A 115,343-nucleotide genomic window follows, 5' to 3' on the forward strand; every position below is an offset into this window, starting at 1 on the left:
AGGTACGGAAAAATGACGAACTTTCCGACTTCACTGAAACTGCTTGCGATGAAAGCCTTTTGCTGGCCTTATAACCCAACTTCGGCATTACTTTGCATATTTTCAATGCGGCATCTCGCTCGAACATAAGTTCGCCCTAAATCGGGATCACTGCGCGATTTTATATTGTTCCAACTGGACGACGCTCCGATGAGCCTACTTGATGATGAACCTTCTTCAGTTACCACTAGACCAAATAGATTAATTGGGTGGCTGAAGCGATTTCAGCACTTTCTGTTTCCCGTCGCCGGCATAGCGATTGCCCTGCTGGCGATATATGTTCTAGAAAATCTCCTTCAGAACACATCTCGAAAAGATACCCTTGAGGCGTTTCACAGTTTTTCGGGGTCCACGATCGGCCTCGCCGTACTCTTTACAATGCTTAGCTATGCCGCAGTAGCACTTTACGATGTGGTTGCCGTTGACACGATTGCACCCAACCAAATTCCGCGCCGAATTGCAGCTGTAGCAGGTGCAGCAGGCTATGCGATCTCAAACGCAATCGGTTTCTCGCTGCTGACCGGCGGCGCACTTCGATATCGTATCTATGCGGCCGAGGGCATAAGTCTCGCCGACATTGGCAAAATCGTCGGCACCTCGTGGTTTGCGATCTGGTTTGCTCTCATAATCATGGTCGGAGCAGCTTTACTTATCGACCCGCAAGATGTGCCATGGATTTCTAACATCGACGCACGCATCGACATTGTCGCCGGCATCGTGATTCTTGGTGGAATCACGTGGCTGGTTTATTGGCTTTCGCATGGCCAGCGCACCCTACGCCTCGGCGCGCTTAGCCTTCGTCTGCCCAATTCGAAAGGCGCAATCACCCAGATTTTCGCGGGTCTCGTTGATGTCGGCGCAGCTGCCGCAACGCTTTACGTGTTGATGCCACAAGATGCAGTTCCAAGTTTTGCACTTTTCTCATTGGTTTATGTGATTGCTATCGTGCTTGGCATTGCCAGTCATGCGCCAGGCGGGCTGGGAGCGTTCGAAGCAACAATTATTGCGGGCTTGGGCATTGGCGGAAAACCAGAGGCTATAGCTGCGCTTCTAGCATACCGTTTGATTTACACGGTCATGCCGCTCGTCGTTGCTACTGTAGGAATTCTGATCTGGGAAATCTTACGTCGCAGAAAAAAACTTGGACAACATGCTAAGCTTGCCAAGCGCCTCGTTGAGCCGCTTATTCCGGGCCTGTCCGCCAGCATCATTTTTCTGGGCGGCATTATCCTGCTCATTTCGGGAGCCACGCCAGATCTGCATTATCGAACCAAAATTCTCTCAGATATTGTCCCTGAGTTTTTTGTAGAAACATCTCATTTGGCTGCAAGCTTGGTCGGTGTCGCATTACTTATTGTTGCACGCGGTTTGTTTAAACGGCTGGAACGCGCCTGGATTGCAGCCCTAGCACTCCTGCTTTTCGGTGCTGTATTTTCGCTCACCAAAGGTCTCGACTGGGAAGAAGCAACTATTCTATGCATGTTTGCCTTCGCGTTGTGGGGCTTCCGTGATTCATTCTATCGCCGTCCAATATCCGGCCCATTCGAGCTTAGCTGGAGCTGGATAGCATCGGTCGGAACCACTGTTATAGTTTCCACCTGGCTAGGCTTCTTCGTTTATCGTCATGTCGAATATTCCAGCGATCTTTGGTGGGATTTTGCCTGGAACGACAATGCGCCCCGTTTCCTTCGGGCAACGGTTTTGGTGTTCGCAGTGGTTGCGGCCGTTGGACTTCACTCCATTATCAACCGGCACAGCCAGCGCAAACGCAAACGCGACTACTCAATTCCAGCCGCGGTACCCGCACTCGTAGCCGCTTGTCCTCACACGGATGCGGCACTTGCTATGCTCGGAGACAAGCAATTCATGCTCTCACCTGACAGCAGTGCATTTATCATGTACGCGCAGTCTGGCGGCAGCTTGATCGCACTGGGTGAGCCTATTGGCGATGCAGAAGCGGCCAAGGAGCTTGCATGGTCTTTCCACGGTCTTGCCGACAGAATGGCTCTACGCACTGTGTTTTACGGCGTTGGTCCACAAAGCCTGCCGTTGTTCCTCGATATGGGGCTTGTTGTTCTGAAGCTTGGTGAAGTTGCACGCGTCGATTTGACCAATTTTTCACTTGAAGGTCCTCGTCGCCAGCCGTTCCGCTATGCCGATCGTAAGGTTGAGAAGGACGGACTGACCTTTGAAGTCGTCGACGTTAAGGACGTGCCTACGTTGGTCCCACGCCTGCGCGAAATCTCAGACGCATGGCTTGAACATAAATCGGGCAGTGAAAAAGGTTTCTCTCTGGGCTATTTTGATGATGATTATATCAAGCGTTTTGACGTGGCCGTATTGAAGAAGGATGGTGAAATCGTAGCCTTCGCCAATCTCTGGCGCGGCGCTGAGAAATACGAAATCACCGTCGACCTGATGCGCTATATGCCCAATGTGCATAAGCTTTTAATGGACGCGCTTTTTGCAAAGCTTCTTATTTATAGCAAGGATCAGGGATATAAATGGTTCAATCTGGGCGCGGCGCCACTCTCTGGACTAAACCGCAGCAGGCTCGCGTCACGCTGGAATCGTTTCGGGTCGTTCATTTATCGACGAGGTGCGGACCTCTATCACTTTGACGGTCTCAAAGCCTTCAAAGAGAAGTTCGACCCGATCTGGACGCCACACTACATGGTTTGTCCCGGTGGCCTTGAAACACCGCGTACGCTTATCGACGCTACTACACTGATCAACGGCAACCCTCTGGAGTTCATTCGCAAATGAAGAAGCGACGCATTCTTTTGACTGTCCTCGGGCTGGCGCTGATCGTTGGCGCTGGCGGCTATGCTGCCCTTCATCCAGGCAAGATTGCCCGTCAATGGGCTCAGTTCTTCAATGCAGACAAACCTCTCATCCATGCGAGCGCCGAACGGCTTTCCAACATCCCGGTCTATATGCCGAAAGGTGATCCGGTTGGGATTGCTATTCTCTTGAGTGATGAAAGTGGCGTTGGCGACAAAGAACGCAGCTATTTAGATGCGATGTTAGAACGTAATATAATTGTATTGCCTGTGGAGCTTGGCCCTTGGCGCGCCGCGCTCGACAAAGAAGATGGCGAGTGCAACTACCTCGACTCCGATTTTGAAGCGATTGCGAAAGAAGCGCTGCGCGGACTTGATCTTGATGTCTATTTCCATCCCGTCGTGACCGGCATCGGTCAGGGTGCAACGATTGCTTACGCTGCAGCATCTGACTCACCTGATGCTACAATCGCAGGGGCAATTTCTCTCGATCCAACGCCTGCAAAAACGCGTTTGCCCTCCTGTACTGAAGCAGCCGAAGCCAATAAGACACCGGAGGGAGGCTTTACTTATGGCTATGACGCGAACATGCCTGCGCCTACGCTCGTTATCGGGCCAACAGGTTCTCCCGTAAATAACCCGGTGCAAGCACGTCAGAAGAAGATTGCAGTATTGCAATCCGGAGCAGATTTTCCGACACGGATGAGAATGGCGGTCGATAACGTCGTTGCCATGGCCGATCAGGACGCAAAAAACGAAGCTTTGCCCATCGTCGACCTGCCTGCAAAAAACGGCAGTGCTGATATGGTTGCTGTGTTTTATTCCGGCGACGGTGGTTGGCGCGATCTCGACAAATCAATTGGCGAGTGGTTGCAGGCACATGGCGTCCACGTCATCGGCGTCGACTCTCTGCGTTATTTCTGGTCGGAACGCACACCGGAAGAAATTGCTCGGGATACAACGGCTATGATCCATAAAGCCGACCCAACCGGCAAGCTGCCAGTAGCCGTGCTCGGTTATTCTTTTGGTGCGGATACATTCCCCTTTGCGTGGAAATATCTCGACCCTGCATTACAGGATCGCACAAAAATGATCGGACTCCTCGGCGTCGAAACCACGACCACTTTCCAGGTTTCAATTGAAGGTTGGCTCGGAATGGATGGCGACAAGAACGTCGTCCCCGCCATCGCGACAATTCCGCTTGATCGCATCGTCTGCGTTTATGGGGAAGAGGAAGACGATACCGCCTGCACCGCACCAGAGCTCAAAGGTGCGGACCTGATGAAACTATCGGGCGGTCATCACTTCGACGAAAACTACGAACCGATTGCAGCGGCTTTGCTTGACAAGATGCGCGCGCGCGCGGGCTTGCCACCGCGCCCTGCCAGCTGAAATCTTATAAAAGGCACCGGCCAAGCCGGTGCCTTTAACATTTATGCTTTGGCAATTGCAGCCACTTTCCACCGCACCAAATCGATAGCCAAAAATACCAACAGACTCAGACCGATCATCGGTAATGTCCATCCGATAACAGTCGCAATTAGGACAACCACAACCCGCTGCGAAATACGAAGATAGAGCCAGCTCTGGATGAGCGTTCGAGGCGTGGAACCGGCAGGCGGCCTGCGCTTCCACCAGATGCGATAACCATAGATGATCACTCCCATAAGTCCCAAACCCAGCAAAGCCATAGCGACTTGATTGGCGACGCCAAACAGGACGCCCATATGTAGATCGATTCCCCAGCGAATAAGCTTTGCGATAATTGGAAACGTTTCAAAATCCGCTCGGCTGATGACCTGCATATCACGCGGATCGATTGCAATCGTATCTACCTGCGTTGGCCATGAACGATCATATTCTCGAACCAGCCATGCCTGCTCGGCGTTGCGCGGAAACCGAATTTCCAGCATCGGCGATTCAAGGCCGGATTGTCTTGCCAGAAGATTTACGGCGTCCAGCTGGCCAGTATAGTCAATCGTAGATAGTGCCGCATATTGATTTTGATGATTTGTATGATCGTGATGTTCAGCATTTGGATCAGCAGCGACGCCAAGCTTATCAAGGGACACCGACACAGACGGTGTTATCCATCCAACAGCGGTACGGAAATCATCGATCCGTCCGCCAGCCAGCTGCGACCAGGTCATGCCTGTTACTGAAAGAAAGATCAGTCCGACTGCGATCCAGATACCTATCTGTCCATGCAGACGGCGAGTGCGGAGGTGCGTGTTCTCTTTGGCCTTTGCATTACGCCGCAAATCGCGCTTCCACCACCACAGTAGAACACCGCCAAGCGCTGCAACCCAAAGCCAAGACGCAGCCAGCTCGCTATAATAGCGCCCCAAATTACCGAGCATGAGACTCCGATGAAGATAATCAATTGACGCACGTAACGGCAAAATCCCACTCGTTCCATAGACGATCAGATTGCCTTTGATCGCCAACGTTATCGGATCGACGAAAATCGCTCGGCTCTCGGATTCACCTAGGCCCGGCTCATTAAACATGACGCGCGTGTTCCAACCCGGACTCGTGGATGGACGAACAGCGAAAAGCTTCGGTTCGTCACCAATAAAATCACGTGCGGCCTTAACCTGTTCCTCCAACGGCAGCACAGTCCCAATCGAAGATGTGCGTAACTGGCCGCTATAAAGCAGATCTTCGAGTTGCGGTGTGAGGACGTAAAGCGTGCCTGTAAACGCGGCAATCAGAATGAATGGGCCGACGAACAGTCCTACATAAAAGTGCAGCCGTGTAATGAAAGCCTTCAAGCTTGAACCGGTTGCACGCATTGCCTCGGTCGAATGAGATTTGGGCTTCGATAGTACAGTATCTGTCATGACAGCACCTCATCTGGTGCAGCATTTGCGGATAGATGAGTAGAAAACATTGGCATCTCCAGCCTATGTGAAACAGCCAGACGGCTCGCAACATCGCCTCAGTCAGAATGAGCGAGCTTGCGTAACGTCGGATTTGATTCATGCATCAGATAAAAATGCAGGGGGGCCTCTGGGAAGATGCGTTTTTGCCAGATGATCTGGTGGGCCAAGAATAGCAAGCCGTATAATATGGTTCGCAGGGATGAAGATGGCTTGATAGGAAAGCGAAAGCGTTTGCGCAGCAAGGCCTGTGCCTATCGCACATGCAGCCTGACAAAGCGTCGAGCAGCAGGAACGTGCCAGATCCTTAAGTGGGGCCTCATCCCTCATTTCCTGGGTTTCATGGATTGAGCAGATGATTGCGTTCGGGCCGTTGGACCATGCAACCATCGAGGCCTGAGCGTAGGACGTTATGATGGCCTGAATCAGAATAACGAGCGAAATTGAGGCGACCCAAAGGGCAGCTTCAAATTTATCGCCGACTATTCTGGCTTTAAGGCTCATAGTCGCTCATCTCATCCCTCGACGAGATTGTCACTGCGACAAATACGAGAGCCAAGCGATAGAAAATTTTTTGGAACTATTTCTTATCTAACTGCAGAATGGGAATTTTTGGCGCAACTCCAGACTGCGGTTTACCTTTGGGATTGTCAGAGCAATCAAACTGGTAGAGTTGTGGTGACGCTGAAGGTGCAAACAATGGCAAATCCCTTGCCGATCGCAATTCCGGCTTGATGCGCCAGGCAGGTGGAGCAGATTGGTCACTCAAAGCGCCTGTGCCTTCAAGCGGAACGAGGTTGCAGCTTACGGCTCCCGCCGGAGGAACAGAGGCCCTTATGCCGCTTGAGACCACAATAGCCATAATGATATAACATCTTATTTTTAATCGCATGATCATTCCCCGAAAGATCATGTCAATTTAAGCAAATAACCGCTCAGCGGTATCGCAAAGCTTCGCCGACAACTGGAAGGGATCAATTAGTTGTAATGACGTAAACTATTAACGCATCAAATAAACTTAGCGGAAATCTCAAGACCATCCCTCCAACATTTTGCGCACCGAAATGAAATGCTGTACCGATAATTTCCATGGCGTTATGGAGAGGTTTTCACTCTTTGATATAGACTTTGCAGAGCTTTAATTTGATCTCTGCCCGGACTGCCGCGATTGTTGGCACAGATATACCGGATTATGAATTTTCAGACCTTTACGGCTCAGGTGTCTTTCCCGTGAACCCGCTCACTATGGAGCAGACAAATCACCCGTATATCCGAGAACAGCAAAGCGAAGCTGGTCCAGCTCGCATTACTCGACAAGAGCAGACGAGTCTGATCATATATCGGTTAGATCGGAGACGCGCGGTTTGGTCAAAACACAACGGCAATTAACCGCGTAACGTATTGATGAATATTGAACAGAACGAGATTTTTGATGAGTTTCAGATTTCCTTGCTTATTCGGAAGCATGGCTGGTCAAACATTGTGCTGAGCTTGCCGGAGAAAACTCACACGTCGACTGTAACTGATATATTTTCCAGCGTAGTCACCAATATCCTTGAGTGTTGCGAAGCTGTGGTTGACAATCACCAGCACACTCAACCCTTCTTCGACGAACCAGGAGGGGCGGTGTGGCGCTTCACTCCAGACCCGGTCATGAGACATCTGGTAAGGGTCAGGATTTTCGAGCTGTCAGATCAAGCAGGTACATTTTCTGAATCCGATTTGACCGTTCCTGTTGTAGACTTTTTAGCGAAACGAAAGCACATGCTCCTCAATTTTATGATGGAGCTGTGGCGTACGAAACTGCTTTATGCGGACGCATCGTTTTATAAAGACCGTCAGGAATTTCCACATGGACGATTTGAAATGGTCTGGAATAAATGGGCGAAAGCAAATATAGGATGCCCGTTCCTGTTACCGGCCTAAGTTCAGATCAGTACCCTCGATGTGCAAATATTCATCGCAATGAAATCGGCCTATAATTGTCTAAACAGGCTATTGTTCGCATAGACTTCAAATAATCGGCACAGGGAGATGTGCGTTTTTGCTGACCGGCGGTCGGTGATAACAGTTCACTGTTCTCGCATCTTCAACTGTTTTTCTTAGCCGCTCGTGTAGCAAGATCTCGATGGAAGCTCCCAACCATTCTCGATATCAACGTCAGAAGTAAATCACCGTCTAATACTCACTTTTAGACAGGCATGCCAATCGCCAGTGCGTCATGATACAAACCTGCTCTAAATTGTCTGCGCTTTGATACCTTAGCGACATTGCTGCACAAAGCTGCCGGATGATGCTTATTGATTAAGACCATTGACGTTACACTTTAACTGCGCGCTGAGTTCAGCGGGGGACCATGCGCATTCGTTTTGCAAGTCCTCTCAACACGGAAGCTTTTGGTTGCGGCACTAACCATTTTCAACTGCAACAAACTGTCATTTCGGAATTCGACGATAATACTTATTTAATGTAGGCATCCTGTTCGCAGGACTGCACCCGTATCGCGCAACCCAAGCCCCCCGCCCAAAGCGCGATACGGGCCACATGAAGATGGGCGACCGCGCCCAATGATACCTTCAAGAACAAAGATAAATCTCACTAAATTAGTATGATTATGTACTTGGCGGTACTTGTTGATTTACTAATTCAATACTGCTAGTGACGGTTATCTGGGAGGATAAGGCCGCCTGCGCGCGCTTCGGCGCTGCCGGGCGGTTTTCCATTTTAATGAGCCACTATGCATCCACCGCATACCTAGTGTGCAACATTGCTCATTGTAATCATCGTACCAGTGACTTATTTTTATATTGTCCAGCCTCACTCCTCCTCCCAGAGGCTGAACTCGAAGCGTGGCACTCCTCCTCCCAATCGCCGCGCTTTCCAGATCCGCCCGCTGCACACTCCTCCTCCCAGTGCAGCGGGCGTTCTTGTTTTAAGTCTGTCACCTCCCGATCGATCAAAACTGTGTCTCACTCTTCGAGTAAGGTCGACAGCCTGAAAGAGTTGTTGCAAGCACTCCTGGAGAATAACGGAACCGGGATGGATATCAGCAATTCGAGGAATGGATCGATTATTCTCTTTCAGCCCCTTCACTTTGAGCATCCATTAATAACAGTACCCGTTGACGATGAAGAACCATTCCTCGTTCACCCCGCTTTAGCCGATCTAAGTTTAAAGCCTTTGAGTTCAAACACTCAACGATGCAAATGCTCTTGTGGTGAGTATGAAAGCGACGCAACACTGCCGAATTCCTTCAACTCCACAATCATACAAGCGGAAAAAGAAACGTAAGCCTTTGTTGCGTGCCACCGTGAAACTGACAGCCGCTTCTTCTCGACGTAACGGTCGGTGTCGGGAATTTTTCGGATGGATGTTCATACGAAGCAATCCTAGAAAATGATGTGGGGTAAAACCAGCCTCCTAAACCCATTCCAGATGGGTACCCCCCTGGAAGTTGAGAAAATCTGATTGCAGAGTGTCAACTTCTCTGACGGATACGGATGATTAACCACGTCGATTTACTGAGCTTTAAGCAAAATATTACAATAAATGAATATGAAAAAACGAGCTCGCTCTCCAATCGCAGAAACCGCAATCAGAAGTGCCATTCTCGCCGCACCAATGGTGATCGCTATGCTTGCCGTTTACTCAGCTTATGACAAAGAAAGCCGCGTGACTTTTGCAATCGACAAAACAATCACCGGATCGATTAGCAAGCCTCGATACTGATACTATATCAAAGTGTTGTTATATATTGGCACCTCCAACAGCTGAAAGATTTCCAGCGACTGGAAAGCTTTTCACATCTCGAAGCTGCCTTCAACCGTACACGTATACGCCGATATCAGCGAATAATAGGCTGACGGACCTTAACAGTGAGCGTCGTGCCAATTGCTGTCGACCCACTGGCGTATGCATTCTGGACGAACTCGCTAAAATCGCCGCTCTTTAGTTGGAAGTGAGCCGCGTTCATCAATTGCAAAGCGACGGCGCCTCTTGTCAGGTGCACAGAAGAGGCTGCGCAAGGCACATGCCAGCACCCAGAGGACGCCTCCAGTCCGTTACTTACCATCTGGCGGAAGTGTGTTGAGCTGACGCGGCTGGTGAGATTGTATGTTAGTCAGTTATCCACACCCCACATATACGGCTGCCCAAAGTGAGAACACAAGCGGAACATACAAAGAATCCGGTTCTTCTTACGCGCAAGGTGCCAAGTTTAGCTTGGGCCCTGAGGTCTTGTCGGGCTCCCTATCGGTAACATATATCCGCTTGATCGGATTGAGATTAAAATACTGAGAAATCATCAATTCTGTCGAACCAGTCGGATAACTTTCAAATAGTATCGTAAGAACACTCTCAGGAAGAAGGGATCGAACTCTAGTCGGTGTTTCTCGGCATTCGTACCCACCTGACCACGCTTATACGAATTTCGGCACCATTCTTCTTCCACGTTGACGTCTATCAAACGTTTAATATGCCAGGCAGTGTCGGGCGTTCCGCTCTCTAGTCGAGCAATGCTTGCAACCCGAGAAAAAATAGACGCCTTGGACCTTAACGGCGCGTGGTAGAGAGGGATGCAGATGGGTACATTCCCTAGACAGATGTCAGCGCCGTGATTTCCTTTCAAAAGCGAAAGCTGCTTATTGGCTCGCCATAGGAATTTAGGGGGATATGCAGCTTCAACAAATCCGACTTCACCAGAGTTTACGAGAGCCATAGCTTCCGATTTCGAACCCAAAATTGGGGCTCTGTAAAGCATGCTGGCTAAGTTGCGTAGACGCTTATGCAAAGCACCGCGCCTTTGGACGAAGTTATTTATCTCCATTTCAACGGCCAAGCTGTCAGTCTGACGCAGAACATTTGCTAATTTTGATCTTTTCATCGGCAAAAATTCGTCGGCATCTAGAGGTAAAATCCAATCTGCGCCCAAACTTATGGCAAGTTGATAAAGCTCATTCACCCTCAAGGCCTGTTCGAATTCACCTGGCATATCGATGACGATAAGGCGTGGATCGACCCGCTCGAGCTTGTGAAGTGCCTCCCTTGAACCGTCCGTTGAACCATTGTCGCCTACAATAAGTCGGTCTAAGCCAACGACGTTCAGGTGATACAAGACATTGAACAATACGACATCGATCTCATCTCGCTGAAGCAAAATACCGATTATCTTCATCTTCGCCTGCACACATCAACCCATGATTGAAATTTATCGCTGCTCTGCCGAAATACGACGAAATTATCAAGGCTGATTTGAAAGCATCAAACAATATTCTCTCGAACTCTCCCTACATTTGGGATGGGCACGTGGAAGTAGAAGCGAAAGCCACATTGATTGGAAACGTTGATGTTCGTACTGGCCCTGCGTTCGGCCGGATACTGGCTTACGGCACAGTCGGCTATCTATATGTCCGGAACGATAATACACAGTCTAGGTGTTCCAAAACCCGACACCACCCGCTTTAACCGAGACCTCTAACCGGAGCGGTTGGAACGTAGGAGCTGGCGTTGAGTAAGCGCGCTCTCAAAACTGCATTGCACGGGCAGAATATTGCGACACAGACCCTGGTGAGCCCATTCGTCAATTTCATTCAAGTTAAAACAGCACACAGCAACGCTAGGAAATGCTCGCAAGCTCGTGCAATGCATTGTCTTTTCCTGAGGCTGTAAGATCATCAGCGAGCGTTTTAACAGTTCCAGATCGATCGGTGAGCGCGGCACCGGATCGCCCCCAACTATCCGGAGTTTTCTTTTTAAGCTGGGCTCCGGCTAGGACGCGGATTTTACTAGACTACGCACTGATAGTGCATGTTTTAAAAATACCTTTAGGAAGAATGGGGCAAATTGCAGTCGGCGTCGGGTATCCTTAACATCCAGATGGCCATTTGAAACGGAACTACGTCTCCATTCTTCTTCAATGTCTACGAAAGCTAGTCGTTTTATATGCCATGACTGGGTAGGCGGCCCCTCCTCAAGGCGGGAAATTCTGACAATTCTGTCTGAAATAGCCGACTTTGACCGTATAGGTGCATGATTTAAGTCAATTGAAAACTTGACGTCGGGAAGGTCTATATTTGCTTTATGGTTGCCTTTGGCGATCAACAACGCTTTATCTGCCCTCCAAATGTACTTTGGTGGATAAATGCTCTCAAGAAATGAAATTTTTCCTTCAAGGACGTAATTCATCGCATCTGCGGCGGTGGCGCTCGGAGGAACTGCATAATACATGCTCGCGAGGTTATGCATCCTCATTCTTTCCGCTCTTCTTGTTTGAGCGAAATTTCGAATTCGCATGTGGACAGCAGGGTCATCGCTTTTCTTCAGGACATCGTTCAATTCGTTACGATTCACTGAGAGAAATTCGTCGGCATCCAAGGGAACTACCCAGTCCGCACCATTATCGATAGCAATTTGATATAATAGATTTGTCCTATCTGCCTGAGCAAACTCACCCGGCATATCAACAACCAATAAGCGCGGATCACGCTTTTCGAGCCGCCGAAGTGCCTCTCTTGAGCCGTCAGTAGATCCATTATCGCCGATGATAAGACGAGAAAACCCAAGAGTATTTAGGTGATGCAAAACGTTAAAAAGGACAACGTCAATTTCATCGCGCTGCAGCATAATGCCTGTAATTTTCACGCCTTGCCCCTGCTTTTGTTATAATTTTTCGCCATCTAGTAGCGGACAGACGCCAATTGTAAAGCTTTATTGATAGCGATGCCCTGGAGTTTGGATTTGAGGAAAACATGTCGATACTTTGGTGCTCAGGTTCCCCATCTTGTGCGCAAAGTTAATCGGCCAGACCAGATCTTCTTATTTACAAACTATCTCAGCAAGAGCTTGATCGACATTATGGTACCGGCAACTGAGGAGCTTTTCTTCACAGAATGGCAGTGTCGCCAAATGTTTAAGCAGCGGCCACAGCTCATGATAAAACTGAAGGTCTGCGACGCTTTGGGCTGATAAGAATCGCATACCTCAGTGGCGCGCTGTGGACCACATAAGGAAGAACAGGTGCGCGCTTCAGGATAAAGACTGCGGACAAGACAATGCCAATTGTCAGGAAGGCAAAAGAACAAAGGCAGAAGAGCGTTCTCGTGAATAGCTTCGTAGACATCCGGACATCATCTGTTTTGACTCATCCTTTCGCGAAGAAATGAAACTGCGCGCCTCGCATAGGCGAAGCACGTTGTTGTGTTCACATTGTCATTCTGAAATTAGATCCGGCAAAGTGCCAGCATCTGATGGGAAGCGACATTGTGTTTTCAATGTAGTGTGAGATGATTCACTTGCGACGCGGACCAAGCCAACGCGCAAATATCCAGTCGGCCCTTCGCTTGCCGGGAGTTCTCTCTCTGGTATTCGAGCTAATAACTGACTGGTGGACGACAATTATTGAGCTTCTTGTCGGATCACCGCCCTGACATACTGGGGAGTTTGTCAGGGCACTTTTCAGCATGAGATCGCCTGAAGGGCGGCAGACATTCAGCTGCAGATTTGATTCGGGTCATAATCTCCAGCGGGGTAGCCTTGGGGAGATTGCTATGAAGCATTTACCTGTTGGCGCACTTATCGCTGGCACCTAGGTAAACACTGCTGTTGGCGAGGCATTTGATTGGTTTGGCGGCTATATAGTCGCGAAGATCGGCGGACGATGGGCGAAGAATTTTATGAGTGGAACGCTCCAAATGCTAATCCGAATTCGACTCATCGGCCGCACGGCGTGTACGGCGGTTACAAGTGGCAATTCGGGAAGATAGTGACGGGGATTGATGCTAGCCTATAGACAACGACCCTCCGGATGATGATCCAGATTGGAACAATTAAGCAGACATTGAAGGCTAAGCTAAAGTTCTTGGCAGTGTAATCCTGGTATTGGCTGTGTATTCGCCCGGGTATTGCTGTAACGGACGGCTGAATTTAATTCCGCCGGAACCACAATTCATATTCCTAGATGTTTGAGTAGGCTGTCGAGGAAGTTGCGGTAATAGCCGGCGATCAGCATTGCTTTATCGGTGCCCTTGACGACAGTTCGCGCGCCTTCTGGATCAGCTTTCCCTTTGCCGAAAAAATCTGTGAGCTTACGATCGGTGAACTTGCCCAGCACCATTTCTTCGAAGAGGAAGCAAATTGCCGTTCTGGGCTCAAGCGCTTTCTCAGGCGCATCGGCGATACCGAACTCCTTGTAATTGTCCTCACCTGTTATCTGCTTTAAGCCGCGTCCGCGATAGGTCCAACCGTCGTTAACGCTGTCGTTGCCCATGCCGCCGCCATAGACCTTATTGGCAAGTGTCTGCGGGTTAATCACATATGGCCGGGCTGCTGCAATAGACGAAAAGCGCTTTGGCCACACTTGCCTTATCCGCGCAGCCGACGAATAATTCAAATACTTAACGACCGGCTGCACCTTGCCTCCGGTTTCATGAAAAACCATCGCAAGGATGTGAGCGATTTGCTCGTCCGGCAAATTCTTACGCTCAGCTTCGGCAAAGACAGCCTCTGTGCCGCTCACATCAGCCTGGCTCAAACGGCCGCCAAAAGGCGCGCGCCTCGCATACGCGAAGAACGTTGCTTTGTTCATTTGATTGTCCTTGTAATTAGATTGGAGAAAGCCCCGCCGCTTTGATGCGTCGTGCCATAGTGTTTGCTCAAAAATTTGTAGGAAACACCCTCTTGAAAGGGCGGAATTACTGACTAAATCGAAGCGGTCATCCTGACAAAACTCGTTCGATCAAATGGAGATTTCGATGAGCGACCGTTTGTTTGACAGTCCTGTTTTCGTGAAGGACGGACCTTATATCGTCCGCGAAATTGGCAGCATCGGAGATGCCTTAGATTTTCTAGATGAGCGCCCCTTACACGACCGTGATCTGATTTATGAGACAGCTTGGAAAGCGTGCTGCGATGCTCACGACTGTATCAAACCAGTTGAAGCAGCAGAAAGCGCCATTCGAGGGTTCGCCAAGAAGCGCGGTATACTTGAAGAGCCCGAGGTCGCAATTCCTTGGATGAAGGGGAAAACACCAGGTGGCGGACGGGTTCAGGCATAGGAGCGTGTCATGCTTTGGTTTCTGTTAATCCTAGCAGCAATAATAGCTGCTCTCGCCTATGTAACGACGACACTGGCTTGGAAGGAGATTAAGTACCATAGGAAACATCCTCGCCGCCCGTAGTCACCAAGACTAAAAAGCCCCGGCAACGCGCCGGGGTTTACTTTGCATCTTGTCTCACAATCTTTGCGCCCTACTTCCCAACCATTCACTGTATCGAAGCACCTGCTCGTGTTGCACCAGTGATAAGCCCCGGCTCGAAACGATTACCCACGAGCCGGGGCTTTTTAAGTCTCAACTCTTGACGCCCCGATTTTTTGATCTAGCTATTGGTCATTCACGGCATCACAGCCCCCGCTTGAATGCAAAGTCAGTAACCCCGGTCCAGGGCTTGTCCGCCTACCGGGGTTTTCTTTCCCCAGTACATGTGAACTTTTTCCCGTCATACGAGTTTATTCGGCTGGAGGATCGACTATGGGTTGGTTTATCGGCTTCACGACGGCTGCCCTACTTGCTTTGATTGGCTTTATGATATGGCAGGAGTGTCGCAGAAAATGACGCTGTTTGGGTTCTTAATTTCTGATCAAGGTTTGCTCGTGCTAGGCGCGATTGTCGCGACAGGCGGAGCTTGCATTCTTTTATGGAAGCTTCCGCAATGAGCATTTGAATATGCGGGCAAGCCTTAACGACGCGACTGGATGGCCTGCATAGCCCCGGCCCTAACACCTCAGGGCCGGGGTTCTTATGGAGCAAGCAATTCCGCCGCTCTTTCCTCACCTAATAACTGCGTAGCTAACTGTTCAAGCAGCGGCCAAAGCTCGTGATCAGAACGGAAGGTCTGAGCTGCACGGACGATATTTCGCGACCGCGGGCCCTGCGTATCCATTGCAGCTTCAATCTGGGCAGCTTTGGTCTTCGAAGTACGTTCCCCAGAGTGCGACGGCTGTGATGATAGTCACGACGGGTCCGGCTCCGGTACAGGCGAGCTATATTCAATGACTTTTGCGATGCACGCCATTGTTGATAAACTCATGCCATTGCTCGTCTGTGGTTTTGACAGCATCATTGGGTATGAGGCAATCCGGGCCCCTAGCTTAAACTGGCTGGTACTGTTGCTGCCCGCAAATCGAGCCTCAAAAAATGGATGGAAAATTTGGAGTCAAATCAGGTGGCTTAACCCATGCGCCATCTGCCAAACCATGTGTCGTGGACTCCCCGCTACGCCCTGAAAACAGTGATAAGCAGTGTAGAAAATGGAATCTTACGGAACATGGCTAGCAAAGCTGTAGCAAGCTCAAGCATTTGATATTGTAGGAGTGTCTTGGTGAGCGCGCAGGGATTCGAACCCTGGACCTACTGATTAAAAGTCAGTTGCTCTACCGGCTGAGCTACGCGCTCCCAGAAGGGAACCAAATCTTCCCTGGAAGTGCGGCGGAACATACGGGCGACTTTCCAAATGGTCAACACCATAAAATCAAGTTTCTTCAACATGAACTCAATAAATCGACACCGATGGACAAATTTCCATGAAATATTGGGTAGGCGGTCGATTTTTGATGATCACAAAGCGTGTGTATCAACAAAAATTCGCTTACCTGCTCATCCGAGACGACAAAGATTCGCATCACCAATGGCAAAATAGCCCAAAAAACTCGAGCTTTTAAAAATCGATTCCGATTGTTGACATGTTACTATAGGTTCACGGATATAACCCACTCCAGCAATTCGGTTTTCATGTCCTTAGTAGCCAAAGCATTTTTTCAGTTCAGGCACTCCCTATCAGGCATAGGGCTTGCACTCGGAACTTTATTGTTTGCAGCGGCGCTAACACCAAGTCTCGTCCCACGAACCTACGTTCTACAGGGAATATTGTGCGGTGTCGCATTTGGTTCAGGATATGGCTTGGGTGTTTTTTGGCGTTGGCTCTGGCACTATTTGGAGCTACCCGAACCGGGGCACTGGTGGCGCAGCCGAGTAAATCTGGTCGTTAGCCTTATCTGTCTGGCATTTGCGATCGTTGCGCTTTACTCTTCGCAGGGCTGGCAAAATTCAGTCCGCGCAGTGATGGGTATGGAACCGGTGCCAAGCGCCTATCCAGCAAGTGTCTGCGCACTAGCTGTTATCACCTTTTTGTTTCTCCTGCTGTTGGCGCGCAGCCTCATCGGACTTGGCCGCTTTATTTCTGCACGAATACACCGTGTAGTGCCTCGCAGAGTAGCAAATGTCATTGGTGTCGCGATAACAATTATCCTCATCTGGACAATTGCTAACGGCCTGTTGATCCAATCCACTTTCAAGGTACTTGATCGTTCGTTTCGCGAATATGATGCGCTCATCGAGCCGGACCGACCCCAGCCTTTGGCGGCAAACAAAACGGGAAGTCCCCTTTCGCTGCTCCAGTGGGATGAGCTTGGTCGAGCCGGGCGCGAATTTGTTTCGTCTGGTCCAACGGGCACCGACATCTCATCGTTCACAAGACGCCCTGCTGTCGACCCTATCCGCGTTTATGCAGGTCTAAATGTGGCTGACACAACCAAAGAGCGTGCTGAGCGAGCTTTGGGTGAACTCAAGCGGCAAAATGGATTTGATCGTTCAGTCCTTGTAATTATTACGCCCACTGGGACAGGCTGGGTTGATCCCGCGGCTATGGATGGTCTCGAATATCTTCACGATGGCAATGTAGCCAGCATCGCCATGCAATACTCCTATTTAAACAGCCCGCTTTCACTTCTTTTTCAGCCGGAATATGGCGCCGAAGCCTCGCGTGCTTTGTTCACAACTGTCTACAACCACTGGAAAACACTCCCGAAGGACAAGCGGCCACGTCTGTATCTCTACGGTCTGAGCCTTGGAGCCATGAACTCGGAAAAATCGGTTTCGCTCTTCGAACTGCTGGGAGATCCGATTAATGGCGCTCTCTGGAGTGGGCCTCCTTTTCCTAGTCGCAATTGGATGCAGATGACGCGAGACCGAAACATTGGGACACCTGAATGGCTTCCTGTATTCAAAGATGGGTCTTTTGTTCGCTTTATGAACCAGGACGGTGAAGCACCTGGCAACGGTGACCATTGGGGACCGCTACGCATCGTTTATCTGCAATATGCCAGCGATGCTGTCGTCTTCTTTGACACCCATTCTTTTTATCGTCAGCCGGACTGGATGAACGAACCACGCGGCCCCGACGTTTCCGCACAACTCCGCTGGTATCCGGTCGTGACAATGCTGCAACTAACGTTGGATATGGCATTCGCAACTGCAACGCCCCTGGGACACGGTCATGTTTACGCACCAGAGCATTATGTCGATGCTTGGTTAGAAGTCGCTGATGTGAATGGTTGGAGCACGGAACAGATTAATCGCTTGAAGCAATATCTGCATCATAAAATGACCGGTGACAACATCGAGGGATACGACCAGCGCGGCGGTTAGTAGCACGATACCGCCCTGTCAGTGAAAGAACCGATCCCACACATGAAAACAGCCGCCCTCTTGAGGCGGCTGCATTTCCGAATTTTCGATACTATTAACGGTATGGCGAATAGCACTGCTGACGCGGACCATTATATGGCTGGAACGTATTGTCCGAAGCGCGATACGATCTGTAGCGGTTATAGCACCACTGAACATGGCTATTGCTAGCGCGGTAAACCGGCTGAGGTGCTGGCTGAGCGATTGCACCACCGATGATCGCGCCAGCGCCGAACGCTGCCAGCGGATACCACCAGCCATCATTATGACGACGATAGCCATGACGATAGTGGTTATAGCCGCGATGACCATTCCAATAACCCGGACGAGGGCGATGATGATTCCAACCCGGACGCGGACCAGGGCGGTGCCCATTCCAGCCAGGGCGACCGGGACGATGACCGTTCCAATTACCATGACCACGGCGGTCCCAACGATCACGTACTTGCATGACATTATTGGCATCAACAAGCTGAGCGGTGGGCAGGACCGGAGCAGCAGAGACAGGCGCCATCGCACCGATCATAAAAGCTGCGCCGACCAAGCCAACCATCATTTTCTTTAAGTTGTTTATCATCTTGTTCTCCAGTTCAACTGCACACATCATTATCGATGCTAGATGAACGTGTGCTGAATGATAATGAGGAATATATAGCGCCCTATACATCTGACAAGTGATTGGCATGGTTTAGGGAAAAGCAATCTCGTGTGTTGAGGCTCATGTCATGTTGGCTTTAATCCGACTTAAGTCTCAAAGCGATTTTATTCGCCATGGTCCACATTATCAGTTAGTTTTGCCCGTGGCTGATGGGCGTCGTAACGGTGTGTTTATGGTGGGGTTTGCCGTGTCTACTGAGTTGGAAGCATCCAGATTTTGTGCTGCAGACATGATTTCCAAAGAAGCTGATCCTTTTCTGGCGGCTGTAGAAAATACACCCACACCTATGCTTATCACCAATCCGCAATTTTCCGACAATCCGATTGTCTTTGCGAACAAAGCATTTTTGCTGTTAACGGGATATTCGGCAGATCAGGTGATCGGCCAAAATTGCCGTTTCCTGCAAGGTTCTGGAACCAATCCAGATGATGTGATTGCAATAAAAACGGCAATCTCAGCAGGCACTTCAATCGATATCGACATATTAAACTATAAGAAATCAGGCGAAGCCTTTTGGAACCGGCTGCACATTTCACCAGTCAGAAGCTCCGATGGTGTAATCCAGCATTTCGTTTCCACACAACTCGATGTCACGCTCGAGCTAAAACGTCTGGTTGAATTGGAGCAAGAGCGTGACTCGCTTTCCAGTGAGACAAAACGGCATCAGAACTATCTCGATTACATCGTTAATGCCGCAAATATCGGTTATTGGACCCGTGATCTGAAGACAGGGAGCGTAACCGGTTCTGTTGAGTGCCGCCGGATTTTTGGCTTTAGGGACGATGAACACATAAATTTCGACCAAATTCTTGAGCTGATCGCGCTTGAGGATCGTATGTCGGTAATTCAAAAGACGGAGGCTGCTTTTTTAACTGGTGAGCCGTATTCCATGGAATATCGGATCGTAAACAGAACCGGGCAGACAATCTGGGTTGAAACGCGAGCCAAAGCGCTGCTCGGCGATAATCCGACATTGCTTGGCGTTATGCTGGATGTGACCGAACGCAAGCAGACCGAAGCTGACAAGGCATTAGTGACGAGGGAAATCTCCCACCGCTTCAAAAATTCCATGGCTATGGTCCAATCCATCGCCAACCAGACTTTACGTAATGCAGAAAGTTCCGAACAGGCAAGCAAGCTGTTCAACGAGCGTCTTCACGCGTTGGCCCAAGCGCATGACATGCTGCTGCAAGATGACTGGGGTGGCACAACCATTATGCAGATCGCTAATACGGCATTGGCTCCGTTCAACAGAACTTTTGGCAATCGCATCCGCATGAGTGGACCTTCGCTCTTTGTAAGTGACCGGGTAACGGTATCGCTTTCTCTCGGTCTCTATGAGCTTACGACCAATGCGGTGAAGTACGGTGCCCTGTCCAACGAGCATGGTAGTGTCGATTTCAGCTGGGATATTGTCGATGATCAAGGCGAAAAAAAATTCCAGATGCGTTGGCTGGAAACCAATGGTCCGTCCGTCGCGCGACCTTCGCGACGCGGCTTTGGCCAGCGACTTATCCGGCTTGTTCTTGCCGAAGAGCTCAAGGCACGGTGCGACATCGACTTTGATCCCACAGGCTTGAGAATAAATGTGCTCGCGCCGATCACAACCGATGTATTTCCAGGCTTTGATCATAGGATAAGTGCGAGCCCACTAATCGTCTGACATCACGCTTTCGCGTAGAGGCATTTTGACATCTGGCGGCAGAGCATAAAAAACGCCATATGCTGCCATCATGAACGACAGCTCTGCTCTTTTTTCCGAACAATCCGAAGTCACCTCTCAGGAGAAGGAAACGCATTTCCTCCCCGTCATGGTCGACGCGCCGCCTGTTGATTGGCTGATATCGGACGGTTTGACGGATTACGACGAAGCGCTCGCTTTTATGGAGGCGCGCGTGGCAGCTATTCGTGAAGGTGCGGCCAACGAACTCGTCTGGCTCGTCGAGCACCCATCGCTCTACACGGCTGGGACCAGTGCTCAATCAGCAGATCTGCTAACGCCCGATCGCTTTCCCGTGTTCAATACCGGACGCGGCGGCGAATATACTTATCACGGTCCCGGCCAGCGTGTGGCTTATGTCATGCTCGACCTGAAGCGGCGCCGTGAAGATGTGCGCGCATTTGTGACCGCGCTTGAACAATGGATTGTAGAAACGCTCGCGCAGTTCAATGTCAAAGGTGAAAGGCGTGCAGATCGCGTTGGTGTATGGGTTGTCCGTCCCGAAAAGCCGCTGCTTGCCAGTGGCGGCATGTGCGAAGACAAGATTGCCGCTATTGGAATTCGTCTGCGCCGGTGGGTAAGCTTCCATGGTATTGCCATCAATGTAGAGCCGGAACTCGAACATTTTGGCGGCATTGTTCCGTGCGGGATTACTGATTACGGCGTGACAAGTCTCGTCGATCTAGGTCTTCCGGTGACGATGGGCGATGTCGATGTTGCATTGGGCACGGCCTTCGAAAACGTCTTCGGACCTCGCCAGACAAAATAATCAGGCGCTCTTCACGCGCCGCTCGCGCATGAAGACATAGAAGCCTGATCCCACGATGATCGCGATGCCGAACCATTTGGACGGCGTCGGAAAATCGCCAAACACCAGCAAACCGACCAGAACCGCATTAACAATTTCCAGATATTGGAACGGCGCAAGCATGGATGCGGGTGCGAGCTTGAATGCCTGCACCACGAGGAGATGGCTGACGGTACCGATTGTACCGAGCAAAAGCAGAAGCAGCCAAGGCTGCAGGCTATGCGGCAGCGCAAAACTCAAATCTTCAATGCCTAGACCCGTGCCGAATACCATCGCCAAACCTGCTAGCGCCGCCCCGCCGATACCGGCATAAAGCTGCATGACGACCGGGCTTTCCTTTGTGCCATACTTTCGGTTCAGGATCAGATAAATTGCAAAAGTTACAGCGGTTGCGAGAGGCAACAAGGATACTGCCCCGAAAATCTCGAAACTTGGCTGAATAACGATCATCGTGCCAATGAGACCGATACCCACAGCGCTGAAACGACGCCAGCCGACTTTTTCCTTGAGGAAAACGGCTGAAAGCAGCGTCAGGATCAACGGTTCAGCAAAAAACACAGCCATAGCGTCTGCCAGAGGCATATATTTTACAGCCGTGAAGAAACACGTTCCTCCAAAGCCCATCAGCGCCCCGCGCACAAGATTGCCGACAAGATGAGTGGTCCGTAGGGACGCGAAACCACTCATGACGATCAGCACGAAAAACATCAGCACTGACTGAATGAAAAAGCGCATGAAGGTGACAGTGGCCGGCGGCATATTATCCATCATGGCAAGCCATTTACCGATGGCATCCATGAGAGGCAGCAGCAATACCGAAAGCACCATGATCGCCATGCCCTTTACGTGGGCTTCTGTGCCGCCTACTACCCTGCCCTGCATCTCATTACTCGCAATTTTCCAACTGCCATTGCGCTTACGCGAATGGCCTGCCCGTTTCCATCTTAATTCGCTCAAGCAAAGCGCCCGGTTTGACTTTCGCCATGTTTCTGGTGCAAATCGGTTTCACTGCGAGCAAAACCATTTGATAACTTGGGTCAAAAATGGAACGTAAGGCGAACTCTGTTCGCATTGCGGCTAATCTCGTGGCATCATTCACGTGATTCGCAGCTAACTTATTTCGTGCCGTTCGGTAGGGGCGGTTCATTCGGTTTTAGACAGAAAGCTTTTCGCACCAATATGGACGACAGCAACGATCTCTTTTCCAGAGTAGTTAACAATGCCCGTGAACGGCAGATGGAGCAGCAGCCCAAGAAGGCTCCCGCATCGACATCCATTGCGCAAGCGGCAACGACACCATCCGCACCGAAATCAGCTGCTGTCACAACCAAGGCTCCGCCCGTTTCATCTGGAGCAGATGATTACAACGCCTCCTCTATTCGTGTTCTGGAAGGGCTAGAGCCCGTCCGTCTGCGGCCAGGTATGTATATCGGCGGCACGGACGAGAAAGCTCTGCATCACCTCTTTGCAGAAGTCATCGATAACTCGATGGACGAAGCTGTTGCAGGCCATGCCAATTTCATTGAAGTTAGCTTCGACGCCGACGGTTTCCTAACGGTAAGCGATAACGGACGCGGTATTCCGGTTGATGAACACCCGCAAGTCCCGGGAAAATCGACGCTTGAAGTCATCATGACCAAGCTACACGCGGGCGGTAAATTCGATGGCAAAGCCTATGAAACCTCTGGCGGCCTGCACGGCGTGGGTGTTTCGGTGGTTAACGCGCTTTCTGATGTTCTGGAAGTTGAAGTCGCGCGCAATCGCCGTCTTTATCGCCAGCGCTTTTCGCGCGGCATTCCGCAGGGTGGCCTTGAAGATGTCGGCGAAGTCCATAACCGTCGCGGTACGCGCGTCCGCTTTCATCCTGACCCGGATATCTTCGGCAAAACCGCGCAATTCGATCCGCACCGGCTGTACCGTATGGCCCGCTCGAAGGCTTATCTGTTTGGTGGGGTAGAGATTCGCTGGAGCTGCGATCCGTCGCTTCTCGACCCAAAGAAGGAAACGCCGGAAAAGGCTGTTTTCCACTTCCCCGGTGGCCTCAAGGATTATCTCTCTGCCTCGCTCGGCAAAGAACATCAGGTGACGCGCGAGATTTTCTCAGGCCGTACAGAAAAGCAGGGCGGACATGGCGCTGTTGAATGGGCTGTATCGTGGTACGGGGGGGATGGCTTCGTCAATTCCTACTGTAACACCATCCCTACGGGCGACGGCGGCACGCATGAAGCAGGTCTTCGGATTGCATTAACGCGTGGCCTAAAGGCCTATGCGGAACTGACCAATAACAAGCGTGCGTCGATTATCACCACCGATGACGTGATGATTTCTGCAGCAGCGATGCTCTCGGTCTTCATTCGCGAACCGGAGTTTGTGGGCCAGACCAAGGATAAGCTTGCAACCGTCGAAGCGCAGCGTATCGTGGAAAATGTTATTCGCGATCCGTTTGATCACTGGCTTACAGCTTCACCGCAGGAAGCATCGCGCTTGCTCGACTGGGTTGTAGACCGTGCAGAAGAGCGTCTTCGTCGCCGTCAAGAAAAGGAAACCGTTCGAAAGAGCGCGACGCGTAAACTGCGCCTTCCGGGCAAGCTTGCGGACTGCACTCAGAATGCTGCAGCAGGTGCAGAACTTTTCATCGTCGAAGGTGACTCGGCTGGCGGCTCCGCGAAGCAGGCACGTAATCGCTCCAATCAGGCGATCTTGCCCCTACGCGGTAAAATCCTCAATGTTGCCAGTGCTGGTCGTGAGAAGCTGACAGCCAACCAGCAGATTGCTGATCTAGTGCAGGCGTTGGGCAGTGGCACGCGAAAAAATTATCGTGAAGAAGATTTGCGTTATGACCGGGTCATCGTGATGACCGATGCTGACGTGGACGGCGCGCATATTGCATCGCTGCTCATTACGTTCTTCTACCAGGAAATGCCAGATCTCATCCGCAACGGGCATCTGTATCTGGCAGTCCCACCGCTTTATCGTCTGAGCCAGGGTGGCAAAGTCGCCTATGCTCGTGACGACGCACACAAGGACGAGCTGCTTCGCACAATGTTTACCGGACGCGGAAAAATCGAAATCGGCCGTTTCAAAGGCCTTGGCGAAATGCGCGCCGAGCAGCTGAAAGAAACGACGATGGATCCGAAAAAGCGTACGCTTCTTCGTGTTCATGTCGATGAAGACTACATAGATGAGACGCGCAGCACTGTTGATGATCTGATGGGTACAAAGCCGGAAGCCCGCTTCCGGTTCATTCAGGATCGTGCCGCTTTTGTGGAAGAACTGGATATTTAAACTTTGTTTTTCTCCCTATCGTGCGCTTGTCGAATGGTCGGGAGAGATACGAATTTCACCATGTCCCCAATCTTGTGAAGGAAATGGATAATCTTTTGAGGCAAAAGCTCAGTTCTTGACGTCAATGCCAAGCTTGGTTTCAATTTCCTCTGTCGACTCTTTAACGAAAAATGTCAGGTCTGCGCTGAGCGTAACGATACGGGTTCCAGTGCCGTAAGCGTTGTATGACAGGACGTGATTGAAGTTCACTGCAACCCTCTCGCCGCTGACATCCGTAAGCATGATCCACATGTGCCCCTCCTCATGAAACTAATTGCTACAGAATAGGATAGGAGCTTTGCTTGAAATGGCAATGCTCGTCTAAAGCTTTGCCTGCATTCTAACCTTTTCAACCTTACGACCAAAACTCTCCGACCATTCGTCGCTGCGGTGATAAGTCTTGAACCCTACCTTTTCATAAAGCCCTATTGCTGGTGAATTATCCGCATGGGTGCCGATTTCAGCCTCCGCAAAGCCGTCAAGCACAATCTGCACCATCAGCGCACCAAGCAATGCCCCGCCTACGCCCTGACCGTGATACACGGGATCAATCCAGAGGTCGGAAATGTAGTTTGATTTCGGGACACGAGCGCCCCAACCGTATATTTCGCCGCATCGTTCCGCCAACAAAACACCATCGCCATTCCCGCGCAAGTCGCGCAGGAATTTGGCTTGGAGTTCCGACCGGCTTTCATCCCTCAGCACAATGTCGCGCGCTGTGTTTTGCCATGCGCGCACCGCGATTTCGGCCATAAAAACAAATTCGCCGGTCATTTCTGGCCGGCGAATGGAAACTTCAGATTTTACCACCATTTCTTCGGTGTAAAGCGTCCCGCAGCTTCCTCAATTGCGCCAGCAGCCTGAAACAGCGTTTCTTCTTCAAACGGGCGACCGATCAGCTGCAGACCAAGCGGCAGCCCCTGATCGTTGAGGCCAGCAGGAACCGCGATACCCGGCAGGCCAGCCATGTTAAGCGTGATGGTGAAGATGTCATTGAGATACATCTTGACCGGATCGTTTGCGAGTTCCTTATCGCCAATGCTGAACGCAGCGGAAGGCGTAACAGGCGTCAGGATTGCATGAACGCCGCTTGCAAAGACATTTTCAAAGTCTTTGTTGATCAGCGTGCGAACCTTCTGAGCGCGTAGATAATATGCGTCGTAATAGCCAGCCGACAGAACATAGGTTCCGGTCAGAATACGGCGCTTCACTTCCTTGCCAAAACCTGCAGCACGGCTCTGTTCGTACATATCGGCAATATCCTTGCCTGGTACGCGCAGACCGTAACGTACGCCATCATAACGTGCGAGATTGGACGAAGCTTCCGCAGGTGCCACAATGTAATAGGCAGCAAGCGCATATTTTGTGTGCGGCAGCGAAACATCGACGATTTCAGCGCCAGCATCTTTGAGATACTGGACGCCCTTCTGCCAGAGCGCTTCGATTTCTTCCGGCATACCATCGATACGATATTCCCTCGGAATACCAATCTTGAGGCCCTTCAGCGACTTGCCGATAGCTGCTTCGTAGTCCGGCACTGGCAAATCAACCGAAGTGGTATCTTTGAGATCAAGCGATGCCATAGACTTGAGCAGAATCGCGGCATCCCGCACATCGCGAGCAATCGGGCCAGCCTGATCAAGCGAGGATGCATAAGCAACTGTGCCCCAGCGCGAAACACGACCATAGGTCGGCTTGATACCGACAGTGCCGGTGAAAGCCGCTGGCTGACGGATCGAGCCGCCCGTATCGGTTGCCGTGGCGCCTGCGCAGAGATGTGCAGCAACAGCTGCCGAAGAACCACCCGACGAGCCGCCCGGCACCAAATCAACGTCCGAGCCGTTCGCACGCCACGGGTTCTTCACAGGGCCATAATAGGAGCTCTCATTGGACGAGCCCATAGCGAATTCGTCCATGTTAAGCTTGCCCAGCATGACAGCGCCGTCAGACCAGAGATTGGCTGTAACGGTCGATTCATATTCAGGCTTGAAGCCATCGAGAATATGTGAGCAGGCCTGCGTGTGAACACCTTTGGTCGCAAACAGGTCTTTCACGCCAAGCGGAATGCCTTCGAGTGCACCCGCCTTACCTTCGGCAATGCGGGCATCAGAAGCTTTTGCCATTTCGCGCGCTTTTTCTGGTGTCACAGCGACATAGGCATTCAGCTTGTCATTGGCGGATTCAATAGCCGCAATATAGGCTTCTGTGAGTTCGGTCGCGGTGAAAGCCTTGGCCTTCAGCTTGTCGCGCGCTTCGGCAATGGTCAGTGCGGTCAGTTCGCTCATCATCAAATCCTGTAAAGTCACGCCTCAACGAGACGCTTTTCAAAAAAGGCGCTGTATTCGGAGTCGGGATAATCCAGAACCACTCCGCAACGCTCAAAACCTGAATTTTCATAAAGCCGCCAGGCAGCATCAAAGCCCGGGCCGGTGCCCGTTTCAAGGACCAGGCGCGAAGCGCCCTTGGCTCTTGCCAGCTCGACAATCGCATCGACAAGATGTGAGCCGATACGCTTGCCTCGAACTTCCGGGCGCGTGAACATGCGCTTGAGTTCACCCACTCGCTTACCGTGCATCTTCAGCGCGCCACAGCCGACGGCCTTGCCATCTTCATCGCGCGCGACGAAAACCGTAGTGTCCGGCTCCGCCATCTGTTCAACAGTCATCTTGAACTGGAACTCGATAGGAGAAAGCGGCAGCATATGCGTGTTCAATGCTCTAACAAGATCACGCACATCATCCTGTAATGGGGTCTCGACGGAAACCCGAATAGCCATCGATTTACTCCACGACCTTTGGCACGACGAAGAAATTATCTTCGGTCACAGGCGCATTGGCAACAATGGCACTGGCGATATTGCCGTCCGTCACTGCATCGTCGCGCAAACGCATCTTCATCGGCGTGACCGACGTCATCGGCTCAACGCCTTCAATGTCGACTTCGTTCAACTGCTCGACAAAGCCCAGAATTGCATTAAGTTCGCCGGTCATGCGCTCTGCTTCGTCTTCATTGACAGCAATGCGCGCAAGATGCGCGACGCGCTTAACGGTGGAAATATCGACGGACATTCTGTTCTCCGCAAATTCATAACTTAGAGCGGCCGACCGCCACCCCGAAAAGGTTCTTTTACCGGCTATAACGGTGCGGGTGGGGAAGCGCAACATTTCTTGCGCTTCGTTCCGTAGTTAGCCAAAATTAGAATGTGTGAACGGTGCCAGCGTCAGCCACCAACACCTTCGTTTCCTTATGGTCGGACATTGCCGCTACAAACTTGTCTGCCGTCTTTTCAATGAATGGGAACGAGCCGTAATGGCATGGCAGGACGGTTTTGAAGTTGAAATAGCGCTGACACGCAAGAGCTGCCACAGCACCGCCCATGGTAAAACGATCACCCACGGGCACAATGCCGATTTCTGGCTGATGCAGTTCATTGATCAGCGCCATATCAGAGAAAATGTCCGTGTCACCCATGTGATAAAGTGTCGGCGCATTCTCGAAATGGAATACCAGGCCGTTTGGATTACCCATCGATTGAGTGATGCCGTCTTCTGTCATCAACGCTGAGGAATGCAGTGCATTAACAAACGTTACACTGAAACCATCGCAGACAATGGTTCCGCCAGTATTACCCATGCTGAACTTGTCCAGACCTTTGCGCCCTAGCCAACCGGTGATTTCTGGATTTGCGATAACAGTCGCATCGGTTTCTTTGGCAATCTCAACGGTGTCCCCAATATGATCGCCATGACCATGGGTCAGCGCAATATGCGTGGTGCCCTTGGTGACTTCCTTGAAATCGATGCCCTTGGCACCCGGATTTCCATTGATGAACGGATCAATCAGAATGACGGACTTATCCGTTTCAATGCGATAGGCTGCATGGCCCAACCAGGTGATTTTCATTGTGTTTCTCCTTGCGGCTCGATTTTCAGCTTTAAAACAGATATTACGGCTCAATTCCATCAGGCAATATGAAGCGTGATCAAAATACTATGAGGACATATGGCCGTCGTTGAGATCGAAGAAGTTTTGGAAATTCTGCAGCGCGGCCAGACGATCGCCGGGCTTGATCTCGGCACCAAAACTATTGGGCTTGCGGTTTCCGATCTGGGCCTGTCGTTCTCGCATCCCCGTCCAGTTATCAAACGCACCAAATTCACAATCGATGCACAGGTACTGCTGAAAGCACTCGAAGCCGACAAAGTCGGCGTCATTATTATTGGCCTGCCGATGAATATGGACGGTTCAGCAGGACCACGTGTTCAGGCAACACGGGCTTTCGTGCGCACCATGCAGCCGCTAACCGATCTGCCCTTCGTGTTCTGGGACGAGCGCCTATCGACGGTCGCAGCCGAACGCGCACTGATCGGCATGGATGTTTCACGCGGCAAGCGGGCCGAACGCATCGATTCGGCCGCCGCTTCCTTCATTTTGCAAGGCGCACTGGATCGCCTGCACATGCTACGCTCATCACAATCCCACGACAGCGATTACGACGTTGGATAAAGCTGATCGAGTATCCGGTTGGCATTATGGCGTGCATCCAGCATGCCATAGGTCGAGCGCCACTGCCCACCAAGGCGCGTTTCGATGAAGGCATCGGCCACGTCGTCTGCACCAAGATTGCGCAATTCGGCAGCAGAAGCAGCATAAGCGAGCTGCTCCGTCAGAAGACGCGCAACGCCCTGATCGGTTTCGGTAAGCTGCAAGGCTGCCTGCAACACGTCGATCGTTCCTTGACCACGTACGCCCAGTTGTTCGCTGATCCAGTCGAGAACGTCGTCAAACAGCGACGGCGCGCGAGCGAGCACGCGCGCTACATCAAGCGCCATGACATTGCCCGAACCTTCCCAGATCGCATTGACCGGCGCTTCACGATAGGCGCGTGCGAGATTGCCGTCCTCAATGTAACCATTGCCACCGAGGCATTCCATCGCTTCATAAAGCAATGAAGGTGCGATTTTGCAGACCCAGTATTTTACAACTGGCGTCATGCAGCGTGCGAAAGCAGCTTCCGCGCGATCACTTGCAGCCATGTCAAAGGCACGCGCCAGACGCATAGAAAGTGCGGTCGCACCGGCGACATCCAGTGCCATATCGGCAAGAACGCGGTTCATCAGCGGCTGTTCAATAAGCTTTTGCCCACCCACCTCGCGATGGCGCGCATGGTGAACGGCCTCGGCCAGCCCCGAGCGCATCAGGCCAGCAGAGGCAACCGCGCAATCAAGTCGCGTCAGCGTGACCATATCCATGATGGTTTTAATGCCTTCGCCAGGATTTCCAACCAGATGACCTATAGCCCCGTCGAACTCCACTTCGGATGAAGCATTGGACTTGTTGCCGAGCTTGTCTTTCAAACGCTGGAAGAAGAATCCGTTTCCAGCCGCCTCATTGGTCAGTCGCGGCAGCAGGAAGCAGGAAAGCCCCTCTTCCGCCTGCGCAAGCACCAGAAAGGCATCCGACATAGGCGCAGACATGAACCACTTATGGCCGCTGATTGTGTAGGTCCCGTCTTCATTGCGTTCTGCGCGGGTGCTATTGGCACGAACATCCGTGCCACCCTGCTTCTCGGTCATGCCCATACCAAGCGTAATGCCCTGCTTCTGCAAGGCGGGCTTTTGCATGGAATCATATTTGCGCGACAGAACCTGCGGCGACCATTCCTTGTAAAGATCAGGCGAAGCCATTACCGCTGCGAGCGAAGCATTCGTCATGGTCAAGGGACAGAGATGGCCTACCTCAAGCTGTGCGGTCAGGTAGAAACGCGCGGCGCGCGCCTGATGGCGACGTCCAGCTTCAGCTGGATTGGCTTCCCATATCGAACAATGAAGCCCCTGCGCAATCGAACGGCGCATCAACGCATGATAAGCTGGATGATATTCCACCAGATCGACGCGGCGCCCCTGACGATCATGGGTGCGCAGCTTTGGCAATTCGGTATTGGCGAGACGTGCAAGATCATGCGCTTCCGCTGACAGGACGAAACGCCCGGTATTCTCCAGATCAGTATGTAGTTCTTTAGGGAAACGCGCTGCGATCTGCATCAGAAGCGGATCGCCCAGATATGCATTCGTACCCGTCATAGACGGGGTCTGGTTGGTGACTTCGTGCGTTTTCACAGGCTCATCCGTTCGGCTTTGTTCAACTCAAAATCAGCTTGCGAGCCGCTTGAGGCGCGCAGAGCTGACATTCTATGCGTTCTTGCATTGTAATTTACTAACATTTTCCGACAGCTCACCGCTTTATGCCCAAAGAATACAGGTTTTTCTTTGTGAATCTGCCAAAGCCATTATAAGGGCGGTTGCGGTCCAGCTTTCTCGGCTCTATACGGGTGACTTGCCATGACAAATCAAACGGTCTCACCGATTTTCCCTCATCGCCACCTGCTTGGCATCAAGGGGCTATCGCCCCTGGACATCAATTGTCTTCTCGATCTTGCGGATCAGGAAGTGGCTGTCTCCAGACAGTCCGAGAAGAAAAAGTCCGTGCTGCGCGGTCGCACCCAGATCAACCTCTTCTTTGAAGCATCGACACGAACGCAATCATCGTTCGAACTCGCCGGAAAACGGCTGGGTGCGGACGTGATGAACATGTCGGTCGGCAACTCTTCGGTCAAGAAGGGCGAAACGCTCATCGACACCGCGATGACGCTGAACGCCATGCAGCCAGATATTCTGGTCATACGCCATGCTTCTGCCGGTGCTGCGGCGCTCCTTGCGCAAAAAGTCGGCTGTGCAGTCGTCAATGCTGGCGACGGTGCGCACGAGCACCCGACACAGGCGCTGCTCGACGCGTTGACCATCCGCCGTGCCAAGGGCGACATCGGAAACCTGAGCGTTGCCATTTGCGGCGATGTGCTTCACTCGCGCGTTGCGCGCTCAAACATTCTGCTTCTAAATGCACTTGGCGCACGCGTTCGCGTCGTCGCCCCTTCGACCCTGCTGCCGTCCGGCATCGCTGATATGAGTGTTGAGGTTTACAACACCATGGAAGAAGGCCTGAAAGACGCTGATGTAGTAATGATGCTGCGCCTCCAGCGTGAGCGCATGGCCGGCTCCTTCGTACCGTCTGTGCGTGAATATTTCCGCTTCTACGGTCTCGATAAGGAAAAGCTGAAGCTTGCCCGACCTGATGCACTGGTCATGCATCCCGGCCCGATGAATCGGGGTGTCGAGATTGCATCCGATGTTGCGGACGGCCCGCAGAGCATGATCCAGCAACAGGTGGAAATGGGCGTCGCTGTGCGTATGGCGGTTATGGAAGCCCTGCTCGATCCGCGTCGCGCAGAAGCCGCAGGAGAACGCGCATGAGTGCTATCCTTTTTGAAAATGCTCGCATCATTGATCCGTCTCGTGGACTTGATGAAGTCGGAAGTCTGCTGATCAAAGACGACAAGATCGTCGCCAGCGGTGCAGATATCCGCAATCAGGGCACGCCTGAAGGCGCTGAAATCATTGACCTCAACGGCATGGCTATTCTGCCAGGTCTGGTCGATTCCCGCGTTTTCATCGGTGAGCCCGGGGCTGAACACCGCGAAACCATCGCATCGGCCAGTCTGGCCGCAGCAGCTGGCGGCGTAACCTCCATGATAATGATGCCGGATACCGATCCGGTCATTGACGACGTGGCGCTCGTCGAGTTTGTGAAGCGTACTGCGCGCGACACAGCTATCGTCAATGTGCATCCCGCTGCTGCCATTACCAAGGGCCTGCATGGCGAGGAAATGACGGAAATCGGCCTGCTTCGCGATGCAGGTGCAGTTGCTTTCACTGAAGGCCGAAACACGCTCACCAACACACAATTGATGCGCCGTGCCCTGACCTATGCGCGCGACTTTGATGCTGTGATTGCCTGTGAAACCCGTGATCCCTATCTCGGTGCAAATGGGGTCATGAATGAAGGCCTCTTCGCAAGCTGGCTGGGTCTTTCGGGTAGTCCACGCGAAGCGGAAGTCATTCCACTGGAGCGTGATCTGCGCTTGGCCGCTCTCACTCACAGCAAATATCACGCAGCACAGCTTTCCTGTGCCATGTCAGCCGATGCGCTCAAGCGCTCAAAAGACCTTGGCACCAAGGTAACGGCAGGCGTTTCGATCAATCATCTGTCACTCAACGAAAACGATATTGGTGAATTCCGCACTTTCTTCCGTTTATCGCCGCCACTGCGCAGCGAAGAAGATCGTCTGGCAATGGTTGAAGCCGTCAAGAACGGCACAATCGACATTATCGTGTCAGCACACGATCCACAGGACGTGGACACCAAGCGTCTGCCTTTTGCTGATGCAGAAGCTGGTGCAATCGGCCTGGAAACACTGCTGGCGGCGGCGCTTCGACTTCATCATAACGACAGCATTCCGCTCCTTCGTCTGGTGGAAGTGCTCTCGACTGCGCCAGCCCGCATCTTCGGACTGGATGCAGGCACTCTGAAGCCCGGCGCCAAGGCTGATCTTGCGATTGTCGATCTGGACGAGCCGTGGGTGGTTCGTGAGCACGATTTGCATTCACGATCAAAGAATAGCTGCTTTGAAGGTGCCCGCTTCCAAGGTCGCGTCAACCGCACTATAGTTGGTGGCAAGACAGTTTATTCGGCTTAACATTATTAGAAAGCCGTCTTGCTTTTGGGCGGCTTTTCTTCTCAAGTAATTTGAATAAAGAACATATGGGGAGTTCCATGGCCGAAACAGGTCTGGTCAATTTAGTGACACTCTGCACGCTGATATTCGGCTATGTACTCGGCTCCATTCCCTTCGGACTTATCCTGACGCGGTTTGCAGGACTGGGCGATGTACGTTCGATTGGTTCCGGCAACATTGGCGCTACCAATGTTCTGCGCACCGGAAACAAAAAGCTCGCGGCGGCAACGCTCATTCTTGATGCGCTTAAAGGCACGGCCGCTGTATTAATCGCCTCAAAATTTGGTCAGGAGGCTGCAATTGCAGCCGGTTTCGGTGCATTTATCGGCCATCTCTTCCCGGTCTGGATCGGCTTCAAAGGCGGCAAGGGTGTCGCCACTTATCTTGGCATTCTGATTGGCCTTGCGTGGCCAGGTGCTTTGGTCTTCGTCGCGGCATGGATCATCACGGCACTTCTCACCCGCTATTCTTCACTGTCAGCACTTGTTGCCAGTCTGATCGTGCCAATCGCACTTTATGCACGCGGTGATCACGCGATTGCAGCTTTGTTCGCTGTGCTGACCATTATCGTCTTCATAAAGCATCACGCCAATATCTCGCGCCTCCTCAGCGGCACTGAAAGCAAGATAGGCAAAAAAGGTTGAAACAGCGGGCGAATTCAATTTCTGGAATTCGCCTCCCCGACCGACAGCGGCTCGACTGGCTGCGCCTCATTCGTACTGAAAAACATCGGTCCCATCGCTTTCATCGACCTCATCATATTCTTTGGCTATGCCGCCAGCGCCATAGAAAGACCACCTGACCTCAACATACGCGGCAGCGGTGCAAAGTCCGTGCGCTGGAAGAGCCCAACGCGAACTGGAAGCCATCGAGCGGATGGGAGCGCGCCTTTTGGGCATGGCCGAGCCGGACTATCCGCAACAATTGGAAAACTGCGAAGCTCCGCCGCCACTTGTCTTTATCAAGAGCAATCCAGGTGTCTTTCTCCCCCTGTCGCCATCGTCGGCTCGCGCAACGCGTCAATGGTCGGCGCACGCGTTGCAGAGCGCCTAGCGCGCGACTTGGGTGACGTTGGCTTCGCAATAATTTCGACGTCGAACCGCATCATAGCTGGATTTTCGCGTGGTAAGCGTTCAGGTTCACTCATCAGCGCCCGCATGGCTGGTGAAATGACCGCACGGTGTTCGCATTGCTCGATCGCCGCTCGATCCACGCACCCACGAAACAAATGCACTTCTGAAACAAAACGCAACATTAGTGACCTGCGCTGACGACGTTATCGATTCTTTGTCCCTTCTGATCAGCCATGATACGTTCAAAAACGAAGCAGAGCAGCCCGATCTGCTGACCCAGATCGATGAAGCGCCTGGGCCACTTCAAGCCATCACGACGGATGAGCAACGCGATATTCGCGTCGATGCTCTTGGGTTGGTTCTAATTGATTTTGATACGCTTGTCAGACACATAGGCATTGATGCAAGCAACGCTCAACTGATCCTGCTGGAGCTTGATTTTGCCGGGAAGCCTTTACGCTCTCCCCGCGATCAGGTCGCCTTTTTGCCGCGCAACGAGCATTTTAAACTCAATTAGACGCGCAATGGTATAGATTGCCGCGTGCTTCCTGCAATCCGATGTCCATGCGATAGTCGAGAAGATGACTATCTGTCCCTCTGGCCATTTTGACGAATCCTTTTAGCATTTCTTCTATATAAGCCAGTGTCTCCTGACGTGTCGTATCTCGTTGAACCAGCTGTGCCCGCAAAACGTGCCGCTTTCTTTCAAATGAAAATCACCCTTCTGGTTCAAACCCGACGGATATACCGAGCCCAAACGCTACCCCAGGTTTTATCTTTTATTCGCGCCTCTTTCAGTTGTATTTGACGATTTTTACGGTCTAGCTCTTGACCAAACGCGAACCGCTGTTCATGTGAAAGGCAACTATTTGAACGCGATACAGGGATAACTTACCCGTAAACATCGCGAATCTGGGCTGTTGTAATGAACGTCGTTGTCGTCGAATCGCCTGCAAAGGCCAAAACTATCAACAAATATCTCGGGTCGAACTATAAGGTTCTGGCCTCGTTTGGTCATGTGCGAGATCTGCCAGCCAAGGATGGGTCTGTCCGTCCCGATGAAGATTTTGCAATGTCGTGGGAAGTTGACAGTAACTCTTCCAAGCGCTTGGCGGATATCGTCAAAGCGTTGAAGGACAGTGACGGCCTCTTTCTGGCAACTGACCCTGATCGCGAAGGGGAAGCCATTTCGTGGCACGTACTCGAAGTGCTCAACCAGAAGAAGGCCTTGAAGGGCAAGACCGTCAAGCGTGTCGCTTTTAACGCCATCACCAAGAAAGCCGTTCTCGACGCTATCGCAAATCCACGCGATATCGATGAGCCGCTCGTCGATGCCTATCTCGCTCGTCGAGCACTCGATTATCTCGTTGGCTTTACGCTTTCACCTGTCTTGTGGCGCAAGCTGCCCGGCGCTCGTTCGGCAGGTCGTGTCCAGTCGGTAGCCCTGCGTCTCGTTTGTGACCGCGAATCCGAGATCGAACGCTTTATCCGTGAAGAATACTGGAATATCGCCGCTTCGTTTAAAACACCGCGAAACGATGCTTTCACAGCTCGCCTCACTGCGGTTGACGGCAAGAGGCTCGGCAAGCTCGACATCAAGAATGAAGAGCAGGCAACGGCCATCCGTACCATGCTGGAAGGCGCAAGCTTCAAGGCAGTTTCTGTCGAAGCCAAGCCGACCAAGCGCAATCCTGGCCCTCCATTCACCACATCGACGCTTCAGCAGGCGGCATCTGGACAGCTCGGTTTTTCGGCGTCGCGCACCATGCAGGTGGCGCAGCGCCTTTATGAAGGCGTGGACATTGGCGGCGAAACCGCCGGTCTGATCACCTATATGCGTACCGACGGTGTGCAGATGGCCCCTGAAGCCATCACAGCCGCCCGCGATGCGATTGGCAAGAGCTTCGGCCCGCAATATGTGCCGGAAAAGCCACGCTACTATTCGAGCAAAGCCAAGAACGCTCAGGAAGCGCACGAAGCGATCCGTCCGACGGAATTCACGCGCCATCCAAAAGAAGTGCGCCGCTATCTCGATGAAGATCAGGCGCGTCTTTACGAGCTGATCTGGAAGCGAGCTATCGCGAGCCAGATGCAGGCTGCCGACATTGAACGCACAACGGCTGACATCGAAGCAATCAATGGTTCGCGTTCGGCAATGCTGCGCGCTAACGGTTCGGTAACGAAGTTTGACGGTTTCCTCGCGGCCTACATGGACCACCGCGAAGAAGAAGATGAGGATGAAGACAGTGCAAAGCTGCCTGAAATCCGCTCTGGTGAGGCGATTGCGCGCGAAAAGATCGACGCCACGCAACATTCGACCGAACCCCCACCGCGTTATTCTGAAGCATCACTCATCAAGAAGATGGAAGAGCTCGGAATTGGTCGTCCATCGACCTATGCGGCGACACTCGCAACGCTTCGTGATCGTGAATATATCACCATTGACAAACGTAAGCTCATGCCGGAGCCGAAGGGCCGTCTGGTTATTTCGTTCCTTGAAAGCTTCTTCAAACGCTATGTTGAATATGATTTCACAGCGGACCTCGAAGAAAAGCTCGACCTAATCTCCGACGGCAAGCTTTCCTGGAAAGACGTTCTGCGTGATTTCTGGCGCGATTTCTCCGGTTCTGTCGACGACATCAAGGAACTCCGCGTTACCAACGTTCTGGATGCGCTGAACGAAGAGCTTTCATCGCTTGCTTTCCCTGATCGCGGCGATGGTAGCGACCCGCGCACCTGCCCAACCTGTGGCACTGGCCAGCTTTCGCTAAAGCTCGGAAAGTACGGCGCGTTTGTCGGTTGTTCAAATTATCCAGAGTGCAAATTCACCCGCCAGCTTGGCGGTGAAGGCAACGGAGAAGCAGCAGCTTCCGACGAACCGAAGCAGCTGGGCAAAGATCCGTTCACCGGTGAGGAAATCACCGCGCGAACCGGTCGTTTCGGCCCATATATCCAGCGGGGCGAAGGCAAAGAAGCCAAGCGTGCAAGCCTGCCAAAAGGCTGGACGGTCGATACGCTTGATCACGAAAAAGCAATGGCGTTGCTCTCGTTGCCGCGTGACGTTGGACAGCATCCTGAAACCGGCAAGATGATCTCGGCTGGCATTGGTCGCTATGGACCTTACGTGAGCCACGATGGCACGTTTGCCAATCTCGAAAACGCTGATGAGGTGTTCTCGGTGGGCCTCAATCGCGCTGTTTCTGTCCTTGCGGATAAGCAGTCGAAGGGTGGCCGTGGCCGCTCGACGCCTGCAGCGCTTGCTACACTGGGTGACCATCCTGATGGTGGCGCAGTCACCGTTCGTGATGGCCGTTACGGTCCTTACGTCAACTGGGGCAAGGTAAATGCCACGCTGCCAAAGGGCAAGGACCCGGCCAGTGTGACGCTGGAAGAAGCGTTGGAACTCGTTACTGCCAAAGCTGGCAGCACCAAGACAAAGAAGGCTCCTGCCCGCAAATCTGCTGCCAAAGCCGCAGATGGTGAAAAGAAAGCCACACCGAAAAAAGCTGCTGCAAAGAAGCCGGCAGCAAAGAAGAAAGCCCCTTCCAAAGCAAAGGCGAAGGCGGCAGAGGAGTAAGAATTGGCACGCCGTTTCCCGAAATCCGATACCGGACGGTCTGCACGGACTGAACGGCGTGCTGCTAAAGCAAAATCAGAAGCTGCACAGTCAGGAGATTCGACCTCCTTCCTGCCGACGCGTGACGAGGTTCTCAGGTTTATTGAAGAGAACCCGGACCGCTCAGGCAAGCGCGATTTGGCCAAGGCATTCAATATCAAGGGCGATGCACGCGTCTACCTCAAGGATCTGCTGCGTGAACTCGGTGACGAGGGCCTGCTTGAAAAGCGTGCCCGTCGCCTCTCTCGCCCCGGCGCCCTGCCACCAATTTCCGTATTGAACATTATCGGCCGTGACAATGATGGCGGACTTATCTCGCGACCGGCTGAGTGGGACGAAGAAAACTACGGCAAGCCACCAGTCGTCACCATCCGCCGAACCCGCCTCAACAAGTCGTCCGATGGTCCGTCAGTCGGTGTTGGCGATCGGGTGCTGGCTAAGATTTTCCGCAACAAGGATAATGACGGGCCGGAGTATTCCGCCCGTGTGATCAAGGTAGTCGATCAGAGCAGCAACGCGGTACTCGGCGTATTGCGCAAGCTCAGCAATGGCGAATGGCGGCTTGAGCCAGTCAATCGCAAGCAGCCGGAAGTACAGCTTGACCCAAAGTCGCTTGCCAATGCGGAAAGTGGCGATCTGGTTGAGGTGGAGCTGACATCGTCTCGTCGCTATGGCTTGCCGAGCGGCAAGGTGCGACAGGTGGTGGGATCCATCGACAGTGAAAAAGCCCTTTCGATGATCGCCATCCACGAGCATGAAATTCCGCATATTTTCCCGGAGGATGTGATCCGCGAAGCAGAAGCCGCAAAGCCTGCAACGCTTGACGGTCGTGAAGATTGGCGCGAGTTACCCCTGCTCACAATCGATCCGTCAGACGCAAAGGATCACGATGATGCCGTTTATGCGGAGCCAGACACTGATCCTGAAAATGTCGGTGGTCATGTGGTCGTCGTTGCGATCGCCGATGTGGCAGCCTATGTGCGCCCCAACTCGGCGCTTGATCGCGAAGCACTGAAGCGTGGCAACTCAGTTTACTTCCCCGACCGGGTCGTACCTATGCTGCCAGAGCGCATTTCCAATGATCTCTGCTCGTTGCGTGAACTGGAAGATCGCCCAGCACTTGCCGTCCGCATGGTGTTCGATGCCAATGGACATAAGAAATCTCACAAATTCCATCGCATTCTGATGCGCTCGGCTGCAAAACTGGCCTACGCACAGGCACAGGCAGCGATCGACGGCGCAACGGATGAGAAAACTGCGCCTATTCTCGACACCATCCTTAAGCCGCTATGGGCCGCTTATGGCGCCCTGAAACGCGGTCGCGATGCACGAGAACCACTTGAGCTGGATTTGCCTGAAAAGAAAATCCTGCTCGGGCCTGATGGTAAGGTCGACAAAGTCATCGTACCTGAACGACTGGACGCACATAAGCTCATCGAAGAGTTCATGATTCAGGCCAATGTGGCCGCAGCCGAAGTACTTGAGGCACATCGACAGCCGCTGATTTTCCGCATTCACGATGAACCAGCGCTGGCAAAGCAGGAATCGTTGCGGGAGTTTCTGCGCACTCTTGAAATTAACCTTGCCAAAGGCGTTGCTCTCAAGCCGGCGCAGTTCAACCGTATTCTCGAAGCTGTTGATGGAACAGATCATCAAGATCTGGTCAATCAGGTGGTGCTACGTACGCAAAGCCAAGCGATCTACAGCCCGGATAATATCGGCCATTTCGGCTTGCACTTACGCAAATATGCGCATTTCACCTCGCCGATCCGCCGTTACGCCGATCTGATCGTGCATCGGGCTCTGATCAAGGCATTAGGTCTTGGCAAGGACGGTCTGACCACCGATGAAGAAGCGCATCTGGAAGAAACTGCGGCGCTCATTTCTTCGACCGAACGCCGTGCGATGCTTGCAGAGCGTGAGACCGTTGATCGCCTGATTGCCCATTTCCTCGCAGCCCATCTTGGTGATGAATATGAGGGTCGCGTAACCGGCGTTACAAAAGCCGGGCTTTTCGTATCCCTTGCGACATATGGCGCAGATGGGCTTGTCCCCATTTCAACTTTGGGTGATGAATACTATCTGTATGACGAAGCAAGCCATGCACTCGCCGGAGAGAGAAGCGGAAAAGGCTTCCGTCTGGGCGACAATGTTACGGTTAAACTGGTGGAAGCGCTCCCTGTCGCAGGTGCGCTTCGGTTTGAGATGGTATCGGAACCGCACTCCTTGCCGATGTCGACGCGTTCACATCATAAGGCAAGCAAGGGGATGCGCGGGCGCAAAGGAAAGCCAGCGGGCATTTCGCGCTCCAAGAGAAAAGGTCGCAGATGAGCACGCTAGAGGCCAATTCCACGGATAGTCAGATCCACGTTTTCGGCGGTGAAAGCCAGAAAACTGCACGCCCGACCCGCGATCTGGGTGAGGCAATGTGGCGCGGGTTTAAGTGCCGGTGCCCGCATTGCGGCGAAGGCAAGCTGTTTCGCGCTTTTGTAAAGCCGGTCGATAGCTGCTCTGTCTGCGGTGAAGATTATACGCCACAGCGTGCAGACGACCTTCCAGCCTATTTGACAATCCTCGTTGTTGGCCACATTGTCGTTGGCGCTTTCATGGGCGTTGAAGCAACCACGAACCTGTCGCTTTGGGCGCATATGGCTATCTGGGGACCGATGACAGTCATCCTGTCACTTCTCATGCTGCAGCCAATCAAAGGCGCAACCATAGGCCTTCAATGGGCGCTGTTCATGCACGGTTTCGGCGGTCAGGGCGAAGGTGATTACGGCGACGTCACCTGACAGGGTTCATCCCCGTGAAATCCCCTTCACACGCCACAAGTCATACACCAACTCTGCCGCTTCGCCCGCGCGATGCTGCATCATTGCTTCTTATTGACCGCACGGAAGACGTCCCGCGCATTCTGATGGGCAGACGTCATCCGTCACTTGCGTTCATGCCTGGGAAATATGTATTCCCAGGCGGGAGAGCTGATCCGATCGATGGCAGCATTGGCGCTGCCTCCGAGCTTAGTTCCGATGACACGCTGAAGCTAGTATCAGGAATGGGGGCGCGGGCTTCGCGACGTCGAGCAAGAGCGCTGGGGCTTTGTGCCATTCGCGAAACATTCGAAGAAACCGGATTGAGGCTCGCGCGTCCCGGGTCAGAAAACGCCTTGTCATTAAACGGTGCCAATTATCCTGCAAACAAGGATTGGTTGGCATTTCTGGAAGGCGGTGCGCTGCCCGCGCTGGGAGACCTGCGCTATTTCGCCCGTGCAATCACACCACCTGGAAATGTACGCCGTTTCGACACGCGCTTTTTTATTGCTTTCCGTGACAGCTTGCCGGAACTGGCAAGCCAGAAACTTCTTCCCAGTGGAGAACTACAAGATTTGGATTGGGTGGCCGTCGATGACGTTGATAAACTGGACGTCGCCCGTATTACTCAGACCATTCTGAAAGAAGCGCAAATGCTGCTGACGGAAACCCGGCTTGAACTGCCAGCCACGCTGCCAGTGGTGCAATACAGCGAGCGGCATGGCCGCTTTGTTCGCGAAGTGATCTGACCTAATGAATAAAGAAGTTTATCCTGCCGACATCATCCCCCAGGAACCAGACGGCGGCAACACCCAGGGCCAGATGCATTGGCGTTCCTTAGCAGCGGCAATCGCCACAATCAGCGCGATGGGTGCAGCGATCGGGCTTGGTATTCCACTTCTGAGCGTTCTGCTGGAAAGCCGCGGCCACTCAGCCAGCCTTATCGGTGCGAATACTGCAGTCGCGGGCCTCGCTTCAATCGTTGCAGCACCGCTCGCAGCGCCCATTGCCGCCCGCCTCGGTGTGGCCAAGGCAATTGTTCTGATGCTCTTGATTGGCAGCGTCGCATTTCTGGGTTTCCACTTTTTTCAGCCACTCTGGGCATGGTTTGCTCTGCGAATCGTTCTGCATTTTGCGCTAACGGTGCTTTTCGTTCTTTCAGAATACTGGATCAACGCTTCCGCCCCGCCTGAAAAACGTGGCCTTGTGCTCGGTATATATGCAACATCGCTTTCGCTCGGTTTTGCGCTCGGTCCTTGGCTCTTTTCAAAGATCGGTAGCGCGGGCGGTTTGCCGTTCTATGTCGGCTTCGCCATCATCTTGATCGCCATCATTCCGGTGGTGGTCGCATGGCGCGACAGCCCGGACTTCGAGGAAGGCGAACATGTTCCCTTTCTGCCGTTCATTTTTGCCGTACCGACGGCAACGATGGCAGTCTTCGTATTCGGCGCCGTTGAAACCGGTGGCTTCGCCCTATTCCCGGTATTTGGCGCCCGTGTTGGCTATGACGAAGGCGATGCAGCCTTGCTGCTGACCATGATCGGCCTTGGCAATGTGCTGATGCAGATACCGTTGGGGATCATTAGCGACCGTATTTCGGATCGCCGCAAACTGCTGCTATTTTGCGCCGTCACGGGTCTCGCCGGGATGATTGCCCTGCCTTACCTGATGGAAAGCTGGTATCTCATGGCAGCTATCTTGTTCCTCTGGGGCGGCGTTGTTGCCGGACTATATACAGTTGGGCTTGCGCATCTTGGTTCGGAACTCACGGGACGCGAGCTTGCATCAGCCAATGCCGCCTTTATCTTCTGCTATGCAATCGGCATGTTGGCGGGCCCACAAGCCGTCGGCGTGGGCATGGACATGGCGGGGCCCAAGGGCTTTCCGCTGACTCTGGGCGTCTTTTTTGCAGCTTTTGCACTGTTTGCTACGATAAGAGTTGTTCAAAGGAAGAAGCGGGGTTGACTTTTCGCCCTTAATCCGTAGTGTCGCGCCGAATTTCCGCTTCTGACCAATTGGACAGACTCGCAGCGGTTTAATCATGAAAGAGCAGGTATTTCGATATGGCCAAGGCTACGACCATCAAGATCAAGCTTTTGTCGACCGCTGACACCGGCTTCTTCTACGTAACGAAGAAGAACAGCCGCACGATGACGGAAAAGATGACAAAGACCAAGTACGACCCGATTGCGCGCAAGCACGTCGACTTCAAGGAAACGAAGATCAAGTAATTCGTTTCCGACGCCAGATTACTGGTAGGAGTCAAAAAGTCGTCTCTTACGAGACGACTTTTTTATTTGCGGATGGGCGTGTTCAGGCGGCCGAGAGGACGATGCAATTCCGGCCAGTTTTCTTGGCTTCATAAAGTGCTGCATCCGTTCGTGCAAAAAGTGCCTCAGCGGTATCTCCGCCCGTAAGCCGTAGCCCGGCAATACCGATGCTGATCGTCATATTGATCATGTGCTTACCGCCAATGATGAGGAACGGCGCTTCGGCAACAGCATCGCGAATGCGCTCTGCTACCGCCGTTGCAGCAGTCAAATCAGTATCCGGCAGCACGATAGCAAATTCTTCGCCGCCATAGCGACACATGACATCCATCGCGCGTATCTTTTTACGCAGCCGCGCAGCGAATTCTCGCAGAACATCGTCGCCACCGTCATGCCCGTATTTGTCATTGACCTGCTTGAAATGGTCGAAGTCAATCATGATGACCGATAGCGGCCTCTCGCGCCCTGTAGCACGTGACAAGAGCACTGGCATATGCGTATCCAGGTAACGCCGATTATGCAGCCCGGTGAGGCTGTCAGTCACCGCCATTGTGATTGTGCGGTGTAAGCTCTGACGCAACAAATCATTGTAGCATTTGCGCTTGATCTGGGTGCGCAACCGCGCATAAAGCTCCAGCTTCTCAAGCGGACGCATCACATAGTCGTTTACGCCCAGTTCAAGCGCCCGGACGACCAAAGCACCCTCGTCTTCATTGACGATCAGAATGATCGGAACAAGCCGTGTGCGTTCAATTGTGCGTATCTGGGAGCATAGGCGCAATGGGTCGTAATAGGTAAAATCTGCCGAAATGACGATGCTGTCGTAATCATTCTCAATCGCCTTGATGAGCGCCGTATTTGCATCATGTGCGACATCGACGAAATAGTCCTCGCCGAGAATGAGGCGCAGCCGTGCTGCTGCCAATTCATTCTCATCCACCACCAGGATACGTGCAGCATCCTCTCCGCCGCCAAAGCGTCCGGATAATTTGGTCACGAGTAGAGCTTCGACTTCTGTGTCAGCGACAGTGCCAGTGCGTTGGAAAAGCTCATCCGAAACCATTTTAAGACGCGCAAGGCTTTTCACCCGTGAAAGGAGCTGACGATCCTGCGCGGGCTTCGAAAGGAAATCATCCGCTCCGGCCTCAAGCCCTTTGATCTTGTCTTCAGAACTATTCAGAGCAGTTAGAATCACAACCGGAATATTGGAGGTGCGCGGGTCGACTTTCAGGCGATGACAAACGTCAAAGCCGTCCATATCCGACATGACAACATCAAGGATAATCACATCGATCTGCCCGCCCAGGCAAATCTCGATCGCCTCTGCGCCTTTATTAGCGGTCACGACCTCGTAATATTCGCTCAAGAACAGCGCTTCAAGCAGCTTTGCATTTGATTCTGCAGCATCAACGACAAGAATTCTTGCAGTCATATCAGCCAGCCCCCCAAAATTCTAACCCTTGCGAGATTCCCCAAATCGAAAAGGTTTAAGCGTCACCCAAGTATGACTTTATGGTTTCTATAAACCGTGGCACCGAGATCGGCTTGGATATATAGGCTTCACAGCCTCCCTGCCGAATGCGTTCTTCATCGCCTTTCATGGCGAAGGCCGTCACCGCAATCACTGGGATATGCCGCAATTCCTCATCATCTTTAAGCCACTTGGTCACTTCCAGACCGGAAACCTCCGGAAGCTGGATATCCATCAAAATAAGATCGGGACGATGTTCGCGCGCAAGATCAAGTGCCTCAAGACCGTTTCGTGTCCTGATTGTTTCATATCCGCTGGCTTCGATAAGATCGCGAAACAACTTCATATTGAGTTCGTTGTCCTCGACGATCATGACACTTTTCGTCATCGAATATTCCTTGGCCTTAATCTTTCCCGAGGTAAAACAAGGTTGCCTTGTCTGTCCTGCCCATATAGCTCCACTATAGTTTAAGCGCATTTCATTGACGAAAGGCAAATATTCGCCAAATCCCGCATTGTCGTTAAGACTTTGGGCTATTAAACAAAGGCCACAGTCTAAGGCTTTCCTCAAAACGGAAGAAAGCAATTTTTCTGCATAAAATCATTTAAAACAAAGAGTTAATTGGAGAGATCATATGAAGACGCTGTTAAGCCGAGCCGACGCTGAAAACCTAGCGGTAGAAGCGCTTGTGTGGTTGGCTCAAGACAAGGATCTATTGCCGCGTTTTCTCGCACTCACCGGAATTGAAGCATCATCTATTCGCTCTGCTGCACAGGAACCGGGCTTTCTCGCAGGCGTGCTCCAATTCTTTCTCGGGCATGAACCAACTTTGATACGCTTTTGCGAAGAAACTGGACGCGATCCTGCCCTTATAGAAAAGGCCATGGCACTGTTACCGGGGGGCATTAATAACCATCTTTGACAAAAGCCCCGCATTGCGGAGCTTTTGTCGCCTTCAGCCCTGCAGAGTTTATGCAGCGCTTACGGCTTCAGCATTCGATACACTGATAATGCTCAGCTCATGGGCTTTGCCGTCACGTGCAATCCACGACATGGACTGGCCCGGAGTAAGGCCAATAAGAGCAGTACCGATTGGGGTTAAAATAGAAATCTTGCCTTGCGCAATGTCTGCCTCGCCGGGATAAACCAACGTTACTTTGCGTTCATGACCGTCGTTTGAGCGAAACTCTACCATCGAACCCATGCGAACGACGTCTGCAGGCAGCTTTTTCTGCGGCACGACTTTTGCGCGATCGAGTTCCTGCATCAACTCCTCGGCCACCTCCTCCAACTTTTCGGAGACGTTGCCGGCCAGAATTGTCAGGCGCTCATGGTCAATATCGCTGACGACGATCTTTGGCTTCTTGCGATTCTTTTCGCTCATGACGATAGCTCACTGCTGTCTAAGGATAATTGTTCTCCAAACCGAATCCCGGCCGGAGCATTTGCTTGAATTTTGAATGAAAGCGCTTCTAACAATTCCGCTTGAAACCAAGCGGCAACCCGTCCCCCGGAGCCCTCTGCGCAAGGCAGGCCTCGAGGGTTGCTATCCCGTGATCGGTTGAACCCGATGGAGTATGGAAGCAAAGCGGTTATTCATAACACTAAACTTGGTGATATCCTTGCCAATGTCAAGGGCACAGCTGACAGGGTGACAGAGTATCGATGGCATTGGCTCGCTTTAGTGCTATAAAGCGATGTTCCTTTTATGTTCATACAAACACACGCTACCATGTCCGAACAACCCGTTATAAACAGTTCAGAACAGGGCTTTTGTCGCGATTGTTTGTCGCTGCAAAAGCTGGAATCAGCGCGCCGTTGTCGAGCTTGCGGCAGCCCGCGACTTTTGCGCCATGCCGAGTTATACAAATTATCGCTCGCCCATGTGGATTGTGATGCATTTTATGCCTCCGTAGAGAAGAGAGACAATCCTGAATTGCGTGACAAGCCGCTGATAATCGGCGGTGGAAAACGTGGTGTGGTTTCAACGGCTTGCTATATTGCGCGCATTCACGGCGTACGTTCTGCGATGCCTATGTTCAAAGCGCTTGAAGCCTGTCCGCAAGCTGTTGTTGTCAAGCCCAACATGGAAAAATACGTTAAGGTCGGGCGTGAAGTTCGGCAGTTTATGCACGAACTGACACCACTAGTGGAACCGATTTCCATAGACGAAGCATTTCTCGATTTGGGTGGCACAGAGAGACTTCACCGTGCACCAGCCGCTATGGTGCTTGCTCGTTTTGCCAAACGTGTTGAAGCGGAAATCGGCATCACGATTTCCGTAGGTCTATCCTATTGCAAATATCTCGCGAAGGTTGCATCCGACCTTGAAAAACCGCGAGGTTTCTCCGTTATAGGTGAAATGGAGGCTCTCGATTTTCTTCGTGACAAACCGGTCAGCATGATCTGGGGTGTCGGAAGATCATTCAATACAAAGCTCGAGAGTGACGGTATTCGCACCATTGGACAACTTCAGACGATGGATGAAGGCACGCTCATGAAGGCTTATGGCACGATGGGGCAGCGTTTGTTTCGCCTTTCACGCGGACAGGACAGCCGACAAGTTGAGCCTGAGCACGATATGAAGAGCGTTTCAGCTGAAACCACGTTCAATAAGGATCTTTCAGAGGCTGGTGATTTGGTGCCCGTGCTGCGCGCACTGTCTGAAAAGGTCTCACAGCGCTTAAAGGCCAGTGATATCGCTGGACGCACCGTGGTTCTGAAGCTCAAGACACAGGATTTCAAACTTCGAACGCGTAATCGGCAGTTAGCCGATCCGACGCAACTGGCCGACCGGATCTTCCGCACTGGTCTGCAGCTTCTTGAAAAGGAACTGGATGGAACCAGATTCCGTCTACTTGGCATCGGAGTAAGTGAGCTTTCATCGGATGAGCGTGCTGATCCACCCGACCTCGTTGATACTCAAGCTGCAAAACGCGCCGTGGCTGAAGGTGCTATCGACCGTCTGCGTGACAAATTTGGCCACAGTGCCGTGGAAACAGGATATACATTTTCAAAGGGCAATCTCGCACGCCCCCAAACCCCGTCCGATCGTGAGACAGAGAAATAATTATCTTTCAAAGCATCTTATGGAAAGTCTTGGAGAAAAAGCAAACAATCGCTGCTAACGGCTTGACGAAGTGTGTCTGGATCAATATTGGAACTGACCAAGAGAGTACTGTCTGATTTGATAGATCTCTTCGGAAGGCCTCATGGCGGAGTGGTTACGCAGAGGACTGCAAATCCTTGCACCCCGGTTCGATTCCGGGTGAGGCCTCCAAAAATTCAATCAATAAAATCAATGATTTACCGCATATCGCCAGATGACTGGTGTAAGATTTCATGTCGCGTCTTGTTGCAAATAGATTCTCTGTAATTACAACGAGTTACACCCCCCCCCCGGCAAATCCACGCAACATGAAATGCAATATGGAATGCCAACCAAACACTTGGTGAATCACGTAGTTTTCAGCGCGGCCTAGCCATCCAATGCCTGGGCCCTACCTCCATTCAAAACGGAGGAAGCCATGAACGGACCAAAGCGCGAAGGCGATTACACAGATCGAGATATCGACTGTCAGAAAGCTGTGAAGACCATCAGGGACACTCGTTGAAGATGGATTTGAGCCTTCAGGCAATGAGCGGATTGTCATTGGCGCTCGCAAACTTATTGTCTGACCATCATAATCAACTGATGAATGAATTTGAGCGTCGTCCTTTGATTGACATTGTTTCACCTGACATCTCCTATTCCGCCGCACCGATGGGTGTCGAATTGACGATTTCTGCTCACGGGCTTTCACCCGTTAAAGTACCGCTGCCCCTCCCAAGGGCGGTTGACCGCGTCCGAATTGTACATGTTGGCTGCATTGCCGAGACTGTTCACTGCAACCATTCCGTTGTTGGACCAGACGCAGCAAAGGAAGATTCGAGCGTTTATCGGTTTGACATTGACGGCATCAGCAATCCTGATGCCCAGCTAATCGAAGCAGCGCCAGATCTTTATGAGGCTTTGGAGAAACTGTCCGGCGTTCATCGCCTTGTCTATGGCTTGGTAGATCGTGGCTTGCTCGTAAAACATCCCGGCATTGCGAGAAGGGGCATAAATACGACAAGGCTGACATATCGGGCATTCTGCTTTGCGCACGACAGTTCATGAACTCACTAGCCGACAGCTCGCTAGAGGAAATCAAACGAGCGATTGAGGACGAGCCATTCCTCAAGGATTATTATGAGATTGGCGAAAAGTACGTCAGATCGATTGATGGGCGCATATCATTTGCATTCGCCGGCTTCGATCGCAACATCGCTAGCATAAAATCTAAGGACCGTTTGCTGCTATGCTGGGTTGATGAGGCTGAGCCTGTCACAGATCACCATTCATTAAAACCAACTCCTGGATGTCGGTAACAAACGCGCCATAAGCGGATCCAAATTCTGAGCATCGAACTGTTCAGCCAGAAGAGTTGCTGTGGTTGGCCCTAACGTAAATCCCTGATGGCCGTGGCCGAAGTGAAACCATAAACCTTTGTGTCTGCTTGGTCCTACGACCGGCAACATGTCGGGCATGCAAGGCCGCGTACCCAACCATGGATTATCTTCGATCGGATCCTTAAACATGAAAAGTTCTCGCGCCGCGGCTTCAGCGCGCAGCATTTGCCGTGCAGAGGCGGGAGTTCCCAGTGGGGTCATGTGCGCACCGGTCAAAATACGTAACCCCTTATTCATTGGTGCAATGAAAGTGGCGTTTTCCACGTCCAGTGTCGCAATTTGCGGTTCTTGTTCAATCGCGAAGTGCCGATGATATCCCCGCTTGAAAACCATAGGCACGCGGTAACCAAACACTTTCAGGAGCTCGGACGACCAGGGTCCGAGAGCAACTATAATATTCTGCGCGGATATCGGGCCCTCCTGCGACACGACTCGCCAGCCGCCAGTATCCTGCTGTAGTGTTGTTGCGTCCCCGATTGCAAATGTTCCCCCGCGTGCAACGAAAAGCGATGCATACCGGTGAACCAGCTCTCCCGGATCACGACAGGTCCATGGGGACGTCCAGTGCACAGCACCTGCTAGCTCACATTGTAGTGTCGGCTCAACCGCAGCTGTATCACTTTTACCAAGTACTGCATTTGCTATGCCATATAATTGCTTTAGGCGCTCCGCCCTCACCGCTGCTTCTTCAAATTTTGCGCGTGTGCGATATACAACTCGCCAGCCTTTCCGGACGACCAGATCATCTGCACCAGCGGGCCCTATGAACCTTGCATGGTCTTCGCTCGCTCGCACAACCAGCCTCGAATATGTCGCAACCGTTTGGGCATAAGATTGAGGTGCTGAATATGAAAAGTAACGCCAGAGCGGCCCAGCCAGATGTGGCATATCACGCAGTTGCCAATCAACGTCGTTGCCGCGTTTTAGGGCAATTGAAAGAATTTCACGCAACGAACGCGGGAACGCGTGCGGCTCAACTGCCTCAGTCTGGATGATACCTGCATTGCCATAACTCGTTTCTTGCCCCGGCTCCCTGCGATCAACAAGAACTACGTTGTGCCCCCTCTCCTGTAACGCAAGAGCGGTAGAAACACCGACCATACCGGCCCCAAGAACGATTGTGTCAGTCATAGCTTAATTCCATAATTCGTGCCTAGAATGGTCTTGAGAAAACTCCTGATGGCCAAGAGCATGCGACCACACAACAAATCCAATCAGTTTGACTTTCCGACGATAAACATGTTTTTACTATTAGAAAATCCAATTCTTGCATTTGAGAGACCAGAATGAAGCTTTTCATCGCCGGGCTGGACACAGAGACCAACACATTTTCACCTATGCAAACAGGCCTTGAAGCATTTTCAGAAAATCTCATTGCTTACGGAGACGCGACCCAGAAGCCTTTGAACTGTTGTTCATCACAGCTTTTCGTCTGGCGTGAAGCCGCGCAAAAACGTGGCTGGCACGTAGTTGAAAGTCTATGCGCTGTCGCGGAACCCGGTGGAAGAACCACACGTTTAGTCTACGAACACTTCCGCAAAACAATTCTCGACGATCTTAAAGCAGCCATGCCAGTCGATGCAGTCATGCTCGCACTTCATGGCGCATGTGTTGCAGACGGTTATGACGACGTAGAAGGTGATCTGATTTCACACATTCGCATGCTTGTCGGTACGACAACCCCGATCGCTGTCGAATTGGATCTCCATTGCCATATCACAGATGCCATGACCACAAATGCGTCGATGATCATGACGTACAAGGAATACCCACACACCGATATTGAGAAAATCGCGTCCCAGCTTTTTTCTCTTGTGAAAGGTACACTAGCAGGCCAAATCCAGCCAACCATGGCCACATATGATTGCCGCCTTGTCAGCATTTTTCACCCACATAAATCTCCACTGCGTGACATAGTCGATCGCATGAAAAAAATGGAAGGACAGAATGGCGTGCTTGCGGTTTCGTTTGGGCACGGCTTTCCATGGGGTGATGTTGCAGATGTTGGAGCTAAAATGCTGGTTGTCACCGATAATGATCCAGATAAAGCTGCACGCATCGCTGAAAATTTTGGTCGAGAAATATACGACGCACGTGAACAAATGCGTGGCGATTATCTGACAGTTGATGATGCGTTGGATCGTGCCATTGCTATAGAACAAGGCCCAGTGGTGCTCGCCGATGTTTCCGATAATGCTGGGGGCGGCGCGCCCGGCGATTCAACGTTTATTTTGCACCGCATTCTTGAGCGTGGCATCGAAAATGTTGCTTCTTGCCTTTATTGGGACCCTATTGCAGTACGAATGTGTCGAGAGGCTGGTGAAGGCGCAGTTTTGGATTTAAGGATCGGGGGCAAAATAGGAAAAGTATCTGGCGATCCGCTCGACCTTACGGTCAAAGTGAGGCGAATTGCATCTGGAGTTACTCAGCATTTTGGACCAACACCGCTTAGTATTGGTGATGCCGTATGGGTTAGTACAGGTAGCATCGACATTGTTTTGAACACAGTACGTACACAAACGTTTCATCCAGAATGTATGTCCGCATTGGGTCTCGACCCATCCAAAAAGAAGATAGTGACGGTGAAATCCAGCAACCATTTCCGGGCTGGTTTTGAACCTATCGCGAGTAATATTTTTTATGTTAGCGCGCCAGGTGCATTGCAACCTCGTTTCGAAGACTTGCCATTTACCAAGCTGACAAAGCCATATTGGCCGCGCGTCGCCGATCCAATGACTCAATAGCCAGTCACTGGAACCAGCAAGATGGTCGCACCTGGAATGGATTGTGTTGCAACTATCTATTGATTAGGCGCTCATGTTCATTGTTTGGTTCTATTAACGCGTAAGCTAGGTTAGTCTTGGTTATCACCCCACGATCTGGTCGAAGGCGAATTGGAGACGTCAAGAATGAATGATGCGAAATCGAGCCTCGGCGACATTCTGCGAGACATTCGCAATCGCAACCAATGGACGCTCGCCGAAGTAAGCGCGATGACAGGGCTGGCCGTGTCTACTCTCTCCAAGGTCGAGAACAATCAAATGCAGCTCACCTATGATCGGCTTATTGAGCTTGCGCAGGGAATGAATATCGACATTGCCGAGCTTTTTGGCACAATCGCCAGTCCCGATGCCACATCAAATGTTATGGGCCGCCGTACATACACGAAATCGGGCGAGGGAAAATCGATCATTACGCAGAACTACGATTATCTTTATCTCTGTACCGAAATATACAAGAAGGCGATGGTGCCTATTCTGGCTGTCGCACATGCCCGCACCCTCGAAGAGTTCGGCCCGCTTATCCATCACAAAGGTGAAGAGTTTTTCTACGTCGTTGAAGGAGAGCTTGAACTGCACTCGGAGATCTATGCACCTTTGCGCCTCAAGAAAGGTGACTCTGCGTATTTTGATGCAATGACGGGTCATGCCTACTTGAGCGTTAGTGAAGAACCTGCACAAATCCTATGTGTCTGCTCCACACCTGAAACTGAACTGGTTTCCACTCTCGTCAACCAGCAGACGATAAAGTTCTCAACCAACTAAGCAGAAACTTTCGTATCAATCCATCATTTCGCAGGTAAATTTGCGAAAATTATGTTTCTTATAAGAAAATAAATTGATTGCCTTTCAGAGCTGTGCGAACTTGCACCGACTACCTTTGGGTACAGCTGAATTAGCTGGCTGAAACTATGCATGCGGCCGGCACTACTGTTGGAGACAACATTGTCTGACCATGCGGCAATCGAAGCTTTCAATCGCCCAACACCCACCGATCTTCCTACACCTTATGTGGAGATCGACGAAGAGCGTTTGATACGTAATCTCAAGGCGATGCAACAGCGGGCCAATCAAGCCGGCGTTGCATTACGACCTCATATCAAGACCCATAAAAATCTTGCAATCGCGGGATGGCAGCTTGAGCTCGGAGCAATTGGCGTTACAGCTTCTAAACCGCAGGAAGCGCTTGTGTTTGTGGAAGCCGGCGTGCCTTCGGTGACAATCGCGTATCCGATCGTCAGGTCTGAATCTATTGAGCAGCTTGTTCGGTGTGCAAAAGCCCATCAGACCGAACTCTTCTTCATTGCGGCTCATGGGATGGGTGTTGAGGCCATTGGGCTAGCAGCCGAAACACACGGCGTGAAACTTGGCGTCTTTCTAAAAGTCGATGTCGGGCTAGGTCGCGTCGGCGTTAAGCCGCGAGATCCCGCAACAGTCAAATTAGCTGAGAAGATTTCACAACACCCTCATCTTAACTTTGCAGGACTATTGTCGCACGCTGGCCACTCTTATGGCAGCAAGTCTGTCGAGCAGCTGACGAGCATTGCCTATAAGGAAGCGCAAGATCTGCTCGAACTTGCCGAAAAATTGAAAAAGTTAGGCATCGAAGTGCCCCAAATATCGGTGGGCGCAACACCAACGTGTCTTGGCGCAGCTATTCCGGAAGGGATCACTGAAATAAGGCCAGGAAACTATGCCTTTCTGGATCGCACTGCACTTCGTCTGGGTATCGCATCTTCGGATGACTTGTCTCTTTCAGTGATTGCAACGGTCGTTGCTCATAACGACCATCATTTCATTGTCGATGCAGGTTCAAAAACTCTGTCATCCGACCTTGGCGCACATGGCTCTGGTGGCAGTGGTTTCGGGATTGCGGTCAATGTGGGCGACGCCACCCAAGCATGGGAAGTGGAACGTCTTTCGGAAGAACATGGGTTCGTTCGTTTTTCCGATACGCCACCGGCAATCGGTAACCGCGTTCGCATTTTTCCAAATCACTCCTGCGCGGTTGTCGCACAATTTGACCGGGTCACATTGCGCAAGCTCGATGGAAGACCACACACTTTATCGACCGACGCCAGAGGCCGACAAATTTAAACGAAAGCTTTGGGCTGGTCGACATCGTGCAATCTAGAACAATTGGGAGAGAGTTGAATATGACCAAGGAAGTAGAATGGGCGCGTATGACCGCCCCTGCTCTTCGTGAAATAGCGGGTAAACCCGGTGCGCTGGCCATCTTACCGATTGGCTCGCTAGAACAGCATGGACCGCACCTGCCGGTGATCACAGATACTGCTAGTGCTTCGGCAGCGTCCATCCGGGCAGCACGTCAGGTCGCTAACGAAATTCCAATCGCAGTCCTTCCCGGGCAATGGCTTGGCATGAGCGAACACCACTTGCCTTTCGGCGGAACGATTACGCTTGATTATGAAACTCTCAGCCGGGTCATCCGCTGTATAGTGAGATCGTTGAAGGCAATCGGCTTCTCACGTCTATTTATCGTTAATGGTCATGGCGGCAATATTGATCCACTTGCAGTAGCGGCCCGCGAACTTGCTGTCGAATTTGGAATGCCGATTGTCGTCTCCACACCTTGGATGCTAGCAAGCGAAGACGCAGCCAAAATCTTCGAGGTCGATGGCGGACCACACCACGCTTGCGAGGGCGAAGCTTCTGTCATGCTCGCGATTGCCGGTGATACTGTGAAGTCCGAAATGTTCGGTCAGGCCTTTGGCAATCAGCAACATCCCGTTGATGTGCCAGCAGATGTTTCGCGCTTCTACTCATTTGCGGAGCGCGCACCCATCACCGGAACGTGGGGTGATCCGCGTAGCGCGACTGCCGAAAAGGGCGAAAAATTCCTCGACCTTCATGCACGAGAAATTGTGAAGCTGATCCGCAATGAAGTGCTTTGGACCAAACCCGATCCCGTTTGGACAGCGGGACGCGGCCTTGGAACAACTGAAGGCAGAACCGAATAATCTGTGACAACAGTCAAATAATTAAGAGGGAACAAAAATGATAATAAAATCAAAAAGAGCGCGTCAGACTTTATTCTCGTTGGCAGCAGCGGCAGCACTTTCTGGAGTGGCACTAGCTCCGGCTATGTCCAAGACGCTTGTCTATTGTTCGGAAGGCTCGCCCGAAGGCTTTGACGCCGCGCTCTATACTACCAACAGTACATGGGATGCGTCTGCAGAGACGATTTATGATCGACTAACCGAATTTGAAAGTGGCACAACAAATGTCGTTCCGGGACTGGCCGAAAGTTGGGTTATATCCGATGACAATCTCGAATATACACTGAAACTACGTCAGGGCGTGAAATTCCACACGACAGAGAGTTTCACTCCCACCCGCGACTTCAATGCGGACGATGTGCTTTTCACTTATAATCGTCAGCTCGATAAACAGCATTCCTGGAACAATTACTTCGTGGGTGCTGGTTGGGAAATGTTCAATGCAATGGACATGGCGACGATTATCAAAGAAGTCGTCAAAGTTGACGATCACACAGTCAAATTTGTGCTAAACCAGCCCGATGCTTCATTGCTTGCAAAGCTCGCTTTGAATTTTGGTTCAATTATGTCTGCTGAATATGCAGAACAACTGGACAAAGCCGGACAGCGTGAGGATCTTGACCATAAGCCAGTTGGTACCGGGCCTTTTCGCTTTGTTGATTATCAAACCAACGCAGCAATCCGCTTTGCTTCAAATGCTGACTATTGGGACGGCGCTCCCAAGGTTGACGATCTGATCTTCGTGATTGCAATAGACGCCTCCACCCGTATGCAAAAGTTGAAGGCAGGCGAGTGCCACATTGCTGCCTATCCTGCTCCGGCCGACGTTGCGGACTTGAAGAAAGATCCAAATCTCATCGTGATGGAACAGCCCGGATTGAACGTCGCTTATCTGGCGATGAACACGCTGAATGAACCATTTGGTAAGGTGGAAGTACGGCGTGCATTAAACATGGCAATTGATCGTGAAGCCATTGTCGATGCCGTTTACCAGGGCATGGGTCAGGCTGCAAAAAGCGTGCTGCCATCAACCATGTGGGGTTACAATGCTGACATCAAAGGGTACAGCTATGATCCCGTTGCAGCAAAGAAGCTTCTGGATGAAGCTGGGGTCAAAGACCTGAAGATGAAGATATGGGCGATGCCTGTCAGCCGGCCTTATATGCCAAACGCACGTCGCGCTGCGGAATTGATGCAAGCAGATCTTGGCAAAGTTGGCATTAATGTGGAGATCGTTTCCTATGAATGGGGTGAGTATCTCAAAAAGGCGCGCGACAAACAGCGTGATGGCGCAATCGTTTTGGGTGGAACCAGCGATAACGGCGATCCGGACAATCTGTTAAGCTATTTCTTTAGCTGCTCAGGCGTCGGGGGAAGCAACAATGCTAATTGGTGCTACCAGCCGCTTGAGGACATTTTGCAAAAAGCGCGCGTGAGCTCTAATAAGGATGAGCGCACTAAACTTTATCAGCAAGCGCAAGCCATTATCAGCGATCAGGCGCCTTGGGTACCATTGGCGCATTCCACTGTCGTGCTGCCAATGTCCAATAAAGTCAAAAACTATGTGATGGAGCCACTTGGTTCACATCGTTTCGAGAAGGTCGATATTGAGGAGTAAAGCCGATTGTGGCTATAATCGATAAGCAAAGCGTGACCGAGGACAGCAATTATAATAGCTGTCCTCGGGTAGAAGATTAAGTATCAGCGCATCATGGCAGCGACATTCCCACCATCGACCGTAACCACCGCACCGGTTGAAGTACGGGCTGAAATGAGATGCAGAAATGCGTCTGCAACATCATTCGCCGAAACTTCTCGTTTAAGCAGATTACCACGCATATAGACTTCCGGCGTCACACCGCGAGCCTGAGCACGCTCTTCAACCATTTCATCAGTCATTAAGCCTGTGCGGATACGATCTGGATTGACAGCATTCACTGTAATTCCATCTTCTGCATGCTCCAACGCATATTGGCGCATCAGGGCCATCAGGGCCGCTTTTGAAGTGCCATACGGACCGAAATCGGGGCCCGGATTGACCGCTTGCTTGCTTACGTTGAACACGATGGAGCCGCCGGTTTTCTGTCGTTTCATAACATTGACGACAGCGCGAGCGATGTAATGATGGCTCCAGAAATTGAGAGCGAATGCCGATTTGAACAAAGCATCATCAACTGTCGTCAGCGCTCCCTGAAATGCCGCCCCGGCATTGGAAACGAGAATATCAACTCCGCCAAAAGCGGCAACGATGTCTGCAATGGCTTTTTCTGCAGACTGGGAGTCTGTCAGATCGCAAGCGATAGCTTTACCACCCAGACGCTTAGCTTGCGCTGCCACACGCTCTGCATCAATGTCGATCAGAGCGATTTCGGCACCTTGCTCCCGTAAACGTTCTGCAATCGCAAGACCAAGGCCGCTTGCCCCACCAGTTACAACTGCTACCTGACGGGTCAGCGGCTTCTCGGTCTGTTTGGCGAGTTTGACCTGCTCTAGCGACCAATACTCAATATCGAAGAGGTCTTCTTCGCTAAGCGCCTCGAACTGATCGATCCCTTCAGCACCGCGAATGACTTCGATAGTAGCTTCAGCCACATCTGCACCGATGCGCGCAGCTTTCTGCGTTGGCCCAGCTGCAAACAACCCAATACCGTCGATGTAGAACACCCGCGGCATCGGGTCGAGCATAGTTTTACCACCACCGACGCGCGCATTGTTGCGCTCAAAATACTCCTTATATCCAGCGACATAAGACGCAACGCTGTCTTTTACTATCTGTGCCCAGCTCTCAAGATCCTGTGTGTAAGGGGCAGGAAGAGATACACCATAACGCTTGATATGGATAACGTGCTCCGGCGTTGCATTGCCGCGACGAACAAGATCCGCAACATTGGGCGCTCCACAGAAATCAAGGATATTGTCATCCGAACGATGCTCTATGATGAAACGGCGCGGACGGCCTTCTTCCTTGCCTGAAAGAGCGATTGCTCCGCGCAATATCGGCACAATATCACAAACTGAAGCTAGCTCTTCCTTATGCGGGTTTTTGCTCGCATGGCCGAAAGGTCGCGGATTGCCTTCAACAATCCGGTTCTCGGCCCGATCAATCGCTTCGATCATATTTTCATAGGCAATGCGGGGATCTTCCGACCATGTGAAGATTCCATGCTTAAGCAGGATCATGCCTGGTGCATCCGGGCGCTCAGAAAAGGCTTTCTGACAGGCCTTGGAAAGATCAAACCCCGGCATGACGTAGGGCACGACAATCATTTCTGGAAAGAGTTCGCGAATGATCGCTTCGCCGTTTGGTTGGTTGGTTAGCGCGACAATCGCATTGGCATGGGTGTGGTCGACATGCTTGAATGGAAGAATTGCATGGAGGATCGCTTCGACGGACGGATTTGGTGATGACGGATCGAGCAGCAGGCGGCGCTGCAGCATCACCATATCGTCATCGCTAAGCGTATCGTAGTTGACCATAGCTTTCAGGCGCTCAAGATTTAGCGCGGGCAACCCTGCGGGCTCGATCTTGCCCATATCCCAACCGCTTCCCTTCACACATAGCACTTCAACCGGCGTGCCATCATGGTCATTCAACACTGTCTTGACTGAGGTGTTACCGCCGCCATGCAGAACGAGCTTTGGTTCCGAACCCAGCAAGCGCGTGGTATATGTGCGGATGGCCACATCGCGGTTGATGCCTGCTTTCTCATATGCACTAACAATTGCGTTGAAATCCGCATCCGACCAATTCGACTTCATCTGCCTACTCCTCAGTTGGCAATCTGCGGCCTCCGAGCCACAGGCATAAAAAGGCGCTCACGGAAAGTGTATTTTTCCACGGCAAAACAATAATTTATGAAGAAATCTCCTCACCGTAAAACAATTGACACTATATACTGACATTAGTCAACTTCCTTCATTAGCTTGTTGATTAAAACTCGTTTCTGTGCGAACCAGATCAACAGCTAACATCAGGAAATCAGTATGACATCGGACGATCTGACACCGTCTACGCATGCCATCCCGGCTGAATTTGATGACGCGATCGTATGGGCTGCCTGGCTTTATTATGAAGACCAGCTAACCCAGAACGATATCGCCAAGAAAATGGGCGTTTCGCGCGCGACCATCGTCAATTATCTGCAGGAAGCACGGCAGCGGGGCGTGGTACGGATTGTGATGAATTCGGAGATTCTCACCCGAACCGAGATCGCCAAAAAGGTCGCGACCCTATATGGTTTGGACGAGGTCCTCGTCATTCCTAGTGAAAAATCGGGCTCCTCCGAGGCGCTACTTCAGGCGCTGGGCACCGGAGGCGCACGCCTCATTGAGCGCATGGTCAAACCGGGCGATACGATCTGCGTGTCCTGGGGGCGAACTGTTCTGGCAATCGCGGATGCGATCTCGCTGCCTCGTTCGATCGAAGGGCTGACAGTCGTTCAAGTCACGGGTTCATCAATGGGAAAACGTGAATTTTCTGCAGAGCTTTGCACCTCGATCATGGCTCGCAATGTCGGTGCAACCAGTGTAAACATGCTGGCTCCAGCGATTTTGAGCAGTCCGGAGTTGCGCGACGCCTTGATGGGCGAACCTGCGCTTAAACGGCAATTTGATCTGATTGCTCAATCAGACATGATCGTCTTTGGCGTTGGGGGATTATCATCTGAAAGCACGATGCGCATTGCGGATGTCACTAGCGATGAAGAAATCGATGCCTACGCCAAGGATGGCGCGGTCGCAGTCTTGATCTGTCGCTTCCTCGACAATGAAGGCAAGCAGGTCATTCGTGAACTGGACAAACGCGTCATCGGCATTGAGTTGGATGAATTACATCGGGTTCCGCGCAGGCTTTGCGTGGCGGGCGGTTCGCGCAAGGTCGAAGCAATCCGCGCAGTTTTAACCGGCGGCTATGCAACCCACCTCGTTACCGATTTTGAAACAGCGGAACTTCTGCTCGCGCAATAAAGGAAAAGCGGCGGTCGTTTTAATGATCCGCCCCAGTTTTGATTACTGCTTGATTGGCGCAGCATTCATGAAATTCAATGTATCCTCGAACGAAAGGATACCGGCATCTGAGCCAAGGCCTGTGGCGACCAATGCTGCGGATGCCTGCGCAAAATTCAACGCGGTTTTCACATCCATTTTACGGTGAAGGGCTGTGATGAAACCAGCATCGAATGCATCCCCACAACCTGTCGTATCAACCACTTCAATCAAGAATGCTGGCTGGCGCAGAACCATGCCAGTTGCATCCATGAAGCATACGCCATCACCACCAAGCGTGAAGACACAATGCTTTACGCCGCGTTCGATAAAGAAGTGCCCCGCGCCTTCGACATCAGCCGCGCCTGAAATCTGCTTCGCTTCCTCAATAGAGGGCATGAAGTAATCAATATGCGGGAAAAGTGGAGAGATCAGATCGAGAGTATCATCATTGGCGCCCAAAAGATCAAAGGTTGTAATACGCCCACGCGCCTTGGCCTCAGACAGCAATTTACGGCTTGGTTCACCATCAAGTTTTGCCAAAAGACCCGTTCCACCCAGATGAATGATTGGTGGCGCCAGAACTGCATCGAGCGCGCTGTCGGCAATTTCAAAATGATCGGACGCGCCGCGCGCATGAAGTGCCGGGCGATCTCCGTTGCGACGGATATTGAGAATGGTCGAAGATGTGGGAACGCCTTGCAGACGCTGCATCTGCGCAACGTCGACGCCAAAGCGCTGCAAAGTCGCCAATACGAAATCAGCCTTCTCATCATCGCCCACGGCCCCAACCGCGAGGCAGTTTAGACCAAGCTTCGCCAGATCGACGACCGTGCCGCCAGCGGTTCCCGCAACGGTCAGCCGGATTTCATCGATAAACTCGACATTGCCGCCTGGTGGAATTGCATCAACAGGCCGCCCGAGTACGTCCAGAATATAAAGTCCGATAACGGACACATCATGAGACATAGAATCCTCCCAGATTTCAGTTGATGCGGTCGGTGTAAACAACACCGGCTGCCCAACACTATTCAATTTGATAGTTGATGGTTGTGCTCATAAGGCTTGTTTTAAGCCTTGTCGCGCAACGCGAAGATCGTGCCAGCAAGCAGGATGAAAGCCCCAACGATTGCCAACTGCAACGTGCTTGGAATTCCCACAAAGATTAGGACGTTACTGACGAGCGTTATCAACAAAACGCCCAGCAATGTCCCCACAACCGATCCCGAACCGCCGGTGATACGCGCTCCGCCAAGGACCACCGCCGCGATAATTTCAAGCTCCATCCCCGCAAGGTCGAAAGGATTAGCAAGACGATTGCTGGAAACGTGAACCACGCCCGCAATACCCGCCAGCAAACCTGCATAGGCAAAGACAAATATACGGACACGAAAAAGGTTGACCCCAAGTCGCTCGGCAATGGATGGATTGCCCCCAACCGCGAAAATAGCGCGCCCCATCAATGTGCGTTCAAGGATAAACCACGTCACGAAAGCTGCGACCACCAAAACTAGCACAGTGGCAGGCAGAACGGATACGACGCCGTTCGATGCGCGATGTGTGAACAGGGACGCCTTACCGAACGCGTCCATCGCGGCCGGAATATTCATAAAAAGTGCAGTGCCGACGAAGGTGAGAAGGAAGCTTCGGATCACGTACTGTGTGCCGATCGTCACGATCAGCGAAGGCGCTTGCAGCTTTTGCACGAGAAAACCATTAAGCGCACCAAAGCAGGCACCGCCTAGAGCGGCCAGTAGTAATATGAGAGCCATTGGCATTTCTGGAAACAGGTTTGTCACCAACATTGTCAGCGCATACATAACGAAAGCGGCAATGGCCGTAAACGAGACGTCGATACCACCTGATGCTAGGACGACAAGCACGCCCATCGCAAACAACCCACGCACGACGGATGCACGCAGAATGTCAACCAGATTGCTCATCTGCAGGAAATCAGGGTTGGCCGCGATAACCACAAGACAGGTGATAACTGTCAGCAAAAGCGTGAACAGTTCTGGCCTGGCGCCCATCAAGTCCCAAAGCCGGAGCAGTATGCCGCGTTCTTTCGCGCTAGTCTTTTCTACCGATAAGATTTCGGTCATTGCGCGATCTCCTTTGCAGTGCTGGCCATGGATGCATAGATCGCGTCCTCGGTCAGTCCATCGGCATTGTGTGCAGCAACGATACGTCCCTGCCGCATAACGAGAATGCGGTCGCAGTTCTGCAAAAGTTCAGGCAGATCGTCGCTGATAATGATAACACCCATTCCATCGTCAGCCAGCCGCTGGATGATGCGGAAGATTGTATCCTTGGAACCTACATCGACACCTACCGTCGGACCATGCAGGATGAGAAGCTGCGGATTGATGGTCAGCCAGCGCCCAATCAGGACACGTTGCTGATTGCCACCCGATAGCGATTGAACCGGAATAGTGACGTCCGGTGCAACAATCTGAAGGTCGGCGACACTATCTTCCGCGACCTTCCTGGCACGTTTTCCACTGATCATGCCCAGAGCATTGCGCAGACGATCAAGGACCGGAAGCGTTATATTGTCCTGAATAGGCTTTTCTAGAAACAGACCTTCTGTAAGCCGATCTTCCGGGACATAGCCAATACCAAAGCGGATTGCGTCAGCGGCCGATTGTGGTGCGATTTCTTCGCCGTTCAGCCGGATTTTGCCAGAGCTCGCCGGCACAACACCAGCAAGCGCCAGCGCCAGTTCATTGCGGCCTGAGTCAAGCAGACCAGTCACACCAAGGATTTCGCCCTTCTTCAATGAAAGCGAAACAGATTCAAAATTCCGTCCGTCACCTAGGTGTTCGACGTCCAGCATCACATTGCCCAGTTTGGGGTCGGTGCGATATCGAGTTTCACTGATTTCGCGACCAGTCATCCAATGGCTGAACTCAGCCTTCGTATGCGTTGCAACATCAAGTTCAGCGACTTTCACGCCATCACGCATGATGATTGCACGACCGCCGAGCGACTTGCACTCATCAAGCTTATGCGTGACGAAAAGGACAGCAACGCCTTTGCTGAGCAACTTTTCGACAACGCGCAAAAGATTGACCACCTCCTGTCGCGTCAGTGAGGTCGTCGGCTCATCCATGATGACCAGGCGCGCCTCGGAAGCAACCGCGCGTGCAATTGCGATGAGCTGCCGCGTGGCAAGCGGCAATGTATCTGTTCTGCGTTTCAGGAAGGCATTATCGGTGGGAAGATGCACTTCCGCGAGTGCACGCCGCGCTGTTGCATTCAGTGCCGAAACATCGAGCTTACGCGCAAGTTTCCCTGACGCTTCAACGAGCTGCTCGGTGAAGGCGACATTCTCGGCAACAGAAAAGTTCGGCAATAGCGAAAGGTCTTGATAAACCGTCTCGATACCTGCGCGTAAAGAACCGATGGCCCCGAGGTCGCCTGCGCGGGCGCCTGTTGGTTCGCCGTCGATAAAAATCTGCCCCTCATCGGCAGGCTGCGCGCCGGAGAGGATTTTGATCAATGTGCTTTTGCCACAGCCATTTTCACCCATCAGATGATAGATTTGACCTGCTTCGATAACAAGGCTTACTTCCTTGAGTGCCTTAACGCCGCCAAAGGATTTCTTGACGCTTCTGATCTCAAGAAATGGCGGTGTTGATGCAGGTGTTGAATCTGTAGCGTGCATGGAAATTTCCTGAAACTCTCAGACACTTCTGCGCCTTGCGTTTTCTCAAGGCGCGAACTGGTTGGGTGCGATATCGCAGTTCCGGGGCTGCTGTGGTGTTACAGCCCCGGAATATTATCGGACAGGCAGAGTGCTTCTTAGAACGGAAAGTTCTTGTAATTGGACTTGTCCACGTCTACCCATGCCTGACCCTGCATGATGACACCCTTGCCCGGTCCCTTGATTACCGTCATTTTCTCATAGCCAGGAACGCCAAGGTCCATACCGTCCTTGATTTCCTCACCCTTAAGAACCAGATCAGCGACTTTGTTCATTACATAGCCTGCATCTTTCGGATCCCAGAAGAAGATCTGATCGACGGCACCGCTTTCAAGATATGGGCCGGTATCCTTTGGCAGACCAAGGCCATAAACGCAGGTCTTGTCCTGCAGACCAGCTTCTTCAACAGCACGGCCGATACCAATCACATCAATAGCCGATGAGCCCTGGAAGCCCTTGATATCAGGGTATTTACGCAGGATTTCCTTGGCCTTTTCATAGGCTTTATTAGCATCGTTGAAGGATTCATTCTTCTCAGCAACCAGTTCCATATCTGGATACTGCTTTGCGTTAGTAGCGCCTGCATCAACCCACTGATTATGCGTGAGGCTTCCGAGCGAACCCACGAATGAAGTCCATTTGCCGGATTTGCCCATGCAGTTTGCAAGCGCTTCATTGATACGCGTTCCGAATGCCTTGTTGTCGAATGCTTCGATGTCGACATCAACATTGGTCAGGCTGTCACCTTCGTGTGCGATGACCTTGATGCCACGCTGGGCAGCACGACGCAGTACGCCTTCAAGTGCCGATGGGTCCATTGGCACTACGGCAATTGCAGACACGTTCTTTGCAACGAGATCTTCAAGAATACGAGCCTGCTGTGCAGCATCTGCCTTTGCCGGACCGACCTGGCTTGCGCTGACATCGGCATTGTCTTTGCCAAAGGCATCAACGCCTTCGTTCATGCGCGTGAACCAGTTCTCACCAGTTACCTTCACGACAGTCACGATGGTTGGCTTATCCTGTGCAACGGCGATACCGGCCATCACAACTCCTGCGAGCATTGTGCAAGCAGCTAGTTTGGAAATTATACGCATGCTTCTCCTCCAATTATAGGGATGCTTATTGTTGAGTTTCATTCCTCATGCCCCGCAAAGTTCCTCCCGCTGGGCATCAGGGAATTGATCATCTTCTTAGTCGCAACCAGTAGCCCAGATGCACGCGCGCCGAAGCCAGCAGCACTAGAAGCAGCACACCCCAGGCAAGGTCGCGGAAGAAATTGGAAATGTTCATAAAGTTGAACAGGCTTGAGAGAATCTGCAGTGCTGTTGCGGCTAGCAGCACGCAAAGAACCTTACCGTAGCCACCTTCGGGTTTAACACCGCCAAGCACGGCAATAAGAATAGCGATTAACACGTAAGAACCGCCATAATCCCACTTCACGGACGAATTGCGCGCTGCGATGATGATACCCGCGATTGAGGCCAATACACCGCAGATCGTGTAGGTAATAAGCAGCATACGCTTTTCGTTGATGCCGCCATAACGCGCGGCTTTCGAGTTGCTCCCCATCAGCATCAACTTCACGCCGAATGGCGTGTATTTCAGAAGAAAAGCCAGAAGGGCAGCAATTGCAAGAAACAGCGCAAAGCACATTGGTATGCTGAGCACAGGCATATTGCCAAAATTATCCAGCGGCTCGATATAGCCGAGGCTGATCGCAGAACCATTGGTCAAGAAGACTGCTACACCCGTGAAAACCAGCTGGGTGCCGAGGGTTGCAATCAGCGGCGTAAGTCGCGCATAGGCGATCATGATTCCATTGATCAAACCACCTACGAGGCCAACCGCTACAGCCAAACCGGCAAAAGTCCATGAGAACAGGAGCGGTGTCTCGGCAACTGGGATAAAATTTCTAGTCAACAGGAAGGCGACAATTCCTGCAAGATTGGCAAGCGCAATGCCCGAAAGATCGATGCCACCGTTTCCCGAGATCATGGAAAGCATAACACCCAGCGCAAGCAGACCAAGCTCAGGCACCTGTGCAGCCATAGACTGCAAATTATAGCTATCCATAAAATTGGCACCGGCGAAAGCCGCGCCTGCGGCTAGAACCGCGCAATTGATCAGAAGCAGAAAAAGAGTCTGCCTATCCACGCCATACGATGACACGTCATCTCCTCCCAGCAGTATTCAGGGGCTCCCACCCCTAAAATGAACCGGCAATCCCTTAGACTCTCCGTCCAAATGAGTTACGCCACCTCGCTATGACATTTGTCAGCCTATGCTGGCGCTTGTCAACTCATTTGTTATCAATCCGTCAAGAGCCTGAATTTTCAGCCTTTCTCGCCAACCATTTGGATTGGGCAGAGTCTTCGTTCAATACTCAGCTTCAACGTTAATCAAAATTCTTACATTTGTCGATTGCCTATCGAAAAATGTAAGAATTTTGAAGTGCGAAAATGCAATTCCGCATTGATGCCCCGCTCGAAGGCTTCATGACTGCAATCCGAATTGAACGGGACAAGAAACCTTCATCTGTCAAAGACGTAAGTGGTCAGGCCTGCGACTTGAAAAACCAAGCCGAACAGAAAGGTTTGTCATAGACATGAACAACGGTTGAGTGTGGCTATCTTTTTTGTATCTTTTTAGCTGGATTATTGTCGCCAAGCGCACGTTTTACAGCGGCGCGCGCTGATGCAAGATCAGGCATAACCCAGTTCGGCTCGCTGCCAAGAAACTTATCAAGGAACGCGATTGCATAACCTGGCATTTCAGAGACATTTTCCTTGTACGACCACCATGTCCGCAGATCATCGGCACACTGGTCGATATCAGGCACTTTACCAAACTCCTGCTCTTGCACTGCAGCAATCGCGCAGATGCAGTAGTTGGTGTATAGAAAACCTTCCGGCCAGAAGCTGACGATCTCGTAAAGGCGGGCAGAATCGTCCTTGGCATGCCTCGGTGATGAAACGACCCTCACCGGTGACACACGGATCAGCTCGCGCAACACGAGACCCGCAGCGAAGATGATAAAATCCTTGCGATCCACCTTGGCAAAACGCTTATTCTGATTAACCAGCTCAACCCAGTTCAGAAACGCCTCAGTGAGCTTCTTTTCATCAATGTCGTAATCAACGCCATAGAGCTCATGCAACAAGCTTGCATGCTTACGAAATGTCGCCCTGAACCAGCGTAGTTGGCGTAGTCGATGGCGCAAATCAGGCATCGATGCCATTTGTTCTCTGAGTAGCAAGTCCATGTTGCCAGCGGCCTCCAGTTTGCAAATGACATTATGCGAAACCGATGGAAATGCCAGTCTTCATTCGCCGTCGGTTATCGGCGATAATTATACATATTGACATTCTGGAAGACAAATGTTCTCTAATTGGTGAATGACGAACGCGAAAAAATATCCTGTTCGTCCTTCATGGGAGGAGATCAAAATGGCTATCTGGCAATGGGCTTTGCTGGCGCTTGCTTTGCTGTGGGGCTTTCAGTCGCTGGGCGTCTGGTTCCAGATGCGCCACTATTCCGATGTGATGAAGGGCATCACTTCGAAATACTCTGACGGTTTTGTTGGCGCTGGGCATATTCGGGGACGCTTCGGCAAAGGTGTCATCGTGTTGATCGTCGCAGACCGCAACTTGGTGGTGCGACGCTTCCTGCAAATGAGCGGACGGACGGTTTTTGCACAATTCAGCCGTCGCGAAGGCTTCGAGGGAATGAGTCTCAGCGAATTGCAGGACAATCCCGCAATTGGAGAAGGAAAGCCTGAAGTGGTGGCTGCTGCCAAACAGGCTATAGAGCAGATCGGTCGCATAAGAGATCAATCCGATGGGATCGAGCTCGAAGGTCTGAGGGCAGTGGGAGCATAGGAGTTGCTTGCCTGAAACAAGCAATCGAGGAGGAACAATGTCGATAGTGACGATGTTGGCACAACATGCCGACGTAACAATGCAATCTATCCATATGGCTGGCAGCATGATTTCCGATGCCGCCCTGCATGGCAAACACGCCGCAGAGCATGCAGGAAACGATTTACTGCAGCTTGCACAAGCGACCACCACCGCGCCGGGCGATGCTGGCAGCGGCGGAATTACCGTCGATCAGTTCAAAGAACGACTTCAGAACGTCCAGCAGGAAGAGCAGCTTGGCTGGCTTGCCTCTATTGGCAAGCACTTCATTGGCGTCTTCCAAAAGGGTGGCGAAGTTTTCGCCGGATTTGTAACCGGTATCATCCCAACACTCGTCGTGCTGATGACTGCGTTCTACGCCGTAACTGAACTGGTCGGTGAAAAGCGTGTCCATGGCCTCGCACGCAGCGCCGGCCGTATCGCGCTTACCCGCTATACTGTTCTGCCAGTGCTCGCGGTCTTCTTCCTGACAAACCCAATGGCTTATACATTTGGTTCGTTCCTGGACGAGAAATACAAGCCTGCTTTCTATGACGCGGCTGTGTCTTACGTCCATCCGCCGCTGGGTCTCTTCCCGCATATCAATCCGGGCGAATACTTTGTCTGGGGCGGCGTACTCGTCGCACTGCTCGAACTTGAGAAGAAGGGCGCGGTTCCAACAGGCTATCATATCAACGTCGCCATCTGGTATGCCATCGTTGGTCTCGTCGTGATCCTCCTCAAAGGCATACTCACAGAACGCATCACCGCCATCATGGCGCGGCGTCAGGGCATTGAGCTGTAAGCGGGAATTGGGGAGGACGACATGGTAAAAACCTATAAGGCAGTTAAGATTTCCCGCGGCTCAAATGGCTGGGGCGGCCCGCTCGTGATACAGCCAACCGAGCAGCGTAATAAGGTGGTATCGGTCACTGGCGGTGGTATCCATCCACTTGCACGCCAGATTGCTGAGCTGACCGGCGCAGAGGCCGTTGATGGTTTCCGCTCGCCGCCAATCGAAAGCGAAATGGCCGTTGTGGTTGTTGATTGCGGAGGCACGGCCCGTTGCGGCGTCTATCCACGCAAGCGCATTCCAACGGTGAACATTACGCCGGTCGGACAATCCGGGCCTCTAGCGCAATTCATCACCGAGGACATTTATGTTTCAGGTGTGAAACCAGAAAATATTGTGCCGGCTGATGGTTCTGCCGTTGCAGCTCCTGCTGCTGCAGCCGCAGAAGAAGAATCCCCTGCTCCGGTCGAATTGCCAAGCGAAGGCGGTATTGTCGGCCTTATCAGTAGCATCGGTCGCGTGATGGGCCGTGTCGTTGGTATCTTCTTCCAGGCTGGTCGCCGCACAATTGATCAGGTTATCCGTAACGTGTTGCCGTTCATGGCGTTCGTAACGATGTTGATCGGCCTGATCCTATACACGGGCATCGGTGACATCCTCGCTCAGCCGCTCGGACCACTTGCGAACAACATTGTTGGTTTGCTGGTGCTTTCTGCAATTTGTGGCCTACCGTTTCTTTCGCCAATCCTCGGACCAGGTGCGGTTATTGCACAGGTTGTCGGCGTGGCAATCATCGGGCCACAGATCGCAAACGGCACAATTGCCCCGGCGATGGCCCTGCCTGCACTATTTGCCTACAACACACAGGTCGGTTGCGACTTCGTGCCAGTTGGCCTGGCACTTGGAGAAGCGAAGCCTAAGACCATTGAAATTGGTGTTCCGGCAGTATTGATCAGCCGTCAGATCATGGGGCCTCTTTCGGTTCTGATCGCATGGCTCGTCAGCCTCGCAGTGCTTTGAAACTCGGAGCCTGCCGCAACAAAAGCGGCGGCAGGCAATTTCCCAAAACATGTACAATATCGATGCTCCTGATCGACTGTCGTGGACATCGAACGACCATATCAAGAAAGGACCGCCTCTATGTCGATACATCTGAAAACGCGGATCACCGCGATCGGCCCGGAAGTAGCGGATCTCGCCGAAGGCGGCGTTCTCATCCTGTTTGCTGACGGCTCGCCACCTGAACTGGCAGAAGTATCTGTTCTTCACGTTGTGGAAGAAGGTCCTGAGGTATCAGCTCCCGCTATTGGAGCAAAAATCACCATTGGCTCGCTCAAAGCAGAAATTACTGCCGTTGGTGAAAGCGCCTGGCAGAAAGTCCGCGAAATCGGGCATGTGGTTATTTCATTCACGGGCGCGAATTCGACTGATCGCCCTGGTGAAATCTGTGCCAGCGAAATAGCAGGTGAAGACCTTGTCGCTGCTCTCAAAGAAGGGCAGATTATCACCATCGATGGCTAGGAACTGGCCATCTCTGGAATAAGAATCGCGTGTTAAAACAGACAATTGAAACGATTTTTATGTCATGGATTTGAAATCGTTTCAGATGTCGATTTGAGGCTTACATACATGGAACGCTCGACGATCGTCCGGGTGCATGAAGGGCTGCATGCGCGCCCTGCAACTCGCTTTGTTAAACTGGCCAAAGGTTTTGAGAGTGACATCGAAATTGCCAAGGCAGGAAAAAGCGTAAGTGCCAAAAGCTCCGTTAAGCTGATGTTGCTTGGCGTAAAAGAGCTCGATGAAGTGACCGTTCGTGCCGATGGTGCAGATGCGATTGAAGCTATTGAGGCTTTGATAGGCTATCTGGAGAACCCACAGGCTGGCCTTGAAGAAACGACAATCTCGACAAAGCCAGCTCCTAATTCTGCGCCTCAAGCCGAAGCGACCCCTCAGCCTGCAATCACGATCAAGCTTCCTGCTGGTCAGATAAAAGGTGTGGGGGCCAGCGAAGGTATTTCATTGGGAGCAGCTTTTCCGTTCTTCCCTGAAGAGATTAGACCTTTGGGTCGAAAACTTGCAGCTTCTGAAATAGACGCCGAGATTGCCCATTTCAAATCTGCAATTGCAACAGTCCAACAGCGCATGGATGCTTCCCTTTCCAGCGGTAATCTCGCTGACGCAGACAGGGGCATCGTCGCGGCATTAAAAGATATTGCTGCAGATGATAGCCTGACCGACGAAGCACTTGGGCTTATCCGGGACGGTCTGGATGCGATTTCCGCCATGCTCGCCGCAGCTTCAACGGTAGCAGGCCAATTTGCGGCACTTGATGATCCGTATCTCAACGCACGCGCGGATGATGTGCACGCTGTCAGCCGCCAGATCTGTCTGGCTCTGCTTGGCAAGGAAGACATCAATCTTGAAGGCCTGCCGGAAGGCTCGGTGCTCATTGCCGACGACATCGGCGCTTGGGATCTTGCCCGCGCGCCGCTCAAGAAGATCAAAGGCGTAGTCTGCGGCCATGGCGGCGCAACATCGCATGTTGCCATCATCGCACGCACACATGGAATTCCCGCTGTTCTTGGTCTTGGAAGTGCAGTTCAAGAACTCAAGAATGCGAGGACCGTAGCAGTGGATGGAAGTTTCGGCATCGTTCATGCCGATCCGGATATAGCCACCCGCAACGAAATCGAAGCGCGCATTTCCGAAGCGCTGCAGGAAAGGCAGGCACTGGATGCTTACCGCTCCATCACGCCGCGTCGCCCTGACGGAACAATAATCGAAGTGGCCGCCAATATGGGTGCGCTGGAAGAAATTGATGTAGCCCTTGAAGCCGGTGCGATGGGCGTCGGACTTTTTCGCACCGAACTTCTGTTCATGAAGCATATTCACCTGCCTTCAGAAGATATGCAGACAGAAACCTACACGGCACTTCTAAAAGCTTTCGCGCCAAACTCCGTAATCGTTCGAACGCTTGATATTGGTGGTGACAAGCCGATTGCGGGGATTGAGTTCCCCGAGGAAGAAAACCCTTTCCTTGGCTGGCGCGGCATTCGCATGTGCCTCGACCGTCCTGATGTGTTCAAACCGCAGCTTAGGGCACTTTTGCGTGCTGCGGTTAACGGCAATCTCAAAGTTATGTTGCCAATGGTTTCCGACGTTGAAGAAATCCGCGCAACCAGACGCCTTATCGTGGAATGCATCACTGAGCTTAAATCCGAAGGCAAAACATTTGCTGAGTTTGACCTTGGCGTAATGATAGAGACACCTGCAGCGGTTTTCGCTGCCCGAGAGCTCGCAAAAGAAGCTGCTTTCTTTTCCATCGGCACCAACGATCTAACACAGTATGTGATGGCTGCAGATCGGCTCAATCCAACCGTTGCAAAGCTCAATGATGTCAGCCATCCGGCTGTAATGGCTGCAATTGAGATGACCGCGAAAGCGGGAACGGAAGCAGGAATCATGGTCGGCATGTGCGGTGAAGCAGCTGGAAAGCCGGAGCTTATCGGCGAGTTCATTCGTATGGGATTGACCGAACTCAGCATGAGCCCGGCTTCAATTCCACGCGCAAAAAAGCATATCGCAGATATGTTTGGCGGTTAGATCTTGCCTACAAGGCACCTACAAGAAGCCCGGATATCGCTATCCGGGCTTTTACTTTATGGAAGATGAGCAATTAAAGTCTGGAATAATACTTCGAGCTGAGCCTCATCGCGGTCCTCTGCCGCCTGCATGAGACGATCATGGCGTACATCAAGCGACAGGATGGCGCTTTCCAAAGGATCTACGTCTGCCAGATCTGCGGCCTTTGCTGTGGCCAGACCACAAGCGACACCAAATGCCGCAAAGCACGTTGTTTCAAATCTACGTAGCGCCTGTGGGTCGCAATGACCATGCGTCGAGATAAAGCGCACTGGTACTTCGTCAAGCAGTTCCAAAAACATGGCAGCGACAGCTTTAGCCGTTGCTGCAATCTTCCTATCCTCAGCTTTTGAAGAAAAGACACTTTTCAGCAACAAGCCATGCTTCTGCATCATTCTGGCATGAACCATGACAAATGTTGCTTCCTGGACCAGCACATTCTGCAACTGATGGCGGCGGAGCACTTCTTTTGTGAGATAATACATATCCCGACGAAAAGCACGTGCGCCCTCGGCACCAGTACCGAAATAAACCGACAAACCCTTCACATTCGGCGCGCTGTTATGCACATTTGGATTAGAAGAAATCAGTGAGATCGAAATTGTTTCAGCCGTGGTCAGCGCCATATCAATCGCGCTTGCCGCATGTCCAAGCAACAACTCCGGCGATACGATTTCTCCCGGGCGTGTCGCTGATTGCTCGACCTGCAAACTTTCATGTCGGTTGCGACGAATCATGTATCGAACCTCGCGCAGGCGGTCCTTCAGATTGACTGCAATTTCTTCTGAAAGAATGCGTAACATATTCATTTTCCTCAACCACAGCGCCATCCTAACAGGATGCACCAAGCACATGAATTATTGTTTGCCTTCGGGAGGAAAAGCAATAGTTTCGGTGTAAGAACACTACTTCTATAATGTAATAATACGTCAATAATTTGAGGGACAGTTTTGAAAAAAGCCGGCAAGAAGACGCAGAAAAATCCGGAAGCAGCGGACCTCATCATTGGATCGGAAGGTGTGGCTGCAGAAAATCGAACAAGTCGGCTGCGAACGCGAGCTGCGTGGATGTATTATGTCGAGCAAATGACCCAGAATGATATCGCCGAAGCGCTGGGGGTCGGTCGTGTCACAATCGTTCGCCTTCTTGCTGATGCCCGCGCTCGAAACGAAGTGAAAATTACGATCGAAGGCAAGTTGGCAAGTCTGACATCGTTAGAAGTTGAGCTTGAAAAAACCTTCGGGCTTGAGCGCGCGATTGTCGCACCACTTTCTTCGTCTGACATTGATCCAATACCACCGATCAGTGCGGCAACGGGTGCTTATCTTTCGGAAAAAGTGCAGCATGGCATGACAATCGGCGTGGGCTGGGGGCGTACCCTTTCCAGTACCCTGCAACATATCGGTGCCCGGCCGCTCAACGATCTCAAGGTAATTTCTCTGCTTGGCGGCATCGTGCAACCGCGTCGCTCCAACCCACCGGAATTTGCGTGGCAATTTGCGCAGATTTTTCAGGGAGAAGGCTATCTGATCCCCGCCCCTGCTCTGGTCGACAGCAAAGAAACGCGGATCGCACTTATCGAGCGTTGTGGGCTGAATACTGTGTTGGACATGGCCGAAGAACTCGATATGGTTTTGCTCAGCGTTGGCGATATTCAGACAGCCAGTAGCACGTCTTATCGCGTGGGCCTGATCGATGAGGCACAGAAACTGTCCCTGATCGAGAACGGTGCCGTCGGCGACGTGTTGTTCCACTTCTACGATATAAATGGCAAAATCGTTGATGATCCAGTGCATGATCGTGTCATGTCGGCCAAAATTGAGAGCCTTCAGAAGACACCGCAGCGTATTCTTACATCAGGTGGAAAAGAGAAGATCGCAGCTCTGCTTGGTGCATTAGAGCTTCTGAAGCCAACCGTTCTCATCACTGATGAGGAAAGTGCTGCTGAGATACTCAGAGGGCAATCCCATTAAATGCAAAAAGCACATCGTTTTGCGACGATGTGCTTTTTTAATTGCCGCGTCTGCGACGAAACGGGCATCAATTGGCAGCTGCGACGCATTCTTTAAGGATTTGCAACACCGCAGCTCGCTCTTCGATTTGTGGCATGTGTCCACACCCTGCGAAAATGTGAACGCCCACTCTCCCCGGCAAGCCACGAGCATGAGCGACGGGGATAACACTGTCTTCGACACCGAAGATAAGCCGCACTGGTATAGCAAGCGAAGCAATGCTTGAGCGTACCTCAAAGGTCTGCGTACCATCTGCAAAGAACCGGGCACCAATTGCTTCCTGCGTGTCGCGCAGTTCTGCATCCATTGCCTGAGCAACAGTCGCACTGATGAAAGGTTTTGTCAGATGGCTCTCATCAGCGACGAGCAGTTTCAGCCAGGGAACGATGCTGGCTTCGCTTTTCGCGCCGACGAGACCCGTTATAAACGCCCCATTGACCTGTGGCCCCAAGCCGCCCGACGAAATCAGCAGCAGCGAACGCACATCGACAACACCGCGAGCAGCCGTTACAGTCGCAACCGCTCCACCAAGTGAATGTCCGACCATATGGCAGGATGTTACACCCAATGATGCAAGCGTTGCCTCAACGCTTGCTGCAATGTCGTCTATGCTTTCAGGAACGACGCGTGGTGAATTGCCGTGTCCTGGAAGATCGAGTGCTAGAATTGGATGACCAAGCGATGCACCGGCAAACAATCCACGCCACGAATTGAGATCGGCGGCAAAACCATGAATCAAAACAACCGGCAAGCGGCCTGCTTCACCCTCACGCAGCCAGACTGCATTGAGCTGTCCAGATGCGACAGGTGCGGTGGTTCTACTCGGAGAGGGCTTTGCTGCTATCGCTGTGTTTATAGGCTTTGTCGCAATGATATTTCCCTCAACATCCTTCTTCTGAACACGCCCTTTCGGGCCTGAACCTTGAATAGACGTAAGATCAATGCCTGCTTCGCGGGCAAGCCGACGAGCGAGCGGTGTTGCCCGAACGTCATTGACTGAACCCGATTCATCGTCTTGGGAGGACTGAGGTTCAACCCGTTTCAGGGTTACCGGTTCGACTACCGCCTCCACTTGGGCAACAGCGACGGATTCTTCAACAAGCGGAACCGACTTGCCGTTACGTGCTTCCCCTTCTGCGTAAATCCAGGCCACAGCCTGACCGACAGGCACAACAGTCCCTTCAGACGCACTAATATCCGCGATAATACCCGATGCTGGCGCATCGACTTCCATCGCCGCCTTGTCGGTCTCGATTTCAAAGAGAAGCTGACCTTTCGTAACGGTATCGCCATCCTTGGCGTACCATCGCGAAATCTGTCCCGTCTCCATATCCATATCGACCTTGGGGAGAATGACTTCCACAGCCATGGCTAGCGCACTCCCCTGGCCAGATCACGAGCGCTATTCAGGATATCGGGTACCTGTGGAACGGTCGCGCGTTCAAGGTCGGGGTTATAAGGGATTGGGGTTTCTGCTCCGCCGAGACGCACGATTGGCGCATCCAGATAGTCGAACGCATCACTTTCCGCCACAATAGCAGAGATTTCAGCGCCAATACCAAGGGTCTTTACCGCCTCGTAAACGCAAATAAGCTTTGACGTCTTCTTGACGCTTTTGATGATGGTTTCACGATCAATCGGACGCACGGTGCGCAGGTCGATCACTTCAACATCAATGCCTTCCTTGGCAAGTTCAGCGGCGGCATCAAGGGCTTTGTGCACCATGATAGCCGTTGCAACGATGGTCAGATCGCGCCCTTCGCGAACTACTTCCGCCTTGCCGATTGGCACAGTGTAGAAGCCTTCAGGAACCGGACCTTTGGTCTTGTAGAGCAGCTTATGCTCAAAAATCATAACCGGATCGGGATCTTCAACAGCTGCGAGCAACATACCCTTCGCATCGTAAGGTGTCGCTGGCTGCAAAACTTTGAGACCCGGCACATGGCCAAGCCATGCTTCAAGGCTCTGGCTGTGCTGTGCCGCGGCACCCGTTCCCGACCCTGCCGGAAAACGCATAACCAGTGGCACCGAAACTGCACCACCAAGCATGTAACGGATTTTTGCAGCCTGGTTGACGATCTGCTCCATCGCGAGCGCTGCAAAGTCGGAGAACTGAAACTCAAAGATCGGACGCATACCGGTCAGTGCTGCACCGACCGCAACGCCCGCACCGCCCAATTCTGAAATCGGCGTATCCATGACCCGGTCTTCACCAAAGCGATGCACCAGATCACCTGTCACCTGAAATGCGCCGCCATAGACGCCAATATCTTCACCCATCAGGAATACGCGGTCGTCGCGTTCCATGGCAATTGCCATTGCTTCCTGGATGGCTTGCGAATAGCTCAACTCACGGATTGTCGTGTCCATTTTCAAATATCGTCCGTGTAAACGTCGCGGGTCAGGTTGGTCAGATCAGGTGCCGGGCTATTCCTGGCGAACTCGATCGCGTCAGCGATTTCCTTCTCCACTTGAGCGCGGATTTCCTTGATCTCGGCGTCATTGATGAAGCCATAGGCTTTCAAATCGGCCTCAAAATGCGCGATTGGATCGCGATCATTCTGCCAATGCTCGATTTCTTCCTTGGTGCGATAGCGGTTGCGATCGCTTTTGGAATGACCACGAATGCGGTATGTCTTGTTTTCAATGAGTGTCGGACCATCGCCGCGCCGTGCACGTTCAGTGGCTTCATTGATGGCCTCTGCCACCTCCGACAGATTGTTACCATCGACGATCACTCCGGGCATATTGTAAGCTGCGGCGCGGTCTGCAACATTGGCAACTGCTGTGGAGCGCTTGGTTGAGGTAGACATGCCGTAACCATTGTTTTCACAAACGAAAACAACAGGAAGCTTCCAAACAGACGCCATATTGAGCGCTTCGTGGAAAGCACCTTCATTGTTTGCGCCATCACCAAAGAACGATACGACTACCTTGCCGTTTTTCTGCTTCTTGGCGGAAAGCGCAGCTCCGACCGCAATCGGAATACCGCCACCGACAATACCGTTTGCGCCAAGATTTCCCTTGGAAACGTCGGCAATGTGCATCGAACCACCACGGCCTTTGCAATAACCCGTTTCCTTGCCAAAAAACTCAGCAAACATACGCTTCACGTCTGCGCCCTTGGCGATGCAATGACCGTGTCCGCGATGGGTCGACGTGATCATGTCATCATCATTGAGTGGCAGACACGATCCCATCGCGCTCGCTTCCTGCCCGATGGAAAGATGCATCGTTCCGTGAATGAGACCACGCGTGTAGCTTTCTTCCGCGCCTTCTTCAAAGCGGCGGATGAGATACATCTTGTGCAGCGCTTCTTTCAGTTGCTCCGGCGAATAGGTGCGGAAGGCATAAGGTAAGTTATGACGGTCGCCCAAATCCTGCGGTTCGACTTTTTTGGCTTGAACCATGATGTTTTGTCCTCACGCTCCGTAAACGAGCTTATCTTGACGCGCGCGCAGTTCAGCAATTTTGGAACCGGAAGCCACGGCCGCATTATCGTAAGTGATAAGCTCACCCTTCTTGATCGGCTTGGTCACACTCCCACCCTGCAAAAGCCCGCAAGGGATCGCATGTGCGCTGCGCGCCTCGCCCGAAGTCATGATCCATGCGCGGTAGCAGTATTCACCAATTGCATCGAGCTGTTCGCCCGGCTGCATGTCCTTCTTTGCAACCGCAGCCACTTCTGCGACCGGCTTTGAAAGCGGAACCATGTCAGGCTTGCCGTAAAGAACAACGCGGGCGCAAGTCAGCGGCACTTCGAGGGACGTCAGGTGATACGGGCGATGGAACGTGAAATATGGACCCTTGCCCATCTTCAGGTCTTCCATGCGCTCGGAAATACGTGGATGCGACATGTCGGCGACGACAAACACGCCGGGCGCTACACCCTTCCCGATCGAATAATCAACCACACCAACTTTAGACAACACACCGCCGTCCTTTTCGGGGATCAGTGTCTTGTTGAGCTGATCAAGGGTCGCAGCCGGACCGTGCATGCCGGCTTTATCCGGGACAAGACCTGTCGCATTGGCGATAGCGGCCATTTCGACCATGGTTTTTGAACCATCGACGAATTCCACCAGCATGCGCACGTTCATGTTACGGCGCGTGGCTTCTTCTATATATTGGTCAGGGACTGCATCAATATTGAGCGGATTATTCTTGCCCTTGCCGGCGGCCACAATTGGATGCCCCATGGCACTCACAAACTCGATCAACTCCATGCAAGATGACGGCTCGTCACCAGCGCCCAATGAATAGGTAACACCAAGACGTTCGGCTTCTGCTTTCAGATAAGCGCCGATTGTCACGTCTGCTTCGACATTCATCATGACAAGATGCTTGCCGTGCTCCATGGCGCGAAGGCCAATCTCGGCACCGACAGCCGGAACACCGGTTGCGTCGATTACAACATCGATAAGATCGTTTTCGAGGATCAGATTGGCGTTATCTGTTACGGCGACCTTGTGAGCCTCCATGGCAGCTGTCAGATCGGAAGCGGTCGAAACCTCACGGCCATGACCTTCCTCCTGAAAAGCGATATCGACGGCCTTCAGGGCATTGGGAACGCGCAGTTCAGAAATGGCACCAACTTCGATACCCGGCATATGCGCAACGCGCGTGACGATATCAGTCCCCATCTCGCCCGAGCCAATCAGTCCGATACGGATTGGTCGCCCACTATCAGCCCGCGCCTGCATATCACGCGCCAAGCCTGTCAACGCCACGTTAGTTGCCATCGTTTCCTCCTGAACGTCCCTGCAAAAATTCTCGCAGTCTCCTCTGATATCCAATCGATTAATGAACATTTGTTTCTAAGTCAATACCAGTGTTCATTTGCCGCGCAACTCAACCTGCTCGTAAATGCCATCTTGTTATTCAACTTTAGTTTGCTATAGAATACAAATGTTCTGCCGTTTCGCACAATTCACATTTTGAAACGTCGATACGTGCGATCTAATAAGGGCGTTCTGTTAGCTCGGCGCACTTTGGGAGTGCTCCGGGGGGAGGAGAAAATAGATGGACGCATTTCTGAGCGGACTAAAAACGGCAGTCGATACGCTTGGGGCAACTGTTCTGTTGCCTATCGTCATCTTCATCATTGCGGTGGTACTCGGCGCAAAAGTGGGCAAAGCCTTCCGTGCAGCCATCACCATCGGGGTTGCTTTCATCGGTATCAATCTGGTCCTGGGTCTTATGTTCACTTCTATTGGCGAAGTGGCTCAGGCAATTGTCACCAACACAGGCATCAAGCGCGATATTGTTGATGTAGGCTGGCCTTCGGCTGCAGCAATCGCCTTCGGCTCATCGGTCGGTCTTTGGGTCATTCCTGTCGGCATTCTGGTCAACATCGTGCTGCTTCTGCTTCGCTGGACACGCACGTTGAACGTTGATGTGTGGAACTTCTGGCACTTTGCTTTCGTCGGTTCGTTGGTTGTCGCTGCAACCGATAATCTGGCTTACGGCATCATTGTTGCAGCACTTGTTGCAGCACTGTCTCTGCTGTTTGCAGACTGGTCGGCGCGTGCTGTTCAACAGTTCTACGGTGTACCGGGAGTTTCCGTACCACATCTGGCCTCGGCACAGATTCTGCCGATTGCAATCGTGCTCAACTGGATCATGGATCGCATACCCGGCATCAACAAGATCAACATCAGCACGGAAACCATCGAACGTCGCTTCGGTGTATTCGGCGAGCCGGTTGTGCTCGGCCTGATTATCGGTTTGGTGCTCGGTCTAATCGCATTTTATAACGCAGGGGATTTCGGCGTCGTACTCGCGAAAGTTTTCGGTACAGGCATGACACTTGCCGCCGTTATGTTGCTTCTTCCGCGTATGGTCAAAATCCTGATGGAAGGCCTGCTGCCGGTTTCGGACGCTGCACAGGAATTTGTGCGCAAGCGCACCGGCGACCGCGAACTTCTCGTCGGTCTCGACTCGGCAATCCTTATCGGACATCCAGCCGCGATCTCGTCGTCGCTCATTCTGGTGCCTATTGCGATCATTCTTTCCGTCATCCTGCCAGGCAACCGCGTCATCCTGTTTGCCGACCTTGCCGTCATTCCTTTCATCGTCGCCATGACTGCACCGCTTCTGAAAGGAAACGTGTTCCGCATGGTCGTTGTAGGAACGATCACACTGGCAATCGGCTTCTATGTCGCCAATGCGCTTGCCCCGTTGTTTACGAGCGCTGCGGTTTCATCCGGCTTCAAGCTGCCTGAGAACGCCTTGCAGATCACTTCAGTGGTCGATGGATTCCTGTGGGTGCCATACATCATCATATCGGCCATCCAGTGGCTTGGTGCTATTGGTATCGCGGTGATTGCCGTTGTTATTGCTGCACTTTTCATGCTCTATCGCCGCAATACCCAGGCATGGGAGCGTGCGGCAGGCGCTGAAGACGAACCAGCAGACGAAACTGCCGCCTAAAGTTGGCAATGATCGATGCATGAAATAAAAGTCGCACGTCGAGACCGACGTGCGACCTTCTTTAAACGGAGAAAGAAATGGCTGCTGGTCTGATTGATTTTCTCGACCCACAAGCGATCGAGCTTCAGAGCGAAGCAAAAACCAATGAAGAAATCATCCGGATTCTGGCGGGTAAGCTGGAAAAGCTGGGTTATGTAAAGCCAAGCTACGCCGACGCGGTCGTAAGCCGCGAGCTGACGATGCCAACAGGATTGCCGCTTGAGCGCGAAGAAAACGTTGCCGTGCCACATACTGATCCTGAGCATGTGCTCAAGGCTGGCATTGCCTTTGCAACACTGAAGTCACCAATTGAATTTGCCAATATGGAAGATCCTGAAGAAGCAGTTTCTGTTGGATATGTCTTTCTGCTTGCCATCAATGACAAGGACAAACAGATTGAAACCTTGCAGCAGATTATGGCGACAATTCAGGATCCAGATGCACTCGATAGGCTGAAGGCGGCACGCACGCTTGAAGACATTCAAAGTGCGCTGAATTAAGAGTAGATCTTAACAGCTGAATTCGAGACAACAAAAAATACGATCTTCGCGCGTTTCATGGAACGCACGAACACCACTTGGAGGAAACCATGGCTAGAATAAAAACAATTCTCTTCGCTTGCGGAACAGGTGTAGCGACATCTACGGCAGTCAACGCAACAGTCACCGAAGAAATGAAAAAGCGCGGGCTTACCTTCAATGCTCAGCAGGCAAAGGCCACGGAAGTAGCCTCCTTAGCTGACAATGTGGATTTCATCGTTTCAACAACGCCTATTTCCGCTTCCGTCACCAAGCCAGTCATCAAGGGTCTACCCTTCCTGACTGGTATCGGAAAAGACAAAACGTTGGACGAGATCGAAGCCGAGCTTCGTAAATAATCTTACTCAGCTCAAAAAGCGGAAGTGGAGGAAGCAGTTCCTCCACCTCAAATGATCTGAAGAAACGCGTCGGTGTCCGGCGCTTTTATGTTTTTTGAACCACACGGATACGTTGCTCACCGCCGATATCTATAAAATGCGTGGGTGGCGGCACTTGATGCACATCATGTGTACCAAAGCTTTCGGGATAAAACGCGTAGCCTTCTGGTGCGTTGGGTGGGTTTCGATCATCGATCAACCGACCACCTGTCAATTCCGTCATCGGATCGGGAATGGCCGAAATCAGTCGCCGCGTATAGGGATGCGTCGGGTTCGAGAATATCCGATCCCATGGGCCACTCTCAACAATCTGGCCGAAATACATAACGGCCACCCGATCACTCATATGCTCAACGACGCTCAGATCATGGCTGATCATGATGTAGGAAAGACCAAGCCGCTCTTTCAGTTCCAGCAGCAGATTGATGATCTGTGCCCGGATCGAAACATCTAGCGCTGAGACAGGTTCATCCAGCACGATAACTTTCGGATTGAGCAGCAAGGCGCGCGCAATCCCAATGCGCTGGCGTTGCCCGCCGGAAAACTCATGCGGGAAACGTTTTGCCTGCTCGGGCTTCAATCCGACGAGGCGTAGAATTTCCTCAACGCGCCCATCAACCTCGCTACGTGATTTTACACCATGAAGTCTTAAAGGTGCTGCGAGCGATGTATAGACCGACTGGCGTGGATTGAGTGAAGCAAATGGATCTTGAAAGACCATTTGCGCTATCTTTGCCCGCTCCAGCCGCGAAGGCTCATTCTTGCCAGTAATCGGACGTCCTTCAAAATAGATCTGTCCACTGGTTGGCTTCTGAAGACCCACAATGGAGAGGGCGAGCGTAGATTTCCCACAGCCAGACTCACCCACGATGGACAAGCACTCGCCTTTATTAAGGGTCAGGCTGAGATTATTGACGGCGCGCAGCAATTGCTTGGAATGGCTGAAGATCCCGCCGCTCACCGGGAAATAAACGCAGACATCATCAATTCTGACCAATGGCTCTGCTAATTTCGTCGAATGCATATCATTCATGATGGAAACACCTCACCACACCCGCATCCTCAAGTGGCGTCCAGTCCGGCTTTTGCACGCGGCAAATATCGGTGGCACGCGTGCAGCGCGGCTCAAATCTGCAGCCTGCCGGGAAAGCGGAAATGGAAGGCACCACGCCTTCGATTTCCTGCAGCCGTAACTGACCGTCTTTCTGGCGGGAACCAAGTTGCGGGAGCGAAGCCAGAAGTCCATGAGCATAAGGGTGCGCCGGATGGTGAAACAGACCCGCTGTTATGCGCTCTTCGACAAGATGCCCGGCATACATCACACCCACGCGACGGCACATTTTCGCAATAACACCAAGATCATGACTGATCATGAGTACGGAAGTCCCACGCGCTGTGCAAAGCTCCTGCATCAGACGGAGAATTTCCGCCTGAACCGTCACATCAAGCGCCGTCGTGGGCTCATCGGCGATCAACAGATCCGGGTTGCATGCGAGCGCAATAGCGATCATCACACGCTGGCGCATACCGCCCGACATCTGATGCGGATAGTTCTTCACGCGCTGCTCCGGCGCGGGAACCTGAACGCTGGCCAGTGCTTCAACCGCTTTGCGCTCTGCCTCATGCCAAGTTGCGCCCTGATGCAGCACAAACATTTCTGCAATCTGCCGCCCTACGGGTGAAAGCGGATTGAGTGCGGTCATCGGTTCCTGAAAGATCATCGCGATGCGATTGCCACGCAGCTTTCGCATTTCGCGTGACGACATGGATCGCAAGTCCTGCCCTTTGAAGCGTATCGCGCCACCGGTTATCGATAGTGGTTTGCGCAGCAATCCTATCATTGACAATGCGGTGATGCTTTTTCCGCAGCCGGACTCTCCAACCAAACCGAATGTTTCACCGGCACCGATTGTGAAGGATACGTCTTCAACAACATTATGATTGGTCGAACCAGACACGATATCGATCCGCAGATTTTCGACCTCAAGAAGTGTTTGTTCGCTCATACCTTGCGCGTCCTCATATGCGGGTCGAGCCAGTCACGAAGACCGTCACCGAACAGATTGAGACCAAGCACCGTGAAAAAGATGGCAAGACCGGGAAACACTGCTGCCCAAGGCGCATTCACGATCAACTCACGCGCATCGGTAAGCATGTTGCCCCAACTAGGATCCGGAGGACTAATACCAAGACCCAGATAGGAAAGTGCCGCTTCTGCGAGGATCGCGTCACCCATTCCCAGTGTGCCGATCACAAGGACAGGTCCAATCATGTTCGGCAGGATCTGCGTAATCATGATGCGAACATCGCTATAACCCAGCATCTTGGCGGCCTGAATGTAGCCCTGCTTCTTGAGCGAAAGGGTGGAACTGCGCGCAATACGGCACGTCCAGGACCAGTTTGTGAGACCGAGTGCGAGCAAAAGGCTCGGCAAACCGGGGCCGAGAACAGCCATGATCGCCAACGCGAAGATTAGCGACGGGATTGCCAGCATGAGATTTGTGAGACCATTGACGAAATCGTCCCACCAGCCGCCGAAGTAGCCAGCAGAAATTCCAAAACAGAGGCCTATGACCGTGTTGATGCACTGTGAGACCACACCAACGGTCAATGACACCTGCGCGCCATAGAGGATGCGCGAATATACATCGCGGCCTTGTGCGTCAGTGCCAAACCAGAATTGTGCATCGGGTGGCAGTTCTGCATTCATCAAATCAGCATCGAGAACCGGATTATAGTGCGCCAGCAACGGTGCAAAAACAGCCGCGCCCACGATTACGATGCACACGAACCCGCCAAATACGAGATTGAAACGGAGCTTCATGGGCTTACTCGTGACTTATGCGCGGATCGATAACCGCGTAGAGAATATCAACAATCGTATTGATGACCAGAAACCACAATACGATCACGAGAATAGCCCCCTGTACGACGGGAATGTCGCGCAGCGAAACGCTATCAATCAGCAATGAGCCAAGGCCCGGCCATGAAAACAGCTTTTCAACCACCACGGCTTGCCCCATCATCGATCCGAATTGCAGACCGATTGTCGTAATGATCAAAACAAGCGCATTTCGCATGACGTGCCACGTCACGAGCCTGAAGCTGTTCATGCCTTTTGATCGCGCTGTGCGAATGAAATCCGCGCCCATAACTTCAAGCACAGCTGCGCGTGTTGTCCTTGCGAGAAGCGCCAGCGGTGCAACACCCAAAGTGAGTGCTGGCAGAATGATGTTGCGTATGCCGCCATTGCCGTAACCAAAACTTGGCAACCATCCAAGCGTCAGTGCAAAGAGATACATTGCAAGCAGCCCCAGCCAGAATTGCGGCAGTGAAAGGCCAGAGACCGCGCCTATCATCGTCACACTATCGAGAATGCTTCCAGGCTTCAGCGCCGCTATAAATCCAAGCGGCACCCCAATCAGAATGGCAAATCCCATAGCTGCGAAAGCGAGTTTCAGCGTTGGCCACATACGTTCCTGAATGAGCGAAACAACCGGCTGCCTCGATCGGTAGGACGTGCCAAGATCGAACTGTGCCAACTGCACCAGATAGTTGCCGAAACGCACATGAACGGGCTTGTCGAGACCGAACTCCTGCGTGATCTTTTCGACCATCTTCGGGTCGTTCATGCCCTTGCCGTTGGCGATAAGACCAGAAGCAATGCTGCCCGGAACGACGCTGAAAATGACGAAGATCAGAAGCGACACTGCGATGACTGTCGGTATCATCTGCAAGACGCGGCGGGCGATAAAATAGAGCACACGGTCCTCCTTTCGGATCAGCGTGGAAGACGCTGGAGCAAAGGGGATCAGTGGCCCGCCCGAAATCGAGCGGGCCGATCCAGATCAGCCGGAATTAACGACCGGACGGAGCCGTGTCGTCGACCCAAAGCTTTTCATAGGACTGTACTGCTAGCTCCGCAGAGTTTGGCTGCAAGCCGTGCAACCATGGCTGATGCGCCATGACGGCCTTGTTGTAGTTGAAGAACCAGACTGGCGCTTCTTCCTGCAACAGATTGTTGGCCTTTTTCAGCAGCGCATTCTTTTCGTCTTCGGTTTTCGCAAGTTTTGCTTCATCGACGATCTTATCAAATTCTGCATTGGCGAACTTCTGATAATTACATGCAGATTGCGGTGTCGTGGAGTAAAAGCACTGCATTGCGGTCAGTGCATCTGGGCCACTTTCGAGTGACCACATATAGGCCTGGAAATTGCCAGCAGGAACCACATCCGCAAGTACGGACGCTTCGACCGGCTTTGCTTTGACCTTGATCCCAACCTTATCCAGCATCGGGATGATCGCCTGAACGATGGTCAAGCCCCAGCTTTCGTTCTGCGTCGCCGTCAACTCAAACTCGAAACCGTCTGGATAGCCAGCTTCAGCAAGCAAAGCTTTCGCTTTTTCAGGATCATAGGGATAAGGCTTCGCATCTTTGTCGAAGGCAGGCGATGAGTTCGGAAGCCAACCCACGGCACGATAGGCCTTGTCCTTGACGAGACGCTTGATGATCAGATCGCTATCAATGGCGTAGTTGATTGCTTGGCGGACACGCTTGTCCTGAAACGGCTTGAAATCCGGGTTAAAACCAACAGCGCGGGTATAGACCTCGGCTACTTCCACCATATTCTTCGCAAGTTCAGGATCGGCAAGATAGGCAGTGTACTGCGCCGGTCCGAGCACTGCCACATCGATTTCCTTATTGCGGAACGCAACGTCACGGGCAGCAGCATCGCCCATGATCATGATGTTGATCTTGTCTGCGTATGGCTTGCCCTTTTCGTAATATTTGTCCCATTTTTCAACCGTCAGACGGGAGCCAGGAACATATTCGGCGAATTTGTAAGGTCCAAGACCGATTGGGTGACGCTGATATTCTTCGCTATCGCCCTGACCAGCAGGATAAATCGCCGTGTTGTTGCGCATGAACTGATAGCCGGGATCAATTGGCTGTTTCAACGTGATCTCAAGCGTATGGTCGTCGATCTTCTTCAGACCGGAGATTTCCTTGGCTTTGCCCTGTGTATATTCTTCGGCACCCTTGATTTCGGCAATATAGCGAGCTGGCGGGAAAGCCTTCTTCGGGTCCATAATGCGGGTATAGCTCCAGATAATGTCGTCAGCCGTTAATGGCTTGCCATCATGGAAAAATGCATCCTGGCGCAGCTTATAGGTATAGACGAGCCTATCCTCAGAAACGCTTACATCTGTTGCCAGACCGAGTACCGGCTTGTTCTGATCCGCATCCCAATCATAAAGCGTGCGATGAATGGCCTTGGCATAAAACTCGTCCTGAGTTGCAGGTGAAGCCTGAACGTCAAGGGTCGAGAAGCTGTCACCATAAGGTGCAACAAAATTAATAACGCCTCCCGAACGCGGTTCATTGGCAGCATAGGCGGCAGTACCCGCCATCAGTGCGATAGACATTGCCGCAAGCAATGCAAATTTCCTCATAGTCTTCCCCTTTTACTTTATTCTTTTAGATCCGATGAGCGTCTTCAGGCGGCGGGACCGAAGCCTCGCAGCCTGTCCTTCTTACGAACGTTCGAACACCACTTCGCCTTCGCGAATAGTGAGCATACACTGCGTGTCGTTGAGAATTTCCTGTGGTTTTGCATTAAGCATATTGCGTGAAAACACTGCGATATCAGCTACCTGCCCCGGAACCAGTTTGCCTTTCACATCCTCCAGTTTCTGCGAAAAGGCACCGTATTCAGTATAGACCTGAAGTGCTTCTTCGATCGAAACACGCTCACGGGCATCCATCACCGTTCCCTTACCGGTTTCGCGCGTGAGCATCGAATAGATGTTAGGGTAAGGATTTGGATGGCAGACTGGCGCGTCACTTCCTGTAGCAGGCTTGAAACCGAGGTCTTTCCACGTCTTGAGTGGATAGCTCGACAGCGCTTTTTCTTCACCAAGAACGGAAATATACGCATCGCCAAAGTCGTAGATGAAAACCTGTTGCGGGCATGGATAGATGCCAGCCTTTTTCATCCGCTCATGCTGTTCGGGCGTAGAGAATCCGCAATGTTCGATACGGTGGCGACGGTCAGGATCGGGATGGGCTGCAAGTGCCTTTTCGTAGGCAGTAATGAGCTGACCAATCGCTGCGTCACCGATTGCGTGGCAGGCAAGCTGATAACCCTTTTTGTGGGCATCAAGCACCAGTGCTTCTAGTTCCGCATCCGGTAATATCTGCACGCCGATATTATTATCGTCTCCGAGATAAGGCTTACTCATCCATGCGGTCCGCCCACCTGCAGAACCATCAAGAAAAATCTTGACCGCACCAACCGTCAGCATGTCATCGCCGACCCCGGACACCAATCCGGCTTCATAACATTTCTCGACAATCGATGGGCCAGGGTCGCCCAACAGGACAAGCCATGTGCGTACCGGCAATCGCTTTTGAAGTTTCGCGATATTATAGGCGCGCACTTCGTCAAAGCCTGCAACTTGCCCAACGGCAGCATCCATCACGCTGGTAATGCCATATGAAAGCAACAGATTACCAGCAGCCTCAATGGCTTCGATCATTTCTTCCGTTGTTGCTTTTGGAATTGCTTTGCGAACTGCCCCTTGTGCATTTTCCGCGACCATTCCGGTCAGCACGCCATTTTGCTGTTCGATTAAACCGCCGTCCGGCACCGGCGATTTTTCATCGATACCGGCAAGCTCAAAAGCTTTTGAGTTGAAGATCGAAACGTGACCACAGGCCCGTACCAGCATGACGGGATGATTGGGTGCAACAGCGTCGAGTTCTGACTTATGCGGATGGCGCCCGATGTCTAGTTTGGTCTGATCGTAGCCACGAGCTCTGATCCATGTCCCCGGTGGAACCGAAGCCGCCTTTTCGCGTATCGAACCAAGCAGACTTTCCAAAGTGGGTGCGGCTTGCGGAGTTGCATCAAGCCACTTGAGCGTTAGCCCGACTGAAATCAGGTGGAGATGAGAATCGTTTAATCCGGGTGTAGCGAAACGCCCTTCCAGATCTATGACTTTTGTTTTGTCACCTTTGAGAGACCAGATTTGGTCTTTAGTACCAGTGGCTAGTACCTTGCCTTGCCAGATTGCCAGGGCCTCTACCGTGCCCTCTTCGTATCCACACCAGACAGTGCCGTTATAAATAATGGTATCAGCACGCAATTCGGGCATTACAACAGACATTCAGCGATCCCCTCCCTAAGTAACGCCTTGGATATAAGAAGATCAGAGTTCCACCGATGGATCAACCGTGCAAGCCTTTGATATGACAAATTTTGTGTAGACAATTTAATCAAATCGACGAAGCCACCGTCGTTTTGTTGAAACATTTGCAAAGATCAAAAATCCAAACTCAACGATAGAAAAGCATTACGACCTTATTGCACTGCTCATTGATCAGCTTTAACCAACCGCTTTGACTACATGCTAGACCAAACATGGTCATCGCAGGCAAAGCAAAATTATATTGTGTGGGATCAAGAGTTGAACATTCTGTTTGATAAAGCCGAGGCGCAGTTTGCCGATAAAGTGGTTCTGGAACCGCTTTCGCTTGAGCTTTCAGAACGGCGCATTGGTATCATTGGCCTCAATGGATCAGGGAAGACCACCTTTTCACGCATGGTGAATGGACTTGTTCTGCCATCGTCGGGACGCGTTTTGACAAATGGCCATGACACAGCAACTGACGGTGCGAAAGTGCGCGCAGCCGTCGGCTATATTTTTCAGAACCCCGCGAACCAGATCGTACTGCCACTAATCAAAGACGACGTTGCATTAGGCCTGCAATCGCGTGGGCTGAGAAAGCAAGAATTGGCGAACACGGTTTCAGCGGCACTTGATCGCATTGGGATAGCGCATCTGTCCGAACGCCGCGCACATGAGCTATCCGGAGGTGAGTTGCAGCTTGCAGCGCTCGCGTCGGTTCTTGCCACGGAACCTGATATTGTCATCATGGACGAACCGACTAATCAGCTCGACTTGAGAAATAGAAATATAGTGGAGCGGACCATCCGTGAGCTTAAGGAAAATGTTATCGTGGTCAGCCACGATTTAACCTTGTTGTCGGGCTTCGACCGTGTGCTGCTTTTCCATCAGGGTAAACTCGTCGAGGATGGCCCCGCTGATGAGACGATTGCGCGTTATCTGGCGTTAGTCTCATGAACTTCTATGAATCGCTCGGCGATGGGCCAATCCATAGACTGCCACCAGCAATCAAGCTCATTGCTCTTTTCGGGTTAAGTGTTGTTCTGTTCATGCTCAACACTCCACTCGCCCTTGGAATTTTAACCGCTCTCGTGGCGTTGAGTTCCCTCGCCTTTTGTCGTTCAGCGGTCGTTCAATGGCTAAAATCTTGGCCACTCTTACTGACGATTGCCGTTGTCGTTGTGTGGACGGCCTATGCTAACAGTTTTGAAGCGGCTTCCATCGTCCTAATGCGGCTGGGCTCATTGAGCCTTTTTGCAACCGTCATTACGGCCACGACAACGATTGGTCAGTTCATCGACACGATAACCAGAGCCGCACGACCATTTGAAGCAATTGGCATAGGCAACGCTCGTGACATTGGTTTAGCGATTGGGCTCGTTATTCGCTTCGTGCCTGAGGTTCACGCACACTATAAATCGGTAGCGGAAGCTCATCGTGCGCGGGGATTGAAAATGCGGCTATCCACGGTGATCGTACCGATGGTAATTGGCACAATGCAAAGTGCAGATGAAATTGCAAACGCAATTGACGCGAGATGCATTCGCTCGCAACAGCGCAAGCACAATTAGAAACGTAGGCGCGCCGCCGCTTACGGCCACAATATCGTCAGCAAAAAGGTACACGACGTGCAAACGAGATCTTTGGTTATGATCGCGCTGTTTACAGCAATAATCGTGGTGTTAGGCTTGATACCACCCATCATGCTTACCTTCGTACCTGTACCTATTCATGCCCAAAGTCTGGGCGTCCTGCTCGCTGGCGTGGTACTGGGCGCCCGCGGTGGAGCGCTTTCAGTCTTGCTGCTGATAGCACTCGTCGCAATTGGCTTACCTGTTCTTTCCGGAGGCAGAGGCGGCCTAGGCATCTTCTTCAGCCCAACCGCTGGATATCTGGTGGGGTTCTTGCCTGCGGCGTTCATAACGGGCTGGATTTCAAATAAGGTGGCCCATAGCACGAGCGGTGGCTGGAAAACCTTCGCAGGCTTTTTCATCGCTGCAACGATCGGCGTTATTATCGACCACATCTTCGGTGTAGCATGGCTTATCGCCTATGTCGGCCTCTCTCCATGGAGCGCCATAATTGGAGATTTAGCCTTCGTACCCGGTGATCTCTTCAAAGCAGCGATTGCAGCTTATGCGGGTCAGTTCATCTTGGTAAACTTTGGAAATCGGACCCGCGATATCTAACCTCACTCCTTCCATACAAGGTTCGCCGAACTCGTCTTTCCAGGGAGTTGCATTGCCGCAACTCCCTGGGACAATAAGGCGAACAACCCCTCTGAACCAAAAGCAAGAATTATACACGCAATCTTTGCGCAATGTTTGTGATTCAACTAGCGGGGCGTTTAAGGACACGCTAAATAAGCTGTGGGACGGCAGAAAGCCGTGGGAGGGGATAATGAAAAAGCCTGAGATGCTGCTATCGAGCAGCTCTATAGTGACGCTCGCATTTCTGATGAGCATATCGGGATTGGACACTGCCGCAGCCAGTTGCAGTTTACCGGGTGGATCGCCCCCTTGCTTTGCAAGCATGGCACCTACTCTGTTGCCAGTAACGGTTGATGAAGGCGCGGTTGAGATAAATGGTTTCCAGGTATCTCATCCGAGTGACAACGCAATCGTCGGAACGACAAGCGGCAAACAAGCCAGCCTTGTCATTTCTAACGGTGGCACCCTCGAAAACCTGCGCGGTATCGTCGGCGATGTTGCTGGTTCTGAAGGCGAAGTCCTTGTCATTGGACCAAACTCTGCTTGGAACAATATCGAGCGGCTCATAGTTGGCAATGACGGCATCGGCACTCTGTCGATTGAAAAAGGCGCAAAGGTTACAAGCGGCTCTTTCTCGGCTGTTGGCTGGGGTGCAGGATCCGTCGGCAATGCTACAATCACTGGCACCGGATCACATTGGTCTTTCGACTATTCAATGGATATCGGTTCCGGCGGCAAAGGCACTATGACCATCGCGGACGGCGGCGCTCTCAGTGGAGAAGACCTCTTCGTCGGTTATGACACTGACGGTCAAGGCAGCTTGCTTCTTGGGGGTAAAGGCTCGTCAATCGACGTCAATGAATTCTACGTCGGCTTTTATGGCAAAGCCGACATTAAGGTCGAAAATGGCGCCAAACTCAAAAGTGCACGAATTCGCCTGGCTACGCAGGCTGGCTCAGAAGGTTTGCTTGAAGTAAGCGGCAACGGCACTGTCGTAACGACCGGCCCTATTCTGGCAGGAACTTCCGGGAAGTCCGCCATCATCGTGCGCGACGGTGGAACGCTGAACACCAATTCCCTCAGAATGGGGATTCTCGCCGGCTCTAACTCGTCCGTCACAATTTCTGGCTCAAATGCCAAGCTCAACGCCGATGAAATCTGGTTTGGAAACGGCAAAACAACGCTCGATTTCAGTCACAACAATGAGCTTTACGAGTTCTCCGGGAAATTGATCAGCAGACACATTGATGGCAATACTTGGAAAGACGGCATCACCGTTGGAACCCATGAACTGCATCAGAGTTCTGGCAAAACACTTCTGTCGGGCGACAATTCACTTTTCCAAGGCAAGACATATGTTGAAGGCGGCACATTGCTGATCGGCAACAAGCTTGGCGGCGACGTACTTGTCAGCGGTAGTGGTGCGTTGGGCGGCTCAGGCGCGATTGGAACAACCGATGCGCTTTCGACTGTGACAATTGCTTCGGGAGGCATCCTTGCACCTGGCAATCTGAACGGGGGACTGACAATCAATGGCGATCTGATTTTTGCCGCTGGCTCGTCCTATCAGGTTAACGTTGATCCAAAAAACAATGCATCTGATCATGTTTACGTTTCTGGCAAAGCTTCGCTCAATGGTGGCTCCGTACTCCATGTTGGTGCAAGCGGCAACTATAACCCTTTTTCGACCTATCGCATCCTGACCGTTGGAAAAGAACTAACCGGCGCATTCAACGGCGTAACCTCGAACTTCGCATTCCTGACACCAGAGCTTATTTATGACTATGCGAAAAAAACGGTCGATCTGAAGCTATCGCGGAACGATATGAAATTTGCCAACAAGGCTATGACCGCAAATCAGCGGTCATTGGCCGGTGCATTGGATACCCTCAAGGCTGATGGGAACGCACTTTACACCGCTCTTGTTACTTTGGGCGACGATCAAGCAACAATCCAGAGCAGCTTTGATGCATTATCCGGTGAAGTGCATGCATCAGCTAAATCAGCACTGATCGAAAATACCCTGCTGACACAGAATGCTATAACCAATCGCTTGCGCTCTGCTTTCAATGAGCCTGTCGCAACGCCTTCAATCGAGCCTCTCGGCTACGGACCGGAGAGCAAGCAGCCTACGGCATTTAACAGCGCTGTCGATAAAGACAGAATAGCCGCGACTTATGGTGGGTGGGCGCAAGCCTATGGCCACTGGCTTAAACAGGACGGCAATAGCAATGTCGGCGAGTTCAGGGCTTCGTCAGGCGGTTTCGTGGCAGGTATAGACACCACTATCGCTGATAGCTGGCGTGTCGGCGTGCTGGCGGGCTATGGACAGACGAGCTTTCACAGCAATGACCGTGCTTCATCGGGCAATAGCGACAACTACACACTTGGAGTCTATGCAGGATCGCAATGGGCGATGTCGCATGGCGTGCTCGCGTTCAGTTCCGGCATCGCTTATACTTGGCATCAGCTGGAAACTGAGCGATCTGTTGCTTTTAACGGGTTCTCCGATCATCTAAATGCAGATTATGATGCCAGCAGCCTGGTTGCCTTTGGTGAACTTGGCTACAAAATCGCAGTTGGCAGAAGCACTTTTGAGCCTTATGCCAATTTGACGAATGTCCATCACAAGACCAATGGCTTTAATGAAACCGGCAATACACTTGCTGCGTTGGATGTAGATTCCGACAAGACCAACACCGTCTTTACAACACTTGGTCTGCGCGCGGCGACGACGTTTGATCTGGGCAACATTTCACCGAAAGCAAGAGCCGATATTGGCTGGCGACACGCTTATGGTGACGTTGATTCAGAATCCTCCGCGCGTTTCACGGGTTCCGACATTTTCACTGTTGGGGGAACTCCCGTCGCAAAAGACGTCGCTACGCTTGAGGCAGGGCTGGACTTCAATCTGCTGCCGTCGACAGTTCTTGGGGTCGCCTACACCGGTCAGTTTGCCAAGGATGTGAAACAGAACGGTTTCAATGTAAAACTATCTGTTTCGTTCTAAATCAGCCAATTTACAACTTAATGGTCTGGTGGCGCGTAATGCACCACCAGACCATTTTTACAGTTAAATTTTTCATCTCGTATCATGGATAAAAGCTTGCATTTAAATTGCCTTTTGATGCTTTAAAAGAATATCCAGTCTCCAAACCCGAAATTATCAAATATTGATTTTTTCAGGCACTGAGCATCGAATATTATGGCTATATGCCCGTAATGTTTTTGATGATGAAATTTTCCATATAGGATTTTTCAGCACAGTATAAGTTTTTATACCTGTCTTGGAGGAGGTGGAATGAGATGGCATTGGCGATTTGACTGGATGACTTTGGCTATACTAGCCTTTTTTTTATCGGTCCTGATTGCCGTTTTCGGCACCAAACATATGATGTCTATCGCACTAAATGGGTTGCATCAGCGTGGTGCCAACACTTTGGGTCTGGCTTCATCGGCGCTTGCCGGCCAATTGGCGCGCTATGAGAAGCTACCGGCCCTCATTGCTGAACACGACACCATTCAAAATCTGGTACGCAATCCTTCAACTCAAAATGTGCTGGCAGTAAATCAGTATCTGCAATCCATCAATAATCTGCTCGAATCCTCAGACATCTATCTGATGAACGACGAAGGCTTGACAATTGCCGCCTCAAACTACAATGAACAAAGGCCTTTTGTCGGAGAGAATTTCAGCTACCGTCCCTATTTCTTCGATGCAATCGCGGGGGACAGCGGCAGGTTCTTCGCACTCGGCACAACATCCGGAAAACGCGGTTACTATTTCAGCGCCCCGGTAATGGTCGATGGTCAAGCACGCGGTGTTCTTGCTTTCAAAGTCGACATGGATGTGATTGAGCGGTCATGGCATGGCAATGATTTCGAAATCATCGTGACTGATCCCGAAGGCATAATCTTCATGTCGGGGCGACCCGATTGGCTGTTTAAAAGTATAGGCCCTCTCACTGCTGAGCAGATTGCACGCACGGCTCACACCCGTCGCTATGCAGAAACACCGCTGATCGAAATACCGGTCCGCGGCACGCAAACGGACCGTGGTGACACTTTGCTTGAGATGGATGACGCAGAGCGCACCATTGAATATCTGATCCTATCGGAAGAAATGGCCGATGCCGGTTGGACCGTCAGCGTGCTGCAGGCGACGCGCTCAGCCCGAAACCAGGCTTATACCTCCGTGCTTGCCCTCCTGCTGCTGGTTGGGCTCGGCGCAATGGCCATTGCTGTCTTTCTGCAGAACCGCACACGGCTCGCCGAACGTCTCGCAGCCCAGCGTGAAATCAAGGAGCAATTGGAGTTTCGTGTTGCGGCACGTACCGTTGAACTGGCGACGGCAAACAACAAACTGGCAAGCGAAGTCGAAGAACGCAGAGCAACCGAGCGGCAGTTGCGGCGGACGCAGGTCGAACTTGTTCACGCCGGAAAACTTGCGGCACTTGGGCAGATGTCAGCGGCGCTATCGCATGAGTTCAATCAACCGTTGGCCGCAGTCCGCGCTTATGCCGAAGTCTCTGGTCTGATGCTCGATCAGGGGCGCGAGCGCGATGCTAAAGCGGGGCTGGACCGGATATTAAAGGTCGTCGAGCGCATGACGAGTATCAGCAAACATCTGCGCAACTTTGCCCGACGACCCAACAAAAAGCTACGCGCTGTGAAAGTGCAGGATGTCATACGTGATACGAAGGAAATCATTTCATGGCGCCTGAGCGTCGCGAAGGTTGATCTCTCCTTCAACCAGCAAGACGAAGAGACCTGGGTGGTAGCGGACTCCGTGCGTCTGCAGCAGGTGCTCGTCAACATCATCTCAAATGCAGCTGATGCCGTTGAAGGTCAAGCGAGCCGATTTATTGGTATTGAAATCAAGACAGAGCCTGAAAAGGTTCAGATCGCGATCACGGATAATGGCCCTGGTGTTCCGGATGCTATAGCGGCCCGCATTTATGATCCATTTTTCTCGACCAAGGGCGTGGGCAAAGGCTTGGGTCTGGGTCTCTCTATTTCCTACAACATCGTCAAAGATTTTGATGGGGAACTCTCCGTGCAAAATTTAACGGAGGGTGGTGCCGAGTTTTGCATAAATCTCCATCAGGCGACTGCTCCAACCAAGCAAGAAACCGGAAAAGACATATGAGTGTTGGCGAAATCCTCCTTATTGATGACGAAGAAGAGACCCGAGAAGCGATAGCACTTGGACTTAAATTCATGGGATATCGCGTGCGCCAATTGTCAAATGCGGAACGTGCGCTTGAGCTGGTCGGCTTTGGCTTTAAAGGCATTGTTGTCACCGATATTCGTATGCCCGGCATGGATGGTCTGACCCTCATGTCACGCATTCATGAGCTGGATCCGGAAACACCCGTCATTGTGTTTACAGGTCATGGCGATGTGCAATTGGCAGTACGTGCGATGCGTGACGGCGCATATGATTTTCTCGAAAAGCCTTTTGCCATGCAGCAACTTGCAGAGACGGTTGGGCGTGCACTCGACCGCCGGCAACTGGTCATGGAGAACCGCCTCCTTCGTGCAGCTGCCGGACAAAAAGACGACATCGAGCAACGACTTGTCGGGCGAACGCAGGTCATGATTGATTTGCGCTATCATGTCCGCGCCGTCGGTCCTACAGACGCCGATGTTCTGATCGTCGGTGCAACGGGCACGGGCAAGGAAGTCGTCGCGCGGACGTTGCATGATCTGAGCACCCGCGCCGACAAACCTTTTATCGCGATTAACTGTGCCGCACTTCCGAGTAATCTCATCGAAAGCGAATTGTTCGGCCATGAACCGGGGGCTTTCCCTGGTGCGATGCGGGCCCGCTTTGGCAAGTTTGAACTCGCACAAGGAGGAACGATTCTTCTTGATGAAATCGCAACCATGCCCATCGACACGCAGGCGAAATTGCTGCGCGTTATTCAGGAGCGTACAATCACGCGGCTGGGATCGAACGAAATTTATCCGTTGGATGTTCGCTTCATTGCGACCAGCAAAGCCAATCTGGAAGATGAAGTGGCTGCTGGCCGCTTCCGTGCCGACCTGCTTTACAGGCTCAATGTCGTGACGATTAAAGTGCCATCGCTCGCAGAGCGGCGTGAAGATGTTCCTGTGCTTTTCCTCAAACTCGTCAACGAAGCAGCCGCACGCTATCGCAACGACCCAACCCCTGTTCCGCCTCACCTGATAACCACGCTTACGGAGCGTGAATGGCCGGGAAATGTCCGCGAGCTGCGCAATGCGGCCGACCGTTTCGGGCTAGGACTTGGCCTGCAATTTGATGATGATCGCAAACATCAGACACGCCCGATGCGTCTTGCCGACCGCGTTGCTGCGTTTGAAAAAAGCATCATTGCAAGCGAGCTTGTGATGCATCGCGGAAGTCTTAAACCCGTCTACGAAACGCTCGGACTATCGCGCAAATCACTTTACGAGAAGATGCAGAAGTTCGACTTGGACAAGCAGAACTTCATCAGCTCACAAGAAGACTGAACGCCGAGATGGGTGGAAATCCACCCATATAATTACGCCGACGTTACCGTTTCCACCCATGGCCATCAACAAAATGACAAGAACAGCATGTTTGTGCCGAGCTTTTTCTTGCACGGTAAATGATCAGCCCGCGTTATCGCATTAAGTGGCCTGGGAGGAACCACGGCGTGAACGGGCATATCGTATCCGCTTGCTCTATTCCGCCCGTCCACACCGCGAGCCTTTTCAGGGCATCAGGGGCAAAAGACATCCGGGAGGAATTCAATTGAAAAAAGCAATTCTCACTGCTTTGGCATTCACCGCTCTTACTGCAACCGCGTTTGCGCAATCCTTTCCAAACCAACCGATCACGATCATTGTGCCATTCACAGCAGGTGGGCCGACCGATACCGTGACACGTCTTGTTGCGCAGGCCATGAGCCGCGATCTGGGCAGTCAGATTATCGTTGAAAATGTTGGCGGTGCAGGCGGAACGCTCGGCGCGGCAAGGGCTGCTCAAGCAAAGAATGATGGTCACACGCTGCTGCTTCATCATATCGGCATGGCTACATCGGCCACTCTTTACCGCGAACTTCCATATAAGCCGCTCGAAGCGTTTTCCTATGTCGGTCTGGTTACAGAAGTACCGATGACCATCATCGGCCGCTCGGATCTTGAAGCCAACTCGGTTGAGGAAGTTATCGAATACATCAAGACCAATGGCGAAGAGGTTATGTATGCCAATGCGGGCATTGGTGCGGCGTCGCATCTATGTGGCTTATTGCTGATGAACGCGCTTGGCACCCAGATGACCACAATTCCTTATCAGGGCACCGGTCCTGCAATGACGGACGTTATGGGTGGACAGGTTGATCTGATGTGTGACCAGACGACAAATACCACCAACCAAATCCGTGACAAGTCGGTAAAGGCTTTCGCTGTCACGGTACCGGAACGCGTTTCAAGTCTGCCGGATCTGCCGACCATAGCGGAAAAGGGTTTTCCAAATTTTAATGTCAGTATCTGGCATGGCCTTTATGCTCCAGCCGGAACGGACGAAGCTGTGGTTGAGCGCCTGAGCAAAGCTCTTCAAGTCGCACTCAAGGATGAAACCGTCATCGCTCGCTTCGCAGATCTCGGCACGGTACCGTCGTCAGAGGAAGACGCAACACCGACCGCACTCAAAGCAAAACTTGAGAGCGAAATCGAGCTCTGGCGCCCCGTCATTGAAGAAGCAGGCGTTTACGCGAACTAAAAACTGACAAAATCTAATCCATTTCATTGGGGTATCGCAAAATGCTGTCCCGAGATTATAGAGATATCGTTGGGGGCATCCTGCTGGTTGCCCTCGGTCTCGCTTTCTCCTGGTATGCGGCTGCAAACTACGAGCTTGGCACGTTGCGGCGCATGGGACCGGGTATGTTCCCGACATCACTTGGCGTTGTACTGGCTGGCTTCGGTCTGGTGATTGCCATACCAGCTTTCTTCCGCCCGGGCGTTATGCCGGAAATTCGTGTCTGGACTCCAATTTATGTTCTGTTGGGTGTCGGTGCTTTCGCGCTCACGATCCGGCCCTTTGGCTTGATCCCGGCAGTGCTGAGCGTTGTCGTAATTTCGTCCTTCGCCGAGTTGCGTGTGAAGCCACTTAGCCTGACAATTCTTTCAACCGCACTTTGCCTTATCGCCTGGCTGGTCTTCCGTGTCGGACTTGGGCTTCCTGTTGCAATGTTCCGGTGGCCGTTCTGATGGACATATTCTCCAATATCGCGATTGGCCTGGAAACAGCTCTGACGCTTAACAATCTCTTCTATTGTTTTCTGGGGGTGTTTCTGGGAACTCTGATTGGCGTCATTCCAGGTATCGGGGTGCTTTCAGCCATTTCTATGCTTTTCCCGATCACCTTCTATCTAGAGCCTACCACCGCTCTCATCATGCTGGCAGGCATCTGGTACGGCACCTCTTATGGAGGGAACACAGCCTCCATACTGCTCAATATCCCCGGAACGCCTGCCAATGCTGTCACCTGCCTGGACGGGTATCCGATGGCGCGTCAGGGGCGCGGCGGTATCGCGCTTCTGATGACCACGGTCGCCTCTTTCGTTGGTGGTTCCATTGGTATTGTTTTGCTGATGTTGTTCTCACCCATCATCGCAAAATATGCGTTGAGCTTTGGCTCGGCGGACTATTTCTCGCTAATGGTTCTGGGGCTGGTTGCTGCGTCCACAATATCGGATGGCTCGCTGGCAAAGGGCCTCGCAATGGTTGTTCTCGGCATCATGTTTGGCACAGTCGGTGCTGATATCTACACCGGCACTGCACGCTTTTCGTTTGGCGTACTCGAACTGACCGACGCCATCAGCCTGATTGCGCTTGCCATGGGCATTTTCGGCGTATCCGAAGTGATTGCCAGCGTGCGTAAAGTCAATGTCGGTGACATTGACCCAGAGAGTGTGAAACTCAAGGCCATGAAGCCATCCCGCGAAGACGTAAGCCGGTCATGGTTCCCGATGCTACGGGGATCGTCAATCGGCGCCTTCTTCGGCACATTGCCGGGCACCGGTCCATCAGTGGCGGCTTTCATGGCTTATGCTGTCGAAAAGCGTGTGGCAAAAGAACCGGAGCGCTTCGGCAAAGGTGCAATCGAAGGTATCATGGCGCCGGAGTCTGCCAATAATTCCGCAGATCAGACCTCGTTCATTCCCACGCTTTCACTGGGCATTCCGGGCAGTCCGACCATGGCGCTGATGCTGGGCGCTCTGATGATCCACGGCATTGCGCCAGGCCCTACTCTCATGACCGATCAACCATCTCTGTTCTGGGGTCTGATCATGAGTTTCTGGATCGGCAATCTGTTGCTGGTGATCCTCAATGTTCCCCTGATTGGCGTCTGGGTGAGACTACTAACAATCCCATATCACCTCCTGTTTCCTGCCGTTCTGATGTTCATCTGCATCGGAACCTATTCGGTCAACAACAGTGCCTTTGAAGTTTGGCTAGTGGTGTTCTTTGGCTTTGCCGGATACCTCATGCGTATCTTCAACTTCCCCGCCGCCCCCCTTTTGCTCGGCTTTGTGCTCGGACCGCTCATGGAAGAGCACTTCCGGCGGGCGATGTTGATGTCGCGTGGCTCGTTCTCCACATTCATCGACCGTCCAATCAGTGCCACGGTTCTCGCCGTCACTGCCGCACTACTCGTGTGGGGAACATGGTCAGCTTATCGCCGCCGCAATCAGCGTGTGCTGGCTGCGCAAACTCATAGTTCCTAAAACAAAATGGCCGGTGAGAAATGACTGTCTCACCGGCCACAACTTTGCTCAATAGGGGTTAGAACTTTACGCTAAGCTTGGCCTTACCCGAATTCTGATTAAAGCTCGAACCATACTGACCAGAATATTCAAGACCCAAGGTCGTCTGGTTGCCGAGATCAATATCAAAACCAGCCTTGATAATCGCAGTATCCTTGGCAATTGGTGCACCAGCCACTTCAAATACTGTTCCAGCATCAAATGCAGCAGCTGCAGTCGGTATAGTGTCGCCATAGGCGTGCTGCCAGCCGACTGTTCCGTTGAGCTTGGCATTCATGCTACCAAACACGACAGGAGCAGAAGCACGAAGACCAAGCGTAGTGAACGTAGTTGTCGTTGTTTCTTCTCCAATCTGCAGCGCAGCATTGCCGCCATGCTCGTTAAAGCGGTCTGTTTGCAGACGCACCACAGCAACATTCGCAAATGGCTCAATCGCTGTTCCATTCAGATCGAAACGATGTGAGAGTTCACCAAAAGCCTGTAAGATATTTGCGCTGTAATCCGTATCAAGACTCTCTGAAAAGCCGGGGAAAGTGACAAAGCGATCGGCTTCGATTTTGTGCCAGCTATAGGCAACGCCTGCTTTGAGCAGTGTCGCGTCCCATTGAGTGCCACCATAGATACCCAGATGATAATTATCGCTGTGACCCGACGAGTTGCGATCATTCACATCGAAGCTTGTGCGGCTGTATCCTGCGAGAGCACCCAGTCTCCAGTTTTCGACAACTTCCGCATCATATCCTGCAACGAAGCCACCCGTGGATTGCTTCAACTTACCGGCATTTCCGTCAGCTCCGGTCTCACTCCATTGACCGAGCGCCTGCCCCCAGATTGCTGCGCGCGGTGCGGAAATCTGAGCTGAATCGGCATCCGTTGCGACCGACGAAGATGCAGCATTTCGCTCACCACCAAATGCTGCACCAATGCGGTCCATAACTGCATTTCGCACAATGGAACTGTCATTGATGATCGCAGTTCGCGTTGAAGCATGAACTTCACCCGAAAGAGCATTGAATGCGCGAAGCGCATTTTCTTCGCTGTCCTGCATGACGACCGTGTCGTAAACAGCGTTGCCAGCACCAAGCTCTTCCACAGCGAGGGCTACCGACTTCTGATTACTTGTCTTTGCTGTAGCAATGAAGTCGACATCGTTACGAGCGATTTCGAGGTAAACCGCATTGGCGTCATAAGCCAAACCGAGATCTACGAAAGGCATGTTCTGGCTCATATCGCCAAATGTACCTGTGATGCCGCCTTCAGCACTCAGAATGGTGTAACGCTTGCCCGGCATATAGGTGCCAGCAGCCTTTTCTACATGAACCTTAGCGCCACCAAGCGCTGCCGTTCCACTCACATCGATACGGTCACTTTTACCGGCGGCATCAATTTCAGTGACATAAGTAGCTCCCGCATCAAATGCCAGATTGCCGGTAACCTTCAGCGTGCCGATAGAATTGCCCGGCGCTATGATACTGCCAGCACCAGCGTAAAGTCCGCCGATGAAGCCTGCGCCACTAAGATGTGCGCCGTTTTCAACGCTAACCGTGCCGCCAAGGAATGCACCTGAATGGGATGCATCACCGATGACCAGACCGCCTTCTTTTACAGTTGTACCACCTGTATAGGTGTTGGCACCATTGAGAACCAGAACACCTGTGCCGGACTTCGTAAGGCTGCCAGTACCGTCAATGTTGCCGTCAAAACGCGTATTGGCAGACTGGTCTACAGTCAAAGCTGCAGAACCAAGGCTCAAAGTTCCGCCCTCACCCATCAGCGACGACATGCTCACATTGAAATTATTGAGATCAAGCTTGCCACCATTCACGGCGAAAGCGGTGTTGTTAACGAATGCACCATTTACACCGGCTTGAAGCGCACCGCCTTCAACCAAGGTTCCGCCCGTATAGTTGTTTGCCTGCCCCAGTACGAGCGTACCGGCTCCACGCTTGAGCAGAGCGCCCTCGCCCGTGGCTTGCTGCAACAACGTCACGCGGTTGTTTGCATCAGCAATGTCGATCCATCCAAGCCCTTCAAGCGACACGGTGCGATCCAGTGTTTTCATATCGCTGCCAGTTATGCGCAAACCGCCATCAATGAGACGCAGGCGCGCAGCGGCATTGCCAAGAGCTGCATCTTCGCTGACAAGGATCGTTCCGCCGTCGGTTACTGCTGTTTCACCAATGAAGGAGTGGTCATCAATACAATAGTCCTTGATGGCCTGCTGGAAGCGCGCATCGGTGCTATCGCAGTTGAGCAATGTCTTCTTCTCTTCAAGCGTCAGATCGTTCAGGATTGGTTTGCCATTGGCATCCGAAATCTGGCCAAGATAGATATCTGTACGTTGGTTGTTTCGCGTTAGAACAAATTCCTTGTTCTTGTCCGCAAAGCCAAAAGCATTGGCACCCCAAACGAATCGTGTTTTCTGGACTTGATTTTCCGAGTAGGTCTGCAACTGAGGCCCGACCCAGCGGAAATCGTGCGCAACGGGTTCATGATCCGAGATTGCTTCTGGCTGGCGGCCAGGCCGAGTGACTTTTACGTCTTTAATCACCCCGGTATAGGGATCATTGGGATCATCTACAATCTCATACCACTTCCCGAATGGTCGCGAGACGAGGAAATGGTCGATCTTGGCACGGTCCCAGCTCGCCCAGGTATTGGTTGCGTCTTCGCCTGCCGATGGCCATGTGGTGCTACCATCGTTGAGATCATGTGGCTTGAAACCTTCACGGGCCGCATCAGTCTGAAGCAGCATATACTGCTTCTTGAGAACATTCATGGTAACCGGCGTGTTGTTATCTACCGCATAGGTTTCTTCTTGAAGACCAACATCCTTACCAGCTCTGTAGGCGACTGAAAGAGCGTCACCCCATTGCTTCCACGATAGGTTATCGATGTTTTGTCCGGCATATGCTTCCTGGATGACCGCACGCATGGTCTGCTGATTGGCGTTGAGAACATACTGCCGTGTCAGATCGCGGTAAAATGTATTACCGTCAGACTGCTGCATCAGCCTAATCTGTGCATCAATGTGATGAAGACCGCGCTCAGAAACATCACCAGCATTGAAATCGCCAAGAACAATAATTGGCTGATTAAATCCTTTTGCCCATGTATTGAGGGCTTTGGCTTCGTTCAGGCGACCAGTTGAACCGTCTGCATAATCAAGATGAACCGTACCGATCATTGTCTGCGGGCGGGAACCTTGGGCATCCAGCTGAGTGTAGCTGACATAGCGCCCCTGCGTCGATCCACCCAGATTAAGTGTTCCAAACGTGCCCGGGAGACGCGAAATAATACCCACATCGCCGACCTGCACGTTGCCGTAAGTGCCACGACCAGCGGCTTGGAGGAAATCGGGGATGCGCGTAACATAAGTACTACCGTTGATTTCCTGCATACCGAGGACATCAAAATTGGCGGCTGCCATAAAATCCGCGGTCAGTTCCGGGTTCTGTTTGAACTTGTTCCAGATATTGAGCGTCATGACACGAATGTCATAGCTATCGGCCGCGCGTGCCGGAGCAGCAGCTATTCCCGCGACTGCAACGCCACATAAAAGCTGCGCAGTTAAAGCCAGAAGTTTTCGGTTACGTTTGCTTGTCCCCGGTACCATCCCTCAGTCCTTTTCTTGGAAAATGCATCCACTTCATCAATGTGACAGCCGGATTGATCATCCAACTTCACCTGATACTGAAATGACAGAGTTCAATGTCACTTTTATTACATTTTACTCCAGGGCGACTTTGGAAGACTCAATTATCCCACCCCATGAACAGTAAATGTCATTAATATTACATTTTTATTTGCTATCGCCTCTGTGAGTTCTTGTGGCCTAAGCCCACAATTTCCTTGCCTATTTCAACCTGGGAATGAGAGATGGATCTGAGCAACCACGCGCATAAGGATGCGAGAGCAAATATGAGCGAACATTCTGGTTCCGGTGGCAAAAAGAAAGAAATCCGTCAGCAAATGCTGCTTCAGTGGATTGAGAACAGCCATTATGTTTCGCTGGAGGAGATCGCCGAACGATTCCGCGTTACCACGCAAACAGCCAGACGTGACATTGCGGATCTGGAGCATCAGGGCAAGGTCAGAAGGTTACATGGGGGCGTATCACAGCTAGCTCCGCTGGACCCCATCACCTATCGTCAGCGCAGGCATGATAGCGCAGATGAAAAGGCTCGGATTGCTGAAGCAGTGGTCGCGCTCATTCCCGATAACGCCACGATTTTTCTTGACACCGGCACCACATGCGAAGCGATCGCCAATGCGCTTGTAAGCAGGGAACGCCTGCATGTTGTCACATATAGCCTGAGATCCGCCGCCATTATTAGTGAAAAAACGGATTTCACTTTAGCAGTTCCTGGTGGCTTTGTTCGACCTATCGATGGCGGGATGTTTCAGGAAGATACACCGGAATTCATCCGACGCTTTAAGTTCGACTATGCAATCATTTCCGTCAGCGGCGTTGATGATGACGGTGATCTTTGTGACGACGACCATACGGAAGTGGCCGTCGTTTCAGCCGCATTGCGACAAGCGGCACAAAAGCTGCTCGCAGTTGACAGCTCAAAATTTGGCAAAAGAGCCATGGTCAGACTTGGATCGATTCACGACATTACCACCGTCATAACCAATGAAATTCCAGCCCCAATTTTATCCACCTTGCTTTCAGAAGCGAACATCCCTGTCGTTTTGGCAAACATGGACGCATAAAGTCATGAATCACCTACTTTGCTCATCCATTCGTCCCGTTCGGTGCAAGATCCTGAGATCGTGCAACGACTTTAACGACCCAATCAGCAAAAACGCGGAGGCGATTGCTCAAATGGCGATTGGGTGGGTAGACGAGATGGATCGGCATCGGCTCGATCTGCCAGTCCTGCAATACCGGGCGCAAGGCGCCGTTCGCTATATCCTCTTGCACCATGAATAATGGCGCCTGCACCACGCCTAAGCCAGCGCGTGCAGCGGCAAGATAGGTGGTAGATTCATTGGCCGCAACAACATAGCGTCCATTGACCTCAACCTCTTCCGTACCTCGTTTGAAGTGAAATGGCATTTGCTGACCGGTTGAAGGCTGGAAATAGCCAACTACATGACAATTATTGCTCAGGTCGGACGGATGTTTAGGTGTGGAGCACCGATCAAGATATTTCGCAGACGCACAGGCGATAAAATGCATATCCCCTATCCGGCGCGCAATCAGCGACTGATCGCTCAACTCGCCGATCCGGATCGCACAGTCGACGTTTTCCGCCACATAATCGACAGGGCGGTCTGATACGCCCAGATCAATCTGAATATCAGGATAGCGTTGATGAAACTCGATTAATGCCGGGATGATGATCAGATTGGCAACCGCACTCGCCATTTCTACGCGCAGGCGGCCTTTGGGTAGTGTCTGGGCGCTTGAGAGACTGCCGTCCAATTCTTCGAGATCGGAAAGCAAGCGTGCAGCACGCTCATAGTAAAGTGCGCCATCCGGTGTTACGAGAACACGGCGGGTCGTGCGATTGAGGAGTTTTGTACGAAGATGGGCTTCCAATCCTTGAATAAGATTGCTGATTGTGGCCTTCGGCACATTGAGAGAGGCAGATGCACGCGTGAAGTTACCGGTTTCAACCACCCGGAGAAATGCGCGCATGGCGGAGAGCTGATCCATTTTCAATAGCCACCATTGTTCGAAATTTTGGATAGTGTAACCAATACATGGGGACTATTCCAGATAATAGACAATGGTAATATCTCAACATGGCAGTTTGCCGCTAGTGGTTTGATTCCGACATTTGCTCTTACGAGTTACAGAGGTCGAACAAATGTCAGAATCAATTGACCGCTAGTCACGAAAGCAAGAAAGATGTGCGAGAAATTTACGGTTGGAACAATGCAGGCTGGTGATTCCACCTGCACGGCACGCATTTATCGCGGTGCCAGGTTGCTTTCACCGCCACCAGTGGTTTTACACCTGCATGGGGGGGCGTTCTCAAACAGCTGTCTTGGTGCCTGCGAACGCGTTGCCGAAACACTTGCTGAGGCAGGTGCGGTGGTCGTATCGCCTGAATATTCATCGGCCTGTCTCAACCCGTTCCCGGCGGCACTGGATGTGGCTTATTCCATAATGACCTCAATGCGCGCGCGTTGTCCGGAGTTTGCGCACAAGAAGTCTACGCTGTTCGTCGCCGGTGAAGAGGCGGGCGGTAATATTGCAGCCGGCGTGGCACTCATGGCGCGCGATCAACATCTGGCGGATCTTAAGGGTCAGATATTGCTTTCGCCCATGCTTGACCCATGCCTCGCCACGGCATCTTTCCGCAAATATTGTCCGGAGAGTGCCGTTCAAACGATTGCAGACGGCTGGCAGAACTATCTTGGCGAATGTGCAGGGTTCACCCACCCCTATGCCGCGCCCGCCCTTTGTACGCGGCTTGGTGGCTTGGTGCCAACTCTGCTCGTCACCAGTGCCCAATGTCCAATGCGTGACGAAACGCGAGCCTATGCAGAGCGTCTTCGTCAGGCCGGCGTCAAGGTCCAGTCGCATGTCCTGCCAGGCCAAGCCGGCTGGATACCTGAGAACAAGGTCACGCGCACGGACTGGACACCGCAGGAAAAGACACTGATCGACCTGTTTTCGGATTTCTTCCGGCAAGCAGGTGCAAAGCAAATCGAAGCATAACGTCAGCTCGAACGGTCTCCCAACCTTTGGCCTGACGCTCAATATGAAGCCGGCCCCACCGGTTAGGAGATACAACATGACATCGAACATTGCCCGCCGGGCCCTATGGGGCGCTGGCCTGAGTATCCTATTGTCTGCAGCAGGTGGTGGCGCCATTCTTTTCGGTATGCCGCACCTGAAAGCCGACGCCGCAACCGATGTATCTGCTTCGCCACCCGCAGTTCCGGTTTCAGTTGCAGCAGCCGAACAGCGCACCATCAACAGCTGGGAAGAATTTTCCGGTCGTTTGGAAGCCATTGACCGCGTGGAAATTCGTCCGCGTGTCGGCGGCGCAATCTTGAAGGCACATTTCCGAGAAGGTGCTTTGGTGAAACAGGGTGATCTACTCGTTACAATCGATCCGGAACCTTATGCCGCTGCTGTTGAAAAGGCCAAGGCACAGGTTTCAGCAGAAGAAGCGCGTGTAGCCCTCGCCAAAGCTGAACTGGAACGCGGACGCCAGTTGGTGACAACCCGTACCATTGCACAAAGCGGCCTTGATCAGCGCTCAAGCGCCTTTGATGAAGCACAGGCAAGCCTTCGTTCCGCAAAGGCAGCACTGCGCTCGTCTGAACTTGACCTCCAATATACCGAGGTACGCGCACCAATCTCTGGTCGTGTCGGACGTCTGGAAGTAACAGCTGGTAATCTGGTTGCAGCAAGTTCAGCTTCACCGGTACTAACAACACTCGTATCGGTCGACCCGATCTATGCAAGCTTCAGCGCCAATGAAGAAGTTGTCACCAAAGCGCTTGCCAAGCTCGCGACTTCCCCCGGCGGCAATTCCATCGAGCGCATCCCGGTCCAGATAGGAACGGCAGCTGATAATGGCACACCGATTTCAGGACATATTCAACTTATCAACAACGAGGTGGATGCCACGACAGGCACGATCCGTGTTCGTGCAGCCATCGATAATCCAGATGGCAGGCTCATTCCGGGACAGTTTGTCCGCATTCGCTTTGGCGAACCGGACCCCGATCAGAAGCTCGTGGTAAGCGATCGCGCAATTTCGTCTGATCAGGACAAGAAATTCGTCTTTGTGGTTGGTGCAGACAACAAGGTTGAATACCGGCAGGTGGTGCTTGGTCGCAACTATGACGGTCTTCGTATCGTCGAAAGCGGATTGAAGCCCGGTGAAAACATCGTCGTCAACGGCCTGCAGCGCATTCGTCCCGGCGTAGTCGTTGTACCGCAGCCCGTAACTGAAACGCTTGCCAAGAATTAGTTGAAACGGCGCGTCTGTCGGCGCGCGCAAACGCAAAAAGCTCAGCCTATTCATCCCGCGAGAACACATGTTTTCGCGGGAACGGGAGAGTCTTTTGCTCATCCGCCTAAAGGGGGATAATAAGATGAACTTTTCACGCTTTTTCGTAGACCGACCGGTCTTCGCTGGCGTTCTGTCGGTACTGATCTTTGTTGCCGGTCTGATTGGCATGACCGGTTTGCCGATCTCGGAATATCCGGAAGTCGTGCCACCACAGATCGTGGTGCGTGCACAATATCCGGGCGCCAATCCAGCCGTTATTTCAGAAACTGTTGCAACACCGCTTGAAGAGCAGATCAACGGTGTCGAAGGCATGCTCTATATGCAAAGTCAGGCGACCGCTGATGGTGTCATGACACTGACGGTCACTTTCGCACTCGGCACAGATCCAGATCAGGCCCAGCAACTGGTACAAAACCGCATTTCACAGGCCGAGCCACGCCTGCCGGAAGAAGTACGGACGCTCGGTGTCACGACAGCCAAGAGTTCGCCCGATCTTACACTTGTTGTTCACCTGATATCGCCCGATGGCCGATATGACGTGAACTACTTGCGCAACTATGCTGTTCTCAACGTCAAGGATCGTATTGCTCGTATTCCAGGCGTCGGTCAGGTGCAGATTTTTGGCGGCGGCGACTATTCGATGCGTGTCTGGATTGATCCACAGAAGGCCGCTGAACGCGGGCTTTCGGCCGGAGACATTGCCAACGCCATCCGCCAGCAGAACGTTCAGGCCGCAGCTGGTGTTATTGGCGCTTCACCATCCGTTTCGGGTCTCGATCTGCAGCTTTCAGTTAATGCTCAGGGACGTCTCCAAACACCTGAGGACTTTGCCGACATCGTTGTGAAATCCGGCAGTCAGGGTGAAGTTACGCGCCTTGGCGATGTTGCACGCGTTGAAATGGGGGCAGCGGATTACTCGTTGCGCTCGCTGCTCGATAACAAATCAGCCGTCGGCATGGGTGTTTTTCAGGCGCCCGGTTCCAATGCCCTTGATATTTCCACAAACGTCCATGCGGCCATGGCCGAACTGAAGAAAACCATGCCGGAAGGCGTGGACTTCGATATCGTTTATGACACAACAGCGTTTGTTAAGGCCTCTATCGAGTCGGTTATTCACACTCTGCTTGAAGCCATCGTTCTGGTTGTAATCGTGGTTATCATGTTCCTGCAGACATGGCGAGCCTCGATCATTCCTCTCGTAGCTGTTCCCGTGTCTATCGTCGGCACCTTCGCGGTGATGTATGTATTTGGCTTCTCCATCAATGCACTAAGCCTCTTCGGCCTCGTGCTTGCGATCGGCATCGTCGTCGATGACGCGATCGTGGTGGTGGAAAATGTCGAGCGTAATATTGAACAGGGCCTCTCTCCGATTGAGGCGACCTATCGCGCCATGCAGGAAGTGTCCGGTCCAATTATCGCCATTGCACTGGTGCTGGTTGCGGTTTTCGTACCCCTGGCCTTCATTACCGGCCTGACTGGCCAGTTCTATCGTCAGTTTGCGCTGACTATCGCCATATCGACCGTGATCTCGGCCTTTAACTCACTGACGCTGTCGCCAGCGTTGGCAGCTTTGCTGCTGCGGGGCCACAATGCACCGAAAGACCGGCTGACCCGCATTATGGACAAGCTGTTTGGCTGGTTCTTCCGTGGCTTTAATCGCTTCTTTGGTGCAAGTTCAAATGCCTATGGTCGCGGTGTTGGTGGTATTCTCACACGCAAATCGCTTGTGATGGGCCTCTATGTCGTGTTGCTCGGCGTCACCTTCGTTCTGTTCCGTGCGGTGCCCGGCGGCTTCGTTCCGGCACAGGACAAGCAATATCTGATCGGCTTTGCACAATTGCCGGATGCGGCAACGCTCGACCGTTCGGAAGATGTTATCCGCAGGATGACGGATATTGCACTCAAGCAGCCTGGCGTCGCCAATGCTATCGCCTTCCCGGGTCTATCAATCAATGGTTTCACCAACTCGTCGAACTCCGGCATTGTGTTTGTAACCTTGAAACCGTTTGAAGAGCGCAAGACACCTGAACTCTCTGCAAATGCTATTACCATGCAGCTCAACCAGCAGTTTGGATCCATTCAGGATGCCTTCATCGCCATGTTCCCCCCCCCTCCCGTACAGGGACTGGGTACTACCGGCGGCTTCAAGCTTCAGCTGGAAGATCGCAATGGTTTAGGCTTCCGCGCACTTGACGATGCAACCAAGGCATTTCTTGCCAAGGCGTATCAGACACCGGAACTGGCGGGCCTTTACTCGAGCTATCAGATCAACGTTCCGCAACTTTTCGCTGATATTGACCGGGTGAAGGCACGCCAGCTGGGCGTGGCCGTTACGGATGTTTTCGAAACTTTGCAAATCTATCTTGGTTCGCTTTACGTCAACGACTTCAATGCCTTCGGCCGCACATACAGCGTGCGTATTCAGGCAGACGCGAATTATCGCAGCCATGCCGAAGATATTGGCAAGCTGAAGGTTCGTTCGCAGTCTGGTGAGATGATCCCATTGTCCGCCCTTCTTAAAGTTGAGCAGACCGTGGGGGCAGAGCGCGCAATCCGTTATAACGGCTTCCTTTCAGCCGACATAAACGGCAACCCGGCTCCCGGCTTTTCATCCGGTCAGGCGCAGGCTGCAATAGAGCGGATTGCGGAAGAGACCTTGCCTGCAGGCATTGCCTATGAATGGACCGACCTGACATATCAGCAAATTCTGGCTGGCAATTCGGGTTTCCTTGTCTTCCCTCTGGCGCTGCTGCTGGTCTATCTTGTGCTGGCTGCGCAGTATGAAAGTCTCACACTGCCACTCTCGATCATCCTGATCGTACCAATGGGCATCATGGCCGCATTGATCGGCGTCTGGTTTACGGGAGGTGATAACAATGTCTTCACCCAAATTGGCTTGATCGTTCTGGTGGGGCTGTCCGCCAAGAACGCGATCCTGATTGTTGAATTTGCCCGCGAGCTGGAACTATCCGGAAGAACGGCAGTTCAAGCGGCTATCGAGGCAAGCCGGTTGCGTCTGCGTCCGATCCTCATGACGTCAATGGCTTTCATCATGGGCGTTGTTCCGCTTGTCATATCAACAGGGGCCGGTGCGGAAATGCGCTCTGCAATGGGTATCGCTGTGTTTGCCGGAATGATCGGCGTGACGGCCTTCGGTATCTTCATGACGCCGGTGTTTTATGTGCTGATCCGCAAATTGACAGGCGAACGTCCGCTGAAACATGCTGGACCGAAAGTAGAAATATTGGATGCTCACGCTGAAGTCTAAAAACATTAAGGCCGGAGGCAAAACCTCCGGCCTTTCTGCATATGAATCACCAATTGTGTAACCCAAAGCCGTTCTCAATGACTTTTATTCGTTCACGCGCTCGGACTTACGCAGCACAAGTTAAGCTTGAGCCATATGAACTTTCAGAATGAGAACGGCCTATCTAAAGTGTTTTCTCAAATGACATATCGTTCCACATTGGCGACTGGCGGCGGGGTATCGCCTTCGAAACTGATGCTGCAGAACTGGTTTGAGAGCCTTTTCTGTTAAAGACGTCAAAACAACTCCATCAGAAGCGGTAGTTTACGCCTGCCTTGATGACATGGTCATGCACATTTGTATTGGTGGTACCATATGATGTCGTGCTTGAGACATCCTTGGTTGTCACGTAGTTATACTCGATTTTTGCCGACAGACCGCCGCCAAATCCCTGTTCAATACCACCGCCCAGAAGATAACCCGATTTCCAGCCGTTAGGGCCGGTAACGTCATCGCCGTCTTTGAATTTTGTCATGGTCACACCTGCTGTGCCGTAAACCAGTGATCGATCAAATGAGAGACCAGCTTTGGCCTTCGCTGCACCACGAAACCGCTCTTTCAACCGGCCATCCGGTACGCGGGCTTCATTTCCCATATACGAACCTTCAAGTTCGGCACCAAGAACAGCAGGGCCAAACTGGAAATTGTAACCAGCCTGCACGCCGCCGGTCATGCCCTTGCCGCCAGTAAATGGATTAATCTTCGGCGAAGCCAAACCACCATGAGCACCGATATATGCGCCGCTCCATGAAAATGCTGGCGGGGTTTCGTAATCGTAGGATCCTGAATTGTAGTTGAGATCAGCAGCATATGCGTTTGTTGTGACCGCGAGGGCAGCGGTCGCAGTCGCAAGGGTTTTTGCGATAAAAGACATGTATAACTCCAGACGAAGCCAGCGCATCATTCATTGACGCTTACAAAGCTTCAGTTCGCGTTGGAGAGCCCGAAGCAGGCTCCTATTGATCTCCCAACCCAATCAACGATGTGCGCTGACTAATTCAGAAGATGCTGGCATTCTCCTCGCGAGAGTTGCGCTTAGATTACAGGAACATTCATTATATAAAATTTATCAATTGTTTTTAAGTGCTTAAAGTGCTTTCTTTAACTGAATATTAAAGAATTGTGCTTTGAGGCATAAACTACTCAATGCTGCTTCTTGTTTAGATCGGCGCCTGATCTCGCCGTGACTGATTGAATCTGCAGACGCACGCAAAAGCCAGGTTTCAAATCAAAAAACATGACTTTTCCGCCGTGAATTTCTGCAGCCTTTTGGACAAGGTTCAATCCAAGTCCAGCTCCCGATGAATGCGTATTAATGCGCCGAAATGGCTCAAATACATGCTCGCGCTCAGAAAGAGGAATACCAGGACCCTCATCACAAACATCAATAGTTCCAGAAGCGCCTACCTTGATAACGATAGCCCCTTTGCCGCCCGCATGGTCGATCGCATTGCGGATCAGATTAACGACTGCCATCTCGATAACCGAAGTCTGAACAGTGAAAATAGCTTCTTCGCTGCTCGGCTCAAAGTCAAAATCATAACCTCCATCGAGCGCCAGCGGTGCAAGATCAGCAGCAAGCCGCTGAACAAGCACATTCAAATCCTGACGTTCAGCGCGCAGTTCAACAACACCGATAGCCTGCATTTCAAGTAACTGATGCGCCACACGAGACAGGCGATCTATATCGGATCGCAACTGCTTGCTTACATCATCATCGGCTAGAAGATCAGCTCGTGTCCGAGCTATGGCGATTGGTGTTCTAAGCTCGTGGGCAGCGTCTGCGAGAAAACGGTTTCGGCGATTATAACCTTCATCAAGTTTGGAAAGTGCGGTGTTGAAGGCATCGACCAGCGGAATGATCTCCTGCGGAACTTTGGACCGGTCAATACGTGCAGAACGGTTCTCAAAATTGATAGCCTGCGCTTGTTTCACAGTTTCCATGAGACCACGAAGGGAGCGGCCAACAGCCCGTGGTGTCACGATCAACGTCGCAATGCTAGTCAGGATCAACATTGGCACGACAGCGATCAGGACGATGATACCTAAGCCCGGCAACACATTGGACCAATGAATTTCCCCATCAGGATATTTAGCGAGATCGATTTGCATACTAATCCAGAGACTGATCCCGTCGTTTTCAAATCCTTTTTCCGTGGCCGCTATCACTTGAAGTTTGCCAACGGAGGTATTTCGATTTTCCACTGTAGCACGCGTCGTATTGGCCGTTTGCACACGCGCACGGTCAATGTTCCATGGAAAGGTCGCATCAAGACCCGCCCACGGTATCTTGCCATATTGCACGACAACCGCATTTTCATCTCTCACGATGAACCACAGATCGGGATATCGTTGTTTGAGCTGAGTGAACTGCGGGGTCTCTAATATCTGAACATGGCCCTGCCCGTCTTTCATCACACTTTCGGCAACAACGCGCACCGCTCCTTCATTGGCATCTTCCAACTCGGGGTTGATGATCCAAATCCAGCCCACGAGCAGAATGACGAAAAGTACAAGTAAAGATGCCTGCAATATGAACAGGCGCCTCATCAGACTCCATCGCAGCGATTGGCTACGCATCTTTTTCATGCTTTCGACCGGATCAGATAACCAATGTTTCGCACCGCCCTAATCTCAACAGTCGCGTCGGCCTGAGCCAGTTTCTTGCGAATGCGGGAAATGTGAGCATCAAGGGCGTTTGACTCAATCTCGTCATCAAGTGTGTAAACGGCCTCGACGAGATTTGAACGGGTCACAATACGGTTTGGGCGCCGCATTAACGCTTCCAGTGCGAGATATTCTCGCCGCGGGAAATCAATAACCGCATCAAGCACAGTGACCTGTTTGGTCCGAGGGTCAATGATCAGGTTTCCGAAGCTCATAAATTTATCTGACAACGAAGGTCCCCGCCTCCTAAGTGCGCGCAGTCTCGCAAGCAGCTCTTCAATGGCAAAAGGTTTGGCAAGATAATCATCCGCCCCTGCATCTAGCCCATCGACGCGGTGATCGACGCTTCCCAATGCGGTTAAAACAAGAATGGGTACGGAGAGCTTACTCTTGCGCAGTGCTGCGACCAAATTGAGCCCTTCTCCGTCAGGAAGACGACGATCCAAAACGAGCACATCGTAATTGCCATCACGCGCCAGGGCATCTGCATCGGCAATGGTGCTGACATGATCAACCAGCACTTCATGTCGTCTGAGCGCTTCAAGTAAAGCGCGCGCCATTTCAGGTTCATCTTCGAGAAGCAAGATACGCAATGATTTTCCCTCAGAGGCCAGTTTTTGTCCTCATTCCCCCACTAGCCATCCAACATTGCGACTACATTGCAATTGGCATCCTTTACTATATTTAGCACCTTGCAATAAGCTTTCCGAGCGGCATTGTTAAACGGTGGCTAAGGGCATCTCTGAACAACCAAAACGTGCAATGTGCTTGCAATCTTGGCTCATATCGTTACTGCAGATAGCAACCGATAGGAACAACCATGGCAATCAGACTATTTCCTGCCTCCCAGTGAGGAGTAGCCGCTCTTGGAACAGCT

General features: G+C 52.0%; 92 protein-coding genes, 2 tRNA genes and 2 pseudogenes. 54 read left to right on the forward strand and 42 right to left on the reverse strand.

Annotated elements, in window-relative coordinates:
- Nucleotides 1-189 precede the first annotated feature (189 nt).
- Together mprF and QSJ70_RS11820 are read left to right on the forward strand one after the other, a co-directional pair.
- Complete coding sequence (mprF, locus tag QSJ70_RS11815; protein ID WP_285536594.1) at nt 190-2,805, forward strand: bifunctional lysylphosphatidylglycerol flippase/synthetase MprF; 2,616 nt, start codon at nt 190-192, stop codon at nt 2,803-2,805.
- Nucleotides 2,802-4,214: a virulence factor family protein gene (locus tag QSJ70_RS11820; protein WP_285536596.1), complete on the forward strand. Its 1,413-nt coding sequence runs from the start codon at nt 2,802-2,804 to the stop codon at nt 4,212-4,214. The genes mprF and QSJ70_RS11820 overlap by 4 nt, the downstream gene beginning before the upstream one ends.
- A gap of 41 nt (nt 4,215-4,255) precedes the next feature.
- Here QSJ70_RS11820 and QSJ70_RS11825 read toward each other — a convergent pair whose 3' ends face one another.
- The gene (locus QSJ70_RS11825; RefSeq protein ID WP_285536599.1) at nt 4,256-5,665 is read right to left on the reverse strand and encodes a PepSY-associated TM helix domain-containing protein; all 1,410 of its coding nucleotides are present in this window, start codon (nt 5,663-5,665) and stop codon (nt 4,256-4,258) included.
- Nucleotides 5,666-5,803: 138 nt separating this feature from the next.
- The gene (locus QSJ70_RS11830; protein WP_285536601.1) at nt 5,804-6,208 is read right to left on the reverse strand and encodes a hypothetical protein; all 405 of its coding nucleotides are present in this window, start codon (nt 6,206-6,208) and stop codon (nt 5,804-5,806) included.
- A 900-nt stretch (nt 6,209-7,108) separates the two neighbouring features.
- Between QSJ70_RS11830 and QSJ70_RS11835 the strand changes: the two genes are divergently transcribed.
- Entirely contained in the window at nt 7,109-7,630 is a 522-nt protein-coding gene (locus tag QSJ70_RS11835) for a hypothetical protein (protein WP_215778613.1), read from the forward strand.
- Between the two features lie 1,629 nt (nt 7,631-9,259).
- Entirely contained in the window at nt 9,260-9,433 is a 174-nt protein-coding gene (locus QSJ70_RS11840) for a hypothetical protein (protein ID WP_215778612.1), read from the forward strand.
- A 574-nt stretch (nt 9,434-10,007) separates the two neighbouring features.
- Here QSJ70_RS11840 and QSJ70_RS11845 read toward each other — a convergent pair.
- The gene (locus QSJ70_RS11845; protein ID WP_285536606.1) at nt 10,008-10,877 is read right to left on the reverse strand and encodes a glycosyltransferase family 2 protein; all 870 of its coding nucleotides are present in this window, start codon (nt 10,875-10,877) and stop codon (nt 10,008-10,010) included.
- 171 nt (nt 10,878-11,048) lie between these two features.
- Between QSJ70_RS11845 and QSJ70_RS11850 the strand changes: the two genes are divergently transcribed.
- Nucleotides 11,049-11,180, forward strand: a complete 132-nt coding sequence (locus QSJ70_RS11850) for a hypothetical protein (RefSeq protein WP_256443867.1) — start codon at nt 11,049-11,051, stop codon at nt 11,178-11,180.
- A gap of 290 nt (nt 11,181-11,470) precedes the next feature.
- Here QSJ70_RS11850 and QSJ70_RS11855 read toward each other — a convergent pair whose 3' ends face one another.
- Nucleotides 11,471-12,343, reverse strand: coding sequence for a glycosyltransferase family 2 protein (locus tag QSJ70_RS11855; protein ID WP_285536610.1), 873 nt, complete (start codon nt 12,341-12,343; stop codon nt 11,471-11,473).
- A gap of 1,303 nt (nt 12,344-13,646) precedes the next feature.
- A complete protein-coding gene (locus tag QSJ70_RS11860; protein ID WP_285536612.1) occupies nt 13,647-14,285 on the reverse strand; it encodes a chitinase in 639 nt (212 codons plus the stop codon).
- Nucleotides 14,286-14,451: 166 nt separating this feature from the next.
- Between QSJ70_RS11860 and QSJ70_RS11865 the strand changes: the two genes are divergently transcribed.
- Nucleotides 14,452-14,754 (forward strand): DUF982 domain-containing protein, encoded by a 303-nt coding sequence (locus QSJ70_RS11865; RefSeq protein ID WP_285536614.1) that lies wholly within the window; start codon nt 14,452-14,454, stop codon nt 14,752-14,754.
- 1,322 nt (nt 14,755-16,076) lie between these two features.
- Here the strand turns inward: QSJ70_RS11865 and QSJ70_RS11870 are convergent.
- Nucleotides 16,077-16,152: transfer RNA gene (locus QSJ70_RS11870), tRNA-Lys, on the reverse strand.
- Nucleotides 16,153-16,488: 336 nt separating this feature from the next.
- Between QSJ70_RS11870 and QSJ70_RS11875 the strand changes: the two genes are divergently transcribed.
- Nucleotides 16,489-18,183: an alpha/beta hydrolase gene (locus tag QSJ70_RS11875; RefSeq protein WP_285536617.1), complete on the forward strand. Its 1,695-nt coding sequence runs from the start codon at nt 16,489-16,491 to the stop codon at nt 18,181-18,183.
- Nucleotides 18,184-18,277: 94 nt separating this feature from the next.
- On the opposite strand, the gene QSJ70_RS11880 is transcribed toward QSJ70_RS11875, so the two are convergent.
- Nucleotides 18,278-18,799 carry a BA14K family protein gene (locus QSJ70_RS11880; protein WP_215778603.1) on the reverse strand — a complete coding sequence of 174 codons (522 nt, stop codon included), beginning with the start codon at nt 18,797-18,799 and terminating at the stop codon, nt 18,278-18,280.
- Nucleotides 18,800-19,109: 310 nt separating this feature from the next.
- Here QSJ70_RS11880 and QSJ70_RS11885 point away from each other — a divergent pair, with 310 nt between their 5' ends.
- Together QSJ70_RS11885 and lipB are read left to right on the forward strand one after the other, a co-directional pair.
- Complete coding sequence (locus tag QSJ70_RS11885; protein WP_215778998.1) at nt 19,110-20,543, forward strand: HWE histidine kinase domain-containing protein; 1,434 nt, start codon at nt 19,110-19,112, stop codon at nt 20,541-20,543.
- Between the two features lie 70 nt (nt 20,544-20,613).
- On the forward strand, nt 20,614-21,369 hold the full coding sequence (gene lipB / locus QSJ70_RS11890) for a lipoyl(octanoyl) transferase LipB (protein WP_285536619.1): 756 nt from the start codon (nt 20,614-20,616) through the stop codon (nt 21,367-21,369).
- On the opposite strand, the gene QSJ70_RS11895 is transcribed toward lipB, so the two are convergent.
- Nucleotides 21,370-22,290 (reverse strand): DMT family transporter, encoded by a 921-nt coding sequence (locus QSJ70_RS11895; RefSeq protein ID WP_215778996.1) that lies wholly within the window; start codon nt 22,288-22,290, stop codon nt 21,370-21,372.
- Nucleotides 22,291-22,587: 297 nt separating this feature from the next.
- Between QSJ70_RS11895 and parE the strand changes: the two genes are divergently transcribed.
- Nucleotides 22,588-24,693: a DNA topoisomerase IV subunit B gene (gene parE / locus QSJ70_RS11900; RefSeq protein WP_285536621.1), complete on the forward strand. Its 2,106-nt coding sequence runs from the start codon at nt 22,588-22,590 to the stop codon at nt 24,691-24,693.
- A gap of 108 nt (nt 24,694-24,801) precedes the next feature.
- On the opposite strand, the gene QSJ70_RS11905 is transcribed toward parE, so the two are convergent.
- The 6 genes from QSJ70_RS11905 to QSJ70_RS11930 form a co-directional block, all read right to left on the reverse strand.
- Entirely contained in the window at nt 24,802-24,984 is a 183-nt protein-coding gene (locus tag QSJ70_RS11905; RefSeq protein WP_007878664.1) for a hypothetical protein, read from the reverse strand.
- A 69-nt stretch (nt 24,985-25,053) separates the two neighbouring features.
- Entirely contained in the window at nt 25,054-25,506 is a 453-nt protein-coding gene (locus QSJ70_RS11910) for a GNAT family N-acetyltransferase (RefSeq protein ID WP_215778992.1), read from the reverse strand.
- A 29-nt stretch (nt 25,507-25,535) separates the two neighbouring features.
- Entirely contained in the window at nt 25,536-27,017 is a 1,482-nt protein-coding gene (gene gatA / locus QSJ70_RS11915) for an Asp-tRNA(Asn)/Glu-tRNA(Gln) amidotransferase subunit GatA (protein ID WP_285536626.1), read from the reverse strand.
- A 17-nt stretch (nt 27,018-27,034) separates the two neighbouring features.
- Nucleotides 27,035-27,508, reverse strand: coding sequence for a GNAT family N-acetyltransferase (locus QSJ70_RS11920; protein ID WP_285536628.1), 474 nt, complete (start codon nt 27,506-27,508; stop codon nt 27,035-27,037).
- A gap of 4 nt (nt 27,509-27,512) precedes the next feature.
- On the reverse strand, nt 27,513-27,800 hold the full coding sequence (gatC, locus tag QSJ70_RS11925) for an Asp-tRNA(Asn)/Glu-tRNA(Gln) amidotransferase subunit GatC (protein ID WP_215778596.1): 288 nt from the start codon (nt 27,798-27,800) through the stop codon (nt 27,513-27,515).
- 127 nt (nt 27,801-27,927) lie between these two features.
- A complete protein-coding gene (locus tag QSJ70_RS11930) occupies nt 27,928-28,635 on the reverse strand; it encodes a metal-dependent hydrolase (RefSeq protein WP_285536629.1) in 708 nt (235 codons plus the stop codon).
- Nucleotides 28,636-28,734: 99 nt separating this feature from the next.
- Here QSJ70_RS11930 and ruvX point away from each other — a divergent pair, with 99 nt between their 5' ends.
- Nucleotides 28,735-29,238: a Holliday junction resolvase RuvX gene (gene ruvX / locus QSJ70_RS11935; RefSeq protein ID WP_215778592.1), complete on the forward strand. Its 504-nt coding sequence runs from the start codon at nt 28,735-28,737 to the stop codon at nt 29,236-29,238.
- Here ruvX and QSJ70_RS11940 read toward each other — a convergent pair.
- Complete coding sequence (locus tag QSJ70_RS11940) at nt 29,223-30,851, reverse strand: acyl-CoA dehydrogenase family protein (RefSeq protein WP_215778590.1); 1,629 nt, start codon at nt 30,849-30,851, stop codon at nt 29,223-29,225. The two genes, ruvX and QSJ70_RS11940, sit on opposite strands and share 16 nt — an antisense overlap.
- 222 nt (nt 30,852-31,073) lie before the next feature.
- On the opposite strand from QSJ70_RS11940, the gene QSJ70_RS11945 reads away from it, so the two are divergent.
- The 10 genes and pseudogenes from QSJ70_RS11945 (at nt 31,074) to rpmG (ending at nt 43,094) form a co-directional block, all read left to right on the forward strand.
- Nucleotides 31,074-32,042 (forward strand): aspartate carbamoyltransferase catalytic subunit, encoded by a 969-nt coding sequence (locus QSJ70_RS11945; RefSeq protein ID WP_215778588.1) that lies wholly within the window; start codon nt 31,074-31,076, stop codon nt 32,040-32,042.
- The gene (locus QSJ70_RS11950) at nt 32,039-33,325 is read left to right on the forward strand and encodes a dihydroorotase (RefSeq protein ID WP_215778587.1); all 1,287 of its coding nucleotides are present in this window, start codon (nt 32,039-32,041) and stop codon (nt 33,323-33,325) included. Before QSJ70_RS11945 ends, QSJ70_RS11950 begins: the two co-directional genes overlap by 4 nt.
- Nucleotides 33,326-33,402: 77 nt before the next feature.
- Nucleotides 33,403-34,008: a glycerol-3-phosphate 1-O-acyltransferase PlsY gene (gene plsY, locus QSJ70_RS11955; RefSeq protein ID WP_215778585.1), complete on the forward strand. Its 606-nt coding sequence runs from the start codon at nt 33,403-33,405 to the stop codon at nt 34,006-34,008.
- A pseudogene (locus QSJ70_RS11960) lies at nt 34,005-34,954 on the forward strand (DNA-processing protein DprA). Before plsY ends, QSJ70_RS11960 begins: the two are co-directional and overlap by 4 nt.
- Nucleotides 34,955-35,362: 408 nt before the next feature.
- Nucleotides 35,363-38,014 carry a type I DNA topoisomerase gene (gene topA / locus QSJ70_RS11965; RefSeq protein ID WP_215778583.1) on the forward strand — a complete coding sequence of 884 codons (2,652 nt, stop codon included), beginning with the start codon at nt 35,363-35,365 and terminating at the stop codon, nt 38,012-38,014.
- Nucleotides 38,015-38,017: 3 nt separating this feature from the next.
- Nucleotides 38,018-40,384 carry a ribonuclease R gene (rnr, locus tag QSJ70_RS11970; RefSeq protein WP_285536636.1) on the forward strand — a complete coding sequence of 789 codons (2,367 nt, stop codon included), beginning with the start codon at nt 38,018-38,020 and terminating at the stop codon, nt 40,382-40,384.
- Nucleotides 40,381-40,845, forward strand: a complete 465-nt coding sequence (locus QSJ70_RS11975) for a DUF983 domain-containing protein (RefSeq protein WP_215778580.1) — start codon at nt 40,381-40,383, stop codon at nt 40,843-40,845. Before rnr ends, QSJ70_RS11975 begins: the two co-directional genes overlap by 4 nt.
- Before the next feature lie 125 nt (nt 40,846-40,970).
- Nucleotides 40,971-41,612 carry an NUDIX hydrolase gene (locus tag QSJ70_RS11980; RefSeq protein WP_285536843.1) on the forward strand — a complete coding sequence of 214 codons (642 nt, stop codon included), beginning with the start codon at nt 40,971-40,973 and terminating at the stop codon, nt 41,610-41,612.
- Between the two features lie 73 nt (nt 41,613-41,685).
- Entirely contained in the window at nt 41,686-42,828 is a 1,143-nt protein-coding gene (locus QSJ70_RS11985; protein WP_285536845.1) for an MFS transporter, read from the forward strand.
- Nucleotides 42,829-42,926: 98 nt separating this feature from the next.
- Nucleotides 42,927-43,094 (forward strand): 50S ribosomal protein L33, encoded by a 168-nt coding sequence (gene rpmG, locus QSJ70_RS11990; RefSeq protein WP_007878621.1) that lies wholly within the window; start codon nt 42,927-42,929, stop codon nt 43,092-43,094.
- 82 nt (nt 43,095-43,176) lie between these two features.
- Here the strand turns inward: rpmG and QSJ70_RS11995 are convergent, their stop codons facing one another.
- Together QSJ70_RS11995 and QSJ70_RS12000 are read right to left on the reverse strand one after the other, a co-directional pair.
- On the reverse strand, nt 43,177-44,565 hold the full coding sequence (locus QSJ70_RS11995) for a PleD family two-component system response regulator (protein WP_285536646.1): 1,389 nt from the start codon (nt 44,563-44,565) through the stop codon (nt 43,177-43,179).
- Between the two features lie 55 nt (nt 44,566-44,620).
- Nucleotides 44,621-44,992 (reverse strand): response regulator, encoded by a 372-nt coding sequence (locus tag QSJ70_RS12000; protein ID WP_007878616.1) that lies wholly within the window; start codon nt 44,990-44,992, stop codon nt 44,621-44,623.
- Nucleotides 44,993-45,239: 247 nt separating this feature from the next.
- On the opposite strand from QSJ70_RS12000, the gene QSJ70_RS12005 reads away from it, so the two are divergent.
- A complete protein-coding gene (locus tag QSJ70_RS12005; protein ID WP_215778574.1) occupies nt 45,240-45,527 on the forward strand; it encodes a DUF3572 domain-containing protein in 288 nt (95 codons plus the stop codon).
- 48 nt (nt 45,528-45,575) lie between these two features.
- On the opposite strand, the gene rnk is transcribed toward QSJ70_RS12005, so the two are convergent.
- Nucleotides 45,576-45,989, reverse strand: coding sequence for a nucleoside diphosphate kinase regulator (gene rnk / locus QSJ70_RS12010; RefSeq protein WP_215778572.1), 414 nt, complete (start codon nt 45,987-45,989; stop codon nt 45,576-45,578).
- 348 nt (nt 45,990-46,337) lie between these two features.
- On the opposite strand from rnk, the gene QSJ70_RS12015 reads away from it, so the two are divergent.
- The 4 genes and pseudogenes from QSJ70_RS12015 to QSJ70_RS12030 form a co-directional block, all read left to right on the forward strand.
- A complete protein-coding gene (locus QSJ70_RS12015) occupies nt 46,338-47,675 on the forward strand; it encodes a DNA polymerase IV (protein WP_285536649.1) in 1,338 nt (445 codons plus the stop codon).
- Nucleotides 47,676-47,811: 136 nt separating this feature from the next.
- A tRNA-Cys gene (locus QSJ70_RS12020) sits at nt 47,812-47,885 on the forward strand.
- Nucleotides 47,886-48,227: 342 nt separating this feature from the next.
- Nucleotides 48,228-48,764 carry a hypothetical protein gene (locus QSJ70_RS12025; protein ID WP_285536651.1) on the forward strand — a complete coding sequence of 179 codons (537 nt, stop codon included), beginning with the start codon at nt 48,228-48,230 and terminating at the stop codon, nt 48,762-48,764.
- Nucleotides 48,725-48,979, forward strand: a pseudogene (locus tag QSJ70_RS12030) (phage terminase large subunit); the annotation flags it as partial. The gene QSJ70_RS12025 and the pseudogene QSJ70_RS12030, both read left to right, overlap by 40 nt.
- 9 nt (nt 48,980-48,988) lie before the next feature.
- Here QSJ70_RS12030 and QSJ70_RS12035 read toward each other — a convergent pair.
- Nucleotides 48,989-50,227 (reverse strand): NAD(P)/FAD-dependent oxidoreductase, encoded by a 1,239-nt coding sequence (locus QSJ70_RS12035; RefSeq protein ID WP_285536653.1) that lies wholly within the window; start codon nt 50,225-50,227, stop codon nt 48,989-48,991.
- Nucleotides 50,228-50,382: 155 nt separating this feature from the next.
- Between QSJ70_RS12035 and QSJ70_RS12040 the strand changes: the two genes are divergently transcribed.
- The 5 genes from QSJ70_RS12040 (at nt 50,383) to QSJ70_RS12060 (ending at nt 56,514) form a co-directional block, all read left to right on the forward strand.
- On the forward strand, nt 50,383-51,840 hold the full coding sequence (locus QSJ70_RS12040; protein WP_285536655.1) for a M81 family metallopeptidase: 1,458 nt from the start codon (nt 50,383-50,385) through the stop codon (nt 51,838-51,840).
- 165 nt (nt 51,841-52,005) lie between these two features.
- Nucleotides 52,006-52,641 (forward strand): helix-turn-helix domain-containing protein, encoded by a 636-nt coding sequence (locus tag QSJ70_RS12045; protein ID WP_215778564.1) that lies wholly within the window; start codon nt 52,006-52,008, stop codon nt 52,639-52,641.
- Nucleotides 52,642-52,821: 180 nt separating this feature from the next.
- On the forward strand, nt 52,822-53,973 hold the full coding sequence (locus tag QSJ70_RS12050) for an alanine racemase (RefSeq protein ID WP_285536658.1): 1,152 nt from the start codon (nt 52,822-52,824) through the stop codon (nt 53,971-53,973).
- Nucleotides 53,974-54,032: 59 nt separating this feature from the next.
- Entirely contained in the window at nt 54,033-54,857 is an 825-nt protein-coding gene (locus QSJ70_RS12055) for a creatininase family protein (RefSeq protein ID WP_215778562.1), read from the forward strand.
- Nucleotides 54,858-54,894: 37 nt separating this feature from the next.
- On the forward strand, nt 54,895-56,514 hold the full coding sequence (locus QSJ70_RS12060; RefSeq protein WP_502871677.1) for an ABC transporter substrate-binding protein: 1,620 nt from the start codon (nt 54,895-54,897) through the stop codon (nt 56,512-56,514).
- An 83-nt stretch (nt 56,515-56,597) separates the two neighbouring features.
- Here the strand turns inward: QSJ70_RS12060 and QSJ70_RS12065 are convergent, their stop codons facing one another.
- The gene (locus QSJ70_RS12065) at nt 56,598-58,655 is read right to left on the reverse strand and encodes a bifunctional aldolase/short-chain dehydrogenase (RefSeq protein ID WP_215778561.1); all 2,058 of its coding nucleotides are present in this window, start codon (nt 58,653-58,655) and stop codon (nt 56,598-56,600) included.
- Between the two features lie 225 nt (nt 58,656-58,880).
- On the opposite strand from QSJ70_RS12065, the gene QSJ70_RS12070 reads away from it, so the two are divergent.
- On the forward strand, nt 58,881-59,861 hold the full coding sequence (locus tag QSJ70_RS12070; RefSeq protein WP_215778560.1) for a sugar-binding transcriptional regulator: 981 nt from the start codon (nt 58,881-58,883) through the stop codon (nt 59,859-59,861).
- Nucleotides 59,862-59,903: 42 nt separating this feature from the next.
- On the opposite strand, the gene QSJ70_RS12075 is transcribed toward QSJ70_RS12070, so the two are convergent.
- The 6 genes from QSJ70_RS12075 to QSJ70_RS12100 form a co-directional block, all read right to left on the reverse strand.
- A complete protein-coding gene (locus tag QSJ70_RS12075) occupies nt 59,904-60,848 on the reverse strand; it encodes a carbohydrate kinase family protein (RefSeq protein ID WP_215778559.1) in 945 nt (314 codons plus the stop codon).
- Between the two features lie 101 nt (nt 60,849-60,949).
- Nucleotides 60,950-61,981, reverse strand: a complete 1,032-nt coding sequence (locus QSJ70_RS12080; protein WP_285536661.1) for an ABC transporter permease — start codon at nt 61,979-61,981, stop codon at nt 60,950-60,952.
- Nucleotides 61,978-63,546 (reverse strand): sugar ABC transporter ATP-binding protein, encoded by a 1,569-nt coding sequence (locus QSJ70_RS12085; protein WP_215778556.1) that lies wholly within the window; start codon nt 63,544-63,546, stop codon nt 61,978-61,980. Before QSJ70_RS12085 ends, QSJ70_RS12080 begins: the two co-directional genes overlap by 4 nt.
- A gap of 137 nt (nt 63,547-63,683) precedes the next feature.
- Complete coding sequence (locus QSJ70_RS12090) at nt 63,684-64,682, reverse strand: autoinducer 2 ABC transporter substrate-binding protein (RefSeq protein ID WP_285536664.1); 999 nt, start codon at nt 64,680-64,682, stop codon at nt 63,684-63,686.
- A gap of 88 nt (nt 64,683-64,770) precedes the next feature.
- A complete protein-coding gene (locus QSJ70_RS12095) occupies nt 64,771-65,757 on the reverse strand; it encodes an ABC transporter permease (RefSeq protein WP_285536666.1) in 987 nt (328 codons plus the stop codon).
- Between the two features lie 457 nt (nt 65,758-66,214).
- On the reverse strand, nt 66,215-66,850 hold the full coding sequence (locus QSJ70_RS12100) for a hypothetical protein (RefSeq protein ID WP_215778550.1): 636 nt from the start codon (nt 66,848-66,850) through the stop codon (nt 66,215-66,217).
- A gap of 184 nt (nt 66,851-67,034) precedes the next feature.
- Between QSJ70_RS12100 and QSJ70_RS12105 the strand changes: the two genes are divergently transcribed.
- From QSJ70_RS12105 to ptsP, 5 genes are all read left to right on the forward strand, one after another.
- Nucleotides 67,035-67,466, forward strand: a complete 432-nt coding sequence (locus QSJ70_RS12105; protein WP_215778548.1) for a transcriptional regulator GutM — start codon at nt 67,035-67,037, stop codon at nt 67,464-67,466.
- Nucleotides 67,467-67,503: 37 nt separating this feature from the next.
- Complete coding sequence (gene srlA / locus QSJ70_RS12110) at nt 67,504-68,289, forward strand: PTS glucitol/sorbitol transporter subunit IIC (protein WP_215778547.1); 786 nt, start codon at nt 67,504-67,506, stop codon at nt 68,287-68,289.
- A 21-nt stretch (nt 68,290-68,310) separates the two neighbouring features.
- Nucleotides 68,311-69,297, forward strand: a complete 987-nt coding sequence (gene srlE, locus QSJ70_RS12115; RefSeq protein ID WP_285536668.1) for a PTS glucitol/sorbitol transporter subunit IIB — start codon at nt 68,311-68,313, stop codon at nt 69,295-69,297.
- Nucleotides 69,298-69,417: 120 nt separating this feature from the next.
- Nucleotides 69,418-69,798, forward strand: a complete 381-nt coding sequence (locus QSJ70_RS12120; RefSeq protein ID WP_215778543.1) for a PTS glucitol/sorbitol transporter subunit IIA — start codon at nt 69,418-69,420, stop codon at nt 69,796-69,798.
- A gap of 108 nt (nt 69,799-69,906) precedes the next feature.
- Nucleotides 69,907-71,883: a phosphoenolpyruvate--protein phosphotransferase gene (ptsP, locus tag QSJ70_RS12125; protein WP_215778541.1), complete on the forward strand. Its 1,977-nt coding sequence runs from the start codon at nt 69,907-69,909 to the stop codon at nt 71,881-71,883.
- Between the two features lie 56 nt (nt 71,884-71,939).
- Here ptsP and QSJ70_RS12130 read toward each other — a convergent pair whose 3' ends face one another.
- A complete protein-coding gene (locus QSJ70_RS12130; protein WP_215778540.1) occupies nt 71,940-72,725 on the reverse strand; it encodes a hypothetical protein in 786 nt (261 codons plus the stop codon).
- Between the two features lie 147 nt (nt 72,726-72,872).
- On the opposite strand from QSJ70_RS12130, the gene QSJ70_RS12135 reads away from it, so the two are divergent.
- Complete coding sequence (locus QSJ70_RS12135; RefSeq protein WP_215778538.1) at nt 72,873-73,895, forward strand: sugar-binding transcriptional regulator; 1,023 nt, start codon at nt 72,873-72,875, stop codon at nt 73,893-73,895.
- A gap of 67 nt (nt 73,896-73,962) precedes the next feature.
- Here QSJ70_RS12135 and QSJ70_RS12140 read toward each other — a convergent pair whose 3' ends face one another.
- Genes QSJ70_RS12140 through QSJ70_RS12155 form a run of 4 tightly spaced genes read right to left on the reverse strand, consistent with a single transcriptional unit; the run spans nt 73,963 to nt 78,676 of the window.
- On the reverse strand, nt 73,963-75,303 hold the full coding sequence (locus QSJ70_RS12140; RefSeq protein WP_285536673.1) for an acetoin dehydrogenase dihydrolipoyllysine-residue acetyltransferase subunit: 1,341 nt from the start codon (nt 75,301-75,303) through the stop codon (nt 73,963-73,965).
- Between the two features lie 2 nt (nt 75,304-75,305).
- Nucleotides 75,306-76,304 carry an alpha-ketoacid dehydrogenase subunit beta gene (locus tag QSJ70_RS12145; protein WP_215778534.1) on the reverse strand — a complete coding sequence of 333 codons (999 nt, stop codon included), beginning with the start codon at nt 76,302-76,304 and terminating at the stop codon, nt 75,306-75,308.
- 2 nt (nt 76,305-76,306) lie between these two features.
- Nucleotides 76,307-77,344, reverse strand: coding sequence for a thiamine pyrophosphate-dependent dehydrogenase E1 component subunit alpha (locus tag QSJ70_RS12150; protein ID WP_215778533.1), 1,038 nt, complete (start codon nt 77,342-77,344; stop codon nt 76,307-76,309).
- 12 nt (nt 77,345-77,356) lie between these two features.
- Entirely contained in the window at nt 77,357-78,676 is a 1,320-nt protein-coding gene (locus QSJ70_RS12155; RefSeq protein WP_215778531.1) for an NAD(P)H-dependent oxidoreductase, read from the reverse strand.
- A 280-nt stretch (nt 78,677-78,956) separates the two neighbouring features.
- On the opposite strand from QSJ70_RS12155, the gene QSJ70_RS12160 reads away from it, so the two are divergent.
- From QSJ70_RS12160 to QSJ70_RS12170, 3 genes are all read left to right on the forward strand, one after another.
- On the forward strand, nt 78,957-80,366 hold the full coding sequence (locus QSJ70_RS12160) for a PTS galactitol transporter subunit IIC (RefSeq protein WP_215778529.1): 1,410 nt from the start codon (nt 78,957-78,959) through the stop codon (nt 80,364-80,366).
- 77 nt (nt 80,367-80,443) lie between these two features.
- Nucleotides 80,444-80,905: a PTS sugar transporter subunit IIA gene (locus tag QSJ70_RS12165; protein WP_215778527.1), complete on the forward strand. Its 462-nt coding sequence runs from the start codon at nt 80,444-80,446 to the stop codon at nt 80,903-80,905.
- 89 nt (nt 80,906-80,994) lie between these two features.
- Complete coding sequence (locus tag QSJ70_RS12170) at nt 80,995-81,282, forward strand: PTS sugar transporter subunit IIB (protein ID WP_007878547.1); 288 nt, start codon at nt 80,995-80,997, stop codon at nt 81,280-81,282.
- A gap of 85 nt (nt 81,283-81,367) precedes the next feature.
- Here the strand turns inward: QSJ70_RS12170 and QSJ70_RS12175 are convergent, their stop codons facing one another.
- The 6 genes from QSJ70_RS12175 to QSJ70_RS12200 all read right to left on the reverse strand — a co-directional run bounded on the left by QSJ70_RS12175 (nt 81,368) and on the right by QSJ70_RS12200 (nt 88,479).
- Complete coding sequence (locus tag QSJ70_RS12175; protein ID WP_285536677.1) at nt 81,368-82,354, reverse strand: ABC transporter ATP-binding protein; 987 nt, start codon at nt 82,352-82,354, stop codon at nt 81,368-81,370.
- A complete protein-coding gene (locus QSJ70_RS12180) occupies nt 82,347-83,327 on the reverse strand; it encodes an ABC transporter ATP-binding protein (protein WP_215778524.1) in 981 nt (326 codons plus the stop codon). The genes QSJ70_RS12175 and QSJ70_RS12180 overlap by 8 nt, the downstream gene beginning before the upstream one ends.
- Nucleotides 83,324-84,145: an ABC transporter permease gene (locus QSJ70_RS12185; protein WP_215778522.1), complete on the reverse strand. Its 822-nt coding sequence runs from the start codon at nt 84,143-84,145 to the stop codon at nt 83,324-83,326. The genes QSJ70_RS12180 and QSJ70_RS12185 overlap by 4 nt, the downstream gene beginning before the upstream one ends.
- 4 nt (nt 84,146-84,149) lie before the next feature.
- Entirely contained in the window at nt 84,150-85,085 is a 936-nt protein-coding gene (locus tag QSJ70_RS12190) for an ABC transporter permease (RefSeq protein ID WP_007878539.1), read from the reverse strand.
- A gap of 94 nt (nt 85,086-85,179) precedes the next feature.
- The gene (locus tag QSJ70_RS12195; RefSeq protein ID WP_285536680.1) at nt 85,180-86,775 is read right to left on the reverse strand and encodes an ABC transporter substrate-binding protein; all 1,596 of its coding nucleotides are present in this window, start codon (nt 86,773-86,775) and stop codon (nt 85,180-85,182) included.
- 81 nt (nt 86,776-86,856) lie between these two features.
- Nucleotides 86,857-88,479 carry an amidohydrolase gene (locus QSJ70_RS12200; protein WP_445558145.1) on the reverse strand — a complete coding sequence of 541 codons (1,623 nt, stop codon included), beginning with the start codon at nt 88,477-88,479 and terminating at the stop codon, nt 86,857-86,859.
- A gap of 312 nt (nt 88,480-88,791) precedes the next feature.
- On the opposite strand from QSJ70_RS12200, the gene QSJ70_RS12205 reads away from it, so the two are divergent.
- The 9 genes from QSJ70_RS12205 (at nt 88,792) to QSJ70_RS12245 (ending at nt 100,465) form a co-directional block, all read left to right on the forward strand.
- Nucleotides 88,792-89,469: an energy-coupling factor ABC transporter ATP-binding protein gene (locus QSJ70_RS12205; protein ID WP_215778516.1), complete on the forward strand. Its 678-nt coding sequence runs from the start codon at nt 88,792-88,794 to the stop codon at nt 89,467-89,469.
- The gene (locus tag QSJ70_RS12210) at nt 89,466-90,083 is read left to right on the forward strand and encodes an energy-coupling factor transporter transmembrane component T family protein (RefSeq protein WP_215778515.1); all 618 of its coding nucleotides are present in this window, start codon (nt 89,466-89,468) and stop codon (nt 90,081-90,083) included. The genes QSJ70_RS12205 and QSJ70_RS12210 overlap by 4 nt, the downstream gene beginning before the upstream one ends.
- Nucleotides 90,084-90,140: 57 nt before the next feature.
- A complete protein-coding gene (locus QSJ70_RS12215; protein ID WP_215778514.1) occupies nt 90,141-90,701 on the forward strand; it encodes a biotin transporter BioY in 561 nt (186 codons plus the stop codon).
- 211 nt (nt 90,702-90,912) lie between these two features.
- Nucleotides 90,913-93,732, forward strand: a complete 2,820-nt coding sequence (locus QSJ70_RS12220) for an autotransporter family protein (protein WP_285536685.1) — start codon at nt 90,913-90,915, stop codon at nt 93,730-93,732.
- 291 nt (nt 93,733-94,023) lie between these two features.
- Nucleotides 94,024-95,871 (forward strand): sensor histidine kinase, encoded by a 1,848-nt coding sequence (locus tag QSJ70_RS12225; RefSeq protein ID WP_215778510.1) that lies wholly within the window; start codon nt 94,024-94,026, stop codon nt 95,869-95,871.
- A complete protein-coding gene (locus QSJ70_RS12230) occupies nt 95,868-97,220 on the forward strand; it encodes a sigma-54-dependent transcriptional regulator (protein ID WP_215778508.1) in 1,353 nt (450 codons plus the stop codon). The genes QSJ70_RS12225 and QSJ70_RS12230 overlap by 4 nt, the downstream gene beginning before the upstream one ends.
- A gap of 259 nt (nt 97,221-97,479) precedes the next feature.
- The gene (locus QSJ70_RS12235) at nt 97,480-98,454 is read left to right on the forward strand and encodes a tripartite tricarboxylate transporter substrate-binding protein (protein WP_215778987.1); all 975 of its coding nucleotides are present in this window, start codon (nt 97,480-97,482) and stop codon (nt 98,452-98,454) included.
- A 41-nt stretch (nt 98,455-98,495) separates the two neighbouring features.
- The gene (locus QSJ70_RS12240; RefSeq protein ID WP_113158397.1) at nt 98,496-98,945 is read left to right on the forward strand and encodes a tripartite tricarboxylate transporter TctB family protein; all 450 of its coding nucleotides are present in this window, start codon (nt 98,496-98,498) and stop codon (nt 98,943-98,945) included.
- On the forward strand, nt 98,945-100,465 hold the full coding sequence (locus tag QSJ70_RS12245; RefSeq protein WP_215778506.1) for a tripartite tricarboxylate transporter permease: 1,521 nt from the start codon (nt 98,945-98,947) through the stop codon (nt 100,463-100,465). Before QSJ70_RS12240 ends, QSJ70_RS12245 begins: the two co-directional genes overlap by 1 nt.
- Nucleotides 100,466-100,523: 58 nt before the next feature.
- Here the strand turns inward: QSJ70_RS12245 and QSJ70_RS12250 are convergent, their stop codons facing one another.
- Complete coding sequence (locus QSJ70_RS12250) at nt 100,524-104,120, reverse strand: autotransporter domain-containing protein (protein ID WP_285536688.1); 3,597 nt, start codon at nt 104,118-104,120, stop codon at nt 100,524-100,526.
- Between the two features lie 263 nt (nt 104,121-104,383).
- Between QSJ70_RS12250 and QSJ70_RS12255 the strand changes: the two genes are divergently transcribed.
- Nucleotides 104,384-105,223 carry a DeoR/GlpR family DNA-binding transcription regulator gene (locus QSJ70_RS12255; RefSeq protein ID WP_285536690.1) on the forward strand — a complete coding sequence of 280 codons (840 nt, stop codon included), beginning with the start codon at nt 104,384-104,386 and terminating at the stop codon, nt 105,221-105,223.
- A gap of 22 nt (nt 105,224-105,245) precedes the next feature.
- Here the strand turns inward: QSJ70_RS12255 and QSJ70_RS12260 are convergent, their stop codons facing one another.
- Nucleotides 105,246-106,172 (reverse strand): LysR family transcriptional regulator, encoded by a 927-nt coding sequence (locus QSJ70_RS12260; RefSeq protein ID WP_285536692.1) that lies wholly within the window; start codon nt 106,170-106,172, stop codon nt 105,246-105,248.
- A 195-nt stretch (nt 106,173-106,367) separates the two neighbouring features.
- Here QSJ70_RS12260 and QSJ70_RS12265 point away from each other — a divergent pair, with 195 nt between their 5' ends.
- The 3 genes from QSJ70_RS12265 to QSJ70_RS12275 all read left to right on the forward strand — a co-directional run bounded on the left by QSJ70_RS12265 (nt 106,368) and on the right by QSJ70_RS12275 (nt 111,760).
- Nucleotides 106,368-107,183: an alpha/beta hydrolase gene (locus QSJ70_RS12265; protein WP_285536695.1), complete on the forward strand. Its 816-nt coding sequence runs from the start codon at nt 106,368-106,370 to the stop codon at nt 107,181-107,183.
- A gap of 76 nt (nt 107,184-107,259) precedes the next feature.
- The gene (locus QSJ70_RS12270) at nt 107,260-108,450 is read left to right on the forward strand and encodes an efflux RND transporter periplasmic adaptor subunit (RefSeq protein WP_215778496.1); all 1,191 of its coding nucleotides are present in this window, start codon (nt 107,260-107,262) and stop codon (nt 108,448-108,450) included.
- Nucleotides 108,451-108,574: 124 nt separating this feature from the next.
- Nucleotides 108,575-111,760 carry an efflux RND transporter permease subunit gene (locus tag QSJ70_RS12275; RefSeq protein WP_215778495.1) on the forward strand — a complete coding sequence of 1,062 codons (3,186 nt, stop codon included), beginning with the start codon at nt 108,575-108,577 and terminating at the stop codon, nt 111,758-111,760.
- Between the two features lie 289 nt (nt 111,761-112,049).
- On the opposite strand, the gene QSJ70_RS12280 is transcribed toward QSJ70_RS12275, so the two are convergent.
- The 3 genes from QSJ70_RS12280 to QSJ70_RS12290 all read right to left on the reverse strand — a co-directional run bounded on the left by QSJ70_RS12280 (nt 112,050) and on the right by QSJ70_RS12290 (nt 115,059).
- Nucleotides 112,050-112,673: an outer membrane protein gene (locus QSJ70_RS12280; protein ID WP_285536698.1), complete on the reverse strand. Its 624-nt coding sequence runs from the start codon at nt 112,671-112,673 to the stop codon at nt 112,050-112,052.
- 269 nt (nt 112,674-112,942) lie between these two features.
- A complete protein-coding gene (locus QSJ70_RS12285; protein ID WP_445558141.1) occupies nt 112,943-114,349 on the reverse strand; it encodes a sensor histidine kinase in 1,407 nt (468 codons plus the stop codon).
- 35 nt (nt 114,350-114,384) lie between these two features.
- Nucleotides 114,385-115,059 (reverse strand): response regulator transcription factor, encoded by a 675-nt coding sequence (locus QSJ70_RS12290; RefSeq protein WP_215778489.1) that lies wholly within the window; start codon nt 115,057-115,059, stop codon nt 114,385-114,387.
- Between the last annotated feature and the right edge of the window lie 284 nt (nt 115,060-115,343).

Source organism: Brucella sp. NBRC 12950, from assembly GCF_030268145.1.
GTDB lineage: Bacteria > Pseudomonadota > Alphaproteobacteria > Rhizobiales > Rhizobiaceae > Brucella.

What these genes read in the sequence shown, in the direction of transcription:
- mprF (WP_285536594.1), top strand. Translation starts at nt 190, where the DNA reads ATGAGCCTACTTGATGATGAACCTTCTTCAGTTACCACTAGACCAAAT.
- QSJ70_RS11820 (WP_285536596.1), top strand. Translation starts at nt 2,802, where the DNA reads ATGAAGAAGCGACGCATTCTTTTGACTGTCCTCGGGCTGGCGCTGATC.
- QSJ70_RS11825 (WP_285536599.1), bottom strand. Translation starts at nt 5,665, where the DNA reads ATGACAGATACTGTACTATCGAAGCCCAAATCTCATTCGACCGAGGCA.
- QSJ70_RS11830 (WP_285536601.1), bottom strand. Translation starts at nt 6,208, where the DNA reads ATGAGCCTTAAAGCCAGAATAGTCGGCGATAAATTTGAAGCTGCCCTT.
- QSJ70_RS11835 (WP_215778613.1), top strand. Translation starts at nt 7,109, where the DNA reads ATGAATATTGAACAGAACGAGATTTTTGATGAGTTTCAGATTTCCTTG.
- QSJ70_RS11840 (WP_215778612.1), top strand. Translation starts at nt 9,260, where the DNA reads ATGAAAAAACGAGCTCGCTCTCCAATCGCAGAAACCGCAATCAGAAGT.
- QSJ70_RS11845 (WP_285536606.1), bottom strand. Translation starts at nt 10,877, where the DNA reads ATGAAGATAATCGGTATTTTGCTTCAGCGAGATGAGATCGATGTCGTA.
- QSJ70_RS11850 (WP_256443867.1), top strand. Translation starts at nt 11,049, where the DNA reads ATGTTCGTACTGGCCCTGCGTTCGGCCGGATACTGGCTTACGGCACAG.
- QSJ70_RS11860 (WP_285536612.1), bottom strand. Translation starts at nt 14,285, where the DNA reads ATGAACAAAGCAACGTTCTTCGCGTATGCGAGGCGCGCGCCTTTTGGC.
- QSJ70_RS11865 (WP_285536614.1), top strand. Translation starts at nt 14,452, where the DNA reads ATGAGCGACCGTTTGTTTGACAGTCCTGTTTTCGTGAAGGACGGACCT.
- QSJ70_RS11875 (WP_285536617.1), top strand. Translation starts at nt 16,489, where the DNA reads ATGTCCTTAGTAGCCAAAGCATTTTTTCAGTTCAGGCACTCCCTATCA.
- QSJ70_RS11880 (WP_215778603.1), bottom strand. Translation starts at nt 18,799, where the DNA reads ATGATAAACAACTTAAAGAAAATGATGGTTGGCTTGGTCGGCGCAGCT.
- QSJ70_RS11885 (WP_215778998.1), top strand. Translation starts at nt 19,110, where the DNA reads ATGATTTCCAAAGAAGCTGATCCTTTTCTGGCGGCTGTAGAAAATACA.
- lipB (WP_285536619.1), top strand. Translation starts at nt 20,614, where the DNA reads ATGAACGACAGCTCTGCTCTTTTTTCCGAACAATCCGAAGTCACCTCT.
- QSJ70_RS11895 (WP_215778996.1), bottom strand. Translation starts at nt 22,290, where the DNA reads ATGCAGGGCAGGGTAGTAGGCGGCACAGAAGCCCACGTAAAGGGCATG.
- parE (WP_285536621.1), top strand. Translation starts at nt 22,588, where the DNA reads ATGGACGACAGCAACGATCTCTTTTCCAGAGTAGTTAACAATGCCCGT.
- QSJ70_RS11905 (WP_007878664.1), bottom strand. Translation starts at nt 24,984, where the DNA reads ATGTGGATCATGCTTACGGATGTCAGCGGCGAGAGGGTTGCAGTGAAC.
- QSJ70_RS11910 (WP_215778992.1), bottom strand. Translation starts at nt 25,506, where the DNA reads ATGACCGGCGAATTTGTTTTTATGGCCGAAATCGCGGTGCGCGCATGG.
- gatA (WP_285536626.1), bottom strand. Translation starts at nt 27,017, where the DNA reads ATGAGCGAACTGACCGCACTGACCATTGCCGAAGCGCGCGACAAGCTG.
- QSJ70_RS11920 (WP_285536628.1), bottom strand. Translation starts at nt 27,508, where the DNA reads ATGGCTATTCGGGTTTCCGTCGAGACCCCATTACAGGATGATGTGCGT.
- gatC (WP_215778596.1), bottom strand. Translation starts at nt 27,800, where the DNA reads ATGTCCGTCGATATTTCCACCGTTAAGCGCGTCGCGCATCTTGCGCGC.
- QSJ70_RS11930 (WP_285536629.1), bottom strand. Translation starts at nt 28,635, where the DNA reads ATGAAAATCACCTGGTTGGGCCATGCAGCCTATCGCATTGAAACGGAT.
- ruvX (WP_215778592.1), top strand. Translation starts at nt 28,735, where the DNA reads ATGGCCGTCGTTGAGATCGAAGAAGTTTTGGAAATTCTGCAGCGCGGC.
- QSJ70_RS11945 (WP_215778588.1), top strand. Translation starts at nt 31,074, where the DNA reads ATGACAAATCAAACGGTCTCACCGATTTTCCCTCATCGCCACCTGCTT.
- QSJ70_RS11950 (WP_215778587.1), top strand. Translation starts at nt 32,039, where the DNA reads ATGAGTGCTATCCTTTTTGAAAATGCTCGCATCATTGATCCGTCTCGT.
- plsY (WP_215778585.1), top strand. Translation starts at nt 33,403, where the DNA reads ATGGCCGAAACAGGTCTGGTCAATTTAGTGACACTCTGCACGCTGATA.
- topA (WP_215778583.1), top strand. Translation starts at nt 35,363, where the DNA reads ATGAACGTCGTTGTCGTCGAATCGCCTGCAAAGGCCAAAACTATCAAC.
- QSJ70_RS11975 (WP_215778580.1), top strand. Translation starts at nt 40,381, where the DNA reads ATGAGCACGCTAGAGGCCAATTCCACGGATAGTCAGATCCACGTTTTC.
- QSJ70_RS11980 (WP_285536843.1), top strand. Translation starts at nt 40,971, where the DNA reads ATGGGCAGACGTCATCCGTCACTTGCGTTCATGCCTGGGAAATATGTA.
- QSJ70_RS11985 (WP_285536845.1), top strand. Translation starts at nt 41,686, where the DNA reads ATGCATTGGCGTTCCTTAGCAGCGGCAATCGCCACAATCAGCGCGATG.
- rpmG (WP_007878621.1), top strand. Translation starts at nt 42,927, where the DNA reads ATGGCCAAGGCTACGACCATCAAGATCAAGCTTTTGTCGACCGCTGAC.
- QSJ70_RS11995 (WP_285536646.1), bottom strand. Translation starts at nt 44,565, where the DNA reads ATGACTGCAAGAATTCTTGTCGTTGATGCTGCAGAATCAAATGCAAAG.
- QSJ70_RS12000 (WP_007878616.1), bottom strand. Translation starts at nt 44,992, where the DNA reads ATGACGAAAAGTGTCATGATCGTCGAGGACAACGAACTCAATATGAAG.
- QSJ70_RS12005 (WP_215778574.1), top strand. Translation starts at nt 45,240, where the DNA reads ATGAAGACGCTGTTAAGCCGAGCCGACGCTGAAAACCTAGCGGTAGAA.
- rnk (WP_215778572.1), bottom strand. Translation starts at nt 45,989, where the DNA reads ATGAGCGAAAAGAATCGCAAGAAGCCAAAGATCGTCGTCAGCGATATT.
- QSJ70_RS12015 (WP_285536649.1), top strand. Translation starts at nt 46,338, where the DNA reads ATGTCCGAACAACCCGTTATAAACAGTTCAGAACAGGGCTTTTGTCGC.
- QSJ70_RS12035 (WP_285536653.1), bottom strand. Translation starts at nt 50,227, where the DNA reads ATGACTGACACAATCGTTCTTGGGGCCGGTATGGTCGGTGTTTCTACC.
- QSJ70_RS12040 (WP_285536655.1), top strand. Translation starts at nt 50,383, where the DNA reads ATGAAGCTTTTCATCGCCGGGCTGGACACAGAGACCAACACATTTTCA.
- QSJ70_RS12045 (WP_215778564.1), top strand. Translation starts at nt 52,006, where the DNA reads ATGAATGATGCGAAATCGAGCCTCGGCGACATTCTGCGAGACATTCGC.
- QSJ70_RS12055 (WP_215778562.1), top strand. Translation starts at nt 54,033, where the DNA reads ATGACCAAGGAAGTAGAATGGGCGCGTATGACCGCCCCTGCTCTTCGT.
- QSJ70_RS12060 (WP_502871677.1), top strand. Translation starts at nt 54,895, where the DNA reads ATGATAATAAAATCAAAAAGAGCGCGTCAGACTTTATTCTCGTTGGCA.
- QSJ70_RS12065 (WP_215778561.1), bottom strand. Translation starts at nt 58,655, where the DNA reads ATGAAGTCGAATTGGTCGGATGCGGATTTCAACGCAATTGTTAGTGCA.
- QSJ70_RS12070 (WP_215778560.1), top strand. Translation starts at nt 58,881, where the DNA reads ATGACATCGGACGATCTGACACCGTCTACGCATGCCATCCCGGCTGAA.
- QSJ70_RS12075 (WP_215778559.1), bottom strand. Translation starts at nt 60,848, where the DNA reads ATGTCTCATGATGTGTCCGTTATCGGACTTTATATTCTGGACGTACTC.
- QSJ70_RS12080 (WP_285536661.1), bottom strand. Translation starts at nt 61,981, where the DNA reads ATGACCGAAATCTTATCGGTAGAAAAGACTAGCGCGAAAGAACGCGGC.
- QSJ70_RS12085 (WP_215778556.1), bottom strand. Translation starts at nt 63,546, where the DNA reads ATGCACGCTACAGATTCAACACCTGCATCAACACCGCCATTTCTTGAG.
- QSJ70_RS12090 (WP_285536664.1), bottom strand. Translation starts at nt 64,682, where the DNA reads ATGCGTATAATTTCCAAACTAGCTGCTTGCACAATGCTCGCAGGAGTT.
- QSJ70_RS12100 (WP_215778550.1), bottom strand. Translation starts at nt 66,850, where the DNA reads ATGGACTTGCTACTCAGAGAACAAATGGCATCGATGCCTGATTTGCGC.
- QSJ70_RS12105 (WP_215778548.1), top strand. Translation starts at nt 67,035, where the DNA reads ATGGCTATCTGGCAATGGGCTTTGCTGGCGCTTGCTTTGCTGTGGGGC.
- srlA (WP_215778547.1), top strand. Translation starts at nt 67,504, where the DNA reads ATGTCGATAGTGACGATGTTGGCACAACATGCCGACGTAACAATGCAA.
- srlE (WP_285536668.1), top strand. Translation starts at nt 68,311, where the DNA reads ATGGTAAAAACCTATAAGGCAGTTAAGATTTCCCGCGGCTCAAATGGC.
- QSJ70_RS12120 (WP_215778543.1), top strand. Translation starts at nt 69,418, where the DNA reads ATGTCGATACATCTGAAAACGCGGATCACCGCGATCGGCCCGGAAGTA.
- ptsP (WP_215778541.1), top strand. Translation starts at nt 69,907, where the DNA reads ATGGAACGCTCGACGATCGTCCGGGTGCATGAAGGGCTGCATGCGCGC.
- QSJ70_RS12130 (WP_215778540.1), bottom strand. Translation starts at nt 72,725, where the DNA reads ATGTTACGCATTCTTTCAGAAGAAATTGCAGTCAATCTGAAGGACCGC.
- QSJ70_RS12140 (WP_285536673.1), bottom strand. Translation starts at nt 75,303, where the DNA reads ATGGCTGTGGAAGTCATTCTCCCCAAGGTCGATATGGATATGGAGACG.
- QSJ70_RS12145 (WP_215778534.1), bottom strand. Translation starts at nt 76,304, where the DNA reads ATGGACACGACAATCCGTGAGTTGAGCTATTCGCAAGCCATCCAGGAA.
- QSJ70_RS12150 (WP_215778533.1), bottom strand. Translation starts at nt 77,344, where the DNA reads ATGGTTCAAGCCAAAAAAGTCGAACCGCAGGATTTGGGCGACCGTCAT.
- QSJ70_RS12155 (WP_215778531.1), bottom strand. Translation starts at nt 78,676, where the DNA reads ATGGCAACTAACGTGGCGTTGACAGGCTTGGCGCGTGATATGCAGGCG.
- QSJ70_RS12160 (WP_215778529.1), top strand. Translation starts at nt 78,957, where the DNA reads ATGGACGCATTTCTGAGCGGACTAAAAACGGCAGTCGATACGCTTGGG.
- QSJ70_RS12165 (WP_215778527.1), top strand. Translation starts at nt 80,444, where the DNA reads ATGGCTGCTGGTCTGATTGATTTTCTCGACCCACAAGCGATCGAGCTT.
- QSJ70_RS12170 (WP_007878547.1), top strand. Translation starts at nt 80,995, where the DNA reads ATGGCTAGAATAAAAACAATTCTCTTCGCTTGCGGAACAGGTGTAGCG.
- QSJ70_RS12175 (WP_285536677.1), bottom strand. Translation starts at nt 82,354, where the DNA reads ATGAATGATATGCATTCGACGAAATTAGCAGAGCCATTGGTCAGAATT.
- QSJ70_RS12180 (WP_215778524.1), bottom strand. Translation starts at nt 83,327, where the DNA reads ATGAGCGAACAAACACTTCTTGAGGTCGAAAATCTGCGGATCGATATC.
- QSJ70_RS12185 (WP_215778522.1), bottom strand. Translation starts at nt 84,145, where the DNA reads ATGAAGCTCCGTTTCAATCTCGTATTTGGCGGGTTCGTGTGCATCGTA.
- QSJ70_RS12195 (WP_285536680.1), bottom strand. Translation starts at nt 86,775, where the DNA reads ATGAGGAAATTTGCATTGCTTGCGGCAATGTCTATCGCACTGATGGCG.
- QSJ70_RS12200 (WP_445558145.1), bottom strand. Translation starts at nt 88,479, where the DNA reads ATGCCCGAATTGCGTGCTGATACCATTATTTATAACGGCACTGTCTGG.
- QSJ70_RS12210 (WP_215778515.1), top strand. Translation starts at nt 89,466, where the DNA reads ATGAACTTCTATGAATCGCTCGGCGATGGGCCAATCCATAGACTGCCA.
- QSJ70_RS12220 (WP_285536685.1), top strand. Translation starts at nt 90,913, where the DNA reads ATGAAAAAGCCTGAGATGCTGCTATCGAGCAGCTCTATAGTGACGCTC.
- QSJ70_RS12225 (WP_215778510.1), top strand. Translation starts at nt 94,024, where the DNA reads ATGAGATGGCATTGGCGATTTGACTGGATGACTTTGGCTATACTAGCC.
- QSJ70_RS12230 (WP_215778508.1), top strand. Translation starts at nt 95,868, where the DNA reads ATGAGTGTTGGCGAAATCCTCCTTATTGATGACGAAGAAGAGACCCGA.
- QSJ70_RS12240 (WP_113158397.1), top strand. Translation starts at nt 98,496, where the DNA reads ATGCTGTCCCGAGATTATAGAGATATCGTTGGGGGCATCCTGCTGGTT.
- QSJ70_RS12245 (WP_215778506.1), top strand. Translation starts at nt 98,945, where the DNA reads ATGGACATATTCTCCAATATCGCGATTGGCCTGGAAACAGCTCTGACG.
- QSJ70_RS12250 (WP_285536688.1), bottom strand. Translation starts at nt 104,120, where the DNA reads ATGGTACCGGGGACAAGCAAACGTAACCGAAAACTTCTGGCTTTAACT.
- QSJ70_RS12255 (WP_285536690.1), top strand. Translation starts at nt 104,384, where the DNA reads ATGGATCTGAGCAACCACGCGCATAAGGATGCGAGAGCAAATATGAGC.
- QSJ70_RS12260 (WP_285536692.1), bottom strand. Translation starts at nt 106,172, where the DNA reads ATGGATCAGCTCTCCGCCATGCGCGCATTTCTCCGGGTGGTTGAAACC.
- QSJ70_RS12265 (WP_285536695.1), top strand. Translation starts at nt 106,368, where the DNA reads ATGTGCGAGAAATTTACGGTTGGAACAATGCAGGCTGGTGATTCCACC.
- QSJ70_RS12270 (WP_215778496.1), top strand. Translation starts at nt 107,260, where the DNA reads ATGACATCGAACATTGCCCGCCGGGCCCTATGGGGCGCTGGCCTGAGT.
- QSJ70_RS12275 (WP_215778495.1), top strand. Translation starts at nt 108,575, where the DNA reads ATGAACTTTTCACGCTTTTTCGTAGACCGACCGGTCTTCGCTGGCGTT.
- QSJ70_RS12280 (WP_285536698.1), bottom strand. Translation starts at nt 112,673, where the DNA reads ATGTCTTTTATCGCAAAAACCCTTGCGACTGCGACCGCTGCCCTCGCG.
- QSJ70_RS12285 (WP_445558141.1), bottom strand. Translation starts at nt 114,349, where the DNA reads ATGAGGCGCCTGTTCATATTGCAGGCATCTTTACTTGTACTTTTCGTC.